This window comes from Pseudomonas danubii (assembly GCF_042980055.1).
Classification (GTDB): Bacteria; Pseudomonadota; Gammaproteobacteria; order Pseudomonadales; family Pseudomonadaceae; genus Aquipseudomonas; species Aquipseudomonas danubii.
Genome location: NZ_CP116502.1, coordinates 3770985 through 3881669, shown reverse-complemented (window position 1 = coordinate 3881669; position 110685 = coordinate 3770985). Strand labels below are relative to the sequence as shown.

113 protein-coding genes and 1 pseudogene (2 of these 114 running past the window's edge) are annotated in these 110685 nt (G+C 62.1%); 58 read left to right on the top strand and 56 right to left on the bottom strand.

What is annotated here, in order from left to right:
• On the top strand, window positions 1-690 hold the 3' portion of the coding sequence (locus PFZ56_RS18015; RefSeq protein WP_110595817.1) for an aspartate aminotransferase family protein. The gene continues 501 nt to the left of window position 1, outside the view; 690 of the gene's 1191 nt are visible here — the last part of the coding sequence; its start codon lies beyond the left edge, outside the window; the stop codon is at window positions 688-690.
• Between the two features lie 64 nt (window positions 691-754).
• On the opposite strand, the gene PFZ56_RS18010 is transcribed toward PFZ56_RS18015, so the two are convergent.
• Window positions 755-1291 carry a DUF4174 domain-containing protein gene (locus PFZ56_RS18010; RefSeq protein WP_102879878.1) on the bottom strand — a complete coding sequence of 179 codons (537 nt, stop codon included), beginning with the start codon at window positions 1289-1291 and terminating at the stop codon, window positions 755-757.
• Between the two features lie 709 nt (window positions 1292-2000).
• Between PFZ56_RS18010 and PFZ56_RS18005 the strand changes: the two genes are divergently transcribed.
• From PFZ56_RS18005 to PFZ56_RS17995, 3 genes are all read left to right on the top strand, one after another.
• The gene (locus tag PFZ56_RS18005; RefSeq protein ID WP_102864310.1) at window positions 2001-2990 is read left to right on the top strand and encodes a response regulator; all 990 of its coding nucleotides are present in this window, start codon (window positions 2001-2003) and stop codon (window positions 2988-2990) included.
• A gap of 3 nt (window positions 2991-2993) precedes the next feature.
• Complete coding sequence (locus tag PFZ56_RS18000; RefSeq protein WP_170004446.1) at window positions 2994-3941, top strand: sensor domain-containing diguanylate cyclase; 948 nt, start codon at window positions 2994-2996, stop codon at window positions 3939-3941.
• A gap of 117 nt (window positions 3942-4058) precedes the next feature.
• Complete coding sequence (locus PFZ56_RS17995; RefSeq protein WP_170004444.1) at window positions 4059-5384, top strand: hypothetical protein; 1326 nt, start codon at window positions 4059-4061, stop codon at window positions 5382-5384.
• Window positions 5385-5391: 7 nt separating this feature from the next.
• Here the strand turns inward: PFZ56_RS17995 and PFZ56_RS17990 are convergent, their stop codons facing one another.
• Window positions 5392-6519, bottom strand: coding sequence for a saccharopine dehydrogenase NADP-binding domain-containing protein (locus PFZ56_RS17990; protein ID WP_170004442.1), 1128 nt, complete (start codon window positions 6517-6519; stop codon window positions 5392-5394).
• Between the two features lie 438 nt (window positions 6520-6957).
• Here PFZ56_RS17990 and PFZ56_RS17985 point away from each other — a divergent pair, with 438 nt between their 5' ends.
• Window positions 6958-7827, top strand: a complete 870-nt coding sequence (locus PFZ56_RS17985; RefSeq protein WP_102864306.1) for an oxaloacetate decarboxylase — start codon at window positions 6958-6960, stop codon at window positions 7825-7827.
• Window positions 7828-7860: 33 nt separating this feature from the next.
• Here PFZ56_RS17985 and PFZ56_RS17980 read toward each other — a convergent pair whose 3' ends face one another.
• Complete coding sequence (locus PFZ56_RS17980; RefSeq protein WP_102879882.1) at window positions 7861-8265, bottom strand: response regulator; 405 nt, start codon at window positions 8263-8265, stop codon at window positions 7861-7863.
• A 180-nt stretch (window positions 8266-8445) separates the two neighbouring features.
• Here PFZ56_RS17980 and PFZ56_RS17975 point away from each other — a divergent pair, with 180 nt between their 5' ends.
• The 5 genes from PFZ56_RS17975 to PFZ56_RS17955 all read left to right on the top strand — a co-directional run bounded on the left by PFZ56_RS17975 (window position 8446) and on the right by PFZ56_RS17955 (window position 13878).
• A complete protein-coding gene (locus PFZ56_RS17975; protein WP_170004441.1) occupies window positions 8446-9195 on the top strand; it encodes an NAD-dependent deacylase in 750 nt (249 codons plus the stop codon).
• A gap of 51 nt (window positions 9196-9246) precedes the next feature.
• On the top strand, window positions 9247-9912 hold the full coding sequence (locus PFZ56_RS17970) for a suppressor of fused domain protein (RefSeq protein ID WP_170004439.1): 666 nt from the start codon (window positions 9247-9249) through the stop codon (window positions 9910-9912).
• 222 nt (window positions 9913-10134) lie between these two features.
• Window positions 10135-11508, top strand: a complete 1374-nt coding sequence (gene ppnN, locus PFZ56_RS17965) for a nucleotide 5'-monophosphate nucleosidase PpnN (RefSeq protein WP_102879885.1) — start codon at window positions 10135-10137, stop codon at window positions 11506-11508.
• Window positions 11509-11707: 199 nt separating this feature from the next.
• Window positions 11708-11899, top strand: a complete 192-nt coding sequence (locus tag PFZ56_RS17960) for a hypothetical protein (RefSeq protein ID WP_146232636.1) — start codon at window positions 11708-11710, stop codon at window positions 11897-11899.
• Window positions 11900-12096: 197 nt separating this feature from the next.
• Window positions 12097-13878, top strand: a complete 1782-nt coding sequence (locus tag PFZ56_RS17955; protein ID WP_170004437.1) for an FAD-dependent oxidoreductase — start codon at window positions 12097-12099, stop codon at window positions 13876-13878.
• Between the two features lie 15 nt (window positions 13879-13893).
• On the opposite strand, the gene PFZ56_RS17950 is transcribed toward PFZ56_RS17955, so the two are convergent.
• Entirely contained in the window at window positions 13894-14946 is a 1053-nt protein-coding gene (locus tag PFZ56_RS17950; RefSeq protein ID WP_249735869.1) for a hypothetical protein, read from the bottom strand.
• Window positions 14947-15146: 200 nt separating this feature from the next.
• Between PFZ56_RS17950 and PFZ56_RS17945 the strand changes: the two genes are divergently transcribed.
• Window positions 15147-15521: a DUF2784 domain-containing protein gene (locus tag PFZ56_RS17945; protein WP_170004435.1), complete on the top strand. Its 375-nt coding sequence runs from the start codon at window positions 15147-15149 to the stop codon at window positions 15519-15521.
• Between the two features lie 49 nt (window positions 15522-15570).
• Here PFZ56_RS17945 and PFZ56_RS17940 read toward each other — a convergent pair whose 3' ends face one another.
• The gene (locus tag PFZ56_RS17940; protein ID WP_170004433.1) at window positions 15571-16380 is read right to left on the bottom strand and encodes a helix-turn-helix domain-containing protein; all 810 of its coding nucleotides are present in this window, start codon (window positions 16378-16380) and stop codon (window positions 15571-15573) included.
• 440 nt (window positions 16381-16820) lie between these two features.
• On the opposite strand from PFZ56_RS17940, the gene PFZ56_RS17935 reads away from it, so the two are divergent.
• Together PFZ56_RS17935 and PFZ56_RS17930 are read left to right on the top strand one after the other, a co-directional pair.
• Window positions 16821-17213, top strand: a complete 393-nt coding sequence (locus tag PFZ56_RS17935) for a DUF6713 family protein (RefSeq protein ID WP_222933839.1) — start codon at window positions 16821-16823, stop codon at window positions 17211-17213.
• A gap of 26 nt (window positions 17214-17239) precedes the next feature.
• Complete coding sequence (locus tag PFZ56_RS17930) at window positions 17240-17560, top strand: DUF2834 domain-containing protein (RefSeq protein WP_170004431.1); 321 nt, start codon at window positions 17240-17242, stop codon at window positions 17558-17560.
• A gap of 12 nt (window positions 17561-17572) precedes the next feature.
• Here PFZ56_RS17930 and PFZ56_RS17925 read toward each other — a convergent pair whose 3' ends face one another.
• Both PFZ56_RS17925 and PFZ56_RS17920 read right to left on the bottom strand, forming a co-directional pair.
• Window positions 17573-18928 (bottom strand): MATE family efflux transporter, encoded by a 1356-nt coding sequence (locus tag PFZ56_RS17925; RefSeq protein WP_272754854.1) that lies wholly within the window; start codon window positions 18926-18928, stop codon window positions 17573-17575.
• Between the two features lie 135 nt (window positions 18929-19063).
• Window positions 19064-20047 (bottom strand): MDR family oxidoreductase, encoded by a 984-nt coding sequence (locus PFZ56_RS17920; RefSeq protein WP_102879893.1) that lies wholly within the window; start codon window positions 20045-20047, stop codon window positions 19064-19066.
• Between the two features lie 349 nt (window positions 20048-20396).
• On the opposite strand from PFZ56_RS17920, the gene PFZ56_RS17915 reads away from it, so the two are divergent.
• Genes PFZ56_RS17915 through PFZ56_RS17905 form a run of 3 tightly spaced genes read left to right on the top strand, consistent with a single transcriptional unit; the run spans window position 20397 to window position 22826 of the window.
• Window positions 20397-21332: an ankyrin repeat domain-containing protein gene (locus PFZ56_RS17915; protein ID WP_170005100.1), complete on the top strand. Its 936-nt coding sequence runs from the start codon at window positions 20397-20399 to the stop codon at window positions 21330-21332.
• Between the two features lie 47 nt (window positions 21333-21379).
• The gene (locus PFZ56_RS17910; RefSeq protein WP_102879895.1) at window positions 21380-21826 is read left to right on the top strand and encodes a hypothetical protein; all 447 of its coding nucleotides are present in this window, start codon (window positions 21380-21382) and stop codon (window positions 21824-21826) included.
• Between the two features lie 58 nt (window positions 21827-21884).
• Window positions 21885-22826, top strand: a complete 942-nt coding sequence (locus PFZ56_RS17905) for a class I SAM-dependent methyltransferase (protein WP_110653770.1) — start codon at window positions 21885-21887, stop codon at window positions 22824-22826.
• 551 nt (window positions 22827-23377) lie between these two features.
• Here the strand turns inward: PFZ56_RS17905 and PFZ56_RS17900 are convergent.
• Complete coding sequence (locus PFZ56_RS17900; RefSeq protein ID WP_170004955.1) at window positions 23378-23836, bottom strand: GNAT family N-acetyltransferase; 459 nt, start codon at window positions 23834-23836, stop codon at window positions 23378-23380.
• Window positions 23837-24195: 359 nt separating this feature from the next.
• Between PFZ56_RS17900 and PFZ56_RS17895 the strand changes: the two genes are divergently transcribed.
• The 3 genes from PFZ56_RS17895 to PFZ56_RS17885 all read left to right on the top strand — a co-directional run bounded on the left by PFZ56_RS17895 (window position 24196) and on the right by PFZ56_RS17885 (window position 27697).
• Window positions 24196-24906, top strand: a complete 711-nt coding sequence (locus tag PFZ56_RS17895) for a FadR/GntR family transcriptional regulator (protein WP_170004953.1) — start codon at window positions 24196-24198, stop codon at window positions 24904-24906.
• 114 nt (window positions 24907-25020) lie between these two features.
• The gene (gene lhgO / locus PFZ56_RS17890; RefSeq protein WP_110595835.1) at window positions 25021-26214 is read left to right on the top strand and encodes an L-2-hydroxyglutarate oxidase; all 1194 of its coding nucleotides are present in this window, start codon (window positions 25021-25023) and stop codon (window positions 26212-26214) included.
• Between the two features lie 154 nt (window positions 26215-26368).
• The gene (locus PFZ56_RS17885; RefSeq protein WP_170004951.1) at window positions 26369-27697 is read left to right on the top strand and encodes an MFS transporter; all 1329 of its coding nucleotides are present in this window, start codon (window positions 26369-26371) and stop codon (window positions 27695-27697) included.
• Between the two features lie 38 nt (window positions 27698-27735).
• Here the strand turns inward: PFZ56_RS17885 and PFZ56_RS17880 are convergent, their stop codons facing one another.
• From PFZ56_RS17880 to mqo, 3 genes are all read right to left on the bottom strand, one after another.
• On the bottom strand, window positions 27736-28518 hold the full coding sequence (locus tag PFZ56_RS17880) for a DeoR/GlpR family DNA-binding transcription regulator (protein WP_170004949.1): 783 nt from the start codon (window positions 28516-28518) through the stop codon (window positions 27736-27738).
• 68 nt (window positions 28519-28586) lie between these two features.
• Window positions 28587-29309: a GNAT family N-acetyltransferase gene (locus tag PFZ56_RS17875; RefSeq protein ID WP_170004947.1), complete on the bottom strand. Its 723-nt coding sequence runs from the start codon at window positions 29307-29309 to the stop codon at window positions 28587-28589.
• A 265-nt stretch (window positions 29310-29574) separates the two neighbouring features.
• Window positions 29575-31212, bottom strand: a complete 1638-nt coding sequence (gene mqo / locus PFZ56_RS17870) for a malate dehydrogenase (quinone) (protein WP_102879903.1) — start codon at window positions 31210-31212, stop codon at window positions 29575-29577.
• Window positions 31213-32080: 868 nt separating this feature from the next.
• On the opposite strand from mqo, the gene PFZ56_RS17865 reads away from it, so the two are divergent.
• From PFZ56_RS17865 to PFZ56_RS17855, 3 genes are all read left to right on the top strand, one after another.
• The gene (locus tag PFZ56_RS17865) at window positions 32081-32575 is read left to right on the top strand and encodes a PaaI family thioesterase (protein ID WP_110595838.1); all 495 of its coding nucleotides are present in this window, start codon (window positions 32081-32083) and stop codon (window positions 32573-32575) included.
• A 2-nt stretch (window positions 32576-32577) separates the two neighbouring features.
• A complete protein-coding gene (locus tag PFZ56_RS17860; RefSeq protein ID WP_170004945.1) occupies window positions 32578-33273 on the top strand; it encodes a hypothetical protein in 696 nt (231 codons plus the stop codon).
• Window positions 33274-33366: 93 nt separating this feature from the next.
• Window positions 33367-34218 carry a CAP domain-containing protein gene (locus PFZ56_RS17855; RefSeq protein ID WP_170003776.1) on the top strand — a complete coding sequence of 284 codons (852 nt, stop codon included), beginning with the start codon at window positions 33367-33369 and terminating at the stop codon, window positions 34216-34218.
• A 124-nt stretch (window positions 34219-34342) separates the two neighbouring features.
• On the opposite strand, the gene PFZ56_RS17850 is transcribed toward PFZ56_RS17855, so the two are convergent.
• Window positions 34343-35017, bottom strand: a complete 675-nt coding sequence (locus PFZ56_RS17850) for an ATPase (RefSeq protein ID WP_110595841.1) — start codon at window positions 35015-35017, stop codon at window positions 34343-34345.
• A gap of 246 nt (window positions 35018-35263) precedes the next feature.
• On the opposite strand from PFZ56_RS17850, the gene PFZ56_RS17845 reads away from it, so the two are divergent.
• Window positions 35264-35905, top strand: a complete 642-nt coding sequence (locus tag PFZ56_RS17845; RefSeq protein ID WP_170003773.1) for a LysE family translocator — start codon at window positions 35264-35266, stop codon at window positions 35903-35905.
• 51 nt (window positions 35906-35956) lie between these two features.
• Here PFZ56_RS17845 and PFZ56_RS17840 read toward each other — a convergent pair whose 3' ends face one another.
• Both PFZ56_RS17840 and PFZ56_RS17835 read right to left on the bottom strand, forming a co-directional pair.
• Window positions 35957-36139 carry a DUF1289 domain-containing protein gene (locus tag PFZ56_RS17840; protein WP_102879910.1) on the bottom strand — a complete coding sequence of 61 codons (183 nt, stop codon included), beginning with the start codon at window positions 36137-36139 and terminating at the stop codon, window positions 35957-35959.
• A gap of 3 nt (window positions 36140-36142) precedes the next feature.
• A complete protein-coding gene (locus PFZ56_RS17835; protein ID WP_102879911.1) occupies window positions 36143-36514 on the bottom strand; it encodes a hypothetical protein in 372 nt (123 codons plus the stop codon).
• 113 nt (window positions 36515-36627) lie between these two features.
• On the opposite strand from PFZ56_RS17835, the gene PFZ56_RS17830 reads away from it, so the two are divergent.
• Window positions 36628-38511, top strand: coding sequence for an amidohydrolase (locus PFZ56_RS17830; protein ID WP_170003770.1), 1884 nt, complete (start codon window positions 36628-36630; stop codon window positions 38509-38511).
• Window positions 38512-38613: 102 nt separating this feature from the next.
• Here PFZ56_RS17830 and PFZ56_RS17825 read toward each other — a convergent pair whose 3' ends face one another.
• Window positions 38614-40188 (bottom strand): murein L,D-transpeptidase, encoded by a 1575-nt coding sequence (locus PFZ56_RS17825; protein WP_170003768.1) that lies wholly within the window; start codon window positions 40186-40188, stop codon window positions 38614-38616.
• 151 nt (window positions 40189-40339) lie between these two features.
• On the opposite strand from PFZ56_RS17825, the gene PFZ56_RS17820 reads away from it, so the two are divergent.
• The 5 genes from PFZ56_RS17820 to PFZ56_RS17800 all read left to right on the top strand — a co-directional run bounded on the left by PFZ56_RS17820 (window position 40340) and on the right by PFZ56_RS17800 (window position 44897).
• Window positions 40340-41053 carry a murein L,D-transpeptidase catalytic domain family protein gene (locus tag PFZ56_RS17820; protein ID WP_170003765.1) on the top strand — a complete coding sequence of 238 codons (714 nt, stop codon included), beginning with the start codon at window positions 40340-40342 and terminating at the stop codon, window positions 41051-41053.
• A 106-nt stretch (window positions 41054-41159) separates the two neighbouring features.
• Window positions 41160-41477, top strand: coding sequence for a hypothetical protein (locus tag PFZ56_RS17815; protein ID WP_102879915.1), 318 nt, complete (start codon window positions 41160-41162; stop codon window positions 41475-41477).
• Window positions 41478-41532: 55 nt separating this feature from the next.
• Complete coding sequence (locus tag PFZ56_RS17810) at window positions 41533-42054, top strand: alpha-ketoglutarate-dependent dioxygenase AlkB (RefSeq protein WP_170003760.1); 522 nt, start codon at window positions 41533-41535, stop codon at window positions 42052-42054.
• 87 nt (window positions 42055-42141) lie between these two features.
• A complete protein-coding gene (locus PFZ56_RS17805) occupies window positions 42142-43023 on the top strand; it encodes an alpha/beta fold hydrolase (RefSeq protein ID WP_110595846.1) in 882 nt (293 codons plus the stop codon).
• 245 nt (window positions 43024-43268) lie between these two features.
• Complete coding sequence (locus PFZ56_RS17800) at window positions 43269-44897, top strand: methyl-accepting chemotaxis protein (RefSeq protein WP_170003758.1); 1629 nt, start codon at window positions 43269-43271, stop codon at window positions 44895-44897.
• A 45-nt stretch (window positions 44898-44942) separates the two neighbouring features.
• Here PFZ56_RS17800 and PFZ56_RS17795 read toward each other — a convergent pair whose 3' ends face one another.
• Entirely contained in the window at window positions 44943-46277 is a 1335-nt protein-coding gene (locus tag PFZ56_RS17795; RefSeq protein ID WP_170003755.1) for a PLP-dependent aminotransferase family protein, read from the bottom strand.
• A 113-nt stretch (window positions 46278-46390) separates the two neighbouring features.
• Between PFZ56_RS17795 and PFZ56_RS17790 the strand changes: the two genes are divergently transcribed.
• Window positions 46391-47287, top strand: a complete 897-nt coding sequence (locus PFZ56_RS17790) for a DMT family transporter (protein WP_102879919.1) — start codon at window positions 46391-46393, stop codon at window positions 47285-47287.
• A 346-nt stretch (window positions 47288-47633) separates the two neighbouring features.
• Here PFZ56_RS17790 and PFZ56_RS17785 read toward each other — a convergent pair whose 3' ends face one another.
• Both PFZ56_RS17785 and gcvA read right to left on the bottom strand, forming a co-directional pair.
• Entirely contained in the window at window positions 47634-47963 is a 330-nt protein-coding gene (locus tag PFZ56_RS17785; protein ID WP_110595849.1) for a hypothetical protein, read from the bottom strand.
• Window positions 47964-48099: 136 nt separating this feature from the next.
• Complete coding sequence (gene gcvA / locus PFZ56_RS17780) at window positions 48100-49008, bottom strand: transcriptional regulator GcvA (RefSeq protein ID WP_110595850.1); 909 nt, start codon at window positions 49006-49008, stop codon at window positions 48100-48102.
• A gap of 153 nt (window positions 49009-49161) precedes the next feature.
• Here gcvA and PFZ56_RS17775 point away from each other — a divergent pair, with 153 nt between their 5' ends.
• Together PFZ56_RS17775 and yfcF are read left to right on the top strand one after the other, a co-directional pair.
• Window positions 49162-50121 (top strand): DMT family transporter, encoded by a 960-nt coding sequence (locus PFZ56_RS17775; protein ID WP_170003752.1) that lies wholly within the window; start codon window positions 49162-49164, stop codon window positions 50119-50121.
• A gap of 103 nt (window positions 50122-50224) precedes the next feature.
• On the top strand, window positions 50225-50857 hold the full coding sequence (gene yfcF / locus PFZ56_RS17770) for a glutathione transferase (RefSeq protein WP_110595851.1): 633 nt from the start codon (window positions 50225-50227) through the stop codon (window positions 50855-50857).
• An 89-nt stretch (window positions 50858-50946) separates the two neighbouring features.
• Here yfcF and PFZ56_RS17765 read toward each other — a convergent pair whose 3' ends face one another.
• On the bottom strand, window positions 50947-51294 hold the full coding sequence (locus tag PFZ56_RS17765) for a darcynin family protein (RefSeq protein ID WP_240321974.1): 348 nt from the start codon (window positions 51292-51294) through the stop codon (window positions 50947-50949).
• Window positions 51295-51387: 93 nt separating this feature from the next.
• Between PFZ56_RS17765 and PFZ56_RS17760 the strand changes: the two genes are divergently transcribed.
• A complete protein-coding gene (locus tag PFZ56_RS17760; RefSeq protein WP_102879922.1) occupies window positions 51388-52008 on the top strand; it encodes a TetR/AcrR family transcriptional regulator in 621 nt (206 codons plus the stop codon).
• Window positions 52009-52215: 207 nt separating this feature from the next.
• The gene (locus PFZ56_RS17755; RefSeq protein WP_372342463.1) at window positions 52216-52629 is read left to right on the top strand and encodes a hypothetical protein; all 414 of its coding nucleotides are present in this window, start codon (window positions 52216-52218) and stop codon (window positions 52627-52629) included.
• A 42-nt stretch (window positions 52630-52671) separates the two neighbouring features.
• Here PFZ56_RS17755 and PFZ56_RS17750 read toward each other — a convergent pair whose 3' ends face one another.
• Window positions 52672-53133 carry an isoprenylcysteine carboxylmethyltransferase family protein gene (locus PFZ56_RS17750; RefSeq protein WP_170003784.1) on the bottom strand — a complete coding sequence of 154 codons (462 nt, stop codon included), beginning with the start codon at window positions 53131-53133 and terminating at the stop codon, window positions 52672-52674.
• 258 nt (window positions 53134-53391) lie between these two features.
• Between PFZ56_RS17750 and PFZ56_RS17745 the strand changes: the two genes are divergently transcribed.
• Window positions 53392-53793, top strand: coding sequence for a GFA family protein (locus PFZ56_RS17745; protein WP_170003746.1), 402 nt, complete (start codon window positions 53392-53394; stop codon window positions 53791-53793).
• Window positions 53794-53836: 43 nt separating this feature from the next.
• Entirely contained in the window at window positions 53837-54178 is a 342-nt protein-coding gene (locus tag PFZ56_RS17740; RefSeq protein ID WP_265074633.1) for a hypothetical protein, read from the top strand.
• Window positions 54179-54199: 21 nt separating this feature from the next.
• Here the strand turns inward: PFZ56_RS17740 and PFZ56_RS17735 are convergent, their stop codons facing one another.
• The 5 genes from PFZ56_RS17735 to PFZ56_RS17715 all read right to left on the bottom strand — a co-directional run bounded on the left by PFZ56_RS17735 (window position 54200) and on the right by PFZ56_RS17715 (window position 58005).
• The gene (locus tag PFZ56_RS17735) at window positions 54200-54823 is read right to left on the bottom strand and encodes a cell wall hydrolase (RefSeq protein WP_170003740.1); all 624 of its coding nucleotides are present in this window, start codon (window positions 54821-54823) and stop codon (window positions 54200-54202) included.
• A gap of 222 nt (window positions 54824-55045) precedes the next feature.
• On the bottom strand, window positions 55046-55741 hold the full coding sequence (locus tag PFZ56_RS17730; protein WP_102879926.1) for an OmpW family protein: 696 nt from the start codon (window positions 55739-55741) through the stop codon (window positions 55046-55048).
• Window positions 55742-55951: 210 nt separating this feature from the next.
• The gene (locus PFZ56_RS17725) at window positions 55952-56398 is read right to left on the bottom strand and encodes an NUDIX hydrolase (protein WP_170003737.1); all 447 of its coding nucleotides are present in this window, start codon (window positions 56396-56398) and stop codon (window positions 55952-55954) included.
• Between the two features lie 58 nt (window positions 56399-56456).
• Window positions 56457-57086: a DUF4375 domain-containing protein gene (locus tag PFZ56_RS17720; RefSeq protein WP_102879928.1), complete on the bottom strand. Its 630-nt coding sequence runs from the start codon at window positions 57084-57086 to the stop codon at window positions 56457-56459.
• Between the two features lie 130 nt (window positions 57087-57216).
• Entirely contained in the window at window positions 57217-58005 is a 789-nt protein-coding gene (locus PFZ56_RS17715) for a hypothetical protein (protein WP_170003734.1), read from the bottom strand.
• Window positions 58006-58233: 228 nt separating this feature from the next.
• Between PFZ56_RS17715 and PFZ56_RS17710 the strand changes: the two genes are divergently transcribed.
• The 3 genes from PFZ56_RS17710 to PFZ56_RS17700 are packed head-to-tail and all read left to right on the top strand — an operon-like array spanning window position 58234 to window position 59603.
• Entirely contained in the window at window positions 58234-58785 is a 552-nt protein-coding gene (locus tag PFZ56_RS17710; RefSeq protein WP_260627304.1) for a hypothetical protein, read from the top strand.
• 38 nt (window positions 58786-58823) lie between these two features.
• A complete protein-coding gene (locus PFZ56_RS17705; protein ID WP_394304406.1) occupies window positions 58824-59246 on the top strand; it encodes a hypothetical protein in 423 nt (140 codons plus the stop codon).
• A 27-nt stretch (window positions 59247-59273) separates the two neighbouring features.
• Window positions 59274-59603 (top strand): cyclic-phosphate processing receiver domain-containing protein, encoded by a 330-nt coding sequence (locus PFZ56_RS17700; protein ID WP_110652991.1) that lies wholly within the window; start codon window positions 59274-59276, stop codon window positions 59601-59603.
• A 51-nt stretch (window positions 59604-59654) separates the two neighbouring features.
• Here PFZ56_RS17700 and PFZ56_RS17695 read toward each other — a convergent pair whose 3' ends face one another.
• From PFZ56_RS17695 to PFZ56_RS17675, 5 genes are all read right to left on the bottom strand, one after another.
• Window positions 59655-60494: an EcsC family protein gene (locus PFZ56_RS17695; RefSeq protein ID WP_110595856.1), complete on the bottom strand. Its 840-nt coding sequence runs from the start codon at window positions 60492-60494 to the stop codon at window positions 59655-59657.
• A gap of 132 nt (window positions 60495-60626) precedes the next feature.
• Window positions 60627-63191 (bottom strand): valine--tRNA ligase, encoded by a 2565-nt coding sequence (valS, locus tag PFZ56_RS17690; protein WP_170003728.1) that lies wholly within the window; start codon window positions 63189-63191, stop codon window positions 60627-60629.
• Between the two features lie 96 nt (window positions 63192-63287).
• The gene (locus PFZ56_RS17685) at window positions 63288-63575 is read right to left on the bottom strand and encodes a barstar family protein (protein WP_110595857.1); all 288 of its coding nucleotides are present in this window, start codon (window positions 63573-63575) and stop codon (window positions 63288-63290) included.
• Between the two features lie 141 nt (window positions 63576-63716).
• The gene (locus PFZ56_RS17680) at window positions 63717-64649 is read right to left on the bottom strand and encodes an alpha/beta hydrolase (RefSeq protein WP_170003725.1); all 933 of its coding nucleotides are present in this window, start codon (window positions 64647-64649) and stop codon (window positions 63717-63719) included.
• Between the two features lie 169 nt (window positions 64650-64818).
• On the bottom strand, window positions 64819-65721 hold the full coding sequence (locus PFZ56_RS17675; protein ID WP_170003722.1) for an AraC family transcriptional regulator: 903 nt from the start codon (window positions 65719-65721) through the stop codon (window positions 64819-64821).
• A gap of 357 nt (window positions 65722-66078) precedes the next feature.
• On the opposite strand from PFZ56_RS17675, the gene PFZ56_RS17670 reads away from it, so the two are divergent.
• Window positions 66079-66420, top strand: coding sequence for a hypothetical protein (locus tag PFZ56_RS17670; RefSeq protein WP_249735863.1), 342 nt, complete (start codon window positions 66079-66081; stop codon window positions 66418-66420).
• A 48-nt stretch (window positions 66421-66468) separates the two neighbouring features.
• Here PFZ56_RS17670 and PFZ56_RS17665 read toward each other — a convergent pair whose 3' ends face one another.
• A complete protein-coding gene (locus PFZ56_RS17665) occupies window positions 66469-67323 on the bottom strand; it encodes a hypothetical protein (RefSeq protein ID WP_170003719.1) in 855 nt (284 codons plus the stop codon).
• A 243-nt stretch (window positions 67324-67566) separates the two neighbouring features.
• Between PFZ56_RS17665 and PFZ56_RS17660 the strand changes: the two genes are divergently transcribed.
• From PFZ56_RS17660 to arsH, 3 genes are read left to right on the top strand one after another with little or no spacing between them, the layout of a single operon-like run.
• The gene (locus PFZ56_RS17660; RefSeq protein WP_170003716.1) at window positions 67567-67914 is read left to right on the top strand and encodes a metalloregulator ArsR/SmtB family transcription factor; all 348 of its coding nucleotides are present in this window, start codon (window positions 67567-67569) and stop codon (window positions 67912-67914) included.
• 51 nt (window positions 67915-67965) lie between these two features.
• The gene (locus PFZ56_RS17655) at window positions 67966-68436 is read left to right on the top strand and encodes an arsenate reductase ArsC (RefSeq protein ID WP_102879935.1); all 471 of its coding nucleotides are present in this window, start codon (window positions 67966-67968) and stop codon (window positions 68434-68436) included.
• A gap of 24 nt (window positions 68437-68460) precedes the next feature.
• Window positions 68461-69153 (top strand): arsenical resistance protein ArsH, encoded by a 693-nt coding sequence (arsH, locus tag PFZ56_RS17650; protein ID WP_102864577.1) that lies wholly within the window; start codon window positions 68461-68463, stop codon window positions 69151-69153.
• A 62-nt stretch (window positions 69154-69215) separates the two neighbouring features.
• Here arsH and PFZ56_RS17645 read toward each other — a convergent pair whose 3' ends face one another.
• On the bottom strand, window positions 69216-69908 hold the full coding sequence (locus tag PFZ56_RS17645; RefSeq protein ID WP_283777127.1) for a tRNA (adenine(22)-N(1))-methyltransferase TrmK: 693 nt from the start codon (window positions 69906-69908) through the stop codon (window positions 69216-69218).
• On the opposite strand from PFZ56_RS17645, the gene PFZ56_RS17640 reads away from it, so the two are divergent.
• Together PFZ56_RS17640 and PFZ56_RS17635 are read left to right on the top strand one after the other, a co-directional pair.
• On the top strand, window positions 69893-70417 hold the full coding sequence (locus PFZ56_RS17640; protein WP_170003669.1) for a hypothetical protein: 525 nt from the start codon (window positions 69893-69895) through the stop codon (window positions 70415-70417). The two genes, PFZ56_RS17645 and PFZ56_RS17640, sit on opposite strands and share 16 nt — an antisense overlap.
• Window positions 70402-70878, top strand: coding sequence for a GNAT family N-acetyltransferase (locus PFZ56_RS17635; RefSeq protein ID WP_170003711.1), 477 nt, complete (start codon window positions 70402-70404; stop codon window positions 70876-70878). The genes PFZ56_RS17640 and PFZ56_RS17635 overlap by 16 nt, the downstream gene beginning before the upstream one ends.
• Before the next feature lie 107 nt (window positions 70879-70985).
• Here PFZ56_RS17635 and PFZ56_RS17630 read toward each other — a convergent pair whose 3' ends face one another.
• From PFZ56_RS17630 to PFZ56_RS17605, 6 genes are all read right to left on the bottom strand, one after another.
• The gene (locus PFZ56_RS17630) at window positions 70986-71147 is read right to left on the bottom strand and encodes a DUF2986 domain-containing protein (RefSeq protein ID WP_170003708.1); all 162 of its coding nucleotides are present in this window, start codon (window positions 71145-71147) and stop codon (window positions 70986-70988) included.
• A 165-nt stretch (window positions 71148-71312) separates the two neighbouring features.
• Window positions 71313-71777 (bottom strand): DUF3429 domain-containing protein, encoded by a 465-nt coding sequence (locus PFZ56_RS17625; protein ID WP_170003705.1) that lies wholly within the window; start codon window positions 71775-71777, stop codon window positions 71313-71315.
• A 103-nt stretch (window positions 71778-71880) separates the two neighbouring features.
• Complete coding sequence (locus PFZ56_RS17620) at window positions 71881-74715, bottom strand: TonB-dependent receptor (RefSeq protein ID WP_170003702.1); 2835 nt, start codon at window positions 74713-74715, stop codon at window positions 71881-71883.
• Window positions 74716-74812: 97 nt separating this feature from the next.
• Window positions 74813-75778: a FecR domain-containing protein gene (locus PFZ56_RS17615; protein ID WP_170003700.1), complete on the bottom strand. Its 966-nt coding sequence runs from the start codon at window positions 75776-75778 to the stop codon at window positions 74813-74815.
• Complete coding sequence (locus tag PFZ56_RS17610; protein WP_102879942.1) at window positions 75775-76281, bottom strand: sigma-70 family RNA polymerase sigma factor; 507 nt, start codon at window positions 76279-76281, stop codon at window positions 75775-75777. Before PFZ56_RS17610 ends, PFZ56_RS17615 begins: the two co-directional genes overlap by 4 nt.
• A gap of 209 nt (window positions 76282-76490) precedes the next feature.
• Window positions 76491-76931 (bottom strand): Lrp/AsnC family transcriptional regulator, encoded by a 441-nt coding sequence (locus tag PFZ56_RS17605; protein WP_102879943.1) that lies wholly within the window; start codon window positions 76929-76931, stop codon window positions 76491-76493.
• A gap of 139 nt (window positions 76932-77070) precedes the next feature.
• On the opposite strand from PFZ56_RS17605, the gene PFZ56_RS17600 reads away from it, so the two are divergent.
• The 5 genes from PFZ56_RS17600 to PFZ56_RS17580 all read left to right on the top strand — a co-directional run bounded on the left by PFZ56_RS17600 (window position 77071) and on the right by PFZ56_RS17580 (window position 83238).
• Window positions 77071-80118 (top strand): aminotransferase class III-fold pyridoxal phosphate-dependent enzyme, encoded by a 3048-nt coding sequence (locus tag PFZ56_RS17600; protein WP_170003698.1) that lies wholly within the window; start codon window positions 77071-77073, stop codon window positions 80116-80118.
• A gap of 190 nt (window positions 80119-80308) precedes the next feature.
• On the top strand, window positions 80309-81097 hold the full coding sequence (locus PFZ56_RS17595; protein ID WP_170003696.1) for an ABC transporter substrate-binding protein: 789 nt from the start codon (window positions 80309-80311) through the stop codon (window positions 81095-81097).
• Window positions 81098-81160: 63 nt separating this feature from the next.
• A complete protein-coding gene (locus tag PFZ56_RS17590) occupies window positions 81161-81808 on the top strand; it encodes an amino acid ABC transporter permease (RefSeq protein WP_102879946.1) in 648 nt (215 codons plus the stop codon).
• Window positions 81809-81817: 9 nt separating this feature from the next.
• On the top strand, window positions 81818-82477 hold the full coding sequence (locus PFZ56_RS17585) for an amino acid ABC transporter permease (protein ID WP_170003694.1): 660 nt from the start codon (window positions 81818-81820) through the stop codon (window positions 82475-82477).
• Entirely contained in the window at window positions 82474-83238 is a 765-nt protein-coding gene (locus tag PFZ56_RS17580; RefSeq protein WP_110652979.1) for an amino acid ABC transporter ATP-binding protein, read from the top strand. The genes PFZ56_RS17585 and PFZ56_RS17580 overlap by 4 nt, the downstream gene beginning before the upstream one ends.
• 113 nt (window positions 83239-83351) lie before the next feature.
• On the opposite strand, the gene PFZ56_RS17575 is transcribed toward PFZ56_RS17580, so the two are convergent.
• The 9 genes from PFZ56_RS17575 to PFZ56_RS17535 all read right to left on the bottom strand — a co-directional run bounded on the left by PFZ56_RS17575 (window position 83352) and on the right by PFZ56_RS17535 (window position 92158).
• On the bottom strand, window positions 83352-83894 hold the full coding sequence (locus tag PFZ56_RS17575) for a fimbrial protein (protein ID WP_170003692.1): 543 nt from the start codon (window positions 83892-83894) through the stop codon (window positions 83352-83354).
• A gap of 8 nt (window positions 83895-83902) precedes the next feature.
• Window positions 83903-84427 (bottom strand): fimbrial protein, encoded by a 525-nt coding sequence (locus PFZ56_RS17570; protein WP_181430824.1) that lies wholly within the window; start codon window positions 84425-84427, stop codon window positions 83903-83905.
• A 130-nt stretch (window positions 84428-84557) separates the two neighbouring features.
• Window positions 84558-85313 (bottom strand): fimbria/pilus periplasmic chaperone, encoded by a 756-nt coding sequence (locus PFZ56_RS17565; protein WP_394304405.1) that lies wholly within the window; start codon window positions 85311-85313, stop codon window positions 84558-84560.
• A 15-nt stretch (window positions 85314-85328) separates the two neighbouring features.
• Window positions 85329-87785, bottom strand: a complete 2457-nt coding sequence (locus PFZ56_RS17560; protein ID WP_170003686.1) for an outer membrane usher protein — start codon at window positions 87783-87785, stop codon at window positions 85329-85331.
• Window positions 87786-88128: 343 nt separating this feature from the next.
• The gene (locus PFZ56_RS17555) at window positions 88129-88692 is read right to left on the bottom strand and encodes a fimbrial protein (RefSeq protein WP_110595874.1); all 564 of its coding nucleotides are present in this window, start codon (window positions 88690-88692) and stop codon (window positions 88129-88131) included.
• 306 nt (window positions 88693-88998) lie between these two features.
• Entirely contained in the window at window positions 88999-90081 is a 1083-nt protein-coding gene (locus tag PFZ56_RS17550; protein WP_170003683.1) for a hypothetical protein, read from the bottom strand.
• Window positions 90082-90088: 7 nt separating this feature from the next.
• Window positions 90089-90586, bottom strand: a complete 498-nt coding sequence (locus PFZ56_RS17545) for a fimbrial protein (protein WP_110595876.1) — start codon at window positions 90584-90586, stop codon at window positions 90089-90091.
• Window positions 90583-91335 carry a molecular chaperone gene (locus PFZ56_RS17540; RefSeq protein WP_170003680.1) on the bottom strand — a complete coding sequence of 251 codons (753 nt, stop codon included), beginning with the start codon at window positions 91333-91335 and terminating at the stop codon, window positions 90583-90585. Before PFZ56_RS17540 ends, PFZ56_RS17545 begins: the two co-directional genes overlap by 4 nt.
• A gap of 193 nt (window positions 91336-91528) precedes the next feature.
• The gene (locus tag PFZ56_RS17535; protein ID WP_170003677.1) at window positions 91529-92158 is read right to left on the bottom strand and encodes a response regulator transcription factor; all 630 of its coding nucleotides are present in this window, start codon (window positions 92156-92158) and stop codon (window positions 91529-91531) included.
• A gap of 221 nt (window positions 92159-92379) precedes the next feature.
• On the opposite strand from PFZ56_RS17535, the gene PFZ56_RS17530 reads away from it, so the two are divergent.
• The 4 genes from PFZ56_RS17530 (at window position 92380) to PFZ56_RS17515 (ending at window position 98686) form a co-directional block, all read left to right on the top strand.
• On the top strand, window positions 92380-93579 hold the full coding sequence (locus PFZ56_RS17530; RefSeq protein WP_170003674.1) for an EAL domain-containing protein: 1200 nt from the start codon (window positions 92380-92382) through the stop codon (window positions 93577-93579).
• A gap of 98 nt (window positions 93580-93677) precedes the next feature.
• On the top strand, window positions 93678-97325 hold the full coding sequence (locus PFZ56_RS17525) for a response regulator (protein ID WP_394304404.1): 3648 nt from the start codon (window positions 93678-93680) through the stop codon (window positions 97323-97325).
• A gap of 333 nt (window positions 97326-97658) precedes the next feature.
• On the top strand, window positions 97659-98318 hold the full coding sequence (locus PFZ56_RS17520; protein WP_110652975.1) for a hypothetical protein: 660 nt from the start codon (window positions 97659-97661) through the stop codon (window positions 98316-98318).
• 59 nt (window positions 98319-98377) lie between these two features.
• On the top strand, window positions 98378-98686 hold the full coding sequence (locus PFZ56_RS17515) for an Hpt domain-containing protein (protein WP_134928764.1): 309 nt from the start codon (window positions 98378-98380) through the stop codon (window positions 98684-98686).
• Between the two features lie 364 nt (window positions 98687-99050).
• On the opposite strand, the gene PFZ56_RS17510 is transcribed toward PFZ56_RS17515, so the two are convergent.
• Window positions 99051-99512 carry a hypothetical protein gene (locus tag PFZ56_RS17510; RefSeq protein WP_170004788.1) on the bottom strand — a complete coding sequence of 154 codons (462 nt, stop codon included), beginning with the start codon at window positions 99510-99512 and terminating at the stop codon, window positions 99051-99053.
• Between the two features lie 643 nt (window positions 99513-100155).
• Between PFZ56_RS17510 and PFZ56_RS17505 the strand changes: the two genes are divergently transcribed.
• Window positions 100156-100584: a hypothetical protein gene (locus PFZ56_RS17505; RefSeq protein ID WP_262379923.1), complete on the top strand. Its 429-nt coding sequence runs from the start codon at window positions 100156-100158 to the stop codon at window positions 100582-100584.
• A gap of 160 nt (window positions 100585-100744) precedes the next feature.
• Here PFZ56_RS17505 and PFZ56_RS17500 read toward each other — a convergent pair whose 3' ends face one another.
• Together PFZ56_RS17500 and PFZ56_RS17495 are read right to left on the bottom strand one after the other, a co-directional pair.
• Complete coding sequence (locus PFZ56_RS17500; protein ID WP_170004790.1) at window positions 100745-101431, bottom strand: hypothetical protein; 687 nt, start codon at window positions 101429-101431, stop codon at window positions 100745-100747.
• Window positions 101428-102036: a TetR family transcriptional regulator gene (locus tag PFZ56_RS17495; protein ID WP_110595883.1), complete on the bottom strand. Its 609-nt coding sequence runs from the start codon at window positions 102034-102036 to the stop codon at window positions 101428-101430. The genes PFZ56_RS17500 and PFZ56_RS17495 overlap by 4 nt, the downstream gene beginning before the upstream one ends.
• A gap of 105 nt (window positions 102037-102141) precedes the next feature.
• On the opposite strand from PFZ56_RS17495, the gene PFZ56_RS17490 reads away from it, so the two are divergent.
• The 3 genes from PFZ56_RS17490 to PFZ56_RS17480 all read left to right on the top strand — a co-directional run bounded on the left by PFZ56_RS17490 (window position 102142) and on the right by PFZ56_RS17480 (window position 105154).
• Complete coding sequence (locus tag PFZ56_RS17490) at window positions 102142-103656, top strand: 2OG-Fe(II) oxygenase (RefSeq protein WP_394304403.1); 1515 nt, start codon at window positions 102142-102144, stop codon at window positions 103654-103656.
• A gap of 116 nt (window positions 103657-103772) precedes the next feature.
• A complete protein-coding gene (locus tag PFZ56_RS17485) occupies window positions 103773-104309 on the top strand; it encodes a hypothetical protein (protein WP_146232638.1) in 537 nt (178 codons plus the stop codon).
• 230 nt (window positions 104310-104539) lie between these two features.
• Window positions 104540-105154, top strand: coding sequence for a hypothetical protein (locus tag PFZ56_RS17480; protein WP_262379924.1), 615 nt, complete (start codon window positions 104540-104542; stop codon window positions 105152-105154).
• A 505-nt stretch (window positions 105155-105659) separates the two neighbouring features.
• Here PFZ56_RS17480 and PFZ56_RS17475 read toward each other — a convergent pair.
• From PFZ56_RS17475 to PFZ56_RS17450, 6 genes and pseudogenes are all read right to left on the bottom strand, one after another.
• A pseudogene (locus PFZ56_RS17475) lies at window positions 105660-106046 on the bottom strand (PAAR domain-containing protein); the annotation flags it as partial.
• 444 nt (window positions 106047-106490) lie between these two features.
• Window positions 106491-107654 (bottom strand): ubiquitin-like protein, encoded by a 1164-nt coding sequence (locus tag PFZ56_RS17470; protein WP_110595892.1) that lies wholly within the window; start codon window positions 107652-107654, stop codon window positions 106491-106493.
• Window positions 107655-107958: 304 nt separating this feature from the next.
• Window positions 107959-108393, bottom strand: a complete 435-nt coding sequence (locus tag PFZ56_RS17465; protein WP_262379925.1) for a hypothetical protein — start codon at window positions 108391-108393, stop codon at window positions 107959-107961.
• 239 nt (window positions 108394-108632) lie between these two features.
• On the bottom strand, window positions 108633-109568 hold the full coding sequence (locus PFZ56_RS17460) for a PoNe immunity protein domain-containing protein (RefSeq protein WP_170004798.1): 936 nt from the start codon (window positions 109566-109568) through the stop codon (window positions 108633-108635).
• Window positions 109569-109716: 148 nt separating this feature from the next.
• The gene (locus tag PFZ56_RS17455; RefSeq protein WP_015635120.1) at window positions 109717-110265 is read right to left on the bottom strand and encodes a cupin domain-containing protein; all 549 of its coding nucleotides are present in this window, start codon (window positions 110263-110265) and stop codon (window positions 109717-109719) included.
• Between the two features lie 248 nt (window positions 110266-110513).
• Window positions 110514-110685 carry the final stretch of an FAD-binding oxidoreductase gene (locus PFZ56_RS17450; protein WP_123393018.1) on the bottom strand. The gene runs 1109 nt beyond the window's last position, so the window shows 172 of its 1281 coding nt (coding positions 1110-1281); its start codon lies beyond the right edge, outside the window; its stop codon occupies window positions 110514-110516.

Genomic DNA, 110685 nt, shown 5'->3' with positions numbered 1-110685 from the left:
GAATCGGTCGTTGCCAAGCACGGTCCGCGCATCAGCGCGGTGCTGATGGAGCCGATCCAGGGTGAAAGCGGCATCCAGCTGGCTGCGCCCGGCTACCTCAAGGCCGTGCGTGAGCTGTGCACCCGGCGCAACTGGCTGCTGATGCTCGACGAGATCCAGAGCGGTATCGGCCGCACCGGGCGCTGGTTCGCCTGTCAGCACGAAGGCGTGGTACCGGACGTGATGACCCTGGCCAAGGGCCTGGGCAATGGCATTCCCATCGGTGCCTGCCTGGCCCGGGGCAAGGCCGCCGAACTGTTCACCCCAGGCAGCCATGGCAGTACCTTCGGCGGCAATCCCCTGGCCTGCCGGGCGGCCTGCACCGTACTGGACATCATCGAGGAACAGCAGTTGCTGACTAACGCCGAGCAACGCGGCGCCCAGTTGCTAGGTCGGTTGCGGGAGGAGCTGGCGGGACATCCGGCGGTACGCGAGATTCGCGGGCTGGGGCTGATGGTGGGTATCGAGCTGGTGCAGCCGGCCCAGCAGTTGGTGCAGATCGCCGCCCGTGATCATGGCCTGCTGATCAATGTCACCCGGGGCACGACCATCCGCCTGCTGCCCCCCTTGGTGATCGATGCCGCAGAAGTGGAGATGATCGTCGACGGGCTGCGCCAAACCCTCGAGGCGCTGACATCGCGCCACGGCTGACGCGATGACGCTGGGCAAGTTCCGGGGCGCGCAGCGCCTGCCCCGGGCTAGCCGGCTATGCAATTCAGTCGTCCAGCGGCTTGGGCGCCGCCGCCGGCTTGGTCGCCTTGCCGGCCTTGGCATTGGCCGGTTTGGCTTCCGGCTCGGGAGCCGGAGCTGGAGCCGCGGCCTGTTTCTCCGCCGCCGGCAACTGGTCGACCGCGCTGAAGACTTCCTTGAGCTCGATGCTTCCGGAGTGCTCGAGCTTTTTCTCGCCGTCCTTGCCCACCAGGATCACCTTGGTCTGGGCCCCCGCCCCCAGCTTGAGGCTGCGGATCAGGGCCATGGTGGATTGCGGGTCGATGTCCTTGCCATCGCGCTGGCCGATGGTGTTGATCACCGTGTACAGGACCATGTTGCGTTCGTTGAAGGCTTGACGGGTCGCCGGCTCATCCAGGGACTTCTTCAGGCTCACCAGGGTCGGGTCCACGGTGCTGGGGGCGATCACGATCAATGGCCGTGACTTGCCCAGGTCCTGAGCCAATGGGCCGTCGTTGTCGGCCGCCAGGACCGGGCCGGCGACAGCGAGCAGAGTAGCGAGGGTCAATGACCGAATGAACATGCGTCTCTCCTTATGTTTTCCACGCAGTAATGATTGCGCATTGCAGGAAAAGGTCCAGGCCGGGACTCAAAATCTGACATTTTTTTGCCCGGCCGGCCGGGCCTGCGCCTCGTGGTCTATAGGCGGCGGGAAACAAGGGCTACAGGGTTGGCAGCGATCATCGAAGTGCATTCCACGGTAAGGTTTTGTTGCATATAAGCGGGCTGTACGGAATATCGGAACAGCGGTTGCGCCGAAACTTTCACGCCCTCCTCCGGCAGCAGAATATGCCGTCTTTCATACCACCGTCCCTGACCAGCTCGTACATCAAGCGTATTGAACGGCAGCCTTTTAAAGTTGCTTGCAAAGTGTCATTTTGCAAACGCCAGAAAACAGGCACAACGGCTCAATGACCTTTAACAACCCTTCTATATCAGGGCTTTCGATGCTTTCAGCATCTCGCTGAACTCACCCAGCAATGCAAAGGGAACAACGCATCGAGGCACAGGCTGATATCAGCCGAAAGTTGCAACTCGCTCTGCAGTTCAATGCACAGAACAATGATCTGGAACAAATAACTCAATGAACGCCGACTTGTTCTTCCATTGCCGACCGAACTATAGTGCGGCGCGGCACGGACAGCCCGTTACACCACCCTTATTGCGCGGCAACTCGTTACATTCCTGAACGTTATCCAACGGCGGTTTTTTCGAATGAGCGTCCGACCCCGATGATCCCTCTCCTCGTCTGCGATGACTCGAGCATGGCCCGCAAGCAGGTGCTGCGGACCTTGCCCAGCGAGTGGCGGGTGTCCGTGACCCAGGCCTGCAACGGCCGCGAAGGCCTGGAAGCCCTGCGCCGGGGGCTGGGCAAGGTGGCGTTGCTGGACCTGACCATGCCGGTGATGGACGGCTACCAGGTCTTGAGTGCGGTGCAGGAAGAAGGCATCGACGCACAGATCATCGTCATCTCCGGCGACGTCCAGGAAGAAGCGGTCCGTCGCACCCGCGAACTGGGGGCCCGGGCCTTCCTGAAGAAGCCCTTCGATCCCCAGCAGTTGCGCGCACTGCTCAACGAACTGCAACTGCTGGACAGCCCTGGCGCATCCCCCGTCGCCCCCCTGTCGCCGCCACCCCTGGTGACCTTTCGCGACGCGTTCCGGGAAACCGTCAACGTCTCCATGGGCTACGCCGCGGCGCTGATCGCCAAGGTCCTGGACGTGTTCGTGCACCTGCCGATCCCTCACGTCAATGTGCTGGAGGCCGGCGAACTGCAGATGCTCCTGGCCGATGCCAATCGCGCCCGGCAACTGACTGCCATCTGCCAGAGCTATATCGGCAGCGGCATTGCCGGCGAAGCGCTGCTGATGTTCTACGACTCGGAAGTGGCCGACATCGCCCAACTGATGGAACAGGGCACCGATCCCTATCAGGAAATGGAAGTGCTGATCGACCTGTCCAGCGTGTTGATCGGTGCCTGCTTGAGCAGCATTGCCGAGCAGTTAGATGTGTTCTTTTCCGTGGGTCATCCCCAGGTGCTGGGCGAACACACCACCATCGATGAATTGATCGTGCTCAACCAGCAACGCTGGAACAGGACCCAAGCGGTGGAGATCAGCTACAGCCTGGAAGAACAGAACATCCACTTCGACCTGTTGCTGCTGTTCACCGAGAGCTCCATGGCCTTGCTGGAACAGAAGCTCGCCTACCTGATGAATTGAGCCATGCCCAAACGAATGGATTTCAGTGAACTGCACTGGCTGCTGGCGGTGGTCCAGAGCATCGATGTGGGGATCGTGGTGCTTGATCTGGAGTGCCAGGTCCAGGTGTGGAACAGCTTCATGGAGAACCGCTCCGGCGTGCCCTCCAAGCAGGCCATCGACCAGTCCTTTTTCGAGCTGTTCCCCGAGGTCGAGCGACCCTGGTTCACCCGCAAGGTCGGGCGTGTGGTGGCCCTGGGCACACCGGCCTTTACCATCTGGAAGCAGCGGCCGTACCTGGTGCATTTCAACAATTACCAACCGATTACCGGCCAGGGCGAGTTCATGTACCAGAACACCACGCTGCTGCCGCTGCGTTCGTCCAACAGCGAGATCCATCATGTCTGCCTGGTGATCTACGACCTCACCGACGTGGCGATCAACAGCCTGGCGCTGCAGAAGGCCAACCAGCAGTTGCAGCACCTGTCACGCGTCGACCACCTGACCCAGCTGTTCAACCGTGGCCACTGGGAACAGCGCCTGGCGTTCGAATACAGCCGCCACGGCAACGCCATTGCCCTGCTGATGCTGGACATCGACCACTTCAAGTCGATCAATGATCGCTACGGGCACCAGGCCGGCGACGCGGTGATCAAACGCGTGTCGCAACTGATCCACGAGCATGTGCGCGACAGCGATGTGGCCGGGCGTTATGGCGGCGAAGAGTTCGCCATCCTCCTGCCCCACACCGATCTGGCCGGTGCCCACACCCTGGCCGAGCGCCTGCGCCAGTCGGTGGAAGCACAACAGGTGATCCACAACGGCCAGGCCATCGCCTTCACCATCAGCCTGGGCATCGCCTGCCTCGACCGTCCGGCCCGGGACCACCGTTGCCTGATCGAGTGGGCCGACCAGGCGCTGTACGCCTCCAAGCACGCCGGGCGCAATCGGGTCAGCACCTACGCGCCTTGAACAGGGGCGCTCCGGCCCCTTGAAAAAAAGCCACCGCCAAGGGATAAACTGCGCGCTTTTCCGGTCCATCCCCCGGTCTGCTACGCCTTTTCCAGCGCCACAAGGAGTCCTGCGCGCATGTCCCAGTCGAATTCGAACCTGTCCCCGCAACAGCAATGGCAGCAAGCCGTGCTGACCTATGCCCGCGACATCAACCACTATGTCGAAACCGGCACCCGCGAGGGCTGGAAGGGCTTGAAGGAGCCGAACATGCCCGATACCGAGCACCTGTTGCAGGACTGGCAAGCGGCCCTGGAAGCGAGCAATCAGCGCCCCCATGATGAGGCCGCGCGCCAGGCGTTCCGCCAGGACTGGCCGCCGGCACACTTCCCACTGACGCCGCGCCTGGAAAGCCAGGGGCGGATGATTCCGACCCTGGCCCTGTTGCCGGACGGTAGCCTGCTGGCACGCATCGGCGCGCCCTACGAGGCCGGCTTCGTGGTGCATATCGACGATGCGCGGATCCAGACCCTGGAGCAGGTGGAGTGCTTCGGCATGTGCCCGCAGCGGCGTTACTTCGCCTGGGGCCGGGCCGACGGCATCCAGGTCACTGACGGCTGGAATGGGCCTCAGGTGGCCAGCTTTCCCTGGCCCGCCCCTCACGCCGGCCTGCCGGCAGGTCTGGAGCTTGAAGACAGCGGACGCCCCTCTGCCACCAGCCTGATCCCTTTCCCCGACGGGCGCCGGGTGCTGCTGGTGAGTGCCGACGGCATCTTCGTCCTGGCTGCCGATGGCGCCACCCGCCTGCTGCGCAGCCTTGAGGACATCCAGCAGGACCTGGCCGACGGCGTCGCCGCCGAAGACCTGAGCATCGGCCTGAGCATGGAACATGGCGCGGTGTCGCCCGATGGCCAGTGGATCGCCATCGGCGAGCAAAGCGGGATGCACCTGGTGTTCGATGCAAGGTTGCAGCAGGTCGCGCAGATCGGCCCCGCCAGCGAGTACCCGCACTTCGCTCACTTCAACCAGCGCGGCGACCGCCTGCTGCTCAATGCTTGCCACTTCTATGGCGGCGCCAGCGTGGGGGTGGCGGTAGCCGACCTGCCGGGGCTCTCCACCGACTTCTACAGCGACGACCCGCGCACCCCGGTGCTGCAAGAAGGCGCCCGGGTGTATGCCGCTGCGTCACGGGGCGACGAGTTCATCATCGGCGACGCCTACGGTTACCTGCGGGCCATCAGTGAAACCGGCGAAGAGCGCTGGCAGCACTACATCGGCTCGACCCTCACCGCCATGGACATCAGCGTCGACGGCAAGACCCTGGTGGCCGCGAGCTATGCCGGGATCATCGTCCAGATCGCCCTGGATAGCGGACGACCGGACTGGCAGATCGGCACCGGCGAGCACCACGAACTGCGGCGCTGGCTGTTCTGGAAGGACTTCGCCAAGCCCCTGCTGTGGTGAGTGGGTTTTAAACCGGCGGGCGCGAGAAACTCACCTGCAGTTGCAGGTGATCCGGATCATCGATCGCCCGCAGGTACTCCTCGACACTGACCTCGCCAGCACTGGAGCGCGCCCCCGAGACCGGCACATGGCCGGCCAGCAGCTTGTGCACCAGGGCCACCGCAGCGCAACTGGGGATCTCCGGGCCGTGATCGTGGGTGGCGGTCAACTGCGCGTACATCGACAGCGGCTGACCGTCCTGGCCCAGGCCATGCACGTCCACGTACATGGCACTGAGGCCGTCGCCGAAACCTTCAAACCAAGTGCCGCAACGATGCAGACGCGCAGCCCAAGGCGCCGGGTCGGCGATCAGCCCGAGCTTCACCGCCTGGGCCAGCAGAGCGTTGGCCAGCCCGGCGATCTTCAGCCCGGCACCCGCCTTGAAGCTCAAGGTGTGGGCGCCATAACGCTCGGCGAACAGGTCCAGGTCCGGTACATCGACATTGGCCACCAGCCGCGTGCCCAGCCTGGGCAGCTTGCGCAAGGTCAGGCCCTGCCAGCCGATCACCGGGAGCGGCTGGCCGTCCTTGAGTTGCAGGATCGGCCGGCCGGCGTAGGCCAGTACACCCTGGATGGTGGACAAGCCGGGCATTTTCGCCGAGGAGGAAATACCGTGCTCGATCCGATCGATGCGGGAGAACCGCTCACGGTGCTCATCGATGATCGCCGTCGACAAGGTCGGCACCGAACTACACCCGCTGAGGAGAGTCACCCCGGCGGCCCGAGCCGCTTCATCCAGGGTGCCGATACCGCGCACGAACTGGCGGCAGTCGGCCAGGTCGCAGTAGTTGACCCCTGCCTCGATGCAGCCCTGGGCCACCGCGTAGGACTGGCCCTGGAACGGCCCTGCGGTGTGGATCACCCAATGCACATCCAGGGCCTTGAGCGCCGGCACCCACTGCGGGCCCATGGCATCGCCGCACCAGCCTTCGCAGGGCTGTCCAGCCTCGGCTTGCAGCGCCTGAACCTTGGCCGCGAGCTTGCGCGGGTCACGCCCGGAAATCAGCAGATGCACCCCGGGCGTCTGGATCAGATAGCGGCAGACGATGCTGCCGAAATTGCCATAACCACCGACCACCAACACCCTGAGCGTCATTACCTGCATCCTTGAACCAAGCCATTACGCAGCTGCCAAGCTGCCATTCGAGGCGCGGCAGCTTGGTGGATTTGCCAGGGATCGACAAGCCCCCGGTTGCCTGCGGCGGCCTCCTCAACCACCCTCGGCGAAGCGTCGTAATATTCAGTTAGAAAAAAAATGCCAATGCCGGTCCGGCATAATGCTATGCAAATTCCTCATCAACTCGGGCCTTGGAGCGTGTTAGCCTCGTCCCGCTATGTCGGCTTCGCATAATAAACTTGCCGGTTCACGCAACCGAGTGAGACCCAGACGCCTTGTTACCCCCCTTTGCTTCACCTTCATCTGCCCAACTAACGTTTCGCTGTGAGCCCTTCAATCATCGGCTCGCCAAGGGAACTGATTGCAAAATCTGACTCGACCTCAAGGTCGATCTCTCGATCCTATCTCGGAGCTGTTATGTCCAGGCTTTCCCATCAAGATTTGCGCCGCGGTTTCCGTGAACTGATCGCTTCCAACTCCTGCTACCACACCGCTTCCGTGTTCGACCCGATGTCTGCCCGTATCGCCGCCGACCTGGGTTTTGAAGTGGGCATCCTGGGTGGCTCCGTGGCTTCGCTGCAAGTGCTGGCGGCCCCTGACTTCGCCCTGATCACCCTCAGCGAATTCGCCGAACAGGCCACCCGCATCGGCCGCGTGGCCCAGTTACCGGTGATCGCCGATGCCGACCATGGCTACGGCAACGCCCTCAACGTGATGCGCACCGTGGTTGAGCTGGAGCGTGCCGGCATCGCCGCGCTGACCATCGAAGACACCCTGCTGCCGGCCCAGTTCGGGCGTAAATCCACCGACCTGATTGGCGTTGCCGAAGGCGTCGGCAAGATCCGCGCCGCCCTGGAAGCCCGGGTCGATAACGAACTGGCGATCATCGCCCGGACCAACGCCGGGATTCTCCCGGTGCAGGAAATCATCAGCCGCACCCAGCAGTATCAGCGTGCCGGCGCCGACGCCATCTGCATGGTGGGTATTCGTGACTTCGAACAGCTGGAGCAGATCTCCGAGCACCTGAGTGTGCCGCTGATGCTGGTGACCTACGGCAACCCGGCCCTGCGCGACGACGCACGCCTGGCGGAGCTGGGAGTGAAAATCGTGGTGGACGGCCACGCCGCCTACTTCGCCGCGATCAAGGCCACTTACGATTGCCTGCGGGAACAGCGGCAGATCTTCACCCAGGCCTCGGACCTGAGTGCCACCGAACTGGCTCATACCTACACCCAGCCCGAGGACTACATCGTCTGGGCCAAGGAGTTCATGAGCGTCAAGGAGTAACACCGGCGATGGGCCGGGGTGAGGCGCAACGCCTCAACCCTGGGCCGATTTCAGCGCGCCTTCCACGCAGTCGAGGATCTGCCCGATGGTCCAGGGCTTGCGAATGAAGGACACCGGATAACGCACCCCGGAACTCTCGGGGGTCTCGAAACCCGACATGACCACAATGGGCAGCGACGGCCAGTGCTCACCGCACAGGTTGCTCAGGCTGGCGCCATTGAGCCGGCCGGGCATGGTGATATCGGTCAGCAGCAGGGCCACGTCCGCGGCATGTTGTTGCAGGAACTCCCAGGCCCGGTCGGCACTCTCCATGGCCTCGGTGGCAAACCCCTCGTCCTGCAGAATCTCGCACAGGAACTCCAGCACCGTCGGTTCATCCTCCACCACCAGGATCAAACGGGAGGTGGCGTCTGGGTTGACGGACGAGGCTGGGTACATGGGGTAACACTCCCTGAAGGTTTGAGGACTCTACGGACAGGACCGCTGACAAGAGTTATGAGCGGCGGCTTGACGATAAATTCATTCCCGATGCGCCCGCAGTGTTTTTTTCGGACAGGTCCGAAGCGGCTGGCGATAATGCGACCCCGATATCAGCGTAACAAGGGAGACAGGTCATCCATGGAGTTCGATCCCCAACGCCTGGCCCAGGCCCGACACCTGGTGGTATTCAGTGGCGCCGGAGTCTCGGCCGAAAGCGCCATCCCGACCTTTCGCGACGCCCTGACCGGGTTGTGGGAGAACTTCGACCCGGCGCGGCTGGCCACGCCCCAAGCCTTTCGCGAGGACCCGGCGCTGGTCTGGGGCTGGTATGAATGGCGCCGCATGAAAGTGCTCCAGGCCCGACCCAACCCGGCCCACCTGGCGATTGCCGAACTGGCCCGACGCGTACCGCGCCTGACCCTGATCACCCAGAATGTCGATGACCTGCACGAGCGCGCCGGCAGCCCCTCGGTGCTGCACCTGCACGGCAGCCTGCACCACCCCAAGTGCTTCGCCTGCAACCGCCCCTTCAGCGGCGAACTGCCAGAACCCCTGTTGCCGGAGCAGGGTTGCAGCCTGGAGCCCCCCCGTTGCACCGGCTGCAACGGCAAGATCCGCCCCGGGGTGGTGTGGTTCGGCGAAGCCCTGCCACCGCACATCCTCAAGGAGGCATTCAAAGCGGCAGGCGAATGCGACCTGCTGTTGTCGGTAGGCACCTCGGGTCTGGTGCAGCCGGCGGCGCAGATCCCCCAACTGGCGCTGGAGCAAGGTGCCTGCGTGGTGCACATCAACCCGCAGCCCCAGGCCTGTACGAAGCCTGAGGAATACAGCCTGGTGGGCAAGGCCGGAGAGATTCTGCCGCAATTGCTGCGCCAGGCCTTTGCCTGATTTTCTGGCGGTTCAAGCCGAGCCGCCGTTTCTGTTCAAGGACGCTTTCACATGCCGCAATCCCCCGACTCTTCATGGTTTGAAGCCGCCTGGGCACAACGAGAAGAACAACTCTACCCGGCGCTGTTCGGCGACCTGGGCCCGGGTATCTACCCGCTGGACATGACACTGTTCAGCGAGGTCTTTGGCCAGACCGCGGTCGACCCGCGCTGGCTCAGCCACGGGGTCTTCGAGTCACCTCCCACTGCCACGCGCAGCAGTTGGCTGTATGTCACCTCAGGGCTGTCCAATGCCTGGGAAGATGCGCAACCCGAGGCCGACGGCGAGTCCGGCATGGGCCAGGAACTGCTGCTGGAAACCCCTGAGCAGGCGCCCTGGGCCCTGCGCCTGCTGCGCAAGTTCTGCGCCTATCAACTGCTATTGGCCGCCGGCCGTTTCGGCGAACAGCCGCCGCTGGACGAATGGGACCGCATGCGTACCGGGCAACCCATCGACGGCGGTGACAGCCTGTTGCAGGCATTGCTGTTCATTCCCGCGCCGGCCTTTGCCGGGCCTCATCAATTGCTGAGCGGACGCTTCGAATTCCTGCAGATCGTCGGCCTGACCCTGGACGAACACGCCTGGGGCCAGAGCGCGGGGTATCCGGCCCTGCAGCAACGCCTGGCCCAGACCGGAGCCTCGCCAGTGATGGACCCGGCACGGGCCAGTGTCTGCTGAGGCTCGATGAAAATTCACCGCGACCGTGACGGATCGTCATTTTTCCAGCCACAGCGGGCCCGCTTGAGGTAGATTCAGACAGCGAACAATCTCGCGACGACGTTTGCTTTCTTGCCCTGCCGCTGGAAACCAAGCCCCGTACCGGTGGCTCTTTCACTGCCCCGCCGTTTTTCGCCACTGACCGCACATGGCGCGGTGGCGCCGATTTCAGGAAATGGATTAATGCCGCAAAGACAAGTGATCAATGCTTCGGTGAGCCCGAAAGGCAGCCTGGAGACCCTCTCGCAACGTGAAGTGCAACAACTCAGCGCCGCCGGTTCCGGCAGCATCTACACGCTGTTCCGCCAGTGCGCCCTGGCGATCCTCAACACCGGCGCCCACGTCGACAACGCCAAGACCATCCTCGACGCCTACCACGATTTTGAAGTGCGCATTCACCAGCAGGACCGCGGCGTGCGCCTGGAACTGCTGAACGCACCGGCCGACGCCTTCGTCGACGGCGAGATGATTGCCAGCACCCGGGAAATGCTCTTCAGCGCCCTGCGCGACATCGTCTACACCGAGAACGAACTGGACAGCCAGCGCATCGACCTGGAGAGCTCCCAGGGCATCACCGACTACGTCTTCCACCTGCTGCGCAACGCCCGCACCCTGCGGCCCGGCGTGGAGCCGAAGATGGTGGTGTGCTGGGGCGGCCACTCGATCAATACCGAAGAATACAAATACACCAAGAAAGTCGGCCACGAACTGGGCCTGCGCAAGCTGGACATCTGCACCGGCTGCGGTCCTGGCGTGATGAAGGGCCCGATGAAAGGCGCGACCATCGCCCACGCCAAGCAGCGCATGAGCGGCGGCCGCTACCTGGGCCTGACCGAGCCGGGGATCATCGCTGCCGAAGCACCGAACCCCATCGTCAACGAGCTGGTGATCCTGCCGGACATCGAGAAGCGCCTGGAGGCCTTCGTGCGTGTCGGCCACGGCATCATCATCTTCCCGGGGGGCGCCGGCACCGCAGAGGAATTCCTCTACCTGCTGGGCATCCTGATGCACCCGGACAACCGTGAACTGCCGTTCCCGGTGATCCTGACCGGTCCCAAGAGCGCAGCGCCCTATCTGGAGCAGCTCAACGCCTTTGTCCTGGCGACCCTGGGCGAAGCGGCGCAGAAGCACTACCAGATCATCATCGACAACCCGGCAGAAGTGGCCCGGCAGATGACCGAAGGGCTGAAGACCGTCAAGCAGTTCCGCCGCGAACGCAACGACGCCTTCCACTTCAACTGGCTGCTGAAGATCGACGAGGGCTTCCAGCGCCCCTTCGATCCGACCCACGAGAACATGGCCAACCTGCAACTGAACCACGCCCTGGCGCCCCACGAACTGGCGGCCAACCTGCGCCGGGCGTTCTCCGGCATCGTCGCCGGCAACGTCAAGGACCAGGGCATCCGCCTGATCGAACAGAAAGGTCCCTACAGCATCCACGGTGACCCGGCGATCATGCAGCCCCTGGACCAGTTGCTCAAAGCCTTCGTCGAGCAGCACCGCATGAAGCTGCCAGGCGGCGCGGCCTATGTGCCGTGCTACCGCGTAGTGAGCTGATCCCCAGCCCCTTCGGTGGTTGAACAGCGCCGCGCGTTCCCTGGGAGCGCGCGGCTTTTTCTTGCCCGGCATTTGCCTCCCGCGCCAGGCTGCCCCCTCGGCTTTGTGCTAGCTGAACCCCGGCAAAGGATGGCCGGGCTCCGGTAGGATGTGGCGCCAACCATCAAGGAGTGATTCATGCCAGCACCAGACATTGCTGGTGGGCCAGCTGTTCGGTGAGCGGGACCAATGGGCCACGGCGCCAGACCTGACTTTTCACTCCCGCAGCGCCGCACAGGCACTGTGCGCCGGCCTGCACATCGAGCATTTCGAGGAAAGCGAAGGGCTGGGCAAGAGCCTGCGCGGTCCCAAGCACAACCACAGGTTCGACCTGATCCTGCGCAAACCCTGACGGACGCCACCAAGGCCGCCGCCCCCCCCCCCCTTTCTCCATCCCCTCCCCCTATCCCCGGACAACGCCGCTGCACACGGCGTTGCCACCTGCAAAACGCAGCGGGTTTGACAGCCTCATGGCCACGTGAAATAGTTTTCCAAAATTATGGAACGCAATTCCATTTCTTATAAATACACCAAAAAAGGCCTGTCATCGTGAGCGAAGTTCCCGCCGCAACCCTCCCGCCCCTGGATTGTGACCTGCTGGTGATCGGCTCCGGAGCTGCCGGTCTGGCCTGTGCCGTGACCGCCGCCTGGCATGGGCTGAAGGTGGTAGTAGTGGAAAAGGATTCCACTTTCGGCGGTGCCAGTGCCTGGTCCGGTGGCTGGATGTGGGTGCCGGGCAATCCGCTGGCGCGCCGCGCCGGCATCCATGAAAACCCGCAGCAACCGCGCACCTACCTCAGGCATGAACTGGGCGAAGGCTACGACGCCGGACGCATCGACGCCTTTCTTGATAACGGTCCACAAATGGTGGCCTTCTTCGAACAGCACACCGCCCTGCAGTTCGTCGACGGCAATGGCATTCCGGACATCCATGGCCAGGTGCCCGGGGCTGGCATCGAGGGTCATCAGGTGATCGCCGCGCCCTATGACGCCCGGGCCATTGGTCCCTTGCTGGCGCGCCTGCGCCGGACCCTGCGCGAGACCTCGTTCCTGGGCATGCCGATCATGGCCGGGGCCGACCTGGGCGCCTTTCTCAGCATGACTCGCTCGTTCAAGTCGCTATTGCATGTGGGCAAGCGTTTTGTCCGCCATTTGCGGGACCTGGCGCTGCATGGTCGGGCCATGCACCTGGTGAACGGCGTGGCGCTGATCGGCCGGCTGGCGAAGTCGGCCCAGGACCTGGGAGTGAATCTGCTGGAGTCGTCGCCGGCCCGTTCGCTGCTACAGGACGAACAAGGGGTGCACGGCGCCCTGGTCGACACGCCTCAGGGGCCGCGGGAGATCCGGGCCCGTCGCGGCGTGGTCCTGGCGGCCGGCGGTTTTGCCCACGACCCGGTTCGACGCCAGGCGCTGTTTCCCCGGGCGCCTGGCCCCGACGAGCATCTGGCCTTGCCCCCCTTGAGCTGCTCGGGGGACGGCATTCGTCTCGGTGAGGCCGCCGGTGCCGTGCTGGCCACCGACCTTGCCAGCCCGGTGGCCTGGGCCCCGGTATCGCGAGTGCAACACGCCGACGGCAGCATCGGGCACTTTCCCCATATCATCGATCGGGCCAAGCCCGGGGTGATCGGGGTACTGGCCAATGGCAAACGCTTCGTCAACGAGGCCGACGGTTACTACGACTACACCGCGGCCATGGTGGAAGCGGTTCCGGCCGGCGAGGAAGTGGCGTCCTGGCTGATCTGCGACCACCGCTTCCAGCGTCGTTACGGGCTAGGTTATGCCCGCCCCTTCCCCCTGCCCGTGGGCCATCTGGTGCGCAACGGCTACCTGCAACGGGCCGACTCCATCCAGGAGCTGGCACGGCGTTGCGGCATCGACCCACAAGGCCTGGCCGCCACGGTACAAGCGTTCAACCAGCATGCCCGGCAGGGTCAGGACCCTGAGTTCGGTCGCGGTTCGACGCCCTACAACCGCAAGCAGGGTGACACCCTGCACCCAGGACCTAACCCCTGTGTGGCGCCTATCCAGCAAGGGCCGTTCTATGGGGTCAAAGTGCTGCCCGGCAGTTTCGGCACCTTTGCCGGGCTCAAGACCAGCCCCCAGGCCCAAGTACTGGATCAGGCCGGGGCGGTGATCCCGGGGCTGTATGCCGCGGGCACCGACATGGCCAGTGTCATGGGCGGTTTCTACCCGTCCGGGGGCATCAACCTGGGGCCGGCCATGACCTTCGGCTACATTGCCGGGCGCCATGCCGCAGGCGTCAGTGACTATGAGGTGATCCTCGAACCGGCCCTTGGCGCAGGTTCCGGACAATGCGCGGCGATGCATTGACCTGGCGCCGCTGGCTCATGGGCTCCAGCCGGGGCCCTGCTCCACCAGGGGTTGCGAGGCCTGCAACTGCGCCTCGATCTGCCGCGCCAGGTAATACACCCCGGCCATGACCCCGTGCTCAGGGTCATGCAACTGCTTGAGCCAGGCCTGATCGAAGGCCACGCCCAGGTCGCGCCGGGTCTGCGCCTGCAGGTCCTCGCGCTCATTGTTCTGGACCAGGGCCCGTACACCCGCCACCCCCACGGAAATCAGCGCTCCGGCCACCCGCCCCACCGCGGCGGCCACGGCACCGGCCACACCGCGACTGGCGAACTGGGCCTGGAGTTTCTCACTGGTGACCTGGGCCACCTGGGACACGCCCGGCGCCGCCTCCCCCTGATCGGTCGCCGGCCCGGCATGAATCTGCTGCAACAGCGGCGCATAGGCCGGCAGACGGGCCACCGGCTCTACCTGCAACAGTTGCTGCAGCGAAGCGCGCTGCCCAGCCTGGGGCCCAAGATCGATGGCGATGATCCGCGCCAGATGCTGATCCAATTGCGGCACGGGCAACTGGTGACGCGCAGTGCTGAGCTGCACCTGCTGACGCAGCAACTGCACATAGAACTCCATGGCCTCGCCGGTAATGCCATCGGCATCGATCTCCAGCGCCACTGGTGCCAGGACCCGCTGCTGATACTGTTCCTGCAGGTAACCGGCCAGGCGCCTGGAAGCCTGTGCGTCATCGCCCCGGTCGTTCAGGGAATACCAACCGACCTTGAGCGCCAGCCATTCCTGGGTCCAGTAGCCACTGAACCAGGGAATGAAGTGTTCGTCGGTCTGCTGATAGATCCGCGTGCGCCAGTGCTCCATGGAGCCCTGGGCATAGACTTCAGCCTGCTGGGTGGCGGAGCGTGAGGCGTTCAGCAGCTCCACGTCCACCTGACGCCAGACGGCCGGACTGACCGGCGCCTGGGCGACGGGCTCGGCGACACGGCTGGCACAGCCAGGAAGGAGCAGTACCAGCACCGCCAGCCCCAGGCTGAACAACCAGGACCTGGGGCGACAGCAACGCAGCGCCAGTGAGCACAAGGCAAGTCCCTCCCTGAAGGCAAGGCCAGGCCAGACTCGACTGTCCGGCCTGGCCTACTTGCAGTATAGGTAGCGCCACTGCGCCGCCCGGGGCGTTTTGCCAGGCGCTCGTGCAATCGTCACCCACGACGCCTCCGGCATCGGTATATTGCCCGGGGCGCCTGCGCCACGGACCTGCCTCCCCCCTACAAGGAACCTTCATGCTCTACCGCATCGCCGCTGACAGCCTGGTGCTGTTTCACCTGTCATTCATCGTCTTCGTGCTGCTGGGAGGCCTGCTGGTGCTGCGCCATCCACGGCTGATGCTGCTGCATCTGCCCGCCGCGGCCTGGGGTGTGGCGGTGGAAGTCCTGCACCTGGAATGCCCGCTGACCCGCTGGGAAAACCAGTTGCGCCACGCCGCCGGCCAGGATGGCTACGGGGCCGGGTTCATCGAGCACTACCTGATCCCACTGATCTACCCCGCCGGGCTGACCCCGGGCATCCAGCTCTGGCTGGGCAGCCTGGTTCTAGTGATCAACCTCTCGGTCTACGGCTACCTGGCACGGCGCTGGAGCCGTACCCGCCACGCCTGAAGCCTCCCCCTTGTGACCGCAGCGGCGAACCGGCCCGCACCTTGGCGCTCTAGGACGGATCGGCCTCGCAGGCCTGGGTCAGCGCCTGCCAGGTGGCCTGGTCGGCGGGGATCAGGTGCTCGATGCGCAATGACGCCACAGTGATGTCCTGGGGCATGCCAAAGGTGGTGAAGGTGGAAAGAAAACGCAGTTCCCCCGTGAGCCCGCGCACCCGGGTCAGCAGCAACGGCGTGGCCAGGCTTGCAGCACCCGCCGCCTCGCCGGGGCACGGCAGGCTCGCCAGCAGCGCCGCCAGCCCTGGCTGTTGCGCCGCCTCCCGGGCCGCCCGCTGCCAAGCCACCTGACGGATCTCTTCGGCATTGATCAGGCAGTCACCAAAACCACCGGGCAGCAGCAGGCTCGCCAGCAGATTGAAACCTTGCTCCAGCGCCGCCGGCGGCAGTCCCAAAAGCCCGAACAAGGCCTTGGTGGCGCGATTGGCGGCCAGTACCTGCCAGCCGCTGTCGATGACAATGGCCGGCGCCGGGTTGTTGGCCTGGAGCAGGTGCATCAGCGCGGCGCGCACCGGCTCCAGGCCCGGATCGTCCAATGGCAAGGCGGCATAACGGGGGGCATAGCCGGCGGCAAGATACACCCGGTTGCGTATTTCCAGTGGGGTATCCAGGGTGCTCAGCAAGCCATGCAGCAGCGCCGGGCTGGGCTGCGCCCGGCCCGTCTCGACGCAACTCAGGTGCCGTTGCGACATGCCCACCTGCAACGCCAGATCCAGCTGACTCAAGCGTGCTTGGCGCCGCAGTTGGCGCAGTTGCGCGCCGACCGGCAGCGCTGGCGCGGGAACGCGTCCAAGGGGTTCAATCATCGGGTTCCATCATCCTTTGGGTGGGTTAGCCGTTGGCGGACAACTCAGCGAACAGGCTTGAAGAAGATCAGTTCGGGATCATCCTCGTCCAGGTTCTCGACTACCCCGCTGGGGCGGAATCCGGCCTTGGCCAGCAGCCCCTGAGCCGCCCGACCGCCTCGCGAAGCGCCTGGCCCCGGCTGGCATGGGATTGTGCGTAGGCATCAAAGCCGAGCATGGCCGGCACATCGTCGGGCCGTGCTTCACGGATCACCCTCGAGGTGCCTGGCTCAGGAGCCTGTTCGCTGTCGCTCATTGCTACTCATTCCTTGAAGCTGATTGTTGTCCTGTGCCGCCCAGCTGAGCGCTTGTGCCCCACGCCTGTCTATGACCTGGGAGGTCATTGAGTGGCCCGGGGGTTGCCACTTAGCCTGTTCGCTCCCCGTAGTTCAAGGAGTTTAATGGTGAGAAAAACACTCTGGCGCCTATGCCTGGCCTTGTTCGCCGGCCATGAACTGGACGCCGTGGCCCAAGCCGAGTGGCGCCTGCTGTATGGCTTGCGCGACCTCGATCCGGCGCTGGGCCAGCAGTGGTTCATTGCGCTGCATGTACCGCTGTGCGTCGCACTGATGTGGCTGATCGGGCACCCGTGCCAGGCCATGCGCCGGACCAGCCGGCAACTGCTGGCCGCCTTTGCCGTGGTTCACGCCGGGCTGCACTACAACCTTCAGCAGCACCCGCTGTACCTCTTCGACTCGCTGCTGTCGCAAACGCTGATCTTCGCCTGCGGTGCCACCGGCCTGCTCTACCTGATGCTGGACCTGGGCCGGCAACGCTCCCCGTGCAACGACTGATCACCTCCCGGCTCAAGGAACCCACCATGCCCCGTCCCTACCTCGCGCTGCTGACCCTGCTGGCCTTCAGTGCCTACACCTTGTTCACCCTGCTCCAGGCACAGCAGTCGCTGCTGCAATTCGGCGTGCAACTGCTGTCGCAACCCGACACAGCGCAGGTGGTCATCGACCTGTACTTGATGGCGCTGCTGGCTGGATTGTGGATGCTGCGAGACGCCCGAGCCCGCGGACGCTCGGCGCTGTCGGTGCTGCCCTACCTGCTGCTGACGGCGGTCTTGGTCTCCATCGGCCCGTTGCTGTACATCGTGGTCAACGGCTTTGGCCGAGGCTCGCCCCACAGCGCCTGAGCGGCAACGGCCTCAGATCAGCCGCTGGATCTGCTTGTGCCGCCAGACCAGCTTGAAGTAGCCAGTCTGCAGCACCAGCATGCTCAGGTAGGCCACCGGGAACGCCATCCACACCCCCTGCAGGCCGAAGTGCGCGTCCAACAGATAGGCCATCGGCAGCTGCACCCCGAGGATGCAGAAAATCGAGATCGCCACCGGCATCAGCACCGTGCCGCTGGCGCGCATGATGCCGCCCACCACCGCCTGGAAGCCGAACACCAGGATGCTCCAGAGCATGATGTGCAGCAGGTGTTCGGCCTGCACCAGGGCTGTGGGGTCGATGATGAACAGCCCCAGCAGCCAGTGGGAAATCAGGTAGCCCAGCAGCACCAGGGCCCCGGTCAGGCACAGATTGATCGCCAGGCCCGTGCGCAGGATCGGGGTGATGCGCTCCAGGCGCCCGGCGCCGATGGCCTGGGCCCCGAGGATCGAGGCAGTGATGGCGATCGACAGCGCCGGGAACTGCACATAGTTGACGATCTGGGTCACTGCGCCATAGGCCGCCGTGGCCTGGGAACCGTGGCGGTTGACCAGGGCCAGGATCACCAGTTCGGAGAGTGAGATCACCACCATCTGCACCCCGGTGGGCAGGCCGATGCGCAGCACCTTGGCGAGGATCGCCCGGTCCAGCTTCATCGCCGCGAACAGCGCCCGATCCGGCGCCAGGGGATGGGCCCGGCCACTCAAGCGCCAGACCAGAAAACCCATGGCCAGGATATTGCCCACCAGCCCGGCGAAGGCCGCGCTCTGGATGCCCATCGGCGGCAGGCCCAGCCAGCCGCGAATCAGCGCCGGGGTCAGGAGCAGGCCCACCAGGGTCGACACGATCAGCGCCAGCAGCGGCGACAGGGTATCGCTGACACCGCGCAGCAACTGGGTAAAGAGCACGAACACCAGCAGCAGCGGCATGATCAGCATCATCACCCGGGCATAGCCCACTGCATCGTCCAGCACATCCAGCGGGGTCCCCAGCCCCTGCAAGGCCGGCCGCGCAAACAGCATGCCCAGCACCGCCCCCAGCAGGCCGATCAATGCGCCGAGCAACAGGGTGCTGCCGGCCACCGCCTTGACCGTGCCCAACTCCCGGGCGCCCCAGGCCTGGCCAATCAGCACCGAGGCCCCCGCGCCCAGGCCGATCACCAGGGCAATGAAGAAGAACACGATGGGGAACATCCCCGACACCGCGGCCAACGCCTGGGTCCCCAGCATCTGACCGATGTAGATACCGTTGAGCGTGCCGGAGAACGACTGCAGGAAGTTCGACAGCACCATGGGCATGAGGAAGATCAGGTACACCTGCCAAAGCGGGCGCTGGGCGGGAATCGACATGGGGCAGGCAACCTCGGATCAAGAGGACGAAGGGCCGCGAAGCAGTCCGTGGCACGGGGCTCGCGTCGGTCCTGGAAGGTGCAGCAATGAAGGCCGAACGCGACGTTCCGGCAGCGCAGCGGCCCGAGGTTTATATCAGCGGTTGACGTCCACCACCACCCGCCCGCGGACCTTGCCTTCGAGCAGTTCACGGGCGACGGTCAACGCCTCTTCCAGGCCCACTTCGCGGGTGATCCGCTGCAGGTGCTGCTGGTCCACCTCGGCAGCTAGGCGCTCCCAGGCATGCACCCGTTCGTGGTAGGGACGGGTCACGCTGTTGATCCCCAGCAAGCTCACTCCCCGCAGAATGAAGGGCGCCACCGAAGCCGGGAAATCCATGCCCTGGGCCAACCCGCAGGCAGCCACCAGACCATCGGCGGCGGTGCCGGCACAGACGTTGGCCAGGGTGTGACTGCCCACCGAATCGATGGCCGCCGCCCAGCGCTCCTTGGCCAGCGGGCGTCCCGGCTCGGACAGTTCGGCACGCTCGATGATACGGCTGGCCCCCAGCGCCTTGAGGTAGTCGGCCTCTTCCGGCCGCCCGGTGGCGGCGATCACCGAGTAGCCCAGGCGCGACAGCAGGCTGATGGCAAAGCTGCCAACGCCGCCGCTGGCACCGGTGACCAGCACTTCGCCGTGCTCGGGAGTCAGGCCGCTGCGTTCCAGGGCGATCAGGCACAGCATGGCGGTGTAGCCGGCAGTGCCGATGGCCATGGCCTGGCGCGCGCTGAAGGCTTCTGGCAGGTGGATCAGCCAGTCACCCTGCAACCGGGCCTTCTGCGCCAGCCCGCCCCAATGGCTCTCGCCCACGCCCCAGCCATTGAGCAGCACCTGCTCCCCCGGGCGAAAGCGCGGATGGCTGCTGGCTTCGACGGTGCCTGCCAGGTCGATTCCGGGGACCATGGGAAACTGCCGCACCACCGGGCTTTTGCCAGTGATCGCCAGGCCGTCCTTGTAGTTCAGGGTGCTGTAGGCCACCCGCACCGTGACATCGCCTGCAGGCAGTTGCACCTCCTCCAGTTGGCTCAGATGGGCGCGATAACCTGCAGTGTCTTTGTCGATCACAATGGCCTTGAACATCACGGACTCCTGTTGGCAAGGGAGGCTGCAGCGCTGGCTGCAACGGCGTAGAACGCGAACGCGCCATCCTACGCAAGCCTTCGGAAGGCGTCCATGAACACCCCCGCCCGCCTCGGAATTGCTCCGGTGGCCGGGCCGGCGCTAACGGTCATTGATCGCCCCTCACCCCAGTCCCCGCCAGCGACGCTCGCAATGACCCGGGCCGCACCCAGCATCCCGTATCGCAACGTAGCCCAGCGCGACTGGCCTGCCAGAACGGCGACGAGGGGCGTATCGGGCGTGGCAAAAACGCAGCATGGAGCGTTACCATGCCGCGGCGTTTCTACCCTGACCGAACGGATTCTCGACCTTGTCTCACCTACTGGAAAAAGCCGCCGCACGCGGCGATCTCACGGCCATCGAGCGCCTCCTTGATACTGGCGCGGACCTTGAATGGCAGCACAAGGGCACCGGCCGCACGGCCCTGCTGGCCGCCACTATCGCCGGGCACCGGCCGGCCGTGGCGCTGCTGCTGGCACGCGGCGCGGATGTCCAGCAACCGTGCAAGGCGCTGGGCTACAGCCCCCTGGCCTGGGCCGCCAGCCAAGGTGATACCGCCATGGCCGAGTTGCTGATCGCCCATGGCGCAGCGCTCGAACACGCCAGCCCCGAACTGCAACGCACTGCCCTGATGAACGCCGCCCAGGGCGGGCACGAGGCAATGCTGAGCTTGCTGCTCAAAGCCGGCGCCGATCCCCTGCGCCTGGACTTCCAGCAGCGCAATGCCTGGTCCCTGGCCGAAGAGAAGGGCCATACCCAGATCATGCAACAGCTGGCGCAGGCCGGTGCCGGAGCGCCGCCAGCGCCCGCAGCGGCCCCTTCCCTGCCCTGGCCACCACTGGCACCAGGCGATGACAACAGTGGCGATCCGGTCACCCAGGTGCGGGCCTATACCCTGGCGCTGGAGGCCTGGGAACAACGGGGCAATGCCCTGGGCCACGAGGCTGTCGACGCGGCCTTCTGGGCCGAACCGCAACAGCTCCTCGAACGTTTCTGCACCCTGCGGCCGCGGGCCTATCCCCGAGCCTCCTACGGTTACCCCACAACCTACTCCGAGGCCGACCAACTACTGGGCTGCCAGTTGCTCAAGCCCGCCGAGGCCGAAGTGCTGATGCGTGATCCAGCCTCCCGGGCGCTGTGCTACGAGCATCGCTTCCTGGTCAAACGGGTCGCGGGGCAATGGCGCATCGACAGCGTCAAGCGGCGCCTGGCCGGCACCCCGAAATGGACCAACGCGATTCTGTGACGCCCCTGCAACTTGCACGCCCCTCTCACCTTTCAGGACCTGCCCCCATGAAATACGACGACGCCTCCTGGCACTACGGCGGCGACTTTCCCGGCGACCTGCCTACCACGGCTGGAGCCACCCACATCGGCCTGTTCCTGGCCTGGATGCTGATCAACGACTTTGCCAGCGAGGAGCTGCTGGACGATGTCGAAGAGGAGATCGGCCAAGTCCGCGCCCGCACCCTCGATGGCCGCGAGTTCCTGTTGCGGATACTGGATGAAAAGCTCAGCGACGGCGATTTCAACGACGAAGGCAATGCCTTTGCCCTGGCCTACTACAAGGGGCGGGACAGCGGTCGGTTTTCCAGCGACTACGAACAGATCCTGGCCCCCGAGCCGGGCACCATCTACCGGGTGGAAAACAGCTGGAGCAACTACGACCGGCTGGCATCGGTGATGGACGAGCGACTTGCACACTGGCGCGCCACGGGGCGAGCGCAGTACATCGACTGAGCGCCGGACGCCGGCAATTGTGGTTAAATGCCGCCCCCGAAAATCGCCGGTTACCGTGATGACCCCTCAAGCCCTCGCCACCCTCAACCAGCACTTGCTAACCGCCCTGGCCACCGCGCCCACCGAAACCCGGCGCCTGTTCCATGGCCGCGGCCGCTGCTGGCCGGGGCTGGAGCAACTGACCGTGGACTGGCTGCAAGGGGTACTGCTGGTGTCCCTGTTCAAGGCGCCGGAGCCTGAACAACTCGCGGCCCTCAAGCTGCTGCTGGTGGAGCTGGGCAACTCCGCGCAATGGGCCGCCAGCGGCGCCCGCAGCCTGATGCTGCAACACCGCTACCTGCCCGACAGCCATGGCGAATGGCTGCTGGGCCAGCCGGTGGATTCCTGCACCATCACCGAGGAAGGCCTGCGCTACCAAGTGGACCTGGGCAGCAAGCAGAACAACGGGCTGTTCCTCGACATGCGCTACGGGCGCAACTGGGTGCGGGCCCATGCCCGGGGCCAGAACGTGCTCAACCTGTTCGCCTACACCTGCGGCTTCTCGGTAGCAGCGATCGCTGGCGGTGCCGAGCGAGTGGTCAACCTCGACATGTCCCGAGCGGCCCTGAGCCGTGGCCGCGACAACCACCGGCTCAATGGCCACGACACCAGCCGGGTGAGCTTTCTCGGCCATGACCTGTTCAAGTCCTGGAGCAAGGTCAAGCAAGGTGGCCCTTACGACCTGGTGATCATTGATCCGCCATCGTTCCAGAAAGGCAGCTTTGTCCTGGGCAAGGACTATGCCCGGGTCCTGCGGCGCTTGCCGGAGTTGCTGACAGCCAACGGCTGCGTGCTGGCCTGCATGAACGACCCGGCATTTACCGTGGAGTTTCTGCTGGAGGGCATGGCCGAGGCAGCGCCGGGGTTGCGTTTTGAACAGCGGCTGGAGAACCCGCCGGAGTTTCCCGATGCCGATCCGCAGTGTGGACTCAAGGCGCTGGTGTTTCGTCAGGGGGAATAGAGGGGCTATCGCTGCTGGGAAGGGGCCGGAAGATCAAGATCAAAAGCCAAAGCCAAGGTGCGCAGGCCGGCTCTTTGTAGCCGCTGCCGAAGGCTGCGAAACCAGGCGACGCGATATGTCAGGAATATCGGGGAGGCAGGTTTAGCGTCTCCTGCGGAGCCGGTCGCAGCCTGCGGCAGCGGCTACATTAACGCGAACGGCAATGAAACAGGCCGGCCGGCAGGCCGCCGTCAGATTTTGATCTTGCTTTTGATCTTGATCTGAACGCCCCGTTAACCACGATGGCCGAACGCAGGCATTGAGCCGTGGGTAACCCGGCAGGGATGCCGGGTTAGCCGCCACCCGGCCATGGATGGCCGGTGGCGGCGGCCCACGGATCAATGCCTTCGTTCGGGCATGCCGAGCCTAGGCGAGGCACCGAGTGGAGGGGCAGGAGCCTTTGGTTACTTTGGGCTTTTCAAAGTAACTCGCTGTAAGAGCGAAACCATAAGTGGCCGTGACCGCAGCAACGGATATGCCCCCAAAAAAACCCCCAAAGCCCCCGCCCCGCCTCACAACCCCATCCGATACTCAATAACCCCCGGCTTCTGCGCCACCCAGTCATACAACCTCTGCGCACGCTTGTTGCTCTCCTGCGTATGCCAATACAAGCGCCCACACCGCTGTTCCCGGGCAAAGGCCTGCACCCACTCGATCAACCGTTTCCCCGCACCGCTGCCCCGCACCGTGGGGGCGACATACAGATCCTCCAGATAACAGAAGTCGGTTACCGCCCAGGTCGAACGGTGCAACACCGAGTTGACGAAACCGATCAGCTCATCACCCTGCACCGCCACCGCTGAAAACACCGGCTCTTGCGGATCACAGAAACGCTCGAAGGCAACCACACTGACCTGCTCATCCAGCGTCACCTGATAGAAGTCCTGATACGCCAGCCACAACTGCAACCACTGCTGATAATCGCCAGGCTGAATCGGCCGTATCGTCACTGCGTGTTGTTGATCACTCATTGCACTCTCCTGTTGAAAACCCACTCCAGACGTCAACCCCTGGATGGTGAGGAGCGCCAGCTTATGGTTTGAATGGAGGGTTTTATCAGTCCATTTCAATCGCAAAGAGCAGACCACTTTTGCCACCGCTCGCGAACCTCGCACCTCGGACTGCTAATGGGCCCCACAGTGAATCCCACCCGCTTTCTACGCGAACAGAACGTGGACGACCCGAAGCTTCTGTGAGCGATTGCAAGGAGTGCCTGAGGACTCGGAGCCTTAGTCCCAACTGCCGGCGATAGCGCTGAGCTGTGGGTTTTTCTTGACAGCAAAAATTCCCAGCGGCTATTGTCTGACAACCTGACTACCAAGGTTTCTCCATGCTTGAACTCCAGCGTCCCGACTCTCTCGTTGTGCGTGTGGTCAATGCGATCCGTACCGAGATCGACTCCGGCCGCCTGGCTCCCGAGTCGCGCCTGCCCACTGAGCAGCAACTGGCCGAGCAGCTGAATGTCAGCCGCTCGGTGGTGCGCGAAGCCATTGCCCAGCTCAAGGCCGATGGCGTGCTGATCGCCCGGCGCGGCCTGGGGTCGTACATTTCCAAGACCCCTACCGGCACGGTGTTCCGCTTCCCCCAGGCCGATGGACGCCTGCCGGATCTGGCGCAGATGTTCGAGATGCGCCTGTGGATCGAAACCCAGGCTGCGTCGATTGCCGCCCAACGCCGCGATGCCGCCGATCTGCAGCGCATGCAGCAAGCCCTGCAGGAAATGCACGACAAGCGCAGCGATTTCGAAGCCGCGGGGTTGGCTGACGTGGAGTTTCACCGGGCCATCGCCGAGGCCAGCAAGAACGACTATTTCGTGGCCTTCCATGATTTTCTGCGCAGCCAGCTAACCAGCGCCCGCAAGGCCGCCTGGGAAAACTCGGCGCGGCGCATGGTCGGCGGCTCCGCCGATGCCACCCAGGAACACCAGGCGCTGTACCAGGCCATTGCCGCCGGTGATCGCCAGGCCGCCGCCGCTTGTGCCGATGCTCACTTGCGTGCCGCGGCCAAGCGCCTGGGCCTGGAGCTGCCAACCCTCGACTAACAACTGCAACACGCTTCAAGCCGCAAGCGCTAGCCTGCGGTTTTTTATCGGAATACTTAGTCTGACAACCTGATAACCAGACTTGAAACCGTTTGATCCAAGGTACCCAGAACCATGATTTATGACTTTTGCATCATCGGCGGCGGCATCGTCGGACTGGCCACGGCCATGGAGATCCTCAAGCGCCAGCCGGGCGCCTCGCTGGTGATCCTGGAAAAGGAAAATGTCCTGGCCCGGCACCAGACCGGCCATAACAGCGGGGTGATCCACGCCGGTATCTACTACGCGCCGGGCAGCCTCAAGGCCGACCTGTGCAAGCGCGGCGCCGAGGCCACCAAGCAGTTCTGCAGCGAGCACGGGATCAAGTTCGAGGTCTGCGGCAAGGTGCTGGTAGCGTCCAACGCCCTGGAAGTGCAGCGCATGGAAGCCCTGTACCAGCGCTCACAACAGAACGGCCTGAAGGTGGAGCGCCTGGACGCCGAGCAACTGCGTGAGCGTGAGCCGAACATCGTCGGCCTCGGCGGGCTGTTCCTCGACGCCACCGGCATCGTCGACTACCGCGAAGTCTGCGAAACCATGGCCCGGGTGATCCGCCGCGACGGCGGAGAAATCTGCCTCAGCCAGACCGTGACCGCGATCCAGGAAAACGCCGACAGCGTCACGGTCAACAGCCATGGCGGCAGCTGGCAGGCGAAGAAACTGGTGGTCTGTGCCGGCCTGCAATCGGATCGCCTGGCGACCCTGGCCGGGGTCAGGATCGACCACCAGATCATCCCCTTCCGCGGCGAGTACTTCCGCCTGCCGGCCTCGAAGAACAACATCGTCAATCACCTGATCTACCCGATCCCCGATCCGGAGCTGCCATTCCTCGGCGTGCACCTGACCCGCATGATCGACGGCAGCGTCACCGTCGGCCCCAATGCGGTGCTGGGCCTGGGCCGGGAGAACTACAAGAAGTTCTCCATCAACTGGCGCGACGTGGCGCAGTACGCCAGCTTCCCCGGGTTCTGGAAAACCATCTGGCAGAACCTGGGTTCCGGCACCACGGAGATGAAGAACTCGCTGTTCAAGTCCGGCTACCTGGAGCAGTGCCGCAAGTACTGCCCGTCCCTGGAAGTCTCCGACCTGCTGCCCTACGAGGCGGGGATTCGCGCCCAGGCGGTAATGCGTGACGGCAGCCTGGTGCACGACTTCCTGTTCGCCCAGACCCCACGCATGTTGCACGTATGCAACGCGCCCTCGCCCGCCGCCACTTCGGCGATTCCCATTGGTTCGATGATCGCTGACAAGATTTTCCAGGCCGACTGAAACACAGACGCGGCACGCCTTGTTGCACAGCGCTGCAGCGCTGTCTGCGGGGCCCCGTGCCGCCGAAATACCCCTCGGCAGTCCCTTTGGGGCACACCGAGCAAGACCCGCGTCAACTCGACAATAAATACAATGATCCAAGAGGATGTACACAATGACCGCAGTTGAAACCGGCATTACTGCAGCGGAAACCCCACAACAAACCAAGAAACGCCTGCGCAAGGTCGCGGCGGCCACCATCTTCGGCTCGATGCTGGAGTGGTACGACTTCTACCTCTACGCCACCATGGCGGCCATCGTCTTCTCGAAGATCTTCTTCGATAACAGCAACCCGAAAAGCGCCACGCTGATGGCCTTCTCCACCTTTGCCATCGGCTTTATCGCCCGTCCCTTCGGCGGCATCCTGTTCGGCTACCTGGGGGACAAGTTCGGCCGCAAGCAGGTGCTGGTGCTGACCTTCTGCCTGATGGGCGTGTGCACCGCACTGATCGGCCTGATCCCCAGCTACGCCTCCATCGGCATCTGGGCACCGATCCTGCTGGTGGCGATCCGCATCATCCAGGGCCTGGGGGCCGGCGCCGAACTGTCCGGCGCTGCGGTCACCTCCTATGAACACGCCAGCGAAGGCAAACGCGGCAGCCAAGGTGCCTGGCCGGCGCTGGGGCTGAACCTGGGCCTGCTGCTGTCGTCGCTGACCATTTACCTGTTGACCATCAACGGCAATGAGTTCCTGCTGGCCGGCGGCTGGCGCATTCCGTTCGTGTGCAGCATCGTCCTGGTGGCGGTCGGCCTGTGGGTGCGCAACAGCATTCCGGAAACCCCGGAGTTCAAGGAGCTGAGCAAGGAAAGCCAGAAGGCCAAGCCCTCGCCCCTCAAGGCACTGTTCAAGAACGACCTCAAGGGCCTGGCGGTGGTGTTCTTCGTCGCCATTGGCTACAACGCCCTGAGCTACATCTTCAAGACCTTTTCCCTGGCCTACCTGACCCAGTACAAGAATGTCGATGTGCACGTCACTTCACTGTCGGTGACCATCGCCAGCCTGATCGCCATCGTCGCCGTGCCCTTCTTCGGCTGGCTCTGCGACAAGTGGAGCAGCAAGACCGTGCTGATTCTGGGCGGGGTGTTCTCGCTGCTGTTCGCCTACCCGTTCCTGGCCCTGCTCAATACCGGCGAGAGCCTGATGATCTACATCGCCATCGGCGTCGGCACCGGCATCCTGGCACCGATGATGTTCGCGCCTCAGGGTTCGTTCCTCAGCCGCCAGTTCCCCACCGCGACCCGCTCCTCGGGCTTCGGCACCGGGCGCGAGATCGGCACCGCGATTGCCGGCGGCCTGGCGCCACTGGGCGCCCTATCCCTGGTGACCGCCTCGGCCACTCACTCCACCGACGGCGTGGTGATCATCCTCGCGGTGTCCGCCGTGCTGGTGATGGTGTTTGCCCTCTTCGACCAGGGGCGCAAGCACTCGGCGTTCAAGAACTGAAAAACCGTTGAGCCGCCCACAGGTCGCACTGGGGCGGCTCAGGCCAGCAGCACCTTGATCCCCAGCTGGCGATAACCTTCGATATCCACCTCTGGCACTTCCTGCTCGGTCACCAGCCGCTGCAGACGGTTGCAGGGTGCGACCACAAAGGGCTCCATGGCGCCGAGTTTGTCGGCGGTGGTCACGGCGATGACTTCGGCGGCGCTGTCGAACATCGCCTGCTTGATCGGCACTTCATCGAAATGCAGGGAGCTGATGCCGATCTCCGGGTGAATCGCACAGACCCCGGTGAACATCAGGTCGGCCTTGATCCCCTGGATCATCCGCAGTGCTTCATGGCCGCTGGCGGACAGGGTTGCCGGATTGAGCTGGCCGCCCACGAGAATCACCTTGACCCCGGGGTATTCGGCCAGGGCCACGGCAATCATTGGCGAAGCGGTGACTGCGGTCAGGCGGATATCGGCCGGCAGGGACTGGGCGATATGCAAGGTGGTGGAACCGGAATCGAACAGCACCGTCTGGCCGTCCCGCACCCATTGCACGGCAAACTGCGCCAGACGCAGTTTCGCCTCGTTGGTTTCGCCGACCCGAGTGAAGTAGTCCTTGCCGCTGTCCTTGGGTCGCGGCAGCGCACCGCCATGCACCCGCTGCACCAGGCCATTGGCATCCAGCTCGGCGAGGTCGCGGCGGATGGTGTCTTCTGAAACCGCGAAGTGCCGGCTCAGCTCAGCGGCCATGACCTTGCCGTCGCGCTCCAGCAGCAGAAGGATCTTTTGTCGACGCAGGGAGGGCAGCTCGGCTGCCGGGTGCAGGTTTTGCATGTTCTTGCCCGTTTTTGCGTGTTTTCGCGAGATTAGCCAAGCCCTCTCGCGAAAACAAGCAGCCGCGCTCAGGAGATCAATTGTGGGGGCCGTACGTTGTACAGCGCCGCCTCACCCAGGCGCTCGCGCACCAGGGCCTGGGCCTGCCGGGTCATCTGGTCCAGATGCCGGTCGCGCTTCTTCTCCGCTTCCAGCATGGCCTTGCGCCCGTGCTGGGCCAGCAGGTAGGTGTGAATCTGCCGCACTTCCACCGATTGGTAGATCGGCGCCACGTCCAATACCGCCAGCAAGCCATCGCTGCCATGGTCTCGGGTATTCATCAGCACTTGCGGACCGCGGGCGCCCAGCAGCTGAAAGCCCAGGGCCTCGAAACACTCCACTTTGGCCACCTGACAGGCCAGCTCGGCATGGGGATAGCGAGCACGCAGCGCCTCCAGCATCTGCCGGGCAATGCCCTGGCGCCGATGGTTTTGCCGCACCGCCATATAGGCCACGGCACAGGCCTGGGGATCGTCCTTGAGCGGCAGGTACAGGGTGAAGCCCAGCACCTGCTCAGGGTCCTGAGTATCGGTGGCCACCACCAGCTCTACCGCGATCCCCCGGGAACCGTCCATGGCCTGCAGGTACAGGTGCACTTCGTAGCCGACGCCGTACTGGTACAGGTTGTACAGCGGGTTGCTCGGGGCAATGGCCACCGCGCTGATGTCGGTGATGTAGTCCACGACCATTTGCTGGATCTGGCTCTGGATGGCTTCGGGCGGCGGGGCTTGGAACAGGGTGATGCTGGACATCGAGGCAGTGACTCCGAGGGTTGAGGCGTGCCCGCAACGGCGGGCGTGGCAATCATACCGCGTCACGGCAAGGCACAGGCAGCCAACAAGATGCTCGAGTCGGGCTCAAGCCTCGTTGAGAAAGATACGGAGATGCTGCTTCAGAGGCACCGGCAAGGCCGGCCGGTTGCGACGACATCAGGGATATCGCCGCAACCCATGCAAGATACGGCTGCACGGTGGCAGCCGCTGTGCCCCATCCGACGAACGCGGACGGGGCCGAGGCTTACAGCGCCATGTCGGCCGCTGGGTTGCTCTCTGGCTTGGCCATGCTGGCCGGAGCCTGAGGTGCAGCGCCCTTGACCGCTGGTGGCGGGGTCAGTTGCAGCACTTCGGCGGTGTAGGCCCATTCTTTGGCCACACGCTCAGGGCTGTCGTTCAGGGCAGTGCCGTAGCTCGGTACGATCTGGTGCAGTTTTTCCTGCCAGGCCGGGGTCGCCACTTTGTCCTTGAACACCTTCTGCAGCACGCTGAGCATGATCGGCGCGGCGGTCGAGGCACCTGGGGAGGCGCCCAGCAGGCCGGCGATGCTGCCGTCCTGGGAAGCGACGATCTCGGTGCCCAGTTTCAGCACGCCGCCCTTCTCTTCGTCACGCTTGATGATCTGCACGCGCTGACCGGCCTGCCACAGGCGCCAGTCTTCTTGCTTGGCGTTGGGGAAGTATTCCTTCAGGGCGTTGAAGCGATCGTCATCCGACAGCATCAGTTGGCCGGCCAGGTATTCCACCAACGGGTACTGTTCGATACCGACTTTGGTCATCGGCCAGAAGTTGTGGGTGGTGGTGCTGGTCAGCAGGTCGAAGTACGAACCTTCCTTGAGGAACTTGGTGGAGAAGGTAGCGAATGGGCCAAACAGGATGACCCGCTTGCCGTCCAGCACGCGAGTGTCCAGGTGCGGAACCGACATCGGCGGAGCGCCCACCGAAGCCTTGCCGTAGGCCTTGGCCAGATGCTGCTCGGCAACGCTGGCGTTCTCGGTCACCAGGAACGAGCCACCCACCGGGAAGCCGGCGTATTCGTTGGCCTCGGGAATGCCCGACTTCTGCAGCAGGTGCAGGGCACCGCCGCCGGCGCCGATGAACACGAACTTGGCGTCGGTTTCGGTTTTCGAACCGTCTTTGAGGTTCTTGTAGGTCACGCGCCACGAACCGTCTTCATTGCGCTCGATGTCCTGCACTTCGCTGGACAGCTTGAGGGCAAAGTTCGGCTGGGCTTGCAGGTGCGCGACGAACTGGCGAGTGATCTCGCCGAAGTTGACGTCGGTGCCGATCGGGCTCCAGGTCGCAGCGATCTTCTGCGCCGGATCACGACCTTCCATCATCAGTGGTACCCACTTCTTGATCTGCTCGGCGTCTTCGGAGTACTGCATGCCGCTGAACAGCGGGCTGGCCTGCAGGGCCTCGTAGCGTGCCTTGAGGAACTTGATGTTGTCATCGCCCCAGACAAAGCTCATGTGCGGCGTGGAGTTGATGAACGAACGCGGGTTCTTCAGCACACCGTTCTTGACCTGCCACGACCAGAACTGGCGGGAAATCTGGAACGCTTCGTTGATCTCGATGGCCTTGGCGATCTCGATCTTGCCGTCCTTGCCTTCCGGGGTGTAGTTCAGCTCAGCCAGGGCGGAGTGACCGGTACCGGCGTTGTTCCAGCCGTTGGAGCTTTCTTCAGCCACGCCATCCAGGCGCTCGACCATCTCCATGGACCAATCGGGCTGCAGCTCATTGAGCCAGACCCCGAGGGTCGAACTCATGATGCCGCCACCGATCAGCAGCACATCCACTTTCTTCGGCTCAGCCGCGTGCGCGGACGTGAGGCCTATCGACATCGCCAGCCCGATCAGGGCCGTGTTCACTTTCTTCAACATTCTGTAGTACCTACGATAGAACGCCATCCGCCGCCCCATCCTCGATCCTGCGAACTCAGTGCATTGCGAAACAGGCATTTCGCAGGTCCTGGATGAACGCATTCAAAAGAACTGGAGGGTGGGCACACAAGGCCGACGAGACTGGCTCGACCTCAGTTTTATATCGCTCCGGCGCTGACTTCTTGTCGTTTTTGGCTTCAGCTACTTGAGTGACACTTGTTTCTCAGGACACGTCACGGGACGTAGACCAACGGGCAATAACGCCCCACTCCTTTCACCGACACCGGACTCGATTCGACGCACAACACTGACACCCGTCTACACGGGGCCAGCAGGACAAAGAAGGGTCGGGGTCAACCAAAGGAGGTAGACGAACACTGCCTGACATTGCATTCGGCGAGTTTGCCCAGACACTCCCACGCGCTTGCAAGGACCCGAACAGGCCACTTGAAGCAAAGCATAGGGGAGGTATTTCTGCACAAACGATGAACCGATTCAGCGCAAGAATATCATTACGGCATCAGCCTGTCTTGGCCGGAGCGGCTGCCCTGGCCCTCGAAAAAACCGCGACGCACCAGGGTCTGTACGAAAGCTGCCGAGCAAAGATCAGGCAAGGCAAAAACAGGCGAGGAAGCGGAGTGTAGGGGCCTACATGAGCATTCCGAGCCTGTTTTTAACGCAGCATGATCGAAGCGCAGGTAGTTTTCGTACAGAGCCTACGACACTCGCCACAATCAATGCGTCACAAAGACGCTGGCCGGTCACTACGCCTCGGCACTGCACTGAGCCTTGGCGGTCAGCAATGGCACAGGCATCATGACCAGCTGCAAGACCTGCCAGACCATCGTCAAGGACAAGAAGAACAACCATGCACGAGACTTCCCTGCAAGACACCACCGCCCCCGAGGGCGTCTGTTTCGGCTGCGGCAGCAGCAACCACCACGGCCTGCAGATCAAGAGCCACTGGCATGAAGACGGCGTGCATGTGATCGCCGAGCACCTGCCGCAATCCCAGTACTGCGGCTGGCCGGACCTGGTCTACGGCGGCCTGATCGCCATGCTGGTGGACTGCCACTCCAACTGGACCGCCATGGCCTACCACTACCGTAACGAACAACGGGAACCGGGCAGCCTGCCGCGCATCGACTGCGTCACCGGCAACCTGGGCATCAAGTTCATCAAGCCCACGCCCATGGGCGTACCCCTGACCCTGCGGGCCAAGGTCGAGGGCGACGTGGGGCGCAAGAGCCGGGTGATCTGTGAGGTGTATGCCGGTGATGTACTGACCGCCATTGGCGATTCGGTATTTGTTCGGGTCGATACCGGACAGCTGGCCGCCGCCGCTCATGGACGTGGTGCCTGAGTATGGACATTCAGGAAATACAGCTGCACTTGGCCAAGCCAGCCGTGAAGTTCAGTGCCGGCGGCTTTCGTCCGACTCACAGCGATGAGGAAAGCTGGCTGGGCCGAGTCTTTCTGTTTCGCGAAGACGAAGAGTTGCCGCGCAACCGCGCCGGTGAAACCCTGCTGCCCTTTGCCCAGCTCTATCTCCCTAGCCTGCCCTTTCACAGCCCGCTGCTGAAAGGCGTGCGGGTGCTGAGCGTGTTTGTCGCCAATCCCTTTCCCGAACCCCTGGAGCCCATGGGTGAACGCTGGCTGATCCGCGAATACCGCGACGACGAGGTGCTGGTGCGCAAGGAGCTGGTGGCTCCCGGAGCCTTCCTCAAACCCATGCCGATCAAAGCCGAAGCCGTGGCCGAGGACTTTCCGCTGTGGGACGGTGGCGGCATCCCCGATGAGGTGGAGCAGGCCATTCTCGACCTGGAACGCAGCGGCCGGATCGAGTGTTACTACGACCTGATCAGCCACTGCTATGAACACAAGCTGGGGGGCTATCCGTCCTACTGCCAATCAGGGATCGATGTCGGAGACGGTTTCGAATTCGTGATGCAGATTGCCTCCGACGCCAAGATCGGACTCAACGTGGTGGACGGCGGCAAGTTGATGTTCTGGAAGCATCGCGACACGGGCGAATGGGCGCTGTACTTCGACTTCTATTGAGACCGGTCGGTGAATAGCGATTTCATCTTCCCACGGATGAAAAGCCCGGGCGCCGGGTGCATCATGAGCGCTGTCATTTTTCGGGAGACCTTCATGCCCCTGCGTCCATTGCTCTTGCCCGCCGCCGCTCTGGCGCTGTGCCTGCTGGGTTCGGCCAGCGCCATGGCCGATGATCAGTCGCAGTTGATCGAATCGATCAACGCCTACCGCAGCCAGCCGCAACGTTGCGCCAACCAGGCCTCCTCGGAGCTGCCACCGCTGGCCAGCGATCCGCGCCTGATCCTGCCCGTGGACAACGTCGGTGACCTGCAACAGGCCCTGGCACGGGCGGCCTATCCCATGGTCAATGTGCAGGCCATCAGCCTCTCCGGCCCCCGGGACGCCCAGGCGGCGATGCAGGCCGTGCGCGAGAGCTTCTGCCAGGTGGTGCTGGACCCGCAGTTCGTCGATATCGGCGTCAATCGCCAGGCCAACCAGTGGCGCATCGTCCTCGCCCGGCCGTTGCTGGCCGCCCGCCTCGGGGATTGGCAAGCCGAGGGCCAGCAATTGCTGGCACAGATCAACAGCGCCCGCAGCCAGCCCCGGCAATGCGGCGGCCAGAGCTTTGCCGCCAGCGCACCGCTGGCCTGGAACGCCACCCTGGGCAGCACCGCCGAAGCACACAGCCGGGCCATGGCCAACCAGAACTATTTCGATCACAAGGACCATGACGGCCGCACCCCGGGTGATCGTGCCGAACTGGCCGGTTATGCCGGGCAACAAGTGGGCGAGAACATCGCCGCCGGCCAGGACAGCGCGCGCAAGGTGCTGGACGGCTGGCTGGCCAGCCCCGGGCACTGCGCCAACCTGATGAACCCGGCCTACCGCGAGCTGGGTGCAGCTTATGCAGTGGACCCGAAAAGCGATGCGGGCATCTACTGGACTGCAATGTTCGGCGCGCCTTGAGGCGCCGGCTCCAGACAGGGCCTGCCGACCACAGTGGCCGGCCAGTCCCCGTCAGGGTTCGAGCCCGGCCATGAACGCAAACGCCCCGATCAACCGGGGCGTTTTTTTTCAGCCAATAACGACCTTACTGGTTGGTCGCCACCTGCCCAGCATCACCCTGGCTCACCAGCGCCTTGAGGGATGCGTCGAACTGCTTCAGCGCATTGACCTGCAGCTCGGTCTGCTGGTTGATCTGCGCGGCAATTTCCGGTGCCGCCTTGCCCCGGACCCAGACCGAAGGCAGCTCCTTGGCCTGAATGCCTTCGGCCTTGCCGATGTATTGCAGGTTGGCGTCATAGAACTTGGCGATGAACCGCGCCTCCACCTTGCGGTTGGCCTTGGTCACCAACTGGTTGTAGGTATCGAGCATGACCACCACGTCAGGCCGGGCCTGGACCACGGCATCGAGGCTGTCATACAGGGTCACGGTACCAAAGTGTTTCTGCAACGACGCCGTCAACCAGTTGATCGCCCGTTGCGGGTCGGAGCTGTCGACAAAGGCGGCACTGATGCGCGGGTCGAGCCCGGCATTTTTCGCCCCGTTCAGCGCCACCGAGTGGTAGTGCTCCAGGTACTCCAGGGTATTGAGGGTGTTTTCGCTGTACAGCAACCCTACCGACTGGGCGTGCCGCAGATCGGCGCTGCTGTCGGCCATGGGCAAGAAGTGGCAGGACATGTCATCGGCGGCGAAGGCTGTCGCAGAAGCACCGGTTCCCGCGATCAAGACAACCACAAGGGTCAATAGAGTCGAGATTCTCATCGGGTGTTTCCTTCTGCAGCCAGCACGGTGTAAGCGCCATCTTCCTCCTTTGCTGGAAAAACGGAACCTGCACTTTTTGATGATAACTATCGATTGCAGCAATGGTTGACAATAGGCACCGATACGCCTGCGAAGGTGCAACCTCGATCACCCGCCACGACCTGCAAGACCCTCATTTTCTGGCATACAGCTGGCCACCGCCGCTATAGAATCGACCCCCCTTTTTCTGCAACACGAGTCCGAACCATGGATGCTCACTCGATATTGACCTACACCCTGGTGGCGGCCATCGCCATTGCCAGCCCCGGCCCCGCTACCCTGGTGGCGTTGCACAACAGCGTGGCCTACGGCGCCAAGTCCACCCTCTGGTCATCCCTGGGCAATATCAGCGGGTTGTTCTGCATGTCTGCCGCGGCCATGCTCGGCCTGGGTGCGCTGATCGCCAGTTCCGAGTGGGTCTTCAACGCGGTGAAAATCGTCGGCGCCGGCTATCTGTTCTACCTCGGTGCCAAGCAGCTGTTCAGTAAAAGCCAGCTACTGAGCGCCAGCAGCGCCGAGCACAACAAGCTCGCCCCGCCGCCACGCCTGAAGCTGTTCAAGTCGGCCTTCCTGACCGCCGCCACCAACCCCAAGGCGACGATTTTCTTCACCGCGCTGTTCCCCCAGTTCATCGACCAGCACGCCGCGCTGCTGCCGCAGTTCTTCATCCTGACCCTGATCTTCATGGCGCTGTCGCTGGTCTCCCTCAGCGTCTACGCCCTGCTGGCCTCCCGGGCCAAGGGCGTGCTGACCCGCCCGGCGCTGTCCAAGTGGGTCAATCGCGTGGTGGGTTCGACCTTTATCTTCTTCGGCACCACCATCCTGGCGATGCGTCGGCAAACGGTCTGATCAGGCACCTGACCGGGCACCTGATCTGCCTTGCGGGGGGTGAAGCGGCCTTCAACCCTTCTTTTTCTGCAAGGCCTTGAGCCGCGCACTGGCCCGCTGCACCGCGGCCATCTTTTCCGGGCGCTTCATGCGCTTCCATTTGCGGATGTCCTCCTTGGTCCGTCCGCAACTCACGCACAGGTCGCCGCTGAGCTGGCACAGGGCGATGCAGGGGTTGTCGATTTCCTTGGCCATGGCTCAACCCCGCCCCGGACGCAGGCGCTTGAGGCGTTGCGCCCAATCACCGGCGTTGACCCTGCGGCACTGTTCTTCGCTGTCGAAGAACACATGGGCGGCCAATGAGTCCAGGCACACTTGGGCCTCGTTCAACGCTCGGGCCGTCAACTCGATCATCAGTGGGCCCTGGCCCGCGGCCAGAGCGCGCTCCTTGTGCGCCTGGGTGTCGAAGACCCAGACCACCACCAGGCTGGCGGGAAAGGCCGCGTAATCCGCCTCGTGGGTCAGCCAGGCAAAACCCTCGATCTGCGCCTTGGCGCTTTCGCAAGCCTCGGTCAGGGTGACGGCCAGTAGACGCTCCATGGCGGCCTGCTGGCGTTTGTTCAATGGCATGACGACCCTCGAGAGGCAAAAAAGGCCGCACACGATACCTCAAGCTTCTCCCTCGGGACGCATCTTTGCGTCTAGGCTTGTGCCCTCCTTCATACCTTCAAGGAAGACAGGTCATGTCACGACCCTCTCTCACCCTGCTCCTGGCCGCCATCCAGCTCGCCTGCGGCAGCGCCATGGCCGCCACGGGCGCCCCGGTGGCCGACGCCATCTGGTTCAACGGCCCGATCATCACCCTCGACGACAAACACCCCAACGCCCAGGCCGTGGCGGTGAAGGACGGCAAGATCCTCGCCGTGGGCGAGCGCAAACAGGTACTGCAGAATCAAGGTCCGACCACGCAGATGATCGACCTCAAGGGCACCACCCTGCTGCCGGGTTTCATCGACCCCCACGGCCATGTATCGATGGTGGGCTTCCAGGCCGCCAGCGCCAACCTGCTGCCACCGCCGGACGGCACCAACGACACCCTCCCCAAGCTTCAGGAAACCCTGCGCAACTTCGAGCAGCAGTCACCGATCCCCAAGCAGTTCGGCGTGCTGTTCGGTTTTGGCTATGACGACTCCCAACTCCAGGAACAGCGGCACCCGACCAAGGACGACCTGGACGCCGTGTCCAGGGACGTGCCCATTGCCATCGTCCACCAGTCTTCGCACCTGGGGGTGCTCAACAGCAAGGCCCTGGAACTGGCGAAGATCGACGCCTCGACCCCCGACCCGGAAGGCGGGGTGATCCGCCGGGTCGAGGGCAGCCAGGAACCCAACGGCGTGCTGGAAGAAAACGCCTTCTTCAATGCCCTGATCAAGATCTTCCCCAAGCTCACTGCCGACCAGGCGGTGGACATGCTCAGCGCCGGGCAACAGCTGTACATCAGCTATGGCTACACCACCCTGCAGGACGGCCGCTCCTCGCCGGACCAGGTCAAGACCGCAATCAAGGCCGCTGGCGACGGCAAGCTGCTGGCGGACATCGTTTCCTACCCCGATATCCTCACCCCGGGCACCAAGGAACTGTTGGTCGCGCCCTGGTATCACCCGACCAACCAACCGGTGAGCTATGACCGGCACTTTCGCATCGGCGGGGTCAAGCTGACCCTGGACGGCTCGCCCCAGGGCAAGACCGCCTGGCTCAGCCAACCCTACTTCAAGCCGCCTCAAGGTCAGGACGCCAGCTATGCCGGCTACGGCGTGGTCAAGGACGACGACGCCCTGACCATTTACAAGCAAGCCCTGGCCAATCGCTGGCAGATCCTCTCCCATGCCAACGGCGACCGGGCCATCGACCAGTTGCTGAGCTCGATGCGCGCCGCGGAAAAAGCCTACCCCGGCGTCGATGTGCGCCCGGTGCTGATCCACGGCCAGACCCTGCGCCAGGATCAGGTGGCCGAACTCAAGCAACTGAAGATCTTCCCGTCACTGTTCCCCATGCACACCTATTACTGGGGCGACTGGCACCGCCAATCGGTGCTGGGGCCGGAGCGCGCAGAAAACATCTCGCCCACTCAATGGGTGCTCAAGGCCGGCCTGAAGTTCACCACCCACCACGATGCCCCGGTGGCCCTGCCAGACTCCATGCGGGTGCTGGCGACCACAGTCAATCGCACCACCCGCAGCGGCTATGTACTGGGACCGGAGCAGCGAGTAACGCCTCTGCAAGCGCTCAAGGCCATGACCCTGTGGTCGGCGTACCAGCACTTCGAGGAGGACCGCAAAGGCTCCATCACCCCCGGCAAACTGGCGGACTTCGCCGTGCTGTCGGCCAACCCGCTGACCGAAGCGCCCGAAAACCTGAGCGAGATCAAGGTGCTCAAGACAATCAAGGAAGGCCGGGTGATCTATGAGCGGCCGGCCAAGGTGACACCGTTGCCAGCGCCGCTGGGCATGCATGGCGATCCATCGCTGCCGCTGCCCCAGGGAATCAAGGCCGTCACCCAGGGAGATGGCGACCTTGGACCGGCACTGGATGTGATCTACGACCAGCTCGCACCCGCGCAGCCCTGAAACCGCGGCGACACGGCCCTCTTACAGGCACACGCTTGCTCGCGAACCCGCGCTTGCCGATTGAATGCGGCGCTCACCGGTTCATCACGAGCAAGCTCGCGGCTACAGAAGCTTGCTGCCCAAGGCGCTGGACAGGACTTCGTCGTGCCCATAGATGTCCGGCGCATACAGCAGTTGCCCATGGCTGTCGGCCTGCACCGTCCAGTAGCTGAGCAGGATCGGCACCGGCCTGGCCAGGCGGAATTCGTGGGTCAGGCCGGTGGCCAGAAGTTCGTTGGTGCGCAGTCGCTCCGCCGGGCTCAGCAACCAGTCACGCAGTTGCAGCGCCTGTTCGACCCGCACGCAGCCGGAACTGAAGGCGCGGGGCCCCTTGCTGAACAGCGCCTGGCTCGGGGTGTCGTGCAGGTACACGGAGAACGGATTGGGAAAACGGATGGCGATGCGCCCCAAGGGGTTGCGCGGGCCCGCGCCCTGGCGCAGAAGAATATTGCCCGGACGCTCCCAATCGACATCCTCGGGCGCCAAGGGCTGGCCATTGGCATCCAGCACCTGCAGGTTCTGACGATTGAGGAAGCCCTGGTCACGGCGGATTTCCGGCAGTTTGTCTTCCTTGAGAATGGTCGGCGGCACCGTCCAGGTAGGGTTCAGGGTCAAGCGCGTGACCTGGGACTTCAACAGCGGGGTCTGACGCTCGGCACGGCCGACCTGGGTGCGGGTCTGCCACACCACCGCATCGTCCTGATAGAAGGTCAGTTGCGCGGCCGCAATGTTCACCAACACGATATTGGGTTCGAAATCCTGGGCCAGCCAGCGCAGCCGCTCAAGGTTGATGCGCAGTTGCTCGCGGCGCTGGGCCGGACTGATGTTCAGCTCTTTAAGGGTGCCCGCACCAATCACGCCATCAGCCTGCAGCGAATGACTGAGCTGGAAATTTTTCACCGCGCTCACCAGGTCACTGCTGTAGGTATTATCGGCACTGACCTCGGGGCTTGGCAGAAAGCCGCCCAGGTACAGGCGCTGGGCCAGTTCCGGGACTCGCTTGTCCTGCATGTCCGGACGCAACAGCGGGCCACCGGCTACCGCCTGCCAACTGGGTAATGGTTGCTGGCGTTCACGGGCATAGACCTGGCGCAGGTTGCGGTACTGCTCAAGGTTCGGACGGGCCTGATCGAAGGCGCCGGCGAGGTTTTCCAGCCCGGGCACGGCCATCGCCAGCAACGCCGCCTGGCGATCGTCTGCCGGCGGCTGGGCCCGCCACAAGGGCTCGAAGCGGCTCTGTGACAGGCGACCGTAGTGCAGATCCTGCAAGGCTTGCAGGTACTGATGACTGATCGCGATATCGGTGCACAGCTCATCCCCTGCTGCGCTGCTCACCGGCAGCCGATAGCGCTCCGGGTCCAGGCCGTCATCGATCACCTGGGCCAATTGCGCCTGCAAGCTGGCAAGCCGGTGCTCGGCGGACCACACCGGCTGTTCGCCGTTCTGGCGGTAGAACGCCTGCAACAGCAGTTGCGCGGAAGCATCCAGGCGTGGACTCAGTGCCGGGCAAGCCACCGCCAACTGGGTCAGCGTCAGTTGCAGCGCACTGGCCGGCGCCAGCGCAGGGTCCTCGGCCAGCGCGACCAATGGCGCAGCGAGCAGGCACAGGCTCAAGTAACATGCGGTTTTTTTGAACAACTGCTTTACTCCAATCCGTGGCCTTCAGTGCGTTGGCCAACCGTTACGGCAGATGGGGAACAATCAGGCCTGGGATCTAAACATATAGACCAGACTGCCGGGGGAACGACAGGACGTCAGGAGCCAAAGTGATCATGGGGATGCTCTAAACATGTTGAACTTCTTGTGCCGAATCTGCCTGGCGACTATCGCTCTGGGCGCCTTTTGCAGTCCTTCCCTCGCCGCCAGCAAACCCGCTCCCGCGCTGTACAGCAGCCTCGCTCACGCCGCACCGGAACTCAATCCCCAGGCCTTGAAAAGTGCCCTGAACGCCATGCAATGCGCGGTCAACAGTGGTGCCCGACAAGCCCGGCACCTGGCGGTGATCGACTACTCGCAACCGTCCACCGCGCGGCGCCTGTGGATCTTCGACCTGCGCAGCAAAAAACTGGTGCTGCGCGACCTGGTGGCCCACGGACAGAAGTCCGGGGAAAACTTCGCCACCCAGTTCTCCAATCGCCTGGGCAGCTATCAATCCAGCCTGGGCCTGTTCCGCACCCAGGAGAGCTACGAAGGCACCCACGGCTACTCCTTGCGCATGGACGGCCTGGAGCCCGGCTTCAACGACCGGGCCCGGGACCGGGCCATCGTGATCCATGCCGCCGACTACGTGAACCCCTTGTGGAGCCAGCGCCAGGGCCGCATCGGCCGCAGCCAGGGCTGCCCGGCGGTGCGACCCCAGGTGGCGCGCCAGGTGATAGACAAGCTCAAGGATGGCCAGTTCATGTTTTCCTGGTATCCGGACCAGCGCTGGCTGAAATCCTCGCCCTACCTCAATTGCCAGCCGCGTCAGGTGGCGAGCATCCTCAGTGCCAATGGCAGCTGAAGCCCAACGCTGAGCGCTGCGCTCAGCCCGTTCGCGGGTTGCGCCGAGCGCCGGCGGCGAGATACCGTTGCCGACCTGGAACGCCACCTCGCCCGAGCCGGACCTCATGCCTTCAGAGCCCACCCTGCTTCTCCATCATCCCGGACCACGCCCAGCGTTCTACCGGGTTGCCGAACACCTGTGGGGTGCCGGCTGCAACGTGGACTCCGATGGCGACAGCCGAACCGCCGACGATGAGCAGTGGACCGAGCTGACCCTGATACTGCGCGACTCCAGCCAGCAACGGCTGGACATCGACCCATTGTCCCTGGCGCCCCTGGTCTTGCTGATCCGCGCCTCACAGGCGGGTCTAGGCGAAAGGGCCGCGCACTTCATCCAGTCGGTGGCAGGCGGCACACTCCAGGCACACATCAAGGACCGATAAGGATCGGGCCCTGCCCCCCGGCAGTTGCCCTCCTTTCAATACTGGCAGCGCTCTAATGAATCCACCCGAGATAGACTTTCTCCCCGACTTCATCACCGACCCGCAACGGCTGTTCAACCACCTCAAGCATGACGTGCAGTGGGATGAACGCATGCGCGCACGCAAGACCGCCAGCTTCGGCGCGCCCTACGACTACTCGCAGATCACCTACCCGGCAGTGCCGATGCCCGAGGCGCTGGAGCAGCTGTGCGGGCCGATCGAGCAGCTGCTGGGCTTTCGCCCCAACAATTGCCTGCTCAACTTCTATCCGGACGGCCAGTCCTCCATGGGCTTCCATTCCGATGCCAACGAGCAACTGGTGGAAGGCACCGGGGTGGTGATCGTCTCCCTGGGTCACGCCCGGGCCATGGTCTTTCGCCACAAGGAAAGCGGCGCCACCTTCGACTACAGCCTGGCCAGCGGCTCGCTGCTGCACATGTCGGACGAACTGCAGAAACACTGGCTGCACGCGATCCCCAAGGCCCCGAATGCCGGCGAACGCATCAGCCTGTCGTTTCGCCAGCTCAAGACCGCGTAGTGCTGGACTCGGTCAGGATCGGCCCTTGACTCAAGGGCCGCGCCATCGACAATGCCCGGCTGTGATCACCGCTCGAATAGAGGCCCCATGCAGTTGCTCCCCTGGTCCTACCCCTGCCCCGAAGGCTTCACCCTGCGCGGCCTGCGCTCCGAACCTTCGGGTAAACCGTTGCTGCACTTCCTCCACGGCAACGGCTTCTGCTCCATGGCCTATCGTCCGCTGCTGGCCTTGCTGGCCGAATCCTTCGACCTGTGGCTCAGCGACGTCCAGGGCCATGGCGATAGCGATCATGGCGGCCCGTTTGTGGGTTGGAACCGCACCGCAGAACTGGCGGCCGAAGCCTTCGAGGCCGGGCTCAAGGCCTACGGTGACGTGCCCCGCTACGCCGTCGGCCACAGCTTTGGCGGCGTGCTCACCAGTCTGATCGTGGCCGAACGCCCCCAGCTGTTTGCCAAGGCAGTGATGCTCGACCCGGTGATTTTCAGCCCGTCGATGATCAGCTCCCTGAGGCTGCTCTCGGCCCTGGGCCTCAACCGTCGCCATACCCTGGCTCGCAAGGCCGCTGCTCGCCGCCAGCATTGGCCGGACCGCGCCTCGGCCAAGGCCGCCCTGGCCAACCGGGGGATCTTCAAGGGCTGGAGCGACGAGGCCCTGAACGCCTACGTCGAGCACGGTCTGAAAGACGACGGTCAAGGCGTAGCGCTCAAATGCTCCCCTGAACGCGAGGTGGACATTTTCAGCAGCTTCCCGCGGCGCCTGTGGCGATCCCTGCGCCGGGTGCAGACCCCGACCCTGGTGATCCACGGGCGCGACAGCTACCCCTACGTCGCCCGCTCGATCAAACGCTGGGCCGCCCTCAACCGGCACCTGAGCACCCAGGTGATCGACGGCCAGCACTGTTTCATGCAAGTCGACCCAGTGACCAGTGCCCGCTCCATCGCGGGCTTCCTGCAAACCGAAGCCCATTGAAAGCCGCGGGCCAGGCGCCCGCAAATAGATGTCATCGTGATATCATCGACGGGTTTTCCAGGCCGGCCGTGCCTCCTGTCCCCCCTGGAAGACCCTGGCAAAGGCGCCGATCAGATGCGCCTACCGCCGACCTTGTGTGCAAAAACCGACGGTGCCGTGAAGCCTCGCTCCACAGCGCACCGCACAGATGCAAACCGCGACTCGCTTCGCCGGTTGTACTTTTTGCCGCCACAAGGAACACAGTCATGCTCTTGAGAACGATGAATATTTCCCGCCGCGCAGGGTTCAGCTTCGCCCTGATCGCCCTGCTGGCACTGGGCCTGGGGGGCTTCTCGTTGCTGGAAATGCGGCGCATGAACCAGCAATCCCTTGAGGTCGACCAGAACTGGCAGCCATCGATTGTCGCCGCCAACGCCCTGGCCCTGACCAGCACCCAGATCCGTACCATCACCCTGCGCATGCTGGTGGTCCGTGACCACGACGATGTACAGGCCCTGCTCAAGCGCGTCGGCGAACTCGACGAGCAACTCAATCGCCAGCAAGGCGTCTACGAAAAGCTGATCACCGAGGCCGAGGAGCGCTCGGCCTATGAACGCTTTCTCAGCGCCAAGGCGGCCTACATCAAGGAACAGCACCGGGTGGTGGAACTGGTGCGCCAGGGGCACAAGGAAGCGGCCATCGATGTCGTCGACGGCGGTTCGTTCCTGACCCATGCCGACGCCATGCTCAAGGAGCTGCTGGACATCATCGACACCAACACTCGGGGTGGCGTCGCCGCCGCGCAGCTGAGCAGTGAGGTGTTCCAGGGCGCCATTGCCATGGTCGTGCTGATCATGCTGATCGTGGTGGCCCTGACCATCGCCCTCGCCCTGCTGCTGACCCGCAGCATCGTGCGCCCACTGGGCCAGGCCGTGGCCGTGGCGGAAACCATCGCCAACGGCGACCTCGGCCAGAGCATCACGGTCAGTGGCAAGGACGAACCGGCACGCCTGCTGCAAGCCCTGCAAACCATGCAGGCCAGCCTGCGGGGCACCCTGCAGCGGATCGCCGATTCCTCCAACCAACTGGCCTCCGCCGCCGAGGAACTGCATGCGGTCACCGAACACTCCAGTCAAACCCTGCACCAGCAAAGCAATGAAGTGGAGCAGGCTGCCACGGCAGTCAACGAGATGACCGCCGCCGTGGAGGAAGTAGCGCGCAATGCGGTGAGCACCTCCGAAGCCTCCCAGGAAACCGACCGCACCGCCCACCACGGCCGCGAGCAGGTGCAACACACCGTGGACTCCATCGGCCAACTGGCGGCAGACGTGACCCAGACCTGCGAACAGGTCGAGCACCTGGCAGTGGACGTGCGCAATATCGGCCAGGTGCTGGAAGTGATCCGCTCGATTGCCGAACAGACCAACCTGCTGGCCCTGAATGCGGCCATCGAAGCGGCCCGGGCCGGAGATGCCGGACGGGGGTTTGCCGTGGTCGCCGACGAAGTGCGGGCCCTGGCCCATCGCACCCAGCAGTCGACCCAGGAAATCGAAAGCATGATCAACACCATCGAGGAAGGCACCGAGGGGGCGGTCAGCGCCATGCGCAACAGCAACGAGCGCGCCCATCTGACCCTGGAAGCCGCCCGCGCCTCGGGGCTGGCCCTGGACCAGATCACCCAGGCCATCACCGCGATCAACGAACGCAACCTGGTGATCGCCAGCGCCAGCGAGGAACAGGCCCAGGTCGCCCGGGAAGTGGATCGCAACCTGATCAACATCCGCGACCTGTCGACCCAGACCTCGGCCGGGGCCAACCAGAGCAACGCCGCCAGCCAGGAACTGTCGCGGCTGGCGGTGGACCTGAACGGGCTGGTGACCCAGTTCAAGCTCTAAAAAAGCAATTGTCAGCGGCAAGTTCAAAGCTTCGAACGTGCCGCTTCAGAACGCGTAACGGGCGATCACTTGCCGGACCTTGGCCAGCGCCTCGGGCAAATCGGCCAGGTCCACCGAGCCCAGGGCCAGGCGAATGGCATGGGGCACCGGCCCGGCGCAGACAAAGGGCTCGGCGGTGGACACCGAGACGTTCTCGCGCAGCAACGCCATGGCCACCTGATCGGCGCGTACTTCCTCGGGCAAAGGCAGCCAGAGGAAGTACGAGTTGGGGTGGCCGATATGCTCCAGCCCTGCCAACAGCTCCCGAGCCAGACGCTGACGGGCCTGGGCGTCCTGGCGTTTTTCCTGCTCCAGGCGCGCCACGGTGCCGTCCTCAATCCAGGCACAGGCCATGGCGGTCATCACCCCGGGGGTGTTCCAGGTAGTGGCGCGGATCGCGCGTTCGAGCAAGGGCGCTCGGTCTGCGGAGGTCACCACGTAGCCGACCCGCAGCCCGGCGGCCACACTCTTGGAAAAACCCGAGATGTACACCGTGCTTTCCGGGGCCAGGGCCGCCAGGGGCGCAGGTGGATCGCCCGCCAGATAGGCGTAGGCCGCGTCCTCAATGATCAGCAACCCATGCTGGCGGGCCAGGGCCACCAGACGCTGGCGCCAGGCCAGGTCAAGCACCCAGCCCATGGGGTTGTGCAAAGTCGGCATGGCGTACACCGCCCTTACCCGCCGACGCTGGCACAAGCGCTCGAAGGCATCGAGGTCCGGGCCTTCTGCCGTCAATGGGATGGCCAGCAACTCCAATCCGTGCGCATCCGCCACCACCTTGAACCCCGGGTAGGTCAAGGCATCGGTGGCCACCACGTCGCCGGGCTTGAGCAGGGCCATGACCGTGGTCGCCAGGCCGTGCTGGGCCCCACTGACAATCAGCACCTGCTCGCCCTTCACCGCCAGACCGCGACCCGCCAAATGCTGCGCCACCGTGGCCCGCTCATGACTGCGGCCAGCGTGGGGTTGATAGCGCAGCAGGGCCTCCAGGTCGCCGCAGGACGCCAACTGACGCAGGGCTGCGCGCAGTAACTCTGCCTGCCCGGGCAAGGACGGGTAGTTGAAGTTCAAGTCCAGGGTTCCGGCCGCCGTGGCCTGCTGATCTACACCTTGTCCGGGCGGTAGCGCGGTTTCCCGGACAAAGGTGCCACGCCCGGTTTCGCCGCTGATCAAGCCCATGGCTTCCAGCTCGGCATACACCCGCGAGGCGGTTACCAGCGCCAGCCCTTCCCTGGCCGCCAGCTCTCGATGGGTGGGCAGGCGGGTGCCAGGGGCCAGCACACCGCGACGGATATCGGCGGCAAACACATCGACTAACTGCTTGTAGCGGGCGCGGGCCATTGACGCTGTATCCATGACAATTTTTTGATTGTGCTGATTTTCAATCCTAGGATGAGCTGGACGCAAGCCCCACCCCGGGCCTGCCCCTGCCAATCGTAGTGAGCACTTGTTGAATGGAACGGACATCGCACCTGCAATCCCCCCCGCTGGAAAATACCGCCGGCGGCTGGCTGAACGGCTTTATCGGGGTACTGATCTTCAGCGGCTCACTACCGGCGACCCGGGTCGCGGTGCTGGAGTTCGACCCGCTGTTCCTTACCGTTGTCCGCGCCACCCTCGCTGCGGTCCTGGCCCTGTGCATCCTGTTGCTGTTCAAGGAACGACGCCCCAGCAGGCAGCAATTGCTGCCCCTGACCATCGTCGCCCTGGGCGTGGTGCTGGGCTTTCCCTTGCTGACCGCCCTGGCCCTGCAGTACGTGACCTCGGCTCACTCCATCGTGTTTCTCGGCCTGCTGCCCCTAGCCACCGCGGTATTCGGCGTGTTGCGCGGCGGTGAACGACCGCGTCCGGTGTTCTGGCTGTTCTCGGTGCTGGGCAGCCTGCTGGTAGCGGGCTATGCCCTGTCCCAGGGGCTGTCGGCGTCGCCCCAGGGCGATTTGCTCATGCTCCTGGCGGTGCTGGTGTGCGGCCTGGGTTACGCCGAGGGCGCGCAACTGTCCCGGACCCTGGGAGGCTGGCAGGTGATTTCCTGGGCCCTGGTTTTGTCGTTGCCGGTCATGGCGGTCCTGACCCTGTTCAGCGCTCCGGCCTCCTTTAGCGGCATCAGCCTGCCGGCCTGGTTCAGCCTGGGCTATGTCTCGTTGTTCAGCATGTTCATCGGTTTTGTCTTCTGGTACCGCGGACTGGCCCAGGGCGGGATCGCCGCCGTCGGCCAACTGCAGTTGTTGCAGCCATTCTTCGGCCTGGCCCTGGCCGCCGGCCTGCTGCATGAACAGGTCAGCCTGGGCATGCTCGGGGTCACAGTGGCAGTGATCCTGTGCGTAGCCGGAGCGAAGAAGTTTTCCAGATAGCAGTCAGATTCAGTGGCAGTGGCTGATCTGCACTGCCACTGATGGTAAAGGGAAATGAAACCGGAGCCGCGAACGGCCCCGTTCAAGTCGGAGAGATAGTGGCAAGCGCACCGATAGCGATGGTCAAGGCTAAAAATCCAAACAAGAAAAACGCCATCTTAGTCATCAGGCCTCCTGAACATTAGGTTTGCGGTGCAGCGGACCGGGTCTCCAGCCAGGAGACCCAGTGGGCGCGCCATTTTCAAACCTCGGCTGTTCTGATAACAGATGCAGATGAGCGAGAAAAATACGGATCAGAAACCTCAATCCCGTTACGCAGCACTGAGGCTAGAGCCTGTAGCAGCGACTATCGACGGGCCAGTTTGTAGCGCACACAGTCGTCGTAAAAGCTTTTGCGCAAGGCTTCGGGCCTGATCCGCGAGGGGCTGTCGTAGGTCTGCTCGGTGATCCCCAGGGCCATCATGCGCATCCAGCCCTTGCTGAACTTGTAGACCTGGATCTTCTGCCGCGCCGCGTACAGCGACACCCCGGACAATTTCAGCTCCTGGGCCCTGGCGGCGGTACCCGCGCCCCAGCTGCAGACATAACGGTCATTGGCCTGCAGCTTCCCGGCCTGGGCCATCCCGGCCCCGCCCAGCAGGGCGCAGGAAGTCAGCGTTATCAACACATGGCGCATTTATCGGTCACCTAACCACCTGAAAATAAAGTGATTTTGCCGATACCTCGGCCAGGGCGGGGCCAGCAGATTGCCTTATCGATCAAGGCAAAGTGCCTGCCACTGCTGGCCAGTCATGCGGTACAGGCGCACCGCACTATGCCAGCGGCTCGTCGCTGGGGGGCGCACGCCCGGCTTCGGCCAGCAGCCACTGGCGCAACAGCGCGACATTGGGTCGCTCCAGGGCCGCTGCCGGATAGACCAGATAGTAAGCCAGATCACTGGCCACACCCTGGGCAAGCGGCGCCAGCAGGCAGCCCTCGGCCAGTTCCCGGCGGACCAGCGAGCGGCGTACCAGGGCAACCCCCAGACCCGCCTTGGCAGCTTCTATGGCGCCATTGCTGTCGACGAACACCCGGCCCCGGCCGCCGTCGATCTGCCCGGCCCCGGCCGCCGCCAGCCACAGCGGCCAGTCGTGACGATGCTCATCATGCAACAACGGCAGCCCTGCCAGCTCGGCGACCGTCAGGCCAGCGTCCTGCCCCAGCAGCTGCGGGCTGCACACCGGGGTCAACTGGTCATCGAGCAAGCGTTCGCTGAGCAGCCCCTCATAGCGACCAAAGCCGTGGCGCACCGCCAGATCGACGCCATCGCGGGCCAGGTCTACCTGGCGGTTGCAGGCGCTGATCCGCACATCCACCCCAGGTGCCTGCGCTTCGAATCCCGAGAGCCGCGGCACCAGCCACTGTGTGGCGAAACTCGGCGTGCAACTGAGCACCAATACCTCCAGACGCCCACTCCCGACCATCTGCGCCGTGGCCTCGCGCATCATCCGAAAGGCCGTGCGCAAGGTCGCGAAGTACTCCTCACCGGCCGCGGTCAGGATCAAGCGCCGGGGGCGGCGCAAAAACAGCGCGAGACCCAGCACCGACTCCAGTTCCTTGACCTGCAAGCTGACGGCGCCCGGGGTGACATTCAGCTCCCTGGCCGCCAGGGTCACGCTCAGATGCCGCGCTGTGGCTTCAAATGCGCGCAGTGCCGCAAGGGGCGGCAAGGCCATGCTCATGATTTAGCTCTCCTCAACCATGGAGCGAAAAACGCTCGTTTGTCCGCGGTCGCAACTCGCAGAATAATTCGACACGGCAGCCATTCAAATAGCCAAGGCGTCCGTGCATCGACGAGCAGGACTCAATCATTGAAACACGTAGGAGTAAGCGGCATGACCAGGCAAAAAGTCATGGGAGTGATGGAATGGGGGCAATTGCTGGTGCTGTCGATCCTCTGGGGCGGCTCGTTCTTTTTTGTCGCGATTGCCGTCAAGGAGCTGCCGCCACTGACCATCGTCATGCTGCGGGTGAGCCTGGCCGCCCTCGCCCTGCTGACGCTGATCCGTATCCTCGGCCTGTCACTGCCCCGGGACCGACGAGTGTGGCTGGCGTTCTTCGGCATGGGGCTGCTCAACAACGTGCTGCCCTTTGGCCTGATTGTCTGGGGCCAGACCCATATCGCCAGCAGCCTGGCCGCCATTCTCAATGCCACCACGCCCCTGTTCGCGGTACTGGTGGCCCACGTCCTGACCACCGATGAAAAAATCAGCGGCAACAAACTGGCAGGGGTGCTGGTCGGCTTTGTCGGGGTGGCGATGATGATCGGCCCCGATGCCCTGGCGGGTCTCGGGGATCATCTCGGGGCACAGTTGGCGGTACTGGGTGCGGCACTGTCCTATGCCTTCGCCGGGGTCTTCGGCCGGCGCTTCAAGGCCATGGGCGTCGCCCCACTGCTCAGCGCCAGCGGTCAGATCTGCGCCTCCAGCCTGCTGCTGATCCCCCTGACGCTGCTGCTGGAGCTGCCCTGGAACCTGCCACTGCCGAGCCTGGCCACCTGGGGCGCGCTACTGGGAATCGCCCTGCTGTCCACCGCCCTGGCCTATGTGCTGTTCTTTCGGATTCTCTCCAGCGCCGGCGCCACCAACCTGATGCTGGTGACCTTCCTGATTCCCATCAGCGCCATTGTCCTGGGCTGCCTGGTGCTGGGCGAGCAGTTGCACGCCAGGCACCTGCTGGGCATGGGCATGATCGCCTTGGGCCTGGCGGCCATCGACGGCCGGCTGCTCAGGCGCTTCAGGGCACGCAAGCAGGCACCGTTGGATAGCGACAGTTTTCTCGGCAAGGACATTTGATAGCGGCCGGTATTCCCGCGAGGAATGCACGGATAAAAATCGCGCATTTTATTTATCGCCCGGGATCTCTTAGCGTGTCCGTTCCCCCATTGGAGATCCCGCCGTGACCGACGCCCGTCCACGCCTGTACGTCGATGCTCAGTTCACCAGCCCCTATGCCCTGTCAGTGTTCGTGACGTTGCGGGAAAAGGGCATCGACTTCGAACTCATCCCCCTTGACCTCGATGCCGGTGAGAATCGCGCCCCGGACTATGCCCGGCTGTCCCAGACCCAGCGGGTGCCGACCCTGGTGCATGACGGCTTTGCCCTGTCCGAATCCTCGGCCATCACTGAATACCTGGAGGAGCTGTTCCCCGAACCCGCGGTCTATCCCCTCGACCGACAACAGCGAGCCAAGGCCCGCCAGGTCCAGGCCTGGCTACGCAGCGACTTGCTGCCGATCCGCCAGGAGCGCTCGACCCTGGTGGTGTTCTATGGCTGCAAGGGCGAACCTCTGTCGCCACCCGCCGAAGCGGCGGTGGCCAAGCTGATCGATACTGCGCAAGCGCTGTTGGCCGATGGCCGTGACTGCCTGTTCGGCCAGTGGTCGATTGCCGATGTCGACCTGGCGCTGATGCTCAACCGACTGATCCTCAACGGTGACCCGATGCCCGCAAACCTGGTGGACTATGCCCGGCGCCAATGGCAACGGCCGGCAGTCCAGGAGTGGCTGCAATTGCCGCGGCCGGCGCTGTAGCCGCCTGGGGCGGATACGTTTGATGAGCCGCCAATGCAAAAGCCCTCCCGCAAATCCGGGAGGGTGCCTGGTTCAGTGACGCAAACGACTCAGGACGCCAGTAAGGGCTGCTGCTCATAGTTCTTGGCATAGGCGTTTTCAACGCCGGGAAGGATTTCCACTATCGAGAAGTAGCGGTCCCAGAACGGCGTCTCCCGCAACTCCTCTACCAACAGCTCATAGGCATGGTGACTGCTGGCTTCCCACAGCCACAGATCGGTGACCCGCGCCGAGTAGAACTCGATATCGAAGAAGCGCAGCGATACTTCGGCCGAATGCCGTTGCAGAATCGGCTCCATCTGGGTACGCAACAGGCGAAAGCGCTCCTCGACCGGAAACCCCAACCACTCCGGGGTGGTTTTTACCAGCATGAATACGCTGAGCACGGTGACAGACATGGTGTTGACTCCTGACAGACAAAGGGTTGATGAGTGCTGCTTGCCCAAGCAGAATACGAGTCATCACTCACCTTTGAAACTCGCATTGCCGCCATGTCAAAACACCCTGCCAGCCCTCCTCTGACCCCGCGTAAAACCCCGAGCCAACGCCGTTCGGCGCACACCGTCGAGGCTATTCTGGAAGCGGCTGCTCGCATTCTGGAAACCCAGGGACTCACCGCCTGCTCCACCAACGCCGTGGCGCAACGGGCCGGGGTCAGCATCGGCTCGCTGTATCAGTACTTTCCCAACCGCGATGCCCTGACGGTGGCGCTGATCGAGCGCGAGACCGCGCAGTTGCTCAGCGATGTCCACGACGCGAGCAGTCACGGTAGCGCCCTGGAGCGCATCCGCGCCATGGTCCAGGCCGCAGTGGCCCACCAGTTGCGCCGGCCGGAACTGGCCCGAGTGATCGATTTCGAAGAGCGCCGGCTGCCGCTGCAAGAGCGCCATCAGCGAGTGGCCCAGGTCATTCATCAAACCCTGGTGCAGGCCCTGCAATTGGCCGATGCGCCTTGGGTGCTCGATGACGTGGTCACGGTGGCCCACGACCTGTTCGCCCTGACCCACGGCATGATCGATGCCGCAGGTGAGCGAGGTGAAACCGACGCCCTGGACCTGGAGCGCCGGGTCATGCGCGCCATCCGCGGCTATCTGACGCTTGCCGGAGAATGATCGACCGACGCGGCGACACACATGACGGCTGACGCATGCAGGCAAACATATGCTGGGCATCATCGGCCTTGCCCAAGGGCACGCCGTGATGTGGCAGGCCGCTCAACGCCAGAAAAGTACCCGTGCGCCGATCCGGCTGGTATGGTGCGCCCCTTGGAAATACACCGCCCGACCCTGAGGAACCTGACCTTGAGCAGTGAAGCAAAAATGACCGGTGACCTGTTCGAAGTCGACAAGCGCCTGGCCCTCAAGCCCATCGTCGACTTCAACAGCTACCTGCGCGCCGCCTTCGCCGACGGCCCTTGCACCTGTGGCCGCTGCGTTGCCAGCCAGGGTGACGAAACCGGCTATGAATACCAGCACAGCTTCAACTTCGCCGGCCGCGTGGCCCACCGCCGCTTCGCCAGCACCGCTGGCAGCGACGTGCTGCTGGCCCTGAAGAAAGCCTGGCTGTCTTTCACCAAGATCGAGCTTGCAGTGAGCGGCGAGCTGGACCTGGCGACGGTCAAGGACTTCGTCGAGCCCGAACTGCACAAGCTGCTGGTGCCGCTGTTCGTCGCCAGCGGCCTGACTCGCGAAGTGGATGGCCAGTTGCAGATTCAGGCGCAAGTGGCGGCTTGAGACAACCGTCACGCCTCTGCCGCAAGCACAGAGGCGTGCGACCTAGAGCCAGCGCCGCACGCGCTGTCGATACGCCGCAAAATCCGCACCAAACAACCGCCCGAGCGCCCGTTCTTCGGGAGCGATCTGCAAGCGATTCATGTACAGGACAAACCCCAGGACGCCCAGCAGCACCAGGGGCGAGGCCAGGTACAGCCCCCAGGCCAGCAACCATAGGGCAAAGCCGACATACATCGGGTTGCGGGTGTAGCGGTAGATGCCTGACGTGACCAACGCTGAGGCCGCTTCGGGTTTCAAGGGATTGACCGTGGTCCGGGCACGCCGGAACGAGACCCCGCCCGCCAGAACGAACAGCAGCCCCGCCCCGATCAGCGGCAGCGCCAACAACAGGCGTGTGCCCCATGCCAGGTCAAGTCCCGGCAGCCCCAGCGATGCACCGCCCATCAGCCCGCCGAACACCAGCGCCACCAGCGGGGGCGGAACCTTGTTTTCCAGTGCCTGCAGCATGATTCTTCCCTCGACATGTTGCGCAATAGACAGGCGACGGATCTCTGGCCCCAGAGGTTGCCCGTCACCCGCCACAGCTTACCGTCGCTCAATAATGCGACAAGACATTCCTGGGAAGCCGGCACTGCCCACTTGAGCATCAGCGCGCATTTGTACATCCTCCGGGCCTCGACCTGATTGTCCCCGTCCACTCTGAACCCCCAACTGGACTGGTTCCAGCGCGAATGGCCCTGAAACCTCGGAATCCCTCACAACATGCAAATACCCCATCAAGGCAGTTGCCTATGCGGCGCAGTCACTTACCGAGTGTCCGGCGCACTGAAAGCCGTCACCCACTGCCACTGCCGCAAGTGCCAGAAAGGCCATGGCGCGGCCTTTGCCTCCTACGCCAGCACCCCGCGCGCGAATCTGCACGTCAGCGACGCCGGCACAGCCCTCAAGAGCTATGAGTCCTCCCCCGGCGTGCTGCGCCAGTTCTGCTGCCACTGTGGCTCATCATTGTTCTGGCAAAATGTGCGAGGCGAATACTCCGAGTGGATTTCAATCGCCATCGCCACCCTGGACACGCCATTCACAGCCCCCAAGCAGAAGCACCATTGCGTGGCCATGAAAGCCAGTTGGCATGCCATCACCGATCACTATCCGCAACTGCCCTGACCCCGGGCGCAGCCGTGCCCCTACCTGAAGGATCGGCCAATAGATGAGCCAGCACTTGTGCTACGTGTGGCTACTGCCGCTGCTGGAAAGCCCTTATGAGTCGGTAGCGGCCAACCTGCCCAATGCCCTGGCCGAGCTGGACATCAAGCACCCGCTGCCCCAAGCGGTCGACCTGCGCCAGTTGCTGCTGACCGCCCTGGAGTCCGACTCCGAATACTGGGCGCAATGTGCCGTGATATGGCTGGAAACAGGCTTTCCACTGGATCACGAGCTATGCGAAACCCTGCTGCATCAGGTGTCTCGCAAACGCTTCAGCCAATCCATCCGGCACAGGCTGACGCCCCTGGGCAAGCGCTGGCTGCGTCAGCACCGCCCGACGACCTGAACACCACCGGCCCCGGCGCCGCTAGCGCGCCGCCAGATCCTTGGGTTTGTAGAACAGGAAATGGCCGATTTCGGTGGTCTTGATATAGCTCTTGGCCCACTGCGGTGAAACGCTGCGGTCGTGAAAGTACAGGGCGCCGCCGGTGCGGTCCTGGAGCTGCTGATTCAGCGCCTTGCGCGCAATCTCCTTGGCTAGGCTATAGCGCCCCTCCTCTTGCACCTGATCCGGGCGACCGTCGCACCACCAGGAGAACTGGCACGGACTTTTTTCCGAGCCCTGCTTGACCACCTCGCACACGGTAGACGGAAAACCTTCATGGCCCAGGCGGTTCATGACCACATCGGCCACCGCTTCCATATCGGCAGACTCCCCTCCTTTGGCTTCCCAATACAGAGTTCGCGACAGACAGGTGATGGCATCGTCCACCGGTGCCTGTCCAGCGGGGTCAACGGCCTGGACTTCAGGCTTGGTGATGGCTGCCGCCTGGGGCTCGGCCTTGGGGCTCTCTTTGTCCGCGACTTTCTGCTCCAGGACCTGAGCCTTGTCCTTGGCCACTTCCTGGACCACCGATTGCGGCTCGGCGGCCAGGAGCTGGGCGATATAGAGCATCAGACCGTAGCAGGTAAGCCTTGCGATGAAGTGCATGATCGACTCTTCCAACAAGTCATGGACCCTGTGTCAGCGCCAGCCCTGAGCCATTGAGCCACAGCGCCGCGCACCGAGGCCGGCGCACGGGCTCGTAGGCGACTACCGACGGGTCATGAGCGGGCCATATCGAGTCGACCATGGCGCCACTAAAACATTCCCTTGAAAAACGCTGACCGGGCCAGGGACGCTGGACCTCGGCGCAGCGCCCCGGCTCAGCACCTAGAACTTGTAGCCCAAGCCCACCATGTACACGAACGGGTCGACATCCACATTGACCTTGGAGCGAACCCCAAGCTGGCTGTTGTTCACATAGGCATCGGTATTGATGTCGATGTAGCGCATCTGTGCGTTGAGCATCAGCCGATCGGTGAGCATGTAGTCCATGCCCACTTGTGCCGCCCAGCCCCAGGAGTTGCCGGCGCGGAAGTTGTCGAAGCCTGCGGCTGAAGCCCGGCTGCCGACCTTTTCATCGTAGATCCAGGTGTAATTGATCCCCGCCCCTACATAGGGCTGGAACGCCGATTTGCTGTGCATCGGGTAGTACAGCAGGCTCAGGGTCGGCGGCAGGTGCTTGAGGGAACCGAGCTTGCCATCGGCAATGCCGCCAGCGGTGCCACTGAGGCTCACGTTGTGTTCAAAGGGGGTCGCCGCCAGCAGTTCCACCGCCAGGTTATCGGTCAGCATGTAGGCGAAGTTCAGGCCCAATTGGGTATCGCTGCCCAGGCTGGCCTTGCCCCCCAGGCTGGTGCCGGCCAGGGCGCCGCGATCGACCTTGACGCTGGAGCTGCTCTCACGCGGGTCCACCGTCACCGCGCCGGCGCGGACAATAATGTCGCCAGCCTCGAAGGCCTGGGCCGTGGAAACGGCCAGGGCAGACAACAGCAGGCTGGTACTCAGAAGGGTCAATTTACGCATGCATCACTCCACTACTCGAACAACGGCCAACCCGCCAGCCGTGATCACGGCGGGCTGTGCCAGGGAGGCTTGAGTATCGAGAAGCAGGTGAACGCGCACATCTGCCGAATGACATAGGCCGAGGCCGATCAGGCGCCGGATGCGTTGCGGGGTGTTTCGTGAATCAAGGCCGCGGCCGGGCGCCTGCGGCCAATCGCGGCCGAAGCCCGGTCAGTCCAGCAAGCCGGCGTTCTTCAGCAGTTCGCCCAACCCCTGGGGAACCAGCGGCGTATGCTCGGTGAAACTGACGCTGCCCTGCCAGCGGGCCACAAAGGGCGCGCCGTCGCTTTCCTGGGCGTCAAGTTGAGCGCGCTGATAGACCGTCGCATCCTCGAAGCGGGCGTCGTACACCTGGACGATTTCATGGCCGGGTTTGCCGTCGTACACAAACAGGCTTTCCAGAGTGCCGATCAGCCGCAGGTTGTTGATCGACTGCCCCAACTCCTCCTGCACTTCACGAACAATGGCCTGGGCGCTGTGCTCACCAAAATCGATCCCACCGCCCAGCGGCCGGAACAGAGTCTGTTGCGTGTCGGCATCAACGAACTGATTGACCAGGATCTTGCCCTGGTGATGGAAGACACACAGCGCCAGGGCGCGGATACGGGGTTCAGCCAAGGGATGAAGTCCATTCAAAGGGGGCAAGGCGCGGCATTAGAACATGGCGCAATGAGCATCAGCCAGCGTAGAAATACTTTACCGCCAGCGTCGGCACCTCCTCCATCGCCGACCACAATTGCTCGTCCAGCTCGCCACCGATCAGCTCATATTGCTCGTCACTCAGCAGCTCGGGAATGTCCCACAGCCGCTGCAGTTGCGGGTGATCGTCAAGAGGCCCGATCAACTGCCGCTGGCGGCTGACCACGGCATGGGTGCTACGCGCGCCAATGGCAACCAGCGCCTTGAGCGCCAGCTCGCAGCAATGCTCGCCCCAGTTGCAGAAGAACTGCAGGAAGCCCCCGTTGTAACCGTCCGCTTCCAGGCGCCAGAGCGCCACGATCAACTGATCGTCCTCTGGCAATTGCTCCAGTTGCCACTCCAGAGCCTGCAGCCGCCCCATGGATTCCCGGCACAGGTGCTCCCAGATCCAGTCGAAGGCATCGATGCCGACATCCGCGTCACCCAGGTGCGGCCAGGACACCGAGATCCCATGCGGGTGAATCCGAAAATCCGCGCGCTGCTCGGGTGTGGCGCTTTGCAGCTGGCTGTAACGGCTCAAGGGTTGGCGCAGGACCAGGCCGTCGGCCCAGCTCAGGCAGAGCGCGTCATCTTCGAAGTGGACATGGAGGATGGGAGGGAATCTCAAAACGCTACCTATTTTTTCCTGAAGGCCTTGGACGACGGACAAACAATCACTTGCTCTGCAGCGCGAGAGTGCCGCGACTCAATTAAATTTGCCGCATCACTGTGTCTGGACGGCGGCAGGCTTATCGAATTCAACCGGGACCCGCCTTCTCGCGCTGGAGCATCCGGTTGCAGGCCGTCATCAGCATCCCGCTCAACAGCCCGATCAGCAGGAACGGAAAGAAACCATGGGTCAGCAGCGGCACCCAGAAGCCCAGCCCCGCGGACCAGCCCTGAGGATTGACCATCAACCCCTGTGCCCCGGACAGCAGCCAGACCACCAGACCACTGAGGCCGCCACCGATCACGTAGCGCCAAGGGGTGACCAGTACCCGCTCCACCAGCCACAGCATCGGCCAACAGACCAGCACACTCAGCCACGCGCCGATCAACCCGCCGAAGAAAAACATCGGCAGGCTTTCCACGCCCTTGGGATAGAGCGCCGTAGCGATGCTGCCCAGGGTCAATGCACCTGACAGTGGCACCGCCAGGAGCCGCCCCCAACCCTGCCGAGCTTGTCCATGAAGCGGCACCGGCAGCTTGTCGATACCACGGATCACCAGGCTGTACAGGCCACCCAGGGCCAGTCCGCCGGCCAGCGGCAGTAGCAACAACTGCATCCATGACGCGCGTACCAACAAGGTCGCGACCAGGCTCAGGATCAGGCCGATCCACAGATAGCGCATCTTGGCCTGCGGGCAGCGCCGATCACTCCAAAGCAGCAGAGGAATGCCCAGGACAATGGCAATCACGCTGCCAAACAAAAAACCGGAAAACAGCTGCGTGCCACTCCAGCCCTTAATCAGCCCCTTGATCACGGCGTAGACCAGACCGGCGCATACCGGCAGTGCAAACAATCGGAGTTCGGCGTTGGGCCGCATTGGGTTCCACCTGAGTTGGCAGCGGGTGCCGGGTTGAATAGCAGAGCGTTTTTACACAACTGCGGCGGACTAATCCACTGCTGGAAAAACTGTGCAACCTTAAGCCCGGCAATGGCTTATTGCTCAATATCGGGTTATACAACTGGGCGAAAATTCATCCAGACACTCACCGTAAAAGACCACCCACCGATGCTCTCAGCCCAACAAGCCTGTGCTCTGGTGCTCGCCATGCATGACGGCATTATCAACGATGGAAAACCTGAGCGTTTTGTCATTCAGTCCTGCGAGCTCTGCCCCCTGAGGGCTTACTGGGTGATCCGCTGCAACAGCGTGGATTATGTGCAGCACGGCGTGGAGTCGAGTTGCTATATCGGCATAAACGCCCATCTGGTCAACGTCCAGACTGGAGTGGTCGACACCATCGGTAGTGCCATCAGCGTGGATGACTACCTGCAAGACAAGTACGATCAGGACGCTGCGATGGGCAACTTTTATGTGCTGACTCCTGCATTCAATCGCCACGACAAAACCGCGATGGGCAATCTGCGGCAAAAACTGGCCTGCACCTATCCACAGGTCGTTGCACTGCTGTCAGAGCAGAACAAGCATTGGCTTACAGGCAGCCGCCGAGTCCTGCTGCTAGCTCAACAGCAGCTCTGCGGCCAAGGCGTGCCCAGCACGATCAGGTTGGTGCCTGAAACAGCCGGTGCAACTCCTCTGGACGGGCAACTCTGCCACGCTGACGCGGTCCTGCTAGCGCTCCGGCGCAGGTTGCAATGACCCAGCGTTGACCGACGCGATACGAAAGGAAACTTGACGTGCTGGCAAGACTGAACGGACAGGAACTGCATTTCTTTGGCACACCCAAAGCATTCAATGCCATGGCACGAGCCATTCGCAAAGGCCGGCACGGCGACTCTCAATCAATGCCGCTGGAGCAGGAGCAGGAGCAGGAGCAGGAGCAGGAGCAGGAGCAGGAGCAGGAGCAATCAAGTTTCAGCACCCTTTTCCTGAGTTGCTCCGATCAATCGAGCAGGATCTGGATTGAGCACAGCAAGGTTCATATCCAGTATGCCGAGGCCAGTAAAAACCAACTCTACCCTTGCCTCTCCATGCCCGCTGAAACAGCGCCGGGTGCGCTTTTTTTCATCGACAAACTGCAACAGGATCACCCACCGCTGCTCACCGACGACTCGCTGAGCCTTGTGCTGCATGTCATCGCGAACGACGCCGATGCTTGAACTGCATCTGAAAGAGTAAACAGGCCCATGAAAATCTACCTCGACGACGAACGCCAAACCCCGCAAGGCTGGATTCGCACCTACTGGCCGGACGAAGTCATCGCGTTGCTCAAAGCCGGCGGCGTCGAAGAGATCAGCCTCGACCACGACCTCGGAGATGACCTGCGCGGCACCGGTTACGACGTGATCCTGTGGATCGAAGAGGCCGTGGCCCTGAATGGCTTTCGTCCACCGCGTATTCACATCCACTCGGCCAATGCCAGCGCCGTGGAAAAGATGCGCGCAGGCGTGCAAGCGATCGATCGACTGGCCCGCAACAACGGATGCCGCCCATCAACCGACAACAGTGGCAGTTGACCCCATCGAGGACCGCGCGGCAGCGAAATCGGGCAACAGCTAAGGGCCCCCCTAGCCTGCCAACCGCCGGCCCAGGATCTGCGCATACTCGCTCTTGATCTGCTCAAAGCCGTACTTGTGCTCCAGGCGCTTCACGGTGAAGTGCCCCCGGGCCATGTCCTGGTAGAAATCGGTGAACAGCGCATTGATGGTGGCCCCGGTAACGGCGCCGATCACGGGCACCGCCTGGGCCGCAAACTTGCTGGAGATGGTCACGCCATAACGGCTGGCGACCTTCTCGATCAACAGCGCCAGCCACTTGCCCACCTGCCCCGGCGACAACCTGCCAGCCGCGCCCACCCCCTGCTTGGCGGCAATCGCCGCCAGTTCCTTGGACAGTTGCTGCATGGCCTGGGTGGTGAAGCTGCGTGTGAGGTAGTAGCCGGTCTCCGTGGCGTCGTCGGCCTGGCTGTTGCCGCCCATGGCGAACACTTCGATGCAGGCCTGCTTGGTGGCCAGGTCGTTGAGGTCGAAGCCTTCGCTGCGGGCCACATCGGCCACCGAGCGCATCATGATGGTGGTGGAGATGGGCAACTCGACAAACAGCGCGGCAAAACCAAAAGCGCCGCCCACCGCACCGGAGGTGGCGGCATAGACTTTGTGCAGCAGCGTCGAGGCCTGTTTCTTGGGCGTATTTTCCAGGCTCCACAGCGCCGCATCGGCGGAGGTCTGCAGCGCGGCCACCACCGCATCGTTGATTTTTCCGGACACCCAGTTGGGCAAGGCCTTGACCGCGCTTTCAATGGGCGAGCCGAGCACGCCGGACAGGCGCGCCGTCAGCGAGGGTGACTCCAGCAAGCCCACGGCACGCTTGAGGTCCCCATAATCCTGCGGATTGTCTTTGATATTCACGCACTTCTCCTGCCGTTAAACCGCCCACGACGTGCAAGGTAATGGGTTTGCAACGCTCGGGAAAGTGAGGCCGGGGCCTGCCCGCGAAAGGACTGCAACGTCCTCTCGCGGGCAGGCCCCGGATCATTGCCGTCAATCCTGCAACCAGACCCGCACTTCCCGTACCGCGCCTTCAATGAACACCAGGTTGGCGACCTGCCCGGCCTCGATCAGGTCCTGGCGAGCCCATTGCAGGGACTCCAGCAGCGGCCCGCGCTCCACCAGTTCGACCCGTTCCACCGCGGCCTTCATCGACTGCCGGGCATCGGACTTGGCCTTGCGAATGGCGGCCAGCGTGGCACTGACCGCCTCCAGCAGCGGTTCGACAAAGTCCTCGGCCGCCTGCGCCTCGGGCCAGCTGGCCCGGTGCACCGAACCCGGCTGCCAGCAACGCCAGACCTCCTCGCAGACAAAGGGCAGAAACGGTGCGAACAAGCGTTGCAGCACACTCAAGGCCGCCGCCAGGGCGTTGCGCGCCGAATGCCCTTCGGGCCGATAGGCACGACGCTTGACCAGCTCCACATAGTCATCGCAGAACCACCAGAAGAAGCCCTCGATGCCCATCAGCGCACTGCTGTAGTCGTAGCCCTCCAGAGCCGCCTGGGCGTCCAGGGTCACCGCCCCCAGGCGCTGCAGCATGGCCTGATCCAACGGCTGCTCAACGCGGCCTTCGGGGTCTCCCGGCACCGCGAAAACCAACTTCGACAGGTTGAACAGCTTGAGCGCCAGACGCCGGCCGATCTTCATCTGCTGTTCTTCAAAGGCGGTGTCGCTGCCCGGGCGCCCGAGGGCCGCCCAATAGCGCACACCATCGCTGCCGTATTGCTCCAGCAAGGCTTGCGGCGTGACCACATTGCCCCGGGACTTGGACATCTTCTTGCGGTCCGGATCAAGGATCCAGCCCGACAGCGCCACGTGCCGCCAGGGCACGACGGCCGCTTCGAAATGGCTGCGCACCAGGGTCGAGAACAGCCAGGTACGGATGATGTCGTGGCCCTGGGGTCGCAGATCCATGGGATAGACGCGCTGGAACAGATCCTCGTCCTCCTCCCAGCCGGCGGCGATCTGTGGGGTCAGGGAACTGGTGGCCCAGGTGTCCATGATGTCGCGCTCGCCGATAAAGCCATGGGGCTGGCCGCGTTGCTCGGGGCGGTAGCCCGCTGGCGTGTCCAGGGTCGGGTCCACCGGCAGTGAGGTTTCGTCCGCCAGGATCGGCCTGGCGTAGTCCGCTACGCCCTGGGCATCCAGCGGATACCAGAACGGAATCGGCACGCCGAAGACCCGCTGGCGGCTGATCAGCCAGTCGCCATTGAGGCCGCCGACCCAGTGCTCGTAACGACTGCGCATGAACGGCGGATGCCACTCCAGGGACTGGCCGCGGCCGAGCAACTGCTGGCGCAGTTCAGCGCTGCGCCCACCGTTGCGCAAGTACCACTGGCGCGTGGCGACAATCTCCAGAGGCTGGTCGCCCTTCTCGAAGAACTTCACGGCGTGCCGGATCGGCCGCGGTTCGCCAAGCAAAGCGCCACATTCACGCAACATCGGCAGTATCAACTTGCGTGCCTGGGGCAAACTGCACCCCGCCAGGGCCTCATAGGCCTGAGGCGCGCCCGGCGTGGTCAGCCAATCGGGCGCCTGGGCCAGCAGCCGACCGTCCGGCTCGATGATCGAGCGGGTGGGCAACTGCAGTTCGCGCCACCAGAGCACATCGGTCAGATCGCCAAAGGTACAGACCATCGCCAGCCCGCTGCCCTTCTGCGGATCGGCCAGGGCGTGGGCCAGCAACGGCACCTCGACCTCGAACAGCGGCGAACGCAGGTGTTGGCCGAAGCGTTTCTGGTAACGCGGGTCATCCGGATGCGCCACCAGCGCCACGCAGGCCGCGAGCAATTCGGGGCGGGTGGTGGCAATGCATAAATCCTCACCTTCGATGCCCTGGAACCGCAGGTCGTGATACGCCCCCGCCACCTCCCGTTCCTCCAGTTCAGCCTGGGCCACGGCGGTCTGGAAGGTCAGGTCCCACAGGCAGGGAGCCTGCTGGCTGTAGAGCTCGCCGCGCCGGTAGTTGCGCAGCAAGGCGCGCTGGCTGACCCGCTGCGCACGCTCATCAATGGTGGCGTAGGTCAGGCCCCAGTCCACCGACAGGCCCAACTGCATGAACAAGCTGCGAAAGGCCTGCTCGTCGAGGGCGGTCAAGCGGTGGCACAGCTCGACAAAGTTGCGCCGGCTGATCGCCGCATAGTCGGCACGCCGCTCGGCGACCCGGGCCGGTGGCTGCAACTGCGGCTGGTAAGGCGCCTGGGGATCGCAGCGCACGCCGTAGTAGTTCTCGACCCGGCGCTCGGTGGGCAAGCCGTTGTCGTCCCAGCCCATGGGATAGAACACGGCCTTGCCGCGCATGCGTTGAAAGCGCGCGATGATGTCGGTGTGGGTGTAGCTGAACACATGGCCGACGTGCAACGAGCCCGAGGCTGTGGGTGGCGGTGTGTCGATGGAGTAGACCGCGTCCCGGGCGGCACTGCGATCGAAGGCGTAGGTGCCCTCTTCCAGCCAGCGCTGGGACCAGCGTGTTTCGAGGTGTTCAAGCGAGGGTGTGGCGATGGGGCAAAGCGTTGGGGTTACACGTTTAACGGTGACATAGCATCCTCCTGTTATCACCCGATGGCGCCGCAAGAATCGGCGCCGAAGGGGAAATTTATAGAGGATCGCGCGGGATTAGTAAATTGCCCAAGCGCCCCTTTTTTGCATCTTCGTTCAATCGAACTGCAGGTCCGCAGCCCATGCCGGGTACTGGCTTTGCAAGCGCAGCAGGCATTGCTCCAGCAGTCGCGCATCGTCCGGCAAACGCTGAGAGAGGCTGTCCCAGCCCCTGATCCGCAACTGCAGCGGCATGTCCACCAGTCCGGAAATGGCATCCCAGAACGCATCCCAATTACAGCCATACCACTGGGGAAAACCCAAGGCATCACGCAAGGCCAGGTGCAGTTCACGGGCCGTGCCAAGGTCACGCACATCAATTTCCAGCCACTGCAGGCGCGTCATGTTCTGTGCCTCTGCTCCGGTTCATGGGCCGCCAGCATAACCGATGCCATCGCCTGCGGACGCTAGCGCAAGCGGCTCGGGCACCGACGCTCGACACCGCCCCATGACTGAGGCGGCTGGGACACCGTTTCGGCGCGCGTCTTACAGGTATTTCTGGAAGAACGGCAGCAATTGCGCCATGGCCAGCGCCACCGGTTCGTCGCGGTCGTACAGGTCGTAGTGGGACCAGCCTTCGGCGACCACCAGATGCTTGTCTTTGGAGGCGGCACGGCCATGGATTTCCAGGCCATCGCGATAGGCGCCGAAGCCCCCGGGCTTGTCGCCGATCACCACCATCAGCGGCTGGGTCAGCAGCACTTCGGCATGCAGGAAGGCATCCCAGCCAAAGGCCGCGCTGTTGAAAGAAAACAGGCCACTGGTGGCGCCGTTGGGTTGCTGACCACGGGGCGACTTGTAGTACTCGGTGGCTTCCAGGACGTCGATGTCGCTGATGCCGTTCTGCTGCGCCTCGGCTGTCGATGCCGGCAGGTAGTTGATCACATGACGCGCCTCGCCCCGGGCCTCGGCGGTGCGTTGCTTGGCCATGGCGTGCAGGGCGCTGACGGGATCGAAGTTGCTGAAACCTTCGCGGATCAGGCGACCGAAGTTGACCCCGGTAATGGAGGCCAGGGCCTTGATCCGGTAGTCGGTCATCGCCGCATGGATGGTGTAGGCGCCACCTCCGCAGACGCCGATGGCACCGATGCGTTCCGGGTCGACATACGGCAGGGTCAACAGGTAGTCGATGGCAAAGCGGATGTCCGATACACGAATCGCCGGGTCTTCGATATAGCGCGGCTGGCCACCGCTGGCGCCCTGGAAGCTGGCGTCGAAGGCAATGGCGATGAAACCGGCCCGGGCCAACCCGGCGGCATAGACATTACCGGAGGTCTGTTCCTTGCAACTGCCGATGGGGTGAGTACTGACGATGGCCGGGTAAGCCTTGCTCGGGTCGAAGTCCGCAGGCAGGTAGATGTCTGCGGCGGTGTCCCAGCCGAGATTGCGGTAGGTGACGTGCTGGATGGTAGTGCTCATGACCGTGCTCCTTGAGCCGCGCTGGACGGGCTTGTCTGGATCGATGTGGGCCCTGATGGACTGCTGCGTCGCTGGGCCCCAGTATAGAAATGCCGCACCACCAGACTTTGCCTATTCCAACGACAAGCTTGCCTGTTTTGCCAAGGAGACGATTGCGTACGTCCCGGCCTCAACCGGTCTCGCGCATCCGCCGGATATCCCGCTGTGGCGGCGCGCCAAACACCCGACTGTATTCACGGCTGAACTGCGAAGCGCTTTCATAGCCCACCAACCCGGCGGCACGACCGACGTCGAGGTTCTGGCTGAGCATCAACTGCCGGGCTTCCTGCAGGCGCAACTGCTTGTGAAACTGCAACGGGCTGACGCCGATGATCGCGCGAAAATGCTGGCGGAAAGAGGACGGGCTCATATGCGCCCGCTGCGCCAGGTCGTCGATCCGCAATGGCTCGGTGAAGTTCTGCTTGAGCCAGGCCACGGTCCTGAAGATCTGCTGGGTCGGCGAGCCCACCGCCAGCAGTTGCTGCAGCACCAGGCTGTAGGGCCCGGCCAACAGGCGCACGATGATCTCCTGCTGGATCAGCGGCGCCAGCTGCGCAATCAAGGCCGGCTCGTCCAACAGCCCCAGCAGACGCTCAAGCGCACTGAGCAGCCCCGGCTGCAGCTCATCCACCACCACTGTCCGATAACCGCTGGCCCGGGACGGGGGCGGCGGCTGCATTTGCGCAGCCGTTTGCAGGATCTGGTGCATATCCAGGGTCAGCATCATGCCCAGGAAGGGCTCGGCCACCGAACCCTCGGACACCCGCGCCACCACCGGCTGGTCGATGCTGGTCAACATGCCCTGCCCGGCCCGGTAATCGATCACCGAGTCATGCAGCAGCACCTGTTTGCCTCCTTGGGCGATCACCCCCAGGCCCAGGCTGTAGATGCAGGGAATGGGCGCCGTTGCCGTGGCGCGCCGGTGCAACGTGAGGTTGGGCACTAGAGTGGGAAAATCACCGGAGGCTTTGGTGTGCCGGGCGATCAAGCTGGCCAGAGTGGCGAGTGAGGGGGAGTCGGGGTGCTGGATCATGATGGCTGCGGTCGGGAGTGGTGCAAGAAGGGCCGGTCACTGTGCGCTGATTGTGGAGCCAGTTCGAGTTTTTCTTCAAGAATGGATTGGCATTGCATGAACGGCCCCCGAACCACCAACGGCAATCCCTTGCCTGCTTCGGCCAGCCCCTGCCACTGCCCTGCCCCGGCAACGCCACGGACACCGCACAGAACGGCACAGCACAAGACTGCCGGATCATGGCCCGACTTTTGCTCCGTCTGCCGCTACCAACCAGGGAGTCGTCACATGACAGGAAGCATCTCAAGCACCACGTCACTCGTCGCTATGGGCCTCAAGGGAATCACCCGGGCTTTGGAGAGTGGCACGGTGAAGTCCATGAAGATTCAAGTCGAAAACGCAACGCCGCAAATCCAGGCGCAGATCGACGCCAACTTTCTGGAGTCGCAGGCTTCGAACGCAAAGCTGATAGCCCAATACAGAACCACCCCTACCTGGGCGACCTTCGACGACAAGAGCAACAGCGTCGAACTGCCCGATGTGGCATCGCTCGACAAGAGCGACGCCACCCACGTGCTCAAGGGCCTGCAATACCTGATGGAAATCGGCCGCCTGGACGGCAAGACCCTCATCGCCAGGAACGCCGGCCAGTCCACGGACAGCCCCTTGCTCTACCAGGATTGGCTGCAGGCCAGGATCGGCGTTGATGCCCATGCCTGAGTAGCGCGACCCGCTCTGCGGCCGGCCTCGCTGAAGCCTCGGCGCAACCTAGTGACTGATGTACTGCTGGGTCTTGCTGTCATAGACATAGGTGAGGTTGTCGGCCGCCACCAGCGGACGGACTTTTTCCGGCCCCTGGAAGGTGGTGCCGCTGACCTTGACCTGCACCTGCGGCAGCGACTCCTGGCCGGCGACGAAACTCAGCTCACCGTCACTGCCGATGCACGGCATCACCGCGCCGTCGTCGCAGGCCGCCGAATTGTCCTCGCCGGTGCGCACCTGGCCGACATGGGACCAGATCCAGCCGTCGTCTTCGGGTTTCTTGTTCGGGTTGAACACGAACAGCGTATAGCCCTTGGTGACGATGCCGTCCTCAAAGGTGGCCGTGGGCACCGCCAACAGCAGGCGCCCGTCGGCAGTGCGGTGTTCCAGGGCCTGGCGCTTGGTGTCCACTTCCTCGGGCTTTTCCCGGCCGCCAAAAAAGCCGATCTTGCGCTCGATACTGAGTATGGAATAGGCCGGCGTCTGGCCTGGATGGGTGAGTTCGAAGGTGGCATCGGCCAGCCGCACCTGGACGTCGGGCGCGGCAAAATCCTCGCCCTGGCGGGCGGCACTGTCCCGGGTATGCCAGACAAACGCCGCGTAGTAATGCTTGCCGTCGAAGTCCAGCTCCTTGCCGTACCAGAACGTGGCGGTGACACCGTCCTCCAGCTCCACCTCCTCATTCGCCGCGGGAACCTCGACGTTCTGCATCACCGCCAGCACCGCGCCTGGAGGAATCGGTGCCTCCTTGGCCTGGACCAGCGCTGGCGCCGCCAGGGTAAAGGTGGACAACAGCAGGCCTGCCAGGCCTTTGCCCAAGCAGCCTTGCATGAGCGAACCGGCCTTGATCGTGATTTTCATCGCTTGAACGTCCCTGTGAGCCTGTAGAGAACCGCGGACTGCGTCGGCGGCGTCGTGCATGACGCGACGATCATAAAGGCAGGCTTTCGACACCGACAAGATGCTGGCAAATGGCAAGTGCGGGCGCTCATTGCGGGTCTGGACTGCTCGGGGGCGGCAACAGCGGGCTTTGCTACTCCCATGGCTTGCATGAAACATATGGATTTCCGTATATTCGATTTTCCATATATTCAAGCCAGCACCATGATGACGCCTGCCGACGTATTCAAGAGTCTTGCCGACGAAACCCGCGCCCGCGCCACCCTGCTGATCGCGCACCAGGGCGAACTGTGCGTCTGTGAGCTGATGTGCGCCCTGAACGACAGCCAGCCGAAGATCAGCCGCCATCTGGGCCAACTGCGCAACAGTGGCCTGTTGCTGGATCGCCGCCAGGGGCAGTGGGTCTACTACCGCCTGAATCCGGAGCTACCCGCCTGGGTGCTCCAGATCCTGCAAGTGACCCTGCACGCCAACGCCCACTGGCTCCAGGACAACGCTGCGCGCCTGCAGAACATGGATGGACGCCCGGTCCGCGCTGCTGCCTGTTGCTGAATCCGCTACCCAAAGAGCCTTTGACGTCCGCCGCAGCGGAAGGAGCAACCCATGCGAGTCCTGTTCATGTGCACGGCCAATAGCTGCCGCAGCATCCTCTGTGAAGCCCTGTTCAACCACCTGGCGCCCGAGGGATTTGCGGCCCTGAGTTCCGGCAGTTTTCCCAAAGGTCAGGTGCTGCCCCGCAGCCTGGCCACCCTGGAGCAGGCCGGCATCGCCACCGCCGGCCTGTACAGCAAGGGCAACGACGCCTTCGCCGACAACCCGCCCGACATCGTGATTACCGTCTGCGACAAGGCGGCGGGCGAGGCCTGCCCGGTGTACTTCGGCCCCGCACTCAAGGCCCACTGGAACCTGGAAGATCCCTCCGACGTCCGGGGTGACGAAGCCTGCGTCGACGCCGCCTTCCGCGCCACCCTGGCGCACATCGAGCTGCGTTGCCGGGCCTTCCTGGGCCTGCCTTTCAACCACCTCAGCCGTGAGCAACTGCAGCACGAGTTGAACCGTATCGGCACACTCTGAGCCGGAGGACACATGTCAGAACACCTGTCAGAACACCTGCCCAACCTCGACCTCTCCCTGCTCGATGGCAAGCACGCCAGGCCCGAGCACAAACCGCGCATCCTGCTGCTGTACGGCTCGACCCGGGAGCGCTCGTTCAGCCGCCTGCTGGTCGAAGAAGCCGCGCGCCTGCTGCAGCACTTGGGTGCCGAAACCCGGATCTTCGATCCGTCCGGATTGCCCCTGCCCGACGACGCTCCCGTGGACCACCCCAAGGTTCAGCAACTGCGGGACCTGGTGCAATGGTCCGAAGGCCAGGTCTGGTGCTCGCCAGAACGCCACGGCGCGATGTCGGCGGTGTTCAAGGCACAGATCGACTGGATTCCCCTGGAGCTCGGTGCCGTGCGCCCGACCCAGGGCAAGACCCTGGCGGTGATGCAAGTGTGCGGCGGCTCGCAGTCCTTCAACGTGGTCAATCAGCTGCGGGTGCTGGGCCGCTGGATGCGCATGTTCACCATCCCCAATCAATCCTCGGTGCCGAAGGCCTACCTGGAATTCGACGAGTCGGGGCGGATGAAACCCTCGGCCTACTACGACCGGGTCGTCGACGTGATGGAGGAGCTGGTGAAGTTCACCCTTGTGCTACGGGACCAGCAAGCGTTCCTGGTGGATCGCTACTCGGAGCGCAAGGAAAGCGCCGAGCAACTCATGGCCCGGGTCAACCAGCGTTCGATCTGAGAGCACGATCCCCCTGCCCTCTCGCTGGGTCCCGGACATTGCGGCCCACTTGAAGCGCCGGCTCAAGCCAGCAATTCGCTGATCCATTGCGTCTGGCGGACGACCTCTTGCACCTTGTCCTCGGGCACCGCCTGGGCTTGAGTGAAATTGGCCAGGGTGCGCTGCTTCAGCCGCAGCAGGCGCTGCCACTTGGCCAGGAACGCCGGGCTGCGGGCCTGCATCTGCAGCGGGCCGAAGTACAGTTCCCGGGCGCTGTACTGCACCGGCCCGAGGCGCTCGGCGACGATGATTTCGTAGTCGAAGCGGTTCTCTCGCAGCACTTCCTCGGCGAGGATCTGGTAGTCATGTTCCATCAACCATTGGCGCAACGGCTGCTCGCCGCCGTTGGGCTGCAGGATCAGACGCTCCTCACCGCTCAAGCGCGCCTGGCCGCTGTCGAGGATGTCACGGATGGTCTCGCCGCCCATGCCACAGAGGCTGATCGCGGTGATCCCGTCTGCCGGTTCGATCGCGGCCAGACCGTTGGCCAGGCGCACGTCGATCTGCTGCTCCATGCCGCTCTCGCGCACCGCGCGCTGGGCCGAGCGAAACGGCGTCAACGCCACCTCCCCGGCCACCGCTGCAACGATGGCGCCGCGGCTGATCAAGGCCAACGGCAAGTAGCCGTGATCCGAGCCGATATCGGCCAGCCGCGCGCCGGCCGGCACATGCGCCGCCACACGCGCCAGGCGCATGGACAATGTCTGTTGCTTCAACTGCTGCCCCTTTTCACCACGAACGTCCGCCAGCCAGGGCCGGATCGGGGGGCGATTCTGGCGGGCAATGCCGGGCATTTCAAATTTATGCGACCGGAACCTGGGATGCGCTGCAGAAAAGGCCCGCTCCGGACGGGGTCGAAAGCACCGTCCTGCATGGCGGGTTTCTGAGCGGAAGCCGCCCTTCGTTGCTGGCAGCCTGCACCCTGGTCAGTGATAGACTCCGCGCCCATTTGGAAGCTGAAAAAATGCTCTGTCCCGAATGTGAACAAGGCGAAGTGACCAAGGTTCAAGTGCGGGCAACGCAGGAGATTCTGTATGTTTGCCAAGAGTGCGAGTCGCTGTGGCTCACTGCCGAGGTCATGGCTACCGAGCCGTTCAACTGTTTCACTTCCTACATGGAGGAGCTGGGTTTACCGCCACGTTGGAGCTCGCTGTATGTCCTTGAGCCAGTTAGCGAGTTGTTGAGTCTTCACCCACCTTCAGGAAAATCATGGACATTCGATTGACGCAAACCAGGGACTGGATGCTGTTGAAGCGCGTTCGTCTCGCGGCACTTCAGGACACCCCGACTGCCTTTGGCGTGAGTTACCAGACTGCCGCTAACTACAGTGACCAGCAGTGGCAGGACCGCGCCTCGTCAACCGGTAGCCAATTCTGGCTGGCCTTCAAGGACCAGCAGCCGGTGGGAATGATCGGTGCCGCAGTCAGTGGCGCGAACCGCTACAACTTGATCGGCATGTGGGTAGCCCCCGACGCACGGGGCAGTGGCGTGGCCGCGAAGCTGGTGGACGCGGTGAAATCCCGTGGGCGAGACCAGGGCCATGAGTGCGTGTATCTGGACGTCGCCCCCGAGAACGCAAGAGCCGCACACTTCTATCTGAAGCAGGGATTCGCCTTCATCGATGAATGGGAACCCCTGGAAAGCCATCCCCATATCAAGGTGCAGACCATGCTCTGCCCTCTGTAGAACTGACCCGGCCGCGCCTCTGCTGGCCAGAGGCGTGCTCAGCCCGAGAAAAGATAGCGTCGCGCAAGTCGGCCAGATAAAGGTCCGTCGGGCTTCAAGCGGACGGATCAGCTCTCAGTGACAACCAAAGCGTCGTCATTGGCCTCGGTGGCCAGCTTCGCCCGATCAGCCTTGCTGATGTACTTGGACTTTTTTTGCGGAGCCAGTTTGGCGCTGGCCTTCTTGGCGTGAGCCTTCAATAGCTGTTGGATTTTCTTGCGACGATTCATGTGGGGCTACCCGGCTTTTTAAGTGCAGGAATGATATCAGCCGCCACTCGACGGGGCTGGTAACTCTTTGCCGATCCAGCGAATGATCCTCAGCGCCCTTCCTCAGCGATGCCTGTTGCTTCAACCACCGCCCCTTCGGTGGGAGGCGGCAGCTGAACGTCGCACTTAACTCCCGATGGCCATCACGAGCACACCCAGCAGTAGGCAGGCGCTGGCCACGATGGTCAGTCGCAAACGCATCGGCAGGTACCAGGCCGGTAGGTGCATGACCTGCGAGAGCTGCCGGTCATGCCACCAGTGCGCGAAGAATCCGCCAATCAATAACAGCCCGCCCCATGACAGCGGCAGCAAGGTGGCGACCCAGCCCATCAGCGCAGGGACGATGCTCCAAACAAAGCGTGTCTGACGCTGCTGCGCGTTCATGCCGGGAGCGATCATGGCAAAGCCCCAATGCAGGGCTCCGACAAAACTCAGGATCACCGCCCCGTAACTGACCAATGCCTGGCACCACAACAGCCGCTGTCCGTGCGCAACCACGGCCAGCAACGCCAGCCCGAGAAACGGCAGCAAGCCGCCATAACCCAGCAGGGCAACGGGCTTGGGTGGCGATACAGAAGACAAAAGGTTCATCTGGATTCCTCTCAATTAGGGCACTGAAAACTGTAGCCGCAAAAGCGCCCTCTGAATGGCCGTCGCGTTGACTCACCGCAACCGGCTGGCCACTGCCGGCCCCTCAAAACTTCGCCTGCATCCCCACCCGCAGCGTACGCCCCGGCGCCGGCATGAAGCTCTGCGCCAGCGGGTCCAGGTAGTAGCGATCCGTGAGGTTTTGCAGCGACACGTTGAGGCTGGCGTCTTGCTTCAACTTATAATTGAGGAACAGATCGAACAGCGCCACTTCGCGGTAGTTCAGCTGTGGCGTGGTGGCGCCGGTCTGCCAGGGCTTGTCGGCGGTGACGGTGGGCCCCGAGGTGTAGGTAATCCGCGTGCCGAGGGTCAGGCTCTGGTCGAAGAAGCGCAGGCCGGTGGTCAGGTTGCCGGCAAAGCGCGGCGGGTTCTGGGTGTTGGTGTAGGACCCCATGAAGCTGCCCGGGGTGCAGTCCGGGGTGTCGGCGGTTTTCCGGTAGGGGTTGCTGGTGGCCCGCAGGGTGGCGGCGAAGGCCGCGTCGCAGGTTTCGGTCTTCAGGTAGTAGGTGGACGACAGGTCGGCAAACACCCGTCCGGCGTCGTAGTGGGTCTGCAGTTCCAGGCCGCGGGTGGTGTAGCTGTCGGTATTGCTGAAGCGCATCAGGCCCCACAGGCCCGGGCTCGGATCGTAGTAGCGGGTGATGTAGTTTTTGATGCTGTTGTTGAAGTAGGCGAGCTTGATCGCCGCCGAATCGTCATCCACGAACAGCCCCTTGTGCAAGGTGCTGGCGCCGATCTCCCAGTTGCTTGAGCGCTCGGGCTTCAGGCCCTTGCCCGGCGTGGTCTGCTGCACACCGTAGCCGGTTTCGAACAGCGAAGGCATGCGAAAGCCCTGGGTGTAGGAGGCATAGACGAAGGTGTCTGGCAGCACTTCTAGATTGATGCCGAAGGCCGGAGCAAAGGCGCCACCGCTGTTGCTGTCCTTGCCCGAATAGTTGTAGCCGGTGACCACCCGGCCTACTTGCGCGTCGCCCACTTCCGTCTCGGTCGCGCCGAATTGGTTATAGGGCGTGCCTTCGAATGGATAGTTGGTGTTGTTGAAAACAATGCCGTTGTTCAAGCGTGGGTCGGTCGCATCGGTGTACAGCCCGTTCTGGTCCGGGAACCACATCAGGTAGCCATAGTCGCCGGGCCTGGAGACGGTCACGTACTTGTGTTCGCGCTCCTCTCTGCGCGCCGTGGCATTGGCCACATGGTCCTTGCTGCGATAGTGGGTGTAACGACCGCCGCCCCACAGCGTCAGGCGCTCCACCGGCTGGTATTCCAGCTTGCCGTTGAAGCTGAACTCCTGCCGCGAGCCTTCGCGCAAGCTGCGGTTGGCGTTGATGTCGTCCTGGGTGGTGACCACGCCCTTCTGCGGACGCAGTTCTTCCAGCTGGAACGAGCCGCCCAGGTCCAGCTTCAAGTCGCCGTAGTCGGTGCTAAAGCGCGAGGTATTGGCCAGACCGCCGCCCGTGCGGCGGTTGGCCTGGCGGGCCCAGGAACGGTCCGTGCGATAGGCCTGGGAAGCCGGTGCCGACCAGGCGCTCAGTTGGCTGGTCTGCGCATCGGTCAGCCACAGGTCGGCAGTCAGGTCCAGCAGCGGGTTGTCCGCGGGCAGGTAGTTGTAGCGCGCGGTGTAGGTGTCGATCTGGGTGTGGCCCAGGGGGTACTGGTAGATGCCACCGGTGCCGAAACGGAAGATGTCCGAGGGCATGATCTCGCCGATGCGCCCGTCATAGCGCCGGTAGCCGAGGTCGAAGCTGTGGCCGTCCGCTGGGCGCAGGGTGGTCTTGAGCAGCCACGATTGGGTCTTCGACGAGGAGTTCAGCACCTCTTCCCCGGCGTTGTAGGTGGTGGCCACGCTGGTCTCTTCATCGCCGTAGCGGTCAAAGGTGCGGTAGCGATCCTGGCCCTTCTTGCCGGCGAAATAGTTGCCCTGGTTGCGCTGGGCGTAGGCTGCCACCACATCGAACAAGTCATGGCTGTAGGCGAACGCGGCGCTGCCGGACTCCGCGTCCGAGCCGAACAGCCCGCCACGGCTCTGGTGCGGCTCCGCGTCCAGGTCCTCGGTCTTGGAGTGGGGGTCGCGACGGGCCGGCGCCACGCCGTTGTTCCAGACATCGCCCTTGAGCCGCAGGCCGACATTCTGACCGTCCTTGAGGATGTCGCCGACGCCGAGGGTGCGCATCTTGACCGTGCCGCCGATGGCGCTGGAGGTCAGGCTCGGGCCCTTGTCGATGGCGATGTCGCTGATCATGTCCGGGTCGATGTAGCTGCGTTGCTGGGTGCCGGCATAACCGCGATAGACATCCAGCGCCTGTTGCGAACCGTCCACTGTCACCGCCACTCGGCTCTGGCCCTGGATGCCGCGAATGTTCACATCCAGGCCGCCGCCATTGCGGCTGTCGCCGACCTGCACCCCGGGCTGGCCCTTGAGCACATCGCCCACCGACACCACGCCAAAGCGCTGCATGTCGTCGGCGGAGATGTACACCGACGAACGCGGTGCCCGATACACCTCTTGCTCGTCAGGGTTCTCGCCCTTGACCTTCTGCGTCGGCAGCGACACCGCATCAAGGCGCAGGCGCAAGGCATAGCCGCCGTCGGCCTGGCGCACGTAGCCCAGGCCGGTGCCCGCCAGCAGCTGGTTCAAGCCCGCTTCGGTAGTGAAATCCCCTTGCAGGCCCTGGCTGGTCTTGCCCGCCGTGAGCAGCGCACTTCCGGCCATGCTGATCCCCGCTTCGGCGCCAAAACGTGACAGCACCTGGTCCAGGGGACCGGCGCCGATGCTGTAGTGACGTTCGCCGGCCGCCAGCACCATCTCGCTGTAGAGCGGTTGCAGGCTGAGCAACAGCAGGCCGAAGGTATGGGTACGCAAGACACGAGCGGGGAAAATCATGCAAGGCTCCTAAGGATCGAAACCCACCTGTGCCGGTGGGTGATACCTGAAGGCCAAGCCAGATCGAAAAAACTATCGCGCAGGTGAAAAAAAACTTTCAGGCCGGCACCACCGTCACCCAATAACGGGTTCTACGCTCGATGCGCACCGGCAGGGTATTGGCCACCAGGGCCAGGGCGGCATCGGTGTCGTCCAGCTGGAAACTGCCAGTCACCCGCAAAGCGGCAACCGCTTCTCTGCAACGTAAAAAACCCGGGCGATAGCGCGAAAGCTCTGCCAGCAACTGATCCAGGCGCATGCGCTCGGCGGGCAGGATGCCGCGCATCCAGGCCTGGGCCAGAAACACATCGATGGAAGTCGGCCGCCCTGCTCCCTGGCCATCGACCCGGGTTTGCCAGCCGGCCTGCAATGGCAGCGGGGTCGACGGTTGCCGGGCACTGACCTGCACCAGCCCGCGCAGCACGGTCACCTGAGTGCCCTGGCGATCATGGCGCACCAGCAGATGGGCGCCCTGGCTGTACAACAGCGCATCCGGCGTTTGCAGTTGCAAGGAGGCCGATCCGGCCGGGGTATCCAGGGCCAGTTCGCCCTCGATCAACTGCACGCTGCGTTGCCCGGCACCCAAGTCCAGATTCACCGCACTGGCGGTGTTCAGCCACAGCGAACCGCCGTCAGCCAGGGCCCAACGTCGCCGCTCACCGATGCCGGTGCGATAACCGGCCAAGGCTGAACGCACCAGGGTGGAATCCGCCCCCTGCCAGGACACGCCTCCCAGCAGTCCCAGCGCCAACAGGCACTTGAGCACCTGCCGCCGCCGTTGCGGATCGGCGCCCGCCGCCTGCAAGGCCCGGCGCGCCGTGGCATCCGCCAGCAGATGGGCCCCCGGCTGCAACATCAGCGGCAAACCGCTGACCCGCTGCCAGGCGTACTCATGCTCGGCACTGGCCTCGCGCCACTGCTGCAAGGCCTGATGGTCCGCGGCGCTCATCAGCCCGGACTGCATCCGCACCAGCCAATCAATGGCGCTGTCCCGCACCCGGGGATCGACCGCGACGCCACTCATTCAAACAGGCTCGCATAGCAGACGCTGAACGCCTTGCCCATGGCCCGCTGCACCTGGGCCACGGTCAGGCCCAACTGCGCGGCGATCTGCGGGTAGGTCAAGCCATCAAGCTGGGACAGAAAGAAAATCTGCCGCACCCGCGCCGACAAACCCACCAGCAGCGAATCCAGCTGCAGCAGGGTCTCGATCATCAGATGCCGCTCTTCCGGCGAAGGCTCCTCCCCCACCGGCCGTGCCGCCAGCGCCTCCAGGTAAGCCCGCTCGATGGCCTGACGACGCCAGCGATTGATCAACAGACCATTGGCGATGGTGGCCAGAAACGCCATGGGCTGGCGCAGCTCACGCACATCTTCCTGGGACCGCAGCACGCGGATAAAGGTGTCGTGCGCCAAGTCCTCGGCATCGGCGCTGTGCCCCAGGCGCCGATGCAACCAGCCACGCAGCCAGCCGTGATGGTTCGCATACAGCTGAGCGACAGGCGAAGAGAGGCTGTGGTTGTGCATGGGAGATTCGCATTAATGATAATGCTTCTCATTTTATGGTTTGCGAATGGGAGTTGTACAGCACGGCACGTTGCGATTGCCGTGAAGAGCCTGGCCCGACTTCACGGATCAGGCCACTGGGATCAGGTGCCAAGCGTGGATTGCCGCTGCGTTTGAGCGGTGTCCGGCATTTCCCGCAGGCGCGCGCCATCAAGACTTGCCGCGGCGGATCAGGAGGTCTGTCGATCGATATCGCGGCGAAGGACCACGGCGGTGGTGATGTCCTCGACCGATTCGTGGCTGGCCACGGCATCCCGGACTCGGTTCAGGTCATCAATGGTGCGTGATTCGATCTCGATCACCAGGTCCAGCTGGCCACTGACCGAAGAGATGCGGCGCACCTGCGAGTGCTGGGCCAGCATGTCCAGCAGGCTGATGGCCGGTGTGCGTTTCAGGCACACCAGAAACATGGCGCGAATCACGTTGGCGTCGATTTCGCCAATGTCCGCCCGGTAGCCGCGGATCACACCATTGCGCTCAAGGTTGCTGACGCGCTCGCTGGTGGCGCTTCTGGACAAGCCGATTCTCGCGGCCAGGGCCTTCAGGGCGATCCGCGCCTCTTTAGACAGAATGTCGAGTATTTCCCGATCTTTCACGTCCAGCTCGCGCATTGAAACTCCTCACATTGACTGCCGATTTTGTGCCGGTCGATTCCGACAATATGCAGGCCAAAGCCGACCGCATACCTACTGCCCTCGAAGATTTCGCATGCCAAGCTAACTGAAAAAAATAACCAGGAAAACCATTACCATGACTGACCTTTGCCACCCCGCCCCGCAGTTCTCGCCCCGCGATGCCGAACAATTGGCTGCGCAGCTTTTCAATGTCAGCGCGAGCGCCTCGCCTCTGGACGGCGAGCGAGACTGCAACTTCCGGCTGAACACAGCGACCGATGCGGGATGGATTCTGAAAGTCGTCAACGCCAGCGAACCGCGCATTGAAAGCCAGCTGCAGACCGCCATCCTCAGCCATCTGGCCCATCACAGCCCCGAGCTTGGCGTACCGCAGTTGAAGAAAAGCCTGGCCGGCGATTTACTCGCCTCGGCCGTGGCGCCCTCTGGCGAAACCCACGCGGTGCGCCTGGTGAGCTGGTTGCAAGGAACGCCGCTGGCCGAGGTCCCGCGCACCTTCGAACTCATGCGCAGCCTGGGTCAATCATTCGCCGACATGGACCATGCCCTTCAGGGCTTCATGCATCCCGGCGCGGTCCGCGATCTGGACTGGGACCTGCGGCACGCCGCCCGTTCCCGCGCCCGCCTGCACTTCATCAAGGACCCCGACAGACGCGCCATTCTGCAGCGCTTCATCGATGATTTCGAAACCAGGGTCGAACCCAAGCTTGCGCGCTTGCGCACCCAGGTCATTCACAACGACGGCAATGACTGGAACATCCTCGTCGACCCGCAAAACCACCAGCAGGTCTCGGGCATCATCGATTTCGGCGATGCGGTGCACACGGTGCTGATTGCCGAAGTCGCCATCACCTGCGCCTACGCCATTCTCGACATGCAAGACCCAATAGGCGCGGCCGCCGCCCTCACCGGCGGCTTCCATGAGCGCTACCCGCTGCAGCCGCAAGAGCTGGACGTGCTGTTCAATCTGATCGCCATGCGCCTGGTGATCAGCGTCACCTTGTCGGCCTCGCGCCACCAGCAGACCCAGGACAACCCCTACCTGGCCATCAGCGAAGCCCCGGCCTGGCGCCTGCTGGAAAAGATGGATCGCATGAACCCGCGCCTGGCGACGGCGATCCTGCGCAAAGCCTGCGGTTACGACGCGATAGAAGGTGCCGGGGCCATTCGCCGCTGGGTGGATGAAAACCGCCAGTCCTTCGCGGACATCGTGCATCCCTCGGCGGCGACCCTGAACAAGGCCATTGTGCCGTTCGCCGATGCCGCCCATGAAATGACCATCGCTTCCGCCGCGCAGCGCCCGGCAGAGGCCACCCAGTGGTGGAATGATTTCTCAGCTGAACATCAGGTGCCGCTGGGCATCGGGCCCTGGGGCGAAGCCAGGACCATCTACACCGACAGCGCCTTTGAATCACGCTTCATTGCAGGAGAGCGCCGGATCATGCACCTGGGGGTCGACTTGATCATGCCGGCCGGAACGCCGCTGTACACACCGCTTGCCGGGGTGGTGCAGAGCGTCGAGGTCGAGCCTGAACCACTGGGCTATGGCGGCTTGATCATGCTCAAGCACTCTCCTGAAGGCTGCCCACCCTTCCTGACCCTGTGGGGGCACATGGCCCACGAAGCGCTGACACGCCTCAAGCCCGGCGACCATCTGGCCGCTGGCGCGCTGGTGGGCTACATGGGCGCGGACACGGAAAATGGCGGCTGGCTGCCCCATGTGCATTTCCAGATGTCCACCGACACCCAGTTGAAGGCGAGCGAGTTCATCGGCGTCGGTGAACGCGCCTATCTTGAGGTGTGGGCCGACCTGTTCCCGGATGCTTCGACCCTGGCCGGAATCCCCCCGGAAACCTACCACCAGGAAGGACGAACCAAAGCGCAGATCGTGGCCAAGCGTAAGGAAATGCTGCTGCCCAACTTGTCGATTTCCTACTCGGACCCGATCAAGTTCGTGCGCGGTGATGGGGTCTGGTTGATTGACAACTTGGGCCGGGCCTATCTGGACTGCTTCAACAACGTCTGCCACCTCGGCCACTGCCATCCCGATGTGGTGCAAGCCCTTGCGCGTCAGGCTTCACGGCTGAACACCAACACCCGCTACCTGCACGACAACATCGTGGAATACGCCGAGCGGCTCACCGCAACATTGCCCGAGGGCCTGGCGGTCGCCTCCTTTGGCTGTTCCGGCAGCGAGGCCAACAGCCTGATGCTGCGCATGGCGCGCAATCACACCGGGCGCAACGATGCCATCGTGCTGGATTGGGCCTACCACGGCACCACCCAGGAGCTGATTGACCTGAGCCCTTACAAGTACAAGCGCAAGGCCGGCAAGGGCCGTGCAGAGCATGTATTCGAGGCGGCCGTGCCGGACGTTTACCGCGCCGCGGATCACTGGCCATTCGAAGAGCTGGGCAAGCGTTTCGCGCAAAGTGTCGCCGAGCAGATCGACAGCATGCGCCGGCAGGGCCGAGCCCCGGCGTTCTTCTTGGCGGAGTCCATTCCCAGTGTCGCCGGGCAGCTGTTTTTCCCGGAAAACTACCTGCAAGAAGTCTATGCAATGGTGCGGGCCGAGGGCGGTCTGTGCCTGGCCGATGAAGTTCAGGTCGGCTTTGGCCGAGTGGGCAGCCACTGGTGGGCCTTTGAAACCCAGGGCGTGGTGCCTGATGCGGTGTCCATGGGCAAGCCCATAGGCAACGGCCATCCCATGTCGGCGGTGGTGACCACCCGCGAGATCGCCGACAGCTTCAACAACGGCATGGAGTACTTCAATACCTTCGCCGGCAGCCCGGTTTCATGTGCCGTGGGCCTCAGCGTTCTCGATGTGATCGAGCGCGACAACCTGAAACTCAACGCACTGACGGTGGGCAATTACCTGCTCGATGGCTTTCGCACGCTGCAGCGGCGCTACGATGCCATTGGCGATGTACGCGGGCTGGGGCTGTTCCTCGGGATCGAGCTGGTCACCGATCGCCAGAGCAAGGCTCCGGCCACGCAACTGGCGAAAAAGGTTGCCGATGGTGCCCGGGAGCGCGGCGTTCTGATCGGCACCGAAGGCCCCCATGACAACGTTCTGAAAATGCGCCCATCGATGATTTTCAGTCACAAGAATGCCGACTTCCTGCTCGAGGTGCTGGACGACAGCTTCCAGGCGGCCCTGCGCTAGAGCGCCCGGATCGGCGCGCGAGTGACAGCCTGCGTGCCTGGCCGACATAGTGTCGGCCAACTCCGGCAATGTGTCCGGCTGGCGGACACCTTGCCGGGTGCTTTCCAGAACGGCCTATGCAAAGCTTTTCCCGAGGCCTGGGTGAAGAGCCCAACAACAATAATTAATAATTCTTCAAAGGTGCCATCCAATGCTAACCAGAACGCTCAAGGGTCTGCTTGCTGCATCCACCGTCGCGGCCGCGGCGCTCCTCTGTCCGGCAGCCGCTCAGGCGGATGACTTGCAGTCGATCCAGGACTCCAAAGAGATTCGCATTGCCATGAGCGGGCAATATTCGCCCTTCAGCTTTGCCAACGAGCAGAACCAGATTGTCGGCTTCGACGCCTCCATCAGCGAAGCCCTGGCCCAGCGGCTCGGGGTGAAAGTCAGCATTGTCACCACGCCCTTCGACGGGATCATTGCCGGGCTCCTGGCGAAAAAATATGACGCCATCATCGCCTCCATGACCATTACCCCGGAGCGCCAGAAGGCCGTGGATTTCGTCGGCCCCTACTACCACGCCGGCCGCACCATCGTGGTGAAGGAAGACTCGCCGATCCACAGCCTGGATGACCTGAAGGAGGTGAAGGTCGGCGTCACCCTGGGCGATGCCCACGACAAATGGGCCAGGACGCGCGGCAACCTGAAGGTCAAGACCTACAAAGGCCTTCCCGAGATGCTGGTCGACCTGGACGCCGGGCGCCTCGATGCGCTGGTGATGGACAGCGTTCCGGTGCTGGTGGCCGTCAAGGAAACCGGGCAGAAGGTGCGCATCATCACCCCACCCGACAGTGACGGTGGGGTTGAAGGCATGGGCATTGCCCTGCGCAAGAACAACCCTGAGCTCAAGGCCGCGATGCAGCAGGCGCTGAACGACATGCTCGCCGATGGCAGCTACGAAAAGATCTCGATGCAGTGGATTGGCAAGGACATTCGCTGACTCATCTGCAGCCTGGCTCGACCTGGGGTCGGGCCAGTCACTCCGACCTTTTCGAGCCTGCCCATGGATCTGACACTTATACAGCGCACCCTGCCGTTTTTTCTGGAGGCGGCCTGGGTCACGGTGCACGTTTCGCTGCTGGCACTGCTGCTGGGTTTGCTGGTTGCCGTCGTGCTGGTGGCGGCACGGCTGTCCGGCTTTTTTCTGCTTCGCTGCCTGGCCAGGGTCTACATCAGCGTTTTTCGCGGCACACCCTGTCTGGTCCAACTGTTTCTCATCTACTTTGGCGGCCCGCAAATCGGCCTTGAGCTGGAGCCGTTCTCCGCAGGCGTGATCGGCCTGGGCCTGAACATCGCGGCCTACATGGCCGAATCCATTCGTGGCGCGATCAGCAACATCGATCCCGGTCAGGTCGAAGCCGCCCGCTCAATCGGTTTCGGCAAGGGCCAGACCCTGTGGCTGATCACCCTCCCGCAAACCGCCAAGTTGATGATCCGGCCACTGGGGGTCAATGCGGTCGCGCTGATCAAAGGCTCGGCCCTGGTGTCGACCATCTCCGTGGTGGAACTCTCCTACACGGCGCAGCGTTTTATCAGCTCCACCTACAAGCCATTCGAGATCTTCATGGTGTCGGCCATTTTGTACATCGCCATGGTCTACACGGTCAGGCTGATGGTGGACCACCTCGATAAACGCTTCGCGGCCAAGTGAGACACCTCCATGCCAAGCCTTGACCTGAGTATCGTGCCCCCCTATTCCGAGCTGCTGGCCACCGGGCTCTGGTGGACCATCGTCTTGTTCCTCTGCTCCAGTGTGCTGAGCCTGATCGCTGGAATAGCCTTTGCCCTGATCGTGCTCTACACCCCGAAACTGGTCTCCCTGCCCATACGTTTCCTGACCTGGCTGCTGATGGGCACGCCCCTGCTGCTGCAGCTGTACCTGATCTATTACGGCCTGGTGCAAGTGGGGATCGATATCCCGGCGCTGATGGCCGGCATCATCGGCCTGAGCCTGCATTTTGCGGTCTACAACGCCGACGTGATTCGTGCCGGGGTCCTGTCGGTCGACCCCGGGCAGATTGAAGGTGCGCGCTCCATTGGCCTGAGCCGCAGTCAGGCCCAGCGCTACGTGATTGTGCCGCAGGCACTGCGCAGCACCCTGGCGCCGCTGGGCAACAACCTGATCGTGCTGCTCAAGGACACCTCCCTGGTGTCGATCATCGGCATTGCCGAGCTGGTCTACAGCGCCCAGCGCGCCGTGAGCGAAACCTACAGCCCGTTCGAATTCTATCTGGCCGTCGCGGTGATTTATTACGCGGTCAATCTTGTTCTGGAAGCCGGCCTGCACCTGCTTGAAACCAAGGTAGAGATGTCACGATGACCACAGAAAAGTTCATGGTTGAAGTCAAGGGTGCGCGCAAGGCGTATGGCGCACTTGAAGTGCTCAAAGGCATCGATCTGTCTGTCGCGCGCGGACAGATCATCGCCATCATCGGCCCCAGTGGTTCGGGCAAAAGCACCCTGCTGCGCTCCATCAATCACTTGGAAGTGCTGAACGAAGGAGAGATCTGGCTGGAAGGCGAGCACGTCAACCGACCCTTGAAAGGTCGCGCATTCGAACAGCACATCAACAGCGTGCGCCAGCAGATGGGCATGGTGTTCCAGCACTTCAATCTGTTCCCGCACCTGACCGTGCACGAAAACATCGCCCTCGGGCCGATCAAGCTCAAAGGGCTGAACAAAGCCGCCGCTGGCGAGCTGGCCATGGAGTACCTGTCGAAAGTCGGCCTGGCCAACAAGTTCGACGAGTACCCTTCTCGCCTGTCCGGCGGACAGAAACAGCGCGTGGCCATTGCCAGGGCCCTGGCGATGCGTCCCAAAGTCATGCTGTTCGATGAAGCCACCTCGGCCCTGGACCCGGAGCTGGTGGAAGAGGTCAACCAGGTGATGAAACAACTGGCCGCCGAGCACATGACCATGTTGATCGTCACCCATGAAATGCGCTTTGCCGGTGAAGTGGCGGACCGGATCGTCTTCATGGACGGTGGCGTGGTGGTCGAGGAAGGCGCGCCGCAAGAGATCCTGCAAAACCCGACTCACGAACGCACCCGGTCGTTCTTGAAAAAGCACCTGCACGCCTAGAGCAATGGCGCCCGCGCTGGCCGAAGGTGCTGTTGCGCCAGGGGGCAACGGCGCCGCCGTAAACGCGCTCCCGTCTCGACGCGGTGCTGTCTAAGACGCAGCTGCGCCCACCCTCACTCATAGCTCAAGGTGAAGGTCAATGAAGCAGCCAACGGCCCCTTGCCAATGCTGTGCTCGCGCAAGGCATTGGGAAGCGCCTTGAGGTAAGCCAGAAAGGTCACTGACTGCTTGCCGTCCTGGCTGATGCGGCCAATGGAATGCGCGCGTCCCAGGGGCAAGGGCTGCGCCGCTGCATCCTCCAGGCCAATCACCAGGCCTTGCGGACTGCCGCTGTCGAGCTCTAGAAAGCCCTGTATCTGCTGACTCTCATGACCACCCAAGGTCACCTTGACCTCGGTCCTGCCGGCGCTTGAATCACAGTCAAGCAGGTTCAGGACAACGGCCTTGCTCGCGGTCCTGCCTTCGCGATAGAGCTCCTGCTGACTCACATCCTCGAAGTCCAGAGTCCGGGTTTCGGAGCCAGGCTCGAGGGTACAGGTCTGATCCATCAGCTGGCCGCTGAAAAAGACGTTGTCTGCCGCAGCCGCCGGAGCGCCAAAGCCCCCCGCGAGCCAGGCACAGCACAGGCACAAATAGCCGTTGAGCAATCGCTTCATGACTTCACCTAATACAGCTCGACCAGCAACAGCCCGGAAGCATTGAACTGGCTCAACGCAAGCTGCGCTCCGACCTTCTTCACCGGCACCGCCTCGAATGCCGGTGGCTTTTGCAGACTGTCGAGGCTGATCTGCCGAGGCTGGTTGAGCTCCAGTTCCCGCTCCCCCAGAAACAGCTTGATGGCCAAGCCACTGACGGAGGTGCGCAGCAACGCCGGGTTGAAGTCTGCCGCTGAGCCCTTGAACGTCAGGCGCATCTTCCAGATCGAATTTTGCGCCACCAGCCCCGGACACTTGATCTGATAGGGAATCGGCTGACGATAGTGCTCGCCGTCGATCTTGCGCAGCAGCACGTTGCCGAATGACACCCTGATGGGCGCGTCCTTGTCGCTGACCGTGCATTGCGGAGGCGCGATCAAGACGCCGGCGAAATCCATGTTCCCCGCCGCCCGGCCCACACTCGGCAGCCCCAGCCACAAGAGGCAGCAGAGCAGCACCAGGCACCCGGTTTTGCCGCGCCACAACCGGCTCATGAAAACGCCCGGCCTCCTGCGACCGGCCCCCAGCTCCCGGCCCATCCAAGGCTGCGCTGCAAACCTTGCGCCCAGCCACTGAGCCTGCGCAGCGACAACCCCGAACGCGCCCTGTGGCGTCACGCCCGCCTCAGCTCGCATCGGCCACCGGCCTGGCCAGGCACTGCCCCGCCGTGCAGCGAAACTCCAGTTGCGGCCGCCCGCCAAAGTCGTTGACATACGTCAGCACCGGCGTATTGCCCAGGGTCCGGGCGCCGACACTCAGCTCCTGGCGTCCCCAGGGCGCCAGCATCACCGGCTGAAAGTCTGCAACGGATGCCCCACCCACGCGGACCTGGGCATCAACCAGAGTCACGTAGTAAGCCGTCGGGTTATGCGCCACGTAGCGCTCGCCCTCCCGGGACAGCGTCAGTTGCTCCTGCCAAGGCACCTGATTTTGTCCGCCGCCTCTGACGAGGGCCTCGGGACGATAGAACAGCTTGATCCGTGTCTGCAGGGCAATCTGCAAGGCATTGGGCTTGTCGGTGCGCGGTGGGATTTCACGCAAGTTGAAGTTGAACAGCGACTCCCGGTCCTGGGGCAACTGCCCCACCTGCGCCAGCCTCTGGATCTTCACCTGACTGCGGGCGCCGGCTTCGAGCCGTTGCACCGGAGGCAGCACGGTCAAGGGGCCGCCGATCTTCTCCTCCTTGTCGTTTTCCAGCCAGGCCTGGGCCAGATACGGCAGCTGGGGATTCTGGTTGCTGATGCCCACGCTCACCGATCTCTCGCTGCCATTGAAGATGATTCGCGTACGGTCAAGGGCGATGGCGGCGTGTACCGACTCCAGAGCCAAGAGGCTCAGGCCGATGACAAGCAGGCTTTTTTTCAGGTCGAACCATGGCATGCAAGCCACTCCTTATTACGGGTTGCTAGGGGATTGGATTTCGCGGGCCGCAAGGGGCCGGCAGACAAATTGCGCTTGCGGGTCATCCGCATTGACCTGCTCCGTCAGGGCGAAGTCGCATTGGGCCTTGCCGTCCCACTGCACCGACATCAGGTCACCGACCTGCATGCCGGTGAGGTACACCAGGCCGTCTTCGCCAATGATTCCGGTTTCCTGGCCTCGTGCGTTGTACACACCGCTGCCAAAAGGCGGCGGGCTCGCGTCAGGCAGGAGGATGCGGACCATGCCCTTGCTCCCGGAAACAATGCCGAAACGCCGGTAGCCAATCGCGCCCTCGGTCAGCGTGGCCTGGGTCACCGAGCGCCCGGCTTCCAGGTCGTCAGCCAGTTGATCCAGGTTGATGCTCGCCTGATTGCGGTAATAGCTGTTCATATCAGCCACCACCGCCTTGCCGAAGCGGTTGGAATAGGTGCTGGCGCCGTTGCCCTGCACCGGCACCCCGGCCACGCCATTGGTATCGAGCAGCAGGCGAGTACCGCCCAGGGTGGTGATCCGGTGCAGCGCCGCCCCTTCGGCGGTCAGGGTCGCCCCGCCCTGCACTGCAAGACCGGCAGAACGATAGCGTCCGGCCTGATAGCTGGCGCTGGCGGTGACATCGGCCAGGCTGCCCTCGTGGTTCAGGTAGCCGCTGGCCGTGTTGCCATCGCTGGCGGTACCGGCGCTGAGCATGTAGCTGTTGCGCTCATCCGGACGGTCGTAATAGCTCAAGCTGTGACCGCTGCTGCCACGGTTGAGCGTGGAGTTGTAACTGACCGAGCCGCTGTCGCCCCAGGGAAGACTCAGGGAGAGATAGGCGCCTTCATCGACCGCGCCATGGCTCTGACTGCGGTAGGCGGTCAGCGACAGGCCCAGGTTCTTCAGCCCGCCCAGGTTGAAATATCGCGACAGCGACAGGCTGTAACGGTCGCTCGGCGCATTGTTCCAATAGGTCTGGTGGTTGTAGTTGAAGTACAGGCTCAGGTTCTGATCACGAAAATTCTTGCTCAGTGTCGCGGTGTACATTTCCTTGCTCTGATTATTCAGCCGGCCACTGCGACGAGCCTCGATAAAGTCGTTCATGGTCATGAAATCTTCCTCGGAGAAACGATAACCGGCGAACGTCACCTGGCTGTCGTAATCCTCGAAGCGCTTCGAATAGCTGGCGCGATAGGATTTGCCCTGGCGCTGGCCGATTTCCGCCAGACGGGCATTGGACTGAGTCACGTCAACCGCCAGGGCGCCGAAGGCCATCAGGTCACGACCCACGCCCACGGCCAGCGAGCGATAGTCTTGCGCCCCCAGCGCCCCGCCATACAGCGACCAGCCATTGCTCACCCCCCAAGAGAATTCGCCGCTGGCGAACTCTGGGCCATCGGGTTCGTGCTCCCAGTCCGAAGGTCGGCCGGCGGACACTTTGTAGCGCACCGTGCCCGGGCGGCTGAGGTAGGGAATGCTGGCCGTGTCCAGCTGGAACTCCTGAACGCTGCCGTCCTGCTCTTCGACGCGCACATCCAGCTTGCCGCTCACCGCATCGCTCAGGTCCTGGATGCGAAAGGGCCCCGCCGGCACTTGGGTGTCGTACAGAATGCGCCCCTGCTGCGTGACCAGCACGCGCGCGTTGGTCCGCGCGACACCGCTGACTTCCGGCGCATAGCCGCGCAGGTTGGGCGGCAGCATGTTGTCGCTGGTGGCCAGACTGGCACCGGTGTAGCGCACGCTGCCAAACAGGTTGGAGTCCAGATAGTTTTCTCCCAGGCTGAGGTGGGCGCGCAACGCCGGAATCGCCCGCGATGCGTAGTAGCGGCTCCAGGCGAATTGCCGCTGGCTAGGCTTGCCGGAGGTCTTGTGCACCTGCCCTTGCCAATCGGCCCGCAGGCGCCAGGCGCCGAGGTTGAAACCGGCGGTGCCATTACCCGTCAACTGCTGGTCGCTGGCCTGAGGTCCGGCGTAATCCATGGTCTGGGCATTGAAGTTGTAGTCAAACAAAAATCCGCTAATGCCCTCGTCCCAGCGCGAAGGCGGGTCCCAGTTGCTTGCCGTGTATTCAAGGGCGTCCTGGGGAATGTTCAGATACAAGGCCGAGGCGCCCAGGTCGCCACGCACCGTCATGCCTGGAATGCTGCTGATATCCAGACAATTGCCCTGGTGCCACCAGGCAAGTTGATTCATCCGCTGTTTTTTTAGACCCAACTCGGCCACCAGTGCCGGAGAGATGCAGGCCACACTGCCCTTGGGGTCATCCTCCGGGGCGATGTAGTCCACGGAAGTTTCCGGCAACGAGTCGCGGTTCACGTGAACGACCAGGTTGTATTGCCCCGGCAAAATGAAGTTAGCCTTGGAAAACAAGCCGAGATCGAGATTTTGTTGATCCTTGAGATCAAGGATGTCCGTATTGAACTGAAACTCTTCGGCTGCACTAGCCAAGCTGGCCATAGACCACAACGTAGTGAAGAGCCATACCCGGTGTTGAACCACGTAATTAACTTCCCTTTACAACGACAACCACTTCTTTCGCTCGCTTCCCTTGGCCATAAAACAGCATCGATCGACCACTGCGCCCAACACTGTCACGAACGACATTGGATATGTACGCAGGCAACATCTAAGTGTTGAGTACTGATTAACGAGAGTCATGTTCGAGCGCCATGGCAGTGCATGGCCTATAACGTCGAAACAACGAAAAACCGAGAAGATTGGCGGCGATCCAATCGAGACAAGATCGGCAGTGCGCCTGGAATACGCGAACTTGCGTATCCAGGCCGCACCTCATGCGAAGTTACTGATACGCCAGGGTAAAGTTGGCGACAGTATCAAAAGTACCCGCGACCACGGTGGCCGGCTTGGCCTCACCGCCTTCGGTTTCGGGAGCCAGCATGTCGCCTTGCAGATAGGCCGTGAAGTTCAGCGCACTTTCACCGTCGGAAAGATTCTGCGGATCGGAGGACGAGCCGAGCTTGATCAGCGTGCCATTGCGATCGGCGATCGCCAGGCTTGCGCCCTTGGCAGTACCGCTCTGGAAGCCCAGAAGATCGGGGTTGGCCGCCGAAGGCGCGCCGGTGAAGGTCACGGTGGCACTTTTCAGCGAGCCCAGGTCGCAGCCGTTGAGCTTGATGGAGAACGGCTTCAAAGCGGACTTTCCACCATTTTTCAGCGCGCTGTTGGAGATCGAGTCGAACTCCACCACCTGCTCCAGGGAGCCACTGGAAATCGAGCATGGAGAGTCGTTGATGTTGCCCTTGAAGTTGACCTTGCCACCGCCCTGGTCCGCCGCCATGGCCAACACCGAAGTGCCACTGAGTATCACTGCTGCTACAGCTGCCGCCATTTTGCTGAATTTCATTTTAGAATCCCTACAAGTACACATTTGATATGTTGGCACCATGCATCACATGGATAGACCACAAGGCAAAATCCATGACATGCCACTTGTCGACTAAACCGCAGCCAACTAGTGAGTGTCGGGAGTTATTATATTTACCGACCAAGAGAATTAAGATAAGAAAGGTTCGATAAGCGCATAGGAAAATTCCGAGTCAACTTCTAGCTTGTCTTAATGCATCTACCCAGCGACTCAGGGCGCATAAAAAAAGCGCCCAGGCTAGTGTCAACCTGGGCGCCGCTTGAAAAATACTGTTTCAACCCGAGTTTAATATTCCGTAAGGGTCAGAACGCCATATCCGGCATGAGTGCCAGTGGATATGGGCTTTGAAGTTTTCTGTACCATCACCTCGATTTCGAGCAGCCCTTTAGTGGCCAGTCCATTGAGTGGTGTTTGCTGGAATGGCATGAGCGGGATATAAACGCCACTGCCTGAGCGAGCATAAAATACCAGATCAATTCCCGGATTTGATGTGGCCAGCGCACTGCTCTTTTCCCCGGGGCTGCCTATCAGGCCAATAGCCAATTTGGCCGGATCAAGCTGACCGGAGTCACAGCGAAGGGTCAACTTGCTACCCACGTTATAACCGTAGATAACATTGTTCACCGCAATACTCTGAACCTTGCGGCTATCAATCGGCTCTTTTATCTTAAGCGCCAGGAAATTTTGCCCATTATTAAGATCACAGGTAGCGGGAACCGACAGAATGGTCGGTGATTTCAACGACAGCGTGTACAGCGGTTGAGGACTCCAGCGCCCCGGTTGCGAGTAGCGAAAGAACGAAAAAAGCTCGCTGGGCGGAAGGTATACAGCCCCACTGAGCGCCTTGCGCCGAAGACGGAAGGTGACTTTGCCCTGGTTGCCCGCGTTTGCCCAGCGCAAGGGAGTGACACCATTATCGGAAGGCCCAGCGGTGGCGCCCGCATTGAATTTGTCCCTGAAGGGGACGTAGCTTTGCGGCGCACTATTGCCCGTTACGAATATTTTCATATCGATGTCTTCGGTCAATCTGAAGAAATCATTATCGACACGGGACAAGGTCTGACTCAGCTCAGCCCTGAAATAGCTGGCCCTCTGCTCGCCACTATCGGAATAGCACCAACCGTCGTAGTCACTGGGAATGGTTTGATAGGTCGTTTCATATAACGTGCCCTTTTCATTGGATGTAAAAGCGCCATTCTTTATTTCAATACTCAGCTGATTATTGCCCCAGCAGGCACCGTCCGGCGTTCCTGGGGGAACAGGCTCGGCCCAGGACTTGACCGAGAAGAATATTGCCGCAAGAGCCAGCCACGACATTGGCAGGCACAGACTCATCTTGCTTGTTGTATCCAGAGTGGAAATAGCCACAGGGAGCTTACTCCTGAGTGATAACGAGCACCGCGTTGGCAGTGAAGACACCCGGTCGCAAAACGCTGCCGGGCTTGGCATCCAGCACAGCCTCCAGCGTGGGTACAGAGGCGTAGTTCACCGAGAACTCGCTGTTGAGGGGCTGTTGCTTGCCATTCACCAGAAAGCGCACGCCGAGATTGCTGGTACTGGTCTGCAACACTTCAGCATTGAAGCCGGGGGAGCCGACAAACTTCAATTTGAGTGCGGGTGACTGGGAGGGATTGTTGCAACTGATCTGATAAGGAATCTTCCTGGCGCCCTCGCGCCCATTGATCTCATCAGTCTTGACCTCGGCAAAATCTATCTTTGTTTGAAGCACATTCACGCTGCAGTTGGCAGGATCGAACACTTCAAAGTTCACATACACATACAGCCCACCCGGAGTGGCGGCCTCTAGGTTTCCCGCCATCAGGACAGTGCACAGGCCGCAAAACACACGCCCAATCAGGTTTATCCGTCTCATGAGCGGACACTGTTCTGTATGACGGTGCACACGCCATCCAGGCAGTCGAAACTTAATTGCCCACGCCCGCCAAAATCATTGATATAGACCAATGTCGGCCGCTGGACGCCCGGAGCGAACTTGCCCTCAAGGCGACGCTCACTGTAAGGCGGAATTTCCATGGGCTTGAAGTCCGTGACAGGCGATGCGCCGGACTCATCACCGAAGGCCTCGATGAGGGTCACATGATAGGGAGTGGCATTGTTCAGCTGAAAGCGTCCGCTTTCTTCTTTGGACAAGGTCAGGGCGGACAGCCAGGGACTGGTGAGGCCGACCGTGAGCGGGCGTATTCTTTGTGGCCGGTAAATGACTTTTATCCGCCGTTGCAGAGCGATCTGGATGACCTCCTTGTCTTCGCCGCGCGGGGGAACCTCACGCACATTCAGATAGAACAATGTTTCCCGATCCTCGGGCAGATCAGCCACGTGCGGCAGCACCTGGATGTTCAACTGGTTGTCCTGCCGGGCCTCCAGGCGCTGGATCGGCGGCAAGGCCACCACGGGCGAGCGTTCAGGCTTCTGCCCTTGAGCATCCTCGATCCAGGACTGGGCAAGATAAGCGCTATGGGGGGAACGGTTATGCACCATGACCACGGCACGGGTCTTGGGCGCCTGGATGATCATTCGCGAACTGCCAAGGGCCAGCGCCGCCATCGCTTGCGCGTTAAAGAAAGCCAACAACAAAGCAACGAGAGTGGTGGGTTTAATCATGATCAAAGTTGCGGTCCAGACATTTAAATACCGGCAAAGTCTATTCAATAGACAAGACCTTTATCATTGCGAAACTTCCTACATAACTACGGAAAGTCTCTGCAATAACTTGGTAACCTGCCTGAGCAAGATACACAGATACCCGCAATTCAAACTGAGCTGCCGAGTATGAATATTGCCGCTTTGGCCTCTTTCAGATAATCAGCCCATGGCGCTTGGCGAACTCTGCCAGGCCAACTTGCGAGCCCAGCCCGAGTTTCTGTAACAAACGGGCCTTGTAGGTGCTGACGGTCTTGTTGCTGAGAAACAGCTTTTCGCTGATGGCCTTGTTGGAATAACCCTGAGCCAGATACTGCAGCACGATCATTTCCCGATCGGTCAGTGAGCCGATCAGCTCGGTCTCGGACAACTGCTCGGCAGCCGGCTTGGACACATCGGTGACCTGGGAAGGATAAAAGGTATAGCCGGCCAGCACCGCATTCAGCGCCACCACCAGATTGCTCAGGTCTTCTTCCTTGTTGACGAAGCCTCTAGCGCCAAGCTGGATGCAGCGTTTGCAAAAGCTCTCGACGGACTGTGATGTCAGCACCAGTACCTCGGTGGGCAAGCCTAGTGCCTTGATCCGGGACAGCACCTTGAGGCCATCGAGTTTGGGAATGCCGATATCGAGAATCACCACACTCGGAACATGCTCGCGTATCAGCTCTAGCGCATCCAGCCCGTTATCGGTTTCGCCCACCACCTGCATATCGTGCTTTTCCAGCAGAACCTTCACCGCCAGTCGGACGACGGGATGATCATCCACTATTAATACGCTGTGCATAATGTCATTTCACCTTATAACTTGCCGCCGGGTAGCAACTGCCGGGCTGCAAACTCCCCGGAATTGCCCCTGGTTACAAGTGGTTATTGACGATCATTGAAAAATTCAGATGCTCTGATTTTTCAGTAGGAAATTTCCTACAAGGTATGAAGATAGCTCTAATAGACCCGTATCAAATGGCTTAAGCAAGATATCCGTCGGATAAACGAGACGAGCCTGCAATGCAACACCTGAACGTTCTAGTTGTGGAGGATGAGCCCCTGCAACGCCTGGTTACCATCACTGCGTTAAGGAAGGTAATACCCGGCCAGATTCATGAAGCCATCAGCGGCAGTCAGGCATTGGCGCTGTTGGAAAGTTGTGAAGCCATCGACATTGCCATCTGCGATTTGAAAATGCCCGGCATGGACGGCCTGGCTTTCCTTCGTCACGCCAGTCACAGCGGCAAACTGCGCGCGGTCATCCTCTGCAGCCAGATTGATCTGGCGCTGCGCAACACCACCGTGTCCATGATCAAGCGCCTGGGCCTGCATTTTCTTGGAAGCCTGAGCAAACCCTTCAACCTGGAGCGCCTGACCACCTTGCTGAACCGGTACCAGCCCTTGCGCCATGACCTGGGCAGCCCGCTCACGCGCATTGCGCAGCCCACCCTGAGCGATGTGGTGCGCGGCCTGGACAATGGAGAGTTCGAGCCTTACTACCAACCCAAGGTGGCGCTCGATACCGCGGCACTGCAAGGCGCCGAAACCCTGGCGCGCTGGAACCATCCCCAACTGGGCGTGCTGCCACCCTCGCACTTCCTGACCATCATGGAAGACCACAACCTGCTGGATCGACTGTTCTGGCAATTGTTCGATCAAGGCCTGGCCCTGCGGAGCAAACTGGCGAGAAAGGATCTTGCGCTGAACTTTTCCTTCAACTTGCACCCTGCGCAGTTGGCCTCGCCGACGCTGACCGAGTCCGTCACCTCCTTGTTGACGCTGTTCCAGGTGCCTTCAAGTTGCATCACCTTTGAAATCACCGAAACCTGTGTGCTGGGTGCGTCTGCCTGCAACCTGGAAAACCTGGTGCGTCTGCGCCTGATGGGCTGCGGCCTGGCCATGGACGATTTCGGCGCCGGCTTCGCCTCCCTGCAGCGCCTGTGCGAACTGCCGTTCAACCAGATCAAGCTGGACGGCAACTTCGTGCGCAAGATGAAACATCACCCCGCCAGCCGCGCCATCATCCGCTATACCTTGGCCCTGGGTGATGCCCTGGGAATGAAAGTGATCATCGAAGGCGTGGAAACCCATGAACAGCAGGAGCAACTCTTGCAGTTGGGTGGCGCGCTTGCCCAGGGTTTTCTATTTGCCCGCCCCATGCCGGAAAGTCACTTCATCGCCTATTGCAGCAAGCACTCAAGTTCCCCGTTGACGCCTTAAATTGATAGGCCAAGGCCAGCGGCTACAGCTACTATTTTCACCCTGTACTTGCGGGGCTTTCGACGCAACCAAGCCTCCCCCCATTGCCTGAAGAAACCATGCCCCTACGACTTATCTGGCTACTTATCTGCTCATTGACCATTGCGGCTCAGACGGCTGCGGCCCAAGCGCCCCTAATGCCCAATACTCTGTACAGCCCGGTGCGCCTCGATCACCACGACCTGATACTTGAACAAGAGGACTGGCACTGGCTACGGCACAAGTCGGAGTTGAAAATCGGCGTGGTCGCCGAAGAGTCGCCCCCCTTCAATGTCGATTACAACGACAGTCGCTACGAAGGCATTACTGCGGACGTCAGTTCATTGATCGGGCAGATGCTCGGAGTCGGCATGAAAGTGGTTCCCTTCGCCACCCGAGAACAAGCCCTACAGGCGCTGCAGGCCTCCTCGATCGACTTGATGGGCAGCTACGACAGCCCCGGGCCATCCAGTGATGGCGTCAGGTTCACCCGTCCGTTCGCCGATGGGCGGCTGGCCTTGTTCAAGCGCAACGCCGAACTGCGCCAGTCCCCGGCAAACCTGGCCGGGCTGCGGGTTTCCGTGGCCAAGGAACACAGCAGCGAAGCCCAGTCGCGCTTTCCCCGGGCCCGCTTGATGATCTACCCCACCCACAACGAAGCCCTCGCCGCCGCGGCATTTGGTCATGCCGACATGTACCTGGACGATGTACTGAGCGCCTACTTCCAGATCAACCGTTCTTACTACGGCTTCCTCAAGTTCGAGCGCTTCGCTGACCTTGCCACGGGTGGCTATGGCTATGCGATCAACAAGGACAACGCTCGTCTTCAGCGCATCCTTGACCGAAGCATCGAGGCCATTGGCAATGAAAAACTGAGCAATCTGAGCCAGCGCTGGGTCGGCAGCGGTTTCGTGCCCACCGGCGAAAAGATTGTGTTGACGCCAGAAGAATCACGCTGGATCGATCGTCACCCGGTGATCCGCCTGATCATCAACGATGACCTGGCGCCCGTGGCGTTCTTCGACGCCAACGGAGTGTTCTCGGGCGTTGCCGCCGAACTGCTGGAGATCATCTCGCAGCGCACCGGCCTGCATTTCCAGGTGACCGTGCGTAACGGCGGCTATCCGCAGCAGATTGAAGCCATGAGCGACTTCGAGGCGGACATGGCCATCATGACGGCCAGTCCGCAGCGCGAGGACAAGCTACGTTTCACCCGGCCCTTCTTGACCAGCCCTTTTGTCCTGGTCACATCCAGTGGCAGCAAAGACAAGGGCCTGACAACTGAAGACCTGGCAGGCAAGCGTCTTGCCATTCCGTCAGGTCACGTGACCCTGCAACACATCCGCGAGCTTTATCCGAGCACGCAACTGATCGAGGCCGGCACCTCTCTGGACGCCATGAACAAAGTCTATGACGGCAGCGCCGATGCCGCCCTGGTGTCGTTGCCGGCCGCTCGCTACTACATTGTCCGCCTGTTTCAAAATCGCCTGGGCATCGCCGACCTGATCCACACCAGTCGGGCAAACGCCAGCTTTGCTCTGCGGCGCAGTGACTCGGAGCTTCAGTCGATTCTCGACAAGGCCCTGCTCAGTCTCCCTGCGGACGATCTGAACGCTATCGCCAACCACTGGCGCTCACCACCGGGCATGAGTGGCGAAACCTGGCGCGACTATGCGCTGCTGATCGCCGAAATCATCGCCGCCGCGGCGCTCCTGCTGTTGCTGACACTGGCCTGGGCCTTGTATCTGCGACGTCGGATCAAGGCCGAGAAAACCCTGAATGAGCAATTGCGCTTCATCGAGGCCCTGGCCGAAAACATGCCTCCGGTTCTCTACATTCGTGACATGGACGGCAAGATGCTCTCGTGCAACCGCAGTTACCTGCAGAGTGTCGGCCTGGCCGCCGAGCAGGTTCTGCACAAATCCGTGCAACAGCTGCCCAAGGAGCATTTCTGCGCTGAACCCGACCTGCATCACAGCTACCTGCAAGCCATACGCGACGGTCAGACCATCAGTTCGGTGTACAAGGTCAAGTTGCAGGGTAAGGATGTCTGGATCGATCACTGGATCCAACCCTTCCAGGACAACAATGGCGTCACCAAAGGCGTTATCTGCGGCTGGCTGGACATCACCAAGCATCGGCATCTGGTCCAGGAATTGAAGGAAGCGAAGAACCTGGCCGACCAGGCCAGTCGCACCAAGACCACGTTCCTGGCCACCATGAGTCATGAAATCCGCACCCCCATGAACGCGATCATCGGCATTCTGGAACTGGCGCTCAAACGCGCCGATAGCGACCGGATCGAGCGCTCCAGCATTGAAATCGCCTACAGCTCGGCCAAGAGCCTGCTGGACCTGATCGGCGATATTCTCGACATCGCCCGCATTGAGTCGGGACGTCTGAGCCTTTCGCCCAAACGCGCCAACCTGCGCGAGCTGGTGGAATCCATAGCCCGTGTGTTCGAAGGTCTGGCACGCCAGAAATGCCTGAGCTTCATCCTCGAAATCGACTCCAGCATCAATTGCGATGTGCTGGTAGACGGCATGCGCTTCAAGCAGATTCTGTCCAACCTGATAAGCAACGCCATCAAGTTCACCGAAGCCGGCTTCATTAAAGTGAGCATCAGCGGCGATCTGGTGGAGAACTCGTTGCTGCAGGTCAAACTGCGCGTCGAAGATTCAGGGATAGGCATATCTCCTAGTAACCAGCAGCGGCTGTTCCAACCTTTTGCCCAAGTCGAACGCAATGTCCTGAATACCGAAGGTACCGGCCTGGGACTGGTGATCTGTCGCTCCCTGTGCGAAATGATGGGCGGCACTGTCTCAATGAGCAGCACCCTGGGCCAGGGCACCCTGGTGGAGGTGGATCTTCGTCTTCAGGTGCTGGAGCGCCTGGCAGCCGTAGAACCTGCACCCAGCATCAAGCGACGGCAGATGTACCGCCTGCAGATTCTGGTGGTGGACGACCACCCGGTGAACCGTCAGGTCCTGGGACAGCAACTGGCGTTTCTCGGGCACGACATAGTCGAGGCGGAAAATGGACAACAGGCACTGAAGACCTGGCGCGAGCACGCTTTTGACCTGATCATCACCGACTGCCACATGCCCGTCATGAACGGTGCCGAACTGGCCCGCTCAATTCGCCAGGATGAACGCGACACGCACGACGAACCGATCGTGATCATCGGCCTGACTGCCGACGCCCAGCCCGAGGAAGTGGAACGCTGCATCCAGGCCGGAATGAATGACTGTCTGATCAAGCCCATCAGCCTGGATGAACTGGAGGCGCGCCTGTTGGCCCTGGGTCAAGTCGAGGAAGAAGAACGCGCGCCCCTGCCGCCCGAAGAACGCGTCAGCAGCCAATCCCCACAGGTATTCGATCTGGAGTCGTTGCATACCCTGGTGGGCAGCGAGCCGACCATGCTGCAGCACATCCTGAGCGAATTGCTCAGCAACAATCGCACCGACCTGCAGACCCTGGAGACACTGCTGCGCGACCAAGCAACAGCGGAACTGTCCGAGTTGGCGCATCGCATCAAAGGGGCAGCACGAGTCGTCAAGGGCGAGCAACTGGTGGAAAGCTGCCGGCAATTGGAAGACGCCTGTCAGAGCCCCGACCTGAACATGCCCCTGGTGAGCGACTGTGTTGAGCAGGTTAAACAGGCCATCGTGACCCTTGAACAGCAGCTGCTTGAGCAGTACGACGGATCGGCACCACTTGCCGGGTGATATCGAGGAGAACGCACGGACTGCCCCGCTTCAGCGGGGCCAAGGTGATTTTCAAAGGCGCTGAACGACGCTGACCGCGCCAGTGAGTCGACCGCTGCTATGGCAGCAGGCTCGGCCGGCTTGGTGGCCAGGTTTGACTCATTGATCGCGGATTACCGGATGCCCGGTAGCCCCTCAAGAACATAAGCCGCCTCCACTTTTTCCCAGGGGTGGCACACAGAAAAAATCGGCAAGAAACCCGTAAAACGCAGCACCAACGCCTGCTAAACTCCCGTCCCCCAACCCACTTGAAGGTGACCACAGATTCTGGTCACCCATTGAAAGGACTCTCCCATGAACAAGCTGATCTACAGCCTTTTTGCCTCGACACTGGCCCTGTCCGTTGACGTTGCCCATGCCGCCTCCGTGGCCCAAGTCTTCACCGGCGACATGCTGGGCACCAATCAGCGATACTTTGAATCCGTCGCCGGAATCCCTCGGGAATCCTTCGGCGATGAGCACAAGTTCAAAGTCCAGGGCTGCAACATCACCGCCACCATAGAAGGCGGCACAGTCAGCAAACTGCGCATGGAGCTGACGCCCAAATGCCAGGCTGACCTGACCCAGTTCGTCGACACCTTCGCCCCCGCTCCCGGCAAGCCGCTCACCGTAGGCGCGTTCACCGAATCGTCCGGTGGCGGCCTGAGCTACAGCGCCAGTTGCCTGAGCATGTGCGGCAACGCCGCCGACCCTTCCGTCTACGCCCACTGGGAAGGCCCCCGCGCCATAGGTTTCAGAGAGGTGCTGCTGGAGGTGGTGCTGGTCTCGGATGCCGCGCTCAGCGCCGCAGACCAATGGGAGTCGCAGATGCGCAAAGCAGAAGGCGAAGACTACGTGATGGAAACACGCTTCAACTGCGACCAGAAATACAACGCCGCTGCGCAGAAGGCTTTTGAGAAAGTGCAGGTCAGCGCGGTGACCATCGGCACCGGGCTCAAAGCTTCCGGCTGCTGAGCGTCAGCACGAGAGGCCACCCAGGCTCTGTGCATACCCTGGTGGGCAGCGAGCCGACCATGCTGCAGCACATCCTGAGCGAATTGCTCAGCAACAATCGCACCGACCTGCAGACCCTGGAGACACTGCTGCGCGACCAAGCAACAGCGGAACTGTCTGAGTTGGCGCATCGCATCAAAGGGGCAGCACGAGTCGTCAAGGGCGAGCAACTGGTGGAAAGCTGCCGGCAATTGGAAGACGCCTGTCAGAGCCCGGACCTGAACATGCCCCTGGTGAGCGACTGTGTTGAGCAGGTTAAACAGGCCATCGTGACCCTTGAACAGCAGCTGCTTGAGCAGTACGACGGATCGGCACCACTTGCCGGGTGATATCGAGGAGAACGCACGGACTGCCCCGCTTCAGCGGGGCCAAGGTGATTTTCAAAGGCGCTGAACGACGCTGACCGCGCCAGTGAGTCGACCGCTGCAATGGCAGCAGGCTCGGCCGGCTTGGTGGCCAGGTTTGACTCATTGATCGCGGATTACCGGATGCCCGGTAGCCCCTCAAGAACATAAGCCGCCCCCACTATTGTCCAACCTGCATTGTGTATTAGTCCGGGGTTGTGTTTTGAGCCTTGCGATTAAAATTTATTATGAACCGATTGCACTATCTTTGTAGTTCTGGCCTAAGTAATGCTGGAGAGATTCTCTCCAGCCATTATTATCTGAGCCCGACAAAAAAACAGAGAATGGCTTAGCTGCGCCCTCCAAGGAATCGATTAAAACTACTAATAAAATCTTTCCTCAGACCCGGCAATATTTTTTTCAGGATCAAAAAGTAAAGATAGATAGGGGTTGGACCATCGCCCTCCTCTTCCCAAACCTCCTCTGTACCATAGCAATAGAGCACACCTCGGATGAAATTTGCAAAATCTTCATCTTCCTTGCGACTTTGCTGCTCCATTTTCCAGAGATCGACAGTGAGTTTCTTTCGAAGTACCTCATCACTTTCGATACGCTCGCGCAAGATGGCCTCTTTCAAGAACGGCACCAACTTTTCCAACTTGCTGGCAGCAATAGTTTTTAATTCACCTCTTTGGATAAGACCCATTAGATAACTAGCGTACTCACGCGTCATCTCGCCATAAGAAACATTCGCATCAAGCAACTGCCCCTCCAGACCATCAAACTCTTTAACTTCTATACTATCAATCATTGTGTGGCTCCATCTTCCATTTCTAGCCTACCCATAACTTGTTTACATGACTTACAGAATGGCTTCAAAACGCCATCATTCCTGTGCGTCGTTGATCTGCCACCTTTAGTTAGAGCCTTCAACTCATCGACTGTCTTAACGTTGTATTTTTTCGCAATATTGCTAAGGGCGTCTGAATCGCTCCGGCATATCGGCAAACTCATCTATTCCCAGCGGAGCCTGGCCCTCCTTGCCGGTAATCAAGTGATACTCGTGCCCTTCCCCCTTCAGCAGGTGAACCTGCAGCGTTGTGTAGAGAGGGCTACCTACGCAGGTTCAGCATCGAGAGCACCGCAGCCCCTCCAAATAGACGGTGATTGATTCCTGATGAAAAAAACCAGCCAAAGCTGGTTCATTTATTTCGAAGATTTGAAAGGTTTTTATCAACAAAACTGAAAAACCCATGAAACGGTCATATCAAAAAAAATGTCCAACCTATTGATTTTGCGGACCACAAAAAACCATCTTTTTTGAAAGCCCACAGAGTATCAAGGCTTTTCGTACAAAGCCCAGCAGCCGGAAGTGGACAACGACCGGCTGCGACACTGCCGTCTCCACTCTCAACCCACGCCCCCCCCCAAAAAAATACGCCCAAAGGATGGAGATGAAACTCTGGCCCCTCCATGCAGGCACGCGCCGGCCCTGGTACGTAAAGCTGCTCTGGATAGCGCTGCTGTTTGGGCTGGTCACGCATTGGGACATCGCATTGCCAACGGTGAATGTGCACTACTCCCAAGCCGGCCGGGATGAGCTCAGGTACATCTGGAATGTCCAGGATCGGATTGATAAAGGAGGAATGCTTACCGGAGGCGGCGCAACCGATCATGGCGTGCTCTTCCCGGACGACGAGTTCTTCATGGAGTTCTCGTGGTGGAGCAAGAACACGGGGCGTAATCACTGCATCAGCATCACCCCGCAATGGCCCAACACCCATATCTACCTGAACGCCGACGGCGACATCGACAGGCGAGAAAAGAGCGGAACCGATGGGCACCGGTTGGCGGAATGTCGCTGGGATCGGGCCAAGCCTTAGGTCGATATAACGGGCGCAACGGTAACGGCAGCCTGTGTGACCGGTAACCATGGTTTTTTGGCCGGCGATGCCCCGTCATCTGTTTGCGGTGGCGGCTTGAACTGCCGAGTGGCCAGGCACCTGAGAAGGCGAATGTCCCGCCTCCGCTGTTGGCCGTTTCTCAGTCGAGGCGCTCGATGGCGCGGGCAAGATTGACGCGGGCTTGCTGTTCGAATGCATCGAAGTACGGTGCGGTCGTATAGATGCGCCCGCGCGCCAGGAAGCCCTCCAGGACCTGGCGCCGCTTTCGGCGGTACACAAACAGAGGCACATATCGGTACTCGCGACGGACTTGGCGGTCGTACGCTTCAAACCGTGCGGCCGGTGCCCCAAGGATCGCCAGATCCGTGTCCACCAACACGGCCTCGTCTGCCGAGGCTGGAGCGCCGTCGTGTCGCGTCACCATGATCAGGCCGTAAAGCCTGCGTCGGATTTCATCGCCCAGGCCGCTATCGCGTGCCACCTCGTCCAGCCATTGCGCACTGCGCAGCTCGTTGTCGCTGCGAAGGGGGTCGTATATGGCGTCATGAAACCAAAGTGCGAGGTCGACTTCAGCGGGGGCGTGGCAGGCTGCGTTGATGAGTCGGCGCACCTGGAGGCATTCCTGCAAATGCTGGCAGTTGTGGTACGCACGATGGGGCTCGCGGTAGCGTCGCAGGAGCTCTTCGTAGGTTTCTCGCGGCGGGCAGCCGGCGCCAAGCTCCGCCCAGAGGCGAGTCCAGGCGGCGAAATCCACACCATCAGGCACCTCAGGGGCGCCGTGCGCGCCGGCCGGAAAGAGACGGTGCCCTTCTGGCGGTTTCGTCATCGCTCCTCCTGCGTATCAATGTAACGCTCTACCCAATCGATCAACGTCGGTGCGGCGAAGGCCGTCGGCAGCAGCGGCCGCGCCGTGGTGGACAGCGTGAACGCCCCCTGGATAAAGCATGTAATGCCCGCCACCAGCGCGTCGAGCCCTCGGGCGCGGCGTCCGCGTTCGGCGAATCGCTGCCGGAGCAGGCCCTTGAGAAGCTTCATCTGCGCCGCTAGCACAGCCTGATAGACCTCACGCACGTCTGGGTCGTGGGCCGATTGCTCGCCGATCATCACCCACGCCGCCACCGCATCGGGCTGCGCGTCCGAACCGTAGGCCAGGTGTGCTGCAATATAGGCTTGAAGCCTTTGCTCGGCCGTCTGGGCCGCAGCAGCCCGGGACTCGTAGCGCTGACGGGCGTAGCCGGCCAGTGAGTCGACCAGTGCCACCAAGATCTCGCGCTTGTCCTTGAAGTGGTAGTGCACGAGGCCAGGCGCTAGCTCCGCGTGCCGGGCGATGGCCGCTATGGTTGCGCCTGCGTAGCCAGCCTTGGCCATCACGGCCTGGAGTGCCGCCACGATCTGGCCGCGTCTTTCATCAGTGTTCGAGCGCCGTGCCATGTCACCTTCCCAATATTGGTTGCACGACCAGCTTAGCATTGACATCGACCCCGTCGCACCCTAGCTTTCCAAATATTGGTTATCAGACCAATTTTGGAGATCACGATGAATTCCTTCGCTGAAAAACTGGTGGCCGGGGCCACTGCTCCGTCGGCCTCGGTCGAGCTACCGCTGGGTGACCGGGTGCGCTGTGTGCTGGTCCACGAGTTTCTTTCAGCCAGCGAGTGCGAGGCGTTGATAGAAGCCACGCAGAAGTGCGGGTTCGCCAGCGCAGGGTCTGACTACCCGTCCTCCTACCGCGATAATGACCGGATCGTCACAGACGACCCAGCTCTGGCCGGGCGACTCTTCGAGCGCTTGAAGCACTGCGCCTGGCGGATGCCGAGGCTGGGGACGGTGATCGATGAGGATGGGTGGCGGCTGGTCGGCATCAATGAGCGGCTGCGCTTCTGCCGCTACCGGCCCGGCACCCAGTTCCGTGCCCATCAGGATGGTGTACACCATCGCCAGCGCCAACAGTCACGCCTGACCTTCATGATTTATCTCAACGACGATGCATTCAGCGGCGGAGAGACCGTGTTCTTCGAGGGGCGGTCCGCAGCCATGTCGAACCGGAATTCCACGCTCAGGCTGCGCCCCCGAAAGGGCAGCCTGATCGTATTCGACCACACACTCTGGCACGCCGGCGCCTTAGTGGACGCAGGCCAAAAATACATCATGCGCAGTGACCTGATGTACGAGCCACAGCATGCCTTGCACGTCGACGGCCCCTTCCAGCCGGGCCACCGCGGTTACGTATGGGCGCTTGCCGACCTTGGCGACAGGGGCTTGGCAAGCGCCGGGCGTGACGCAACCATCCGGCTGTGGGATCGCGAGGGCCGCTGCCTGGGTCAGCTTGACGGACATACACAGTCCATTCTGGGTCTGGTGGAAGTGGCGCCTGGCGAGCTGGTTTCTCACTCGCGTGACCGTACGATCCGGCATTGGTCCTTGGCGAGCGGCAAGTCAAGGTTGGTCGGCACATCGGATTCGGCCGTCCTGTCCTCGGCCAGGTTAGGCGCTGGCCGCTTCGTGACCGGGGCTGCTGACGGTCGCGTGACAGTCTGGAACCTGGCGACAGCTGCCGCGGACAGGCGTCAGGCCCACGCCTGCTGGGTCTGGGCAATGGCACCTACGGGCGACGGCGGTTTCGCCAGCGCATCGGAGGACGGAACCGTCAGGCTGTGGCAATCCGAGGAGCGGGACTGCGTACAAGTGCTCGATCTGGGCCGCCCCCTGAGGACGCTGGCGAGCTGGATCGACGCCGATGGCAGCGTCACCTTGGCCGCTGGTGATCTCGACGGCGCGGTGCACCTACTAGCGACCGAACCGATGCTGGCGCTTCTGGATTGCCTTGCCGCTCATGACGGGCCGGTCCGGCGCGTGCGCTTCGAGGCGCGACACATGCTGCTGACCTGCGGCGAGGATGGATTCGTCAGGCGCTGGAACCTGCCCTCACGGCAAGGGGCGATCATCGGCTCACACGACAACTTTGCAACCGATGTACTCCCCACCCGCTCCGGTCGCTGGATCAGTTGTGGGTATGACGGCCGGATATTGGTGCATGGCGACAAGGGCTAGGACGCCCTACCCCTGCACCTCAATACCAGTTCTGCGCCTTTGGCCAACAGGTCGCTGGTATGATCTGCGTCCGGAGCCGCCTGCTGGAGGCGGTGTGTTTGAGCACAGGAAGTCCCATGAAAAGAATGCTGTTCGGTGTGTGTCTGCTTTCACTGGCCGGTTGTGTCAGCTCGCCCGATACCTCCTTCACCCAGGCCACCCCAGGTTGCAAAGCGGCCACCTCTGAGGTCAATGGGAAACCGGTCACGACGCAGTTCTGCATCAAAACCATCGCCTTCAAACCCTCACAATACCGAGTCACTGTTAACGACCAGGTACTGTTCACCGGTACTGACTACCAACGCGTCGCCTTTACCAAAACCATCAAGGAAGGTCCGGCCAAGGGCACATGCAACGAGCTGATCGAGTTGCAGGGCTCCGGCTCGACAACAGTGCCATTGAACGAGTTGCCCACCGAATTGGTGGCAGGCTGCCGGATTACGGCAGACGCGGCCGGTAACGCCCAAGCCTTCAGCAAAGACGACGCCTGCGACAAGGTGTTCTACAAGTCGCTGGCGCCGTTGCTGGGCAAGGTGATGCCGGCTGAAGTAGCCCGCCAATGCAGCGTGACGGTGGGCGAGCAGACCGTGTTTGACCAACGTTTCAACTTTTAGAACAAGGCACTGGAGCAGAGGGGTAGATTTACTTTCTCTGCTCTAGCCGATACCCGCCTCCCCTCTACCCCTGTGCCACCCAACACCAGACCGGTGGAGCCCTAAGGTAGCTCTTAAAAGTCAGTGAACGGATCCGAGGGCAACGGCAGAGGAATTGCGTCGCCTTTTTTCGTATCTTCAGAACTCAATCGGGGTTGCTCAGAGTCAACCTGACGTACATAAGGTACGTAATGAATGCTCAACTAAATAAATACCGAACAACTAATAGCCAGGGAAAGCTCAGGATGCGTCACTCAATAATTAACAGCTTGATTGCTGTCAGCTTTGCCATAACATGCTCCGGCTGCACATCATATACGTCCAAGCCACCAATCAATGAACACTTCGAACCCAGAACAAAAGAAACCATCTCCAGCTTCACTTATAAAATGGACTCTGCATGGAAAAACAGCCGCTTCGCAAAGAGCGCATACGAAGCAACACAGAAAATCATTCCAAATGCACAAGACAATAGTTCAAGACTTATAGCTCCACGCTTTCCTGAATTAGAAATAAAAATCTCCGAGGCTCCATCTGGCGGCGCTTGCGTACAAGAATACTTAACCGGCTTGAGTCTTGGCTTGATTCCTAGCTGGTGTACAAGACCCAACCTATTCAGGTTCGATTTCACACTGAACAATAGTCACGGTTTTTGCAGACAGAAATCCTACTCCATAAGCTCAATATCGTTCTCACACCTCGCAGTAATCCCATTCGCCCTACTCAGCACCGAAAGCAAACCGTTAACTATTTATCAGGCAGCGTTAAAAGACTTCCTTCAAGAAGGTCAATGTACAACGCGCTAACACGCTCTGTTCGACCTGGGAGAGGGAGCCACTTGCAGTGACAGCAGCCTAAAAAAACCTCCAACTACTATCAACCCACAGAACAGAGCACCCGCACCCAGGGTCGGGACACCGAATCCCATACTGACGGAACTTGCAACAGAATCAGTCGACCATTACCTGAAACGTAAAGCATATGAAATACCATCAACCACTCACTTAACCCAGCCCATGTATTGACCGACAGACCACAGCAAAAGAAGACCCCCCAATAGAACTGCACCTGCTCGGTACCAGACCACCAGCTTCCTTCTAAGGCCTCGGGGAAAGTTATTGATATCTTCGATGCTTGCGCCCCCATCACGGATGTACATCGCAGGCCAGGCAATCACTCCAACAACACTCCCCATTAGAAACAGCCTCCCCGCTGGCCCGGCGCTCTTGAGCGAAGCTCTATTAGTGCCGAGCGGGACATGGGCTGCTCGACAATATGAAACCCCAGCTCGACGCCCTCCTGAAGGGCCGCCTTGGAAGCAGCCAACGGGCTGACCAGCGCATTGGCCGCCTGGGCTTTTTCCGTGAGCGCCGGATCGGCCAGCAGCGTGGCCATGCGCAACTCATCCACCGAGCCATCGGCGGGCGCGAAGAGCGAGCCGCCGAAAGTATCGCCAGAGCCGCTGACAAAGGTGCCGCCATGGCTGCTGAGGCTGCCCACATGGGCCAGGGGCCGGCCATTGACCAGCACAGAAGGAAATCCTGTGGTAATCACCGCGCCGCAGACACAGACATCACCGACCCGGGCCGCACCCATGCCGTTGATGATGACGTTGCTGGAGGCGGTAACGATGGGAGTGGTGCCGTGCCCCGGCATCGGGCAGACATGGCTGTCGCCCAGGCGAGAAGAAGCGATCATTGGGCACCCTGCGCTATGAGTGAAAAAGCCTCCCATCCGGGAGACAGGGGACCCTATCGCAGGAGTTCGGGCATGGCCCGAAGGTCATTCTTAAAAGTCAGCGAACAGAGCTGAGGCCAACGGCAGAGGCAGGACAGCAGCGCAGGGTCGATCTCTGGAAAGTGCTCCGCTCAAGCAAAAAGGCGACGCATTGCGTCGCCTCTTCGTTGCCTCAGTACTCAATCGAGGTTACGCCGGATCAGCCTGCCCTAAGGTTCTATCACCCAAGGTACGCAGCGGATCGAAGCCATCACTGAGCAACAGGCCGATGGCAAAGCGGATCTGTGGGAGGTCCTGCGCACCAGAAGCGCAGTCAAGGATTTCCAGCAGTAGGAAATAAATCTGTCCCGCTTTCCTTCATGGCAAAGGTTTTGGGGCTAGAAGTGACGATTCGTCGCGGCCGTATCAGAACGAACCTGTCCAACTCATTGCCACCCAGCGTGCTGGCTGCTGCCCCTCATTGGTGGCATTGAGCAAGAACATCAACCGACTATCTAGCATCAACCACGCGACTCCGAGCTGGCCGCGCATCCAGGCTCGGTCGCTTTGCTCTGGGTCCAGACGAAAATGCTGCGCCCCCCAATAGGCGTCTATCGGGTCAGCATCATCATGAACACGGCGAACCCCTTCAATACCGGCGAGCAACTCAAGGTGATCCGCTAACAGGTACTTGCCATTCATCCCGAACCGAAGCTCAGAAATGCTGTGATTGCGTTCACCCAGCGACATGGCCTGACTACCACCGGCCTCGTCATAGGATGAAACTCGCGTTTGCACATAGTTCAAGTCTGCATAGGGTGAGAGCTCCACGCCCATGGGGCGCCAGAGAGCTTCCCAGTCCAACCGGGTACGCAACGCCACGGTATCAACTCCTGGAGTGGCGCTTGAGCCCTCATCCCCTGAAAGTGTCGAATAACCACGGCGAATATCAGCATCGCCATGGTTGTAATACGCGGTCAGAGTCGACCAAAGATCGGGAGACAGCGCGGTCACTGGCGCGATGAACTCCACCAACAGGTAGGATCCTTGCTCTTTGATGGAATTCGCCCCTCCAGAGCTATCGCGTACACGGCTTTTGCCCACCGCAAGCCCCAGTTGCGCGCCGCTTTCCGTAAGACGCTGGCACCCTCCGACCTCAGCAACCCCAACCGAGCTACCGGCACCGCCGAGGTCATCCCCGCCCCAATCTCCGGCTAGCCAAGCGCAATTTTGCTTGCCGGAGGCAACACGAAAATCCAGGGGGTGCCCGTGGTTTCCACTCAGTACTAAAACAGCGGAGTCCACCGCGAGTTTTGACACGTCGCTCGCCTGCCGGGCAAGTCCATCCAACCCACTAGGCTGCAATACGATCTGCACCATCACCAGGTGAAGCGTCGACTCTTTTGCAATGTTGTAATCCGAAAGAGTTCGGCCATCCTCCAGGGTTTTTCCGGCAAACCTCAGCGTCTGCTTGTCGGGAGGAATGCCTTCCTTATCCTGAATTTTGGCTTTGACATTCTCGACCGTGTCACTAGCTTCAACGTCCAACGTGATGGTCTTGCCAGTGAGGGTCTTGACGAATATCTGCATGGCAACTGCGGGTGTGGTTACACCACATGCCAGCACTAGCAACAAGGCACGAACAAGCAGGGGAACTCTAACGATAGGTAGCGTCACAAAAGATACCGACTCTGTAAAAAAGCCGGCGATAGTAGCACGGTAATATCACCTGGACAGCCACTCCCCCTCAGTGAATCGCAGCTGGTTGCATACAAACATTCGGAGCTCATAGCGAAGCTACAGATCCAGCGCACTCATCTGACAAGACCTTGTACCCGCGGCTGCTTTTGGACGAAAACAGCCCACCACGAGAAAGCTTTTCACCCCATAGCTTTCATTGAATGAAGGTCACGAAGCTGGTTTCGATTTCGACGCATGCTGGCGGGAGCGTATTGACCAGCATGGCGGCATCGTCGCCCTGGTTAAGAAAAATCAGGAAGTCCCCGGACTCAAACTCGATCCTAAATCCGACTAGCCGAGATACCTGGCCATTGAGGGCATCGAGAATGCCCTTAACCTCGAGAACCTTCTCGCCTTCGAGGTGGGACGCTGATAACGCTGCAAGGAGGTTTTCCCTCTTCCAGGCGCAAGTCACGCCAGGCTCTATCTCGAAGGAAACGAGCGTGCTGATGGGGTATATGTCAGCCCCAACACTCTCACCATCACTCAAGAGGTACATGGATATCACCTCTTGCTCGCCGAAATGCCATTCAATAGAGCCTACATCTCCCAGACTCCTTTCCCCGTTGAAATAGTACTGGTCATGCATCAGCGCGCTCAGTCGCTTACCCACCAGCAAACGTGCCGTGTGCAAGTCTTGGGCTGCTCTCGTATGAGAAAAGCAATCACGGCTATCCATTAAGCACCTCATGTACGTCGGACGAGGGGCAGTCCACTGCTGACCGAAAACTGCCGCTCAAGGACGATGCCGTTGAGTCGATAGCAGTCCCTTCTGCATTCGACCAGAAACAAGGGTTGGAAAACGCTGCAACGAATGGCGGCCCACCCCTACCCCTGCGCCACCCAATACCAAACCGCTGCCCCCTCAAACTCCGGCATCACTTCCCCCTGTGCAAAGCAGCGCCGCGACTCCGGCTGCGCCGGGGTAAACCAGTAACCGGCCTTGCTACAGGACTGCCCCGCCACCACCGGCGCTACATGCTTCGGATCGCTCGGCCGAAGGTTCCTCGCATAGGCCACCAGATCCTTGGGATAGACCCTGTGCTCGACCCCGCTGTCATCGATGCCATAAAGGAAGGCAATGGCAGCCGCCTCGAACGCCCAATACCCGCAATAGCTGCCCTCGTCCCCTTGCAGGTGGCTGTCGTGCCAGGGCGCTTGCTCGAACGCGGGGTACCAGTCGTCACAGTACTGCTGCAGAAGGTCGCTGGCCTCGGTTGGGTCGTCGGCGTAGATGGCTTGTATCAGCGGTGTGTAGACGTCGTGGTACCAGTCATCGACGTCATATCGGTCGGGCAGCAGTTTGCACAGCAGGTCTTCGTAGAGGGTGTCGTCCCCGGCGTAGCCTGCGGGGTCGATCAGGGCCACGAAGCGTTGGAGCAGGTCGGTGCGGTGCAGCAGGATGCACAGGCTGAACACCTGGACGCACTCTTGGTACTGATCGAGCCAGTCGTCAATCGCCAAGGGGGTGATGTTCGGAATCTGGTTGTATTCGGCCAGTTGTCTTTGCAGGTGTTCGTAACTGTCCACCAGGGTTTCCAGCAAGGGAATCAGCAGGTCGATGCTGTGGCCGGCGGTGTAGCGGATGAGGATTTCCTTGAAGATCCACTGCTGGAAATGCCGGGCCCTGAGGGACTTTTCCTGGGCTTCGGAGTCGGACTCAAAGGTGTTTTCGGCAAAGAATTCCACGCTGTGCTGGTAATTGCTGAAGAAGTTCTCCAGGCGTGCTGCGCTGAGGAATGCTTGTCGTCTGTCCTTGAACATGGGTCTTCCTTGTCTGAACGGCGCCCGCTCCAGGCGTTGCCCGCAAGCGCGGCAACGGCAGTCACCGGTCTAAAAAACAAAGCCTGCGACACAAGGCGCAGGCTGGATAGGGTTGCAGCAGGTCGAGCCGGATCAGTTACCCGGCCCCTTAGAAGTTCGCCGGGGTGTTGGCGCTGATGATTTCCGCCTCATCCTGGCCAATGTTGCGAAAGCTGTGGGGCAAGGTGGTGGGGAAGTAATAGCCATCCCCAGGGTTGAGCACGCTGACTTGCCCGTCCACGGTCAACTCCACGGTGCCGCGGGTCACCAGCCCGCACTCCTCGCCTTCGCTGTGCACGATGGCTTCTTCGCCGGAGCTGGCGCCGGGAGCGTATTGCTCGCGCAGAAAGCGCATCTGCCGGTTGGCCACCGGGGCGCCGATCATCAACAGGCGCAGGCCGTCGCGGCCCAGGTCGGGCTGTTCGTTGGCGCGGAATACGTATTGGTGCTCCCGGGGCGGCTGGTCGAAGGTGAAGAAGTCGGCCAGGGACATGGGGATGCCTTCCAGCAGCTTTTTCAGGGAGCTGACGGAGGGGCTGACGCGGTTCTGTTCGATCAGGGAGATGGTGGCATTGGTGACGCCGCTACGACGGGCCAGCTCGCGCTGGGAGAGTTTGTAGCTTTCGCGAACGAGTTTGAGTCGGGTGCCCGTGTCCATAACAGCCTTATGTGAGAAGTACTTAAGGGTATTTTTGCGGCGGTTGGGTCGCGAGGATCGCGATTTGGCTGCCCTGGAGCCTGAAAAGGCGGCTATTTAAACATGTTTGACAGGCAAGCTGTAAAGGCTGGCGATGAGGGGTGCAGCGGGGGAAATGTGGGCGCTGTCGGGGGCGTCGGGAGGTCCTGGGGACCTCGTCGCAGCCTGCGGCAGCGGCTACAGGGGAAAGCTGTAGCCGCTACGTGCATTCAGATGCCGAAGCGGTCGCGCAGGGCGTAGTACGCGGCGCCCAGGGCGGTCAGTGGGGCCTGGAAGGTGCGCCCGCCAATCATCGGCATGTGCGGCAGGGAGGCGAAGGCGTTGAAGCGTTCGGCGTCGCCGCGGATCATTTCGGCAATCAGCTTGCCGGCCAGGTGCGAA

What these genes read in the sequence shown, in the direction of transcription:
- PFZ56_RS17875 (WP_170004947.1), bottom strand. Translation starts at nt 29,309, where the DNA reads ATGTCCAGCATCACCCTGTTCCAAGCCCCGCCGCCCGAAGCCATCCAG.
- PFZ56_RS17800 (WP_170003758.1), top strand. Translation starts at nt 43,269, where the DNA reads ATGCTCTTGAGAACGATGAATATTTCCCGCCGCGCAGGGTTCAGCTTC.
- PFZ56_RS17465 (WP_262379925.1), bottom strand. Translation starts at nt 108,393, where the DNA reads ATGCATGACCAGTACTATTTCAACGGGGAAAGGAGTCTGGGAGATGTA.
- PFZ56_RS17495 (WP_110595883.1), bottom strand. Translation starts at nt 102,036, where the DNA reads ATGGCACGGCGCTCGAACACTGATGAAAGACGCGGCCAGATCGTGGCG.
- PFZ56_RS17830 (WP_170003770.1), top strand. Translation starts at nt 36,628, where the DNA reads ATGTCACGACCCTCTCTCACCCTGCTCCTGGCCGCCATCCAGCTCGCC.
- PFZ56_RS17595 (WP_170003696.1), top strand. Translation starts at nt 80,309, where the DNA reads ATGCTAACCAGAACGCTCAAGGGTCTGCTTGCTGCATCCACCGTCGCG.
- PFZ56_RS17455 (WP_015635120.1), bottom strand. Translation starts at nt 110,265, where the DNA reads ATGGACACGGGCACCCGACTCAAACTCGTTCGCGAAAGCTACAAACTC.
- PFZ56_RS17615 (WP_170003700.1), bottom strand. Translation starts at nt 75,778, where the DNA reads ATGAGTGGCGTCGCGGTCGATCCCCGGGTGCGGGACAGCGCCATTGAT.
- PFZ56_RS17930 (WP_170004431.1), top strand. Translation starts at nt 17,240, where the DNA reads ATGCCCCGTCCCTACCTCGCGCTGCTGACCCTGCTGGCCTTCAGTGCC.
- PFZ56_RS17505 (WP_262379923.1), top strand. Translation starts at nt 100,156, where the DNA reads ATGAAACTCTGGCCCCTCCATGCAGGCACGCGCCGGCCCTGGTACGTA.
- PFZ56_RS17640 (WP_170003669.1), top strand. Translation starts at nt 69,893, where the DNA reads ATGTCTGTTGCTTCAACTGCTGCCCCTTTTCACCACGAACGTCCGCCA.
- PFZ56_RS17675 (WP_170003722.1), bottom strand. Translation starts at nt 65,721, where the DNA reads ATGATCCAGCACCCCGACTCCCCCTCACTCGCCACTCTGGCCAGCTTG.
- PFZ56_RS17520 (WP_110652975.1), top strand. Translation starts at nt 97,659, where the DNA reads ATGAACAAGCTGATCTACAGCCTTTTTGCCTCGACACTGGCCCTGTCC.
- PFZ56_RS17735 (WP_170003740.1), bottom strand. Translation starts at nt 54,823, where the DNA reads ATGCACTTCATCGCAAGGCTTACCTGCTACGGTCTGATGCTCTATATC.
- PFZ56_RS18000 (WP_170004446.1), top strand. Translation starts at nt 2,994, where the DNA reads ATGCCCAAACGAATGGATTTCAGTGAACTGCACTGGCTGCTGGCGGTG.
- PFZ56_RS17710 (WP_260627304.1), top strand. Translation starts at nt 58,234, where the DNA reads ATGCATGACGGCATTATCAACGATGGAAAACCTGAGCGTTTTGTCATT.
- PFZ56_RS17840 (WP_102879910.1), bottom strand. Translation starts at nt 36,139, where the DNA reads ATGGCCAAGGAAATCGACAACCCCTGCATCGCCCTGTGCCAGCTCAGC.
- PFZ56_RS17575 (WP_170003692.1), bottom strand. Translation starts at nt 83,894, where the DNA reads ATGAAGCGATTGCTCAACGGCTATTTGTGCCTGTGCTGTGCCTGGCTC.
- PFZ56_RS17805 (WP_110595846.1), top strand. Translation starts at nt 42,142, where the DNA reads ATGCAGTTGCTCCCCTGGTCCTACCCCTGCCCCGAAGGCTTCACCCTG.
- PFZ56_RS17820 (WP_170003765.1), top strand. Translation starts at nt 40,340, where the DNA reads ATGTTGAACTTCTTGTGCCGAATCTGCCTGGCGACTATCGCTCTGGGC.
- PFZ56_RS17540 (WP_170003680.1), bottom strand. Translation starts at nt 91,335, where the DNA reads ATGATTAAACCCACCACTCTCGTTGCTTTGTTGTTGGCTTTCTTTAAC.
- PFZ56_RS17620 (WP_170003702.1), bottom strand. Translation starts at nt 74,715, where the DNA reads ATGATTTTCCCCGCTCGTGTCTTGCGTACCCATACCTTCGGCCTGCTG.
- PFZ56_RS17525 (WP_394304404.1), top strand. Translation starts at nt 93,678, where the DNA reads ATGCCCCTACGACTTATCTGGCTACTTATCTGCTCATTGACCATTGCG.
- PFZ56_RS17815 (WP_102879915.1), top strand. Translation starts at nt 41,160, where the DNA reads ATGCCTTCAGAGCCCACCCTGCTTCTCCATCATCCCGGACCACGCCCA.
- PFZ56_RS17630 (WP_170003708.1), bottom strand. Translation starts at nt 71,147, where the DNA reads ATGAATCGTCGCAAGAAAATCCAACAGCTATTGAAGGCTCACGCCAAG.
- PFZ56_RS17940 (WP_170004433.1), bottom strand. Translation starts at nt 16,380, where the DNA reads ATGATTGAACCCCTTGGACGCGTTCCCGCGCCAGCGCTGCCGGTCGGC.
- PFZ56_RS17515 (WP_134928764.1), top strand. Translation starts at nt 98,378, where the DNA reads ATGCTGCAGCACATCCTGAGCGAATTGCTCAGCAACAATCGCACCGAC.
- PFZ56_RS17855 (WP_170003776.1), top strand. Translation starts at nt 33,367, where the DNA reads ATGCCCCTGCGTCCATTGCTCTTGCCCGCCGCCGCTCTGGCGCTGTGC.
- PFZ56_RS18010 (WP_102879878.1), bottom strand. Translation starts at nt 1,291, where the DNA reads ATGTTCATTCGGTCATTGACCCTCGCTACTCTGCTCGCTGTCGCCGGC.
- PFZ56_RS17680 (WP_170003725.1), bottom strand. Translation starts at nt 64,649, where the DNA reads ATGAGCACTACCATCCAGCACGTCACCTACCGCAATCTCGGCTGGGAC.
- PFZ56_RS17530 (WP_170003674.1), top strand. Translation starts at nt 92,380, where the DNA reads ATGCAACACCTGAACGTTCTAGTTGTGGAGGATGAGCCCCTGCAACGC.
- PFZ56_RS17845 (WP_170003773.1), top strand. Translation starts at nt 35,264, where the DNA reads ATGGATGCTCACTCGATATTGACCTACACCCTGGTGGCGGCCATCGCC.
- PFZ56_RS17660 (WP_170003716.1), top strand. Translation starts at nt 67,567, where the DNA reads ATGATGACGCCTGCCGACGTATTCAAGAGTCTTGCCGACGAAACCCGC.
- mqo (WP_102879903.1), bottom strand. Translation starts at nt 31,212, where the DNA reads ATGTTGAAGAAAGTGAACACGGCCCTGATCGGGCTGGCGATGTCGATA.
- lhgO (WP_110595835.1), top strand. Translation starts at nt 25,021, where the DNA reads ATGATTTATGACTTTTGCATCATCGGCGGCGGCATCGTCGGACTGGCC.
- PFZ56_RS18005 (WP_102864310.1), top strand. Translation starts at nt 2,001, where the DNA reads ATGATCCCTCTCCTCGTCTGCGATGACTCGAGCATGGCCCGCAAGCAG.
- PFZ56_RS17605 (WP_102879943.1), bottom strand. Translation starts at nt 76,931, where the DNA reads ATGCGCGAGCTGGACGTGAAAGATCGGGAAATACTCGACATTCTGTCT.
- PFZ56_RS17670 (WP_249735863.1), top strand. Translation starts at nt 66,079, where the DNA reads ATGAAGATTCAAGTCGAAAACGCAACGCCGCAAATCCAGGCGCAGATC.
- PFZ56_RS17460 (WP_170004798.1), bottom strand. Translation starts at nt 109,568, where the DNA reads ATGTTCAAGGACAGACGACAAGCATTCCTCAGCGCAGCACGCCTGGAG.
- PFZ56_RS17635 (WP_170003711.1), top strand. Translation starts at nt 70,402, where the DNA reads ATGGACATTCGATTGACGCAAACCAGGGACTGGATGCTGTTGAAGCGC.
- PFZ56_RS17730 (WP_102879926.1), bottom strand. Translation starts at nt 55,741, where the DNA reads ATGCGTAAATTGACCCTTCTGAGTACCAGCCTGCTGTTGTCTGCCCTG.
- PFZ56_RS17510 (WP_170004788.1), bottom strand. Translation starts at nt 99,512, where the DNA reads ATGATTGATAGTATAGAAGTTAAAGAGTTTGATGGTCTGGAGGGGCAG.
- PFZ56_RS17760 (WP_102879922.1), top strand. Translation starts at nt 51,388, where the DNA reads ATGTCAAAACACCCTGCCAGCCCTCCTCTGACCCCGCGTAAAACCCCG.
- PFZ56_RS17740 (WP_265074633.1), top strand. Translation starts at nt 53,837, where the DNA reads ATGAGCCAGCACTTGTGCTACGTGTGGCTACTGCCGCTGCTGGAAAGC.
- PFZ56_RS17945 (WP_170004435.1), top strand. Translation starts at nt 15,147, where the DNA reads ATGCTCTACCGCATCGCCGCTGACAGCCTGGTGCTGTTTCACCTGTCA.
- PFZ56_RS17610 (WP_102879942.1), bottom strand. Translation starts at nt 76,281, where the DNA reads ATGCACAACCACAGCCTCTCTTCGCCTGTCGCTCAGCTGTATGCGAAC.
- PFZ56_RS17925 (WP_272754854.1), bottom strand. Translation starts at nt 18,928, where the DNA reads ATGTCGATTCCCGCCCAGCGCCCGCTTTGGCAGGTGTACCTGATCTTC.
- PFZ56_RS17995 (WP_170004444.1), top strand. Translation starts at nt 4,059, where the DNA reads ATGTCCCAGTCGAATTCGAACCTGTCCCCGCAACAGCAATGGCAGCAA.
- PFZ56_RS17715 (WP_170003734.1), bottom strand. Translation starts at nt 58,005, where the DNA reads ATGCGGCCCAACGCCGAACTCCGATTGTTTGCACTGCCGGTATGCGCC.
- PFZ56_RS17810 (WP_170003760.1), top strand. Translation starts at nt 41,533, where the DNA reads ATGAATCCACCCGAGATAGACTTTCTCCCCGACTTCATCACCGACCCG.
- PFZ56_RS17685 (WP_110595857.1), bottom strand. Translation starts at nt 63,575, where the DNA reads ATGACGCGCCTGCAGTGGCTGGAAATTGATGTGCGTGACCTTGGCACG.
- PFZ56_RS17850 (WP_110595841.1), bottom strand. Translation starts at nt 35,017, where the DNA reads ATGAGAATCTCGACTCTATTGACCCTTGTGGTTGTCTTGATCGCGGGA.
- PFZ56_RS17980 (WP_102879882.1), bottom strand. Translation starts at nt 8,265, where the DNA reads ATGTACCCAGCCTCGTCCGTCAACCCAGACGCCACCTCCCGTTTGATC.
- PFZ56_RS17470 (WP_110595892.1), bottom strand. Translation starts at nt 107,654, where the DNA reads ATGCAGATATTCGTCAAGACCCTCACTGGCAAGACCATCACGTTGGAC.
- PFZ56_RS17485 (WP_146232638.1), top strand. Translation starts at nt 103,773, where the DNA reads ATGAAAAGAATGCTGTTCGGTGTGTGTCTGCTTTCACTGGCCGGTTGT.
- PFZ56_RS17535 (WP_170003677.1), bottom strand. Translation starts at nt 92,158, where the DNA reads ATGCACAGCGTATTAATAGTGGATGATCATCCCGTCGTCCGACTGGCG.
- PFZ56_RS17565 (WP_394304405.1), bottom strand. Translation starts at nt 85,313, where the DNA reads ATGCCATGGTTCGACCTGAAAAAAAGCCTGCTTGTCATCGGCCTGAGC.
- PFZ56_RS17935 (WP_222933839.1), top strand. Translation starts at nt 16,821, where the DNA reads ATGGTGAGAAAAACACTCTGGCGCCTATGCCTGGCCTTGTTCGCCGGC.
- gcvA (WP_110595850.1), bottom strand. Translation starts at nt 49,008, where the DNA reads ATGAGCATGGCCTTGCCGCCCCTTGCGGCACTGCGCGCATTTGAAGCC.
- PFZ56_RS17590 (WP_102879946.1), top strand. Translation starts at nt 81,161, where the DNA reads ATGGATCTGACACTTATACAGCGCACCCTGCCGTTTTTTCTGGAGGCG.
- PFZ56_RS17910 (WP_102879895.1), top strand. Translation starts at nt 21,380, where the DNA reads ATGAAATACGACGACGCCTCCTGGCACTACGGCGGCGACTTTCCCGGC.
- PFZ56_RS17765 (WP_240321974.1), bottom strand. Translation starts at nt 51,294, where the DNA reads ATGTCTGTCACCGTGCTCAGCGTATTCATGCTGGTAAAAACCACCCCG.
- PFZ56_RS17975 (WP_170004441.1), top strand. Translation starts at nt 8,446, where the DNA reads ATGGAGTTCGATCCCCAACGCCTGGCCCAGGCCCGACACCTGGTGGTA.
- PFZ56_RS17555 (WP_110595874.1), bottom strand. Translation starts at nt 88,692, where the DNA reads ATGAAATTCAGCAAAATGGCGGCAGCTGTAGCAGCAGTGATACTCAGT.
- PFZ56_RS17755 (WP_372342463.1), top strand. Translation starts at nt 52,216, where the DNA reads ATGACCGGTGACCTGTTCGAAGTCGACAAGCGCCTGGCCCTCAAGCCC.
- PFZ56_RS17570 (WP_181430824.1), bottom strand. Translation starts at nt 84,427, where the DNA reads ATGAGCCGGTTGTGGCGCGGCAAAACCGGGTGCCTGGTGCTGCTCTGC.
- PFZ56_RS17585 (WP_170003694.1), top strand. Translation starts at nt 81,818, where the DNA reads ATGCCAAGCCTTGACCTGAGTATCGTGCCCCCCTATTCCGAGCTGCTG.
- PFZ56_RS17665 (WP_170003719.1), bottom strand. Translation starts at nt 67,323, where the DNA reads ATGAAAATCACGATCAAGGCCGGTTCGCTCATGCAAGGCTGCTTGGGC.
- PFZ56_RS17835 (WP_102879911.1), bottom strand. Translation starts at nt 36,514, where the DNA reads ATGCCATTGAACAAACGCCAGCAGGCCGCCATGGAGCGTCTACTGGCC.
- PFZ56_RS17745 (WP_170003746.1), top strand. Translation starts at nt 53,392, where the DNA reads ATGCAAATACCCCATCAAGGCAGTTGCCTATGCGGCGCAGTCACTTAC.
- PFZ56_RS17900 (WP_170004955.1), bottom strand. Translation starts at nt 23,836, where the DNA reads ATGAGTGATCAACAACACGCAGTGACGATACGGCCGATTCAGCCTGGC.
- PFZ56_RS17580 (WP_110652979.1), top strand. Translation starts at nt 82,474, where the DNA reads ATGACCACAGAAAAGTTCATGGTTGAAGTCAAGGGTGCGCGCAAGGCG.
- PFZ56_RS17985 (WP_102864306.1), top strand. Translation starts at nt 6,958, where the DNA reads ATGTCCAGGCTTTCCCATCAAGATTTGCGCCGCGGTTTCCGTGAACTG.
- PFZ56_RS17700 (WP_110652991.1), top strand. Translation starts at nt 59,274, where the DNA reads ATGAAAATCTACCTCGACGACGAACGCCAAACCCCGCAAGGCTGGATT.
- PFZ56_RS17545 (WP_110595876.1), bottom strand. Translation starts at nt 90,586, where the DNA reads ATGAGACGGATAAACCTGATTGGGCGTGTGTTTTGCGGCCTGTGCACT.
- PFZ56_RS17880 (WP_170004949.1), bottom strand. Translation starts at nt 28,518, where the DNA reads ATGCAAAACCTGCACCCGGCAGCCGAGCTGCCCTCCCTGCGTCGACAA.
- PFZ56_RS17480 (WP_262379924.1), top strand. Translation starts at nt 104,540, where the DNA reads ATGAATGCTCAACTAAATAAATACCGAACAACTAATAGCCAGGGAAAG.
- PFZ56_RS17775 (WP_170003752.1), top strand. Translation starts at nt 49,162, where the DNA reads ATGACCAGGCAAAAAGTCATGGGAGTGATGGAATGGGGGCAATTGCTG.
- PFZ56_RS17895 (WP_170004953.1), top strand. Translation starts at nt 24,196, where the DNA reads ATGCTTGAACTCCAGCGTCCCGACTCTCTCGTTGTGCGTGTGGTCAAT.
- PFZ56_RS17560 (WP_170003686.1), bottom strand. Translation starts at nt 87,785, where the DNA reads ATGGCCAGCTTGGCTAGTGCAGCCGAAGAGTTTCAGTTCAATACGGAC.
- PFZ56_RS17655 (WP_102879935.1), top strand. Translation starts at nt 67,966, where the DNA reads ATGCGAGTCCTGTTCATGTGCACGGCCAATAGCTGCCGCAGCATCCTC.
- PFZ56_RS17885 (WP_170004951.1), top strand. Translation starts at nt 26,369, where the DNA reads ATGACCGCAGTTGAAACCGGCATTACTGCAGCGGAAACCCCACAACAA.
- PFZ56_RS17865 (WP_110595838.1), top strand. Translation starts at nt 32,081, where the DNA reads ATGCACGAGACTTCCCTGCAAGACACCACCGCCCCCGAGGGCGTCTGT.
- ppnN (WP_102879885.1), top strand. Translation starts at nt 10,135, where the DNA reads ATGCCGCAAAGACAAGTGATCAATGCTTCGGTGAGCCCGAAAGGCAGC.
- PFZ56_RS17905 (WP_110653770.1), top strand. Translation starts at nt 21,885, where the DNA reads ATGACCCCTCAAGCCCTCGCCACCCTCAACCAGCACTTGCTAACCGCC.
- PFZ56_RS17790 (WP_102879919.1), top strand. Translation starts at nt 46,391, where the DNA reads ATGGAACGGACATCGCACCTGCAATCCCCCCCGCTGGAAAATACCGCC.
- PFZ56_RS17500 (WP_170004790.1), bottom strand. Translation starts at nt 101,431, where the DNA reads ATGACGAAACCGCCAGAAGGGCACCGTCTCTTTCCGGCCGGCGCGCAC.
- PFZ56_RS17990 (WP_170004442.1), bottom strand. Translation starts at nt 6,519, where the DNA reads ATGACGCTCAGGGTGTTGGTGGTCGGTGGTTATGGCAATTTCGGCAGC.
- PFZ56_RS17860 (WP_170004945.1), top strand. Translation starts at nt 32,578, where the DNA reads ATGGACATTCAGGAAATACAGCTGCACTTGGCCAAGCCAGCCGTGAAG.
- PFZ56_RS17785 (WP_110595849.1), bottom strand. Translation starts at nt 47,963, where the DNA reads ATGCGCCATGTGTTGATAACGCTGACTTCCTGCGCCCTGCTGGGCGGG.
- PFZ56_RS17795 (WP_170003755.1), bottom strand. Translation starts at nt 46,277, where the DNA reads ATGGCCCGCGCCCGCTACAAGCAGTTAGTCGATGTGTTTGCCGCCGAT.
- PFZ56_RS17490 (WP_394304403.1), top strand. Translation starts at nt 102,142, where the DNA reads ATGAATTCCTTCGCTGAAAAACTGGTGGCCGGGGCCACTGCTCCGTCG.
- PFZ56_RS17970 (WP_170004439.1), top strand. Translation starts at nt 9,247, where the DNA reads ATGCCGCAATCCCCCGACTCTTCATGGTTTGAAGCCGCCTGGGCACAA.
- PFZ56_RS17625 (WP_170003705.1), bottom strand. Translation starts at nt 71,777, where the DNA reads ATGAACCTTTTGTCTTCTGTATCGCCACCCAAGCCCGTTGCCCTGCTG.
- PFZ56_RS17600 (WP_170003698.1), top strand. Translation starts at nt 77,071, where the DNA reads ATGACTGACCTTTGCCACCCCGCCCCGCAGTTCTCGCCCCGCGATGCC.
- PFZ56_RS17920 (WP_102879893.1), bottom strand. Translation starts at nt 20,047, where the DNA reads ATGTTCAAGGCCATTGTGATCGACAAAGACACTGCAGGTTATCGCGCC.